General features: G+C 67.8%; 66 protein-coding genes and 4 tRNA genes. 36 read left to right on the forward strand and 34 right to left on the reverse strand.

The window, feature by feature from the left end; genetic code table 11:
* Positions 1 to 40: 40 nt before the first annotated feature.
* Positions 41 to 1,663: a HAMP domain-containing sensor histidine kinase gene (locus AB4Y72_RS09625; RefSeq protein ID WP_441425937.1), complete on the reverse strand. Its 1,623-nt coding sequence runs from the start codon at positions 1,661 to 1,663 to the stop codon at positions 41 to 43.
* Between the two features lie 3 nt (positions 1,664 to 1,666).
* Positions 1,667 to 2,407 (reverse strand): response regulator transcription factor, encoded by a 741-nt coding sequence (locus tag AB4Y72_RS09630; RefSeq protein ID WP_441425938.1) that lies wholly within the window; start codon positions 2,405 to 2,407, stop codon positions 1,667 to 1,669.
* Positions 2,408 to 2,650: 243 nt separating this feature from the next.
* On the opposite strand from AB4Y72_RS09630, the gene AB4Y72_RS09635 reads away from it, so the two are divergent.
* The 4 genes from AB4Y72_RS09635 (at position 2,651) to AB4Y72_RS09650 (ending at position 6,376) form a co-directional block, all read left to right on the forward strand.
* Positions 2,651 to 3,586 (forward strand): hypothetical protein, encoded by a 936-nt coding sequence (locus AB4Y72_RS09635; protein WP_441425939.1) that lies wholly within the window; start codon positions 2,651 to 2,653, stop codon positions 3,584 to 3,586.
* A 543-nt stretch (positions 3,587 to 4,129) separates the two neighbouring features.
* The gene (locus AB4Y72_RS09640) at positions 4,130 to 4,993 is read left to right on the forward strand and encodes a winged helix-turn-helix domain-containing protein (RefSeq protein WP_441425940.1); all 864 of its coding nucleotides are present in this window, start codon (positions 4,130 to 4,132) and stop codon (positions 4,991 to 4,993) included.
* A gap of 121 nt (positions 4,994 to 5,114) precedes the next feature.
* The gene (locus AB4Y72_RS09645) at positions 5,115 to 5,642 is read left to right on the forward strand and encodes a SixA phosphatase family protein (protein WP_441425941.1); all 528 of its coding nucleotides are present in this window, start codon (positions 5,115 to 5,117) and stop codon (positions 5,640 to 5,642) included.
* A 137-nt stretch (positions 5,643 to 5,779) separates the two neighbouring features.
* Positions 5,780 to 6,376, forward strand: coding sequence for a hypothetical protein (locus AB4Y72_RS09650; RefSeq protein ID WP_441425942.1), 597 nt, complete (start codon positions 5,780 to 5,782; stop codon positions 6,374 to 6,376).
* 37 nt (positions 6,377 to 6,413) lie between these two features.
* Here AB4Y72_RS09650 and AB4Y72_RS09655 read toward each other — a convergent pair whose 3' ends face one another.
* The 5 genes from AB4Y72_RS09655 to AB4Y72_RS09675 form a co-directional block, all read right to left on the reverse strand.
* Positions 6,414 to 7,121: a hypothetical protein gene (locus AB4Y72_RS09655; RefSeq protein ID WP_441425943.1), complete on the reverse strand. Its 708-nt coding sequence runs from the start codon at positions 7,119 to 7,121 to the stop codon at positions 6,414 to 6,416.
* Between the two features lie 8 nt (positions 7,122 to 7,129).
* A complete protein-coding gene (locus tag AB4Y72_RS09660; RefSeq protein WP_441425944.1) occupies positions 7,130 to 7,792 on the reverse strand; it encodes a TetR/AcrR family transcriptional regulator in 663 nt (220 codons plus the stop codon).
* A complete protein-coding gene (locus AB4Y72_RS09665) occupies positions 7,789 to 9,864 on the reverse strand; it encodes a YhgE/Pip family protein (protein ID WP_441425945.1) in 2,076 nt (691 codons plus the stop codon). Before AB4Y72_RS09665 ends, AB4Y72_RS09660 begins: the two co-directional genes overlap by 4 nt.
* On the reverse strand, positions 9,861 to 10,631 hold the full coding sequence (locus AB4Y72_RS09670; protein WP_441425946.1) for an ABC transporter ATP-binding protein: 771 nt from the start codon (positions 10,629 to 10,631) through the stop codon (positions 9,861 to 9,863). The genes AB4Y72_RS09665 and AB4Y72_RS09670 overlap by 4 nt, the downstream gene beginning before the upstream one ends.
* Positions 10,632 to 10,769: 138 nt before the next feature.
* Positions 10,770 to 12,278 carry a dihydrolipoyl dehydrogenase family protein gene (locus AB4Y72_RS09675; protein ID WP_441425947.1) on the reverse strand — a complete coding sequence of 503 codons (1,509 nt, stop codon included), beginning with the start codon at positions 12,276 to 12,278 and terminating at the stop codon, positions 10,770 to 10,772.
* Between the two features lie 152 nt (positions 12,279 to 12,430).
* On the opposite strand from AB4Y72_RS09675, the gene AB4Y72_RS09680 reads away from it, so the two are divergent.
* On the forward strand, positions 12,431 to 13,177 hold the full coding sequence (locus tag AB4Y72_RS09680) for a FadR/GntR family transcriptional regulator (protein ID WP_441425948.1): 747 nt from the start codon (positions 12,431 to 12,433) through the stop codon (positions 13,175 to 13,177).
* A gap of 171 nt (positions 13,178 to 13,348) precedes the next feature.
* On the opposite strand, the gene AB4Y72_RS09685 is transcribed toward AB4Y72_RS09680, so the two are convergent.
* Positions 13,349 to 13,422: transfer RNA gene (locus AB4Y72_RS09685), tRNA-Arg, on the reverse strand.
* A 277-nt stretch (positions 13,423 to 13,699) separates the two neighbouring features.
* Here AB4Y72_RS09685 and AB4Y72_RS09690 point away from each other — a divergent pair.
* Positions 13,700 to 15,532: a phosphoenolpyruvate carboxykinase (GTP) gene (locus AB4Y72_RS09690; RefSeq protein ID WP_441425949.1), complete on the forward strand. Its 1,833-nt coding sequence runs from the start codon at positions 13,700 to 13,702 to the stop codon at positions 15,530 to 15,532.
* Between the two features lie 75 nt (positions 15,533 to 15,607).
* Here AB4Y72_RS09690 and AB4Y72_RS09695 read toward each other — a convergent pair whose 3' ends face one another.
* The 4 genes from AB4Y72_RS09695 to AB4Y72_RS09710 form a co-directional block, all read right to left on the reverse strand.
* A complete protein-coding gene (locus AB4Y72_RS09695) occupies positions 15,608 to 16,768 on the reverse strand; it encodes a globin domain-containing protein (protein ID WP_441425950.1) in 1,161 nt (386 codons plus the stop codon).
* A 151-nt stretch (positions 16,769 to 16,919) separates the two neighbouring features.
* The gene (locus AB4Y72_RS09700; protein ID WP_441425951.1) at positions 16,920 to 17,369 is read right to left on the reverse strand and encodes an RrF2 family transcriptional regulator; all 450 of its coding nucleotides are present in this window, start codon (positions 17,367 to 17,369) and stop codon (positions 16,920 to 16,922) included.
* 20 nt (positions 17,370 to 17,389) lie between these two features.
* A complete protein-coding gene (locus AB4Y72_RS09705) occupies positions 17,390 to 17,875 on the reverse strand; it encodes a hypothetical protein (RefSeq protein WP_441425952.1) in 486 nt (161 codons plus the stop codon).
* 2 nt (positions 17,876 to 17,877) lie between these two features.
* Positions 17,878 to 19,296 (reverse strand): phosphomannomutase/phosphoglucomutase, encoded by a 1,419-nt coding sequence (locus AB4Y72_RS09710; RefSeq protein WP_441425953.1) that lies wholly within the window; start codon positions 19,294 to 19,296, stop codon positions 17,878 to 17,880.
* A gap of 166 nt (positions 19,297 to 19,462) precedes the next feature.
* On the opposite strand from AB4Y72_RS09710, the gene AB4Y72_RS09715 reads away from it, so the two are divergent.
* Complete coding sequence (locus AB4Y72_RS09715; RefSeq protein WP_441425954.1) at positions 19,463 to 21,706, forward strand: RecQ family ATP-dependent DNA helicase; 2,244 nt, start codon at positions 19,463 to 19,465, stop codon at positions 21,704 to 21,706.
* A 93-nt stretch (positions 21,707 to 21,799) separates the two neighbouring features.
* On the opposite strand, the gene AB4Y72_RS09720 is transcribed toward AB4Y72_RS09715, so the two are convergent.
* From AB4Y72_RS09720 to AB4Y72_RS09730, 3 genes are all read right to left on the reverse strand, one after another.
* On the reverse strand, positions 21,800 to 23,425 hold the full coding sequence (locus tag AB4Y72_RS09720; RefSeq protein WP_441425955.1) for a phytoene desaturase family protein: 1,626 nt from the start codon (positions 23,423 to 23,425) through the stop codon (positions 21,800 to 21,802).
* A gap of 143 nt (positions 23,426 to 23,568) precedes the next feature.
* A tRNA-Ser gene (locus tag AB4Y72_RS09725) sits at positions 23,569 to 23,656 on the reverse strand.
* 155 nt (positions 23,657 to 23,811) lie between these two features.
* Positions 23,812 to 26,106 carry a prolyl oligopeptidase family serine peptidase gene (locus AB4Y72_RS09730; protein WP_441425956.1) on the reverse strand — a complete coding sequence of 765 codons (2,295 nt, stop codon included), beginning with the start codon at positions 26,104 to 26,106 and terminating at the stop codon, positions 23,812 to 23,814.
* Positions 26,107 to 26,191: 85 nt separating this feature from the next.
* Here AB4Y72_RS09730 and AB4Y72_RS09735 point away from each other — a divergent pair, with 85 nt between their 5' ends.
* Positions 26,192 to 28,252 carry an FAD/NAD(P)-binding protein gene (locus tag AB4Y72_RS09735; RefSeq protein WP_441425957.1) on the forward strand — a complete coding sequence of 687 codons (2,061 nt, stop codon included), beginning with the start codon at positions 26,192 to 26,194 and terminating at the stop codon, positions 28,250 to 28,252.
* Between the two features lie 302 nt (positions 28,253 to 28,554).
* Here the strand turns inward: AB4Y72_RS09735 and AB4Y72_RS09740 are convergent, their stop codons facing one another.
* From AB4Y72_RS09740 to AB4Y72_RS09755, 4 genes are all read right to left on the reverse strand, one after another.
* Positions 28,555 to 33,111 (reverse strand): ExeM/NucH family extracellular endonuclease, encoded by a 4,557-nt coding sequence (locus AB4Y72_RS09740; RefSeq protein ID WP_441425958.1) that lies wholly within the window; start codon positions 33,109 to 33,111, stop codon positions 28,555 to 28,557.
* Positions 33,112 to 33,548: 437 nt separating this feature from the next.
* Positions 33,549 to 34,352, reverse strand: coding sequence for a VOC family protein (locus AB4Y72_RS09745; protein WP_441425959.1), 804 nt, complete (start codon positions 34,350 to 34,352; stop codon positions 33,549 to 33,551).
* A 190-nt stretch (positions 34,353 to 34,542) separates the two neighbouring features.
* Entirely contained in the window at positions 34,543 to 35,247 is a 705-nt protein-coding gene (locus AB4Y72_RS09750; protein ID WP_441425960.1) for a hypothetical protein, read from the reverse strand.
* A gap of 205 nt (positions 35,248 to 35,452) precedes the next feature.
* Positions 35,453 to 35,540: transfer RNA gene (locus tag AB4Y72_RS09755), tRNA-Ser, on the reverse strand.
* A 156-nt stretch (positions 35,541 to 35,696) separates the two neighbouring features.
* Between AB4Y72_RS09755 and AB4Y72_RS09760 the strand changes: the two genes are divergently transcribed.
* The 7 genes from AB4Y72_RS09760 (at position 35,697) to AB4Y72_RS09790 (ending at position 42,224) form a co-directional block, all read left to right on the forward strand.
* Positions 35,697 to 36,680 (forward strand): NAD(P)H-quinone oxidoreductase, encoded by a 984-nt coding sequence (locus AB4Y72_RS09760; protein ID WP_441425961.1) that lies wholly within the window; start codon positions 35,697 to 35,699, stop codon positions 36,678 to 36,680.
* Positions 36,681 to 36,875: 195 nt separating this feature from the next.
* A complete protein-coding gene (locus tag AB4Y72_RS09765) occupies positions 36,876 to 37,412 on the forward strand; it encodes a PadR family transcriptional regulator (RefSeq protein ID WP_441425962.1) in 537 nt (178 codons plus the stop codon).
* Positions 37,413 to 37,534: 122 nt separating this feature from the next.
* Positions 37,535 to 39,871, forward strand: a complete 2,337-nt coding sequence (locus tag AB4Y72_RS09770; RefSeq protein ID WP_441425963.1) for a carbon starvation CstA family protein — start codon at positions 37,535 to 37,537, stop codon at positions 39,869 to 39,871.
* Between the two features lie 13 nt (positions 39,872 to 39,884).
* On the forward strand, positions 39,885 to 40,076 hold the full coding sequence (locus AB4Y72_RS09775; protein ID WP_441425964.1) for a YbdD/YjiX family protein: 192 nt from the start codon (positions 39,885 to 39,887) through the stop codon (positions 40,074 to 40,076).
* 84 nt (positions 40,077 to 40,160) lie between these two features.
* The gene (locus tag AB4Y72_RS09780) at positions 40,161 to 40,832 is read left to right on the forward strand and encodes a bacterial proteasome activator family protein (RefSeq protein WP_441425965.1); all 672 of its coding nucleotides are present in this window, start codon (positions 40,161 to 40,163) and stop codon (positions 40,830 to 40,832) included.
* 7 nt (positions 40,833 to 40,839) lie between these two features.
* Complete coding sequence (locus AB4Y72_RS09785) at positions 40,840 to 41,316, forward strand: hypothetical protein (RefSeq protein ID WP_441425966.1); 477 nt, start codon at positions 40,840 to 40,842, stop codon at positions 41,314 to 41,316.
* Positions 41,317 to 41,378: 62 nt separating this feature from the next.
* Positions 41,379 to 42,224, forward strand: coding sequence for an aldo/keto reductase (locus AB4Y72_RS09790; RefSeq protein ID WP_441425967.1), 846 nt, complete (start codon positions 41,379 to 41,381; stop codon positions 42,222 to 42,224).
* A 203-nt stretch (positions 42,225 to 42,427) separates the two neighbouring features.
* On the opposite strand, the gene AB4Y72_RS09795 is transcribed toward AB4Y72_RS09790, so the two are convergent.
* Both AB4Y72_RS09795 and AB4Y72_RS09800 read right to left on the reverse strand, forming a co-directional pair.
* Entirely contained in the window at positions 42,428 to 42,697 is a 270-nt protein-coding gene (locus AB4Y72_RS09795; protein ID WP_441425968.1) for a hypothetical protein, read from the reverse strand.
* A gap of 36 nt (positions 42,698 to 42,733) precedes the next feature.
* A complete protein-coding gene (locus AB4Y72_RS09800; protein ID WP_441425969.1) occupies positions 42,734 to 43,771 on the reverse strand; it encodes a hypothetical protein in 1,038 nt (345 codons plus the stop codon).
* 86 nt (positions 43,772 to 43,857) lie between these two features.
* On the opposite strand from AB4Y72_RS09800, the gene AB4Y72_RS09805 reads away from it, so the two are divergent.
* A complete protein-coding gene (locus AB4Y72_RS09805; protein WP_441425970.1) occupies positions 43,858 to 44,331 on the forward strand; it encodes a hypothetical protein in 474 nt (157 codons plus the stop codon).
* Here AB4Y72_RS09805 and AB4Y72_RS09810 read toward each other — a convergent pair.
* Positions 44,328 to 45,662 carry an MFS transporter gene (locus tag AB4Y72_RS09810; protein ID WP_441425971.1) on the reverse strand — a complete coding sequence of 445 codons (1,335 nt, stop codon included), beginning with the start codon at positions 45,660 to 45,662 and terminating at the stop codon, positions 44,328 to 44,330. The two genes, AB4Y72_RS09805 and AB4Y72_RS09810, sit on opposite strands and share 4 nt — an antisense overlap.
* Before the next feature lie 361 nt (positions 45,663 to 46,023).
* On the opposite strand from AB4Y72_RS09810, the gene AB4Y72_RS09815 reads away from it, so the two are divergent.
* Positions 46,024 to 47,640, forward strand: a complete 1,617-nt coding sequence (locus tag AB4Y72_RS09815) for a cellulase family glycosylhydrolase (protein ID WP_441425972.1) — start codon at positions 46,024 to 46,026, stop codon at positions 47,638 to 47,640.
* Positions 47,641 to 47,719: 79 nt separating this feature from the next.
* Here AB4Y72_RS09815 and AB4Y72_RS09820 read toward each other — a convergent pair whose 3' ends face one another.
* Complete coding sequence (locus tag AB4Y72_RS09820; protein WP_441425973.1) at positions 47,720 to 48,655, reverse strand: biosynthetic peptidoglycan transglycosylase; 936 nt, start codon at positions 48,653 to 48,655, stop codon at positions 47,720 to 47,722.
* 143 nt (positions 48,656 to 48,798) lie between these two features.
* A complete protein-coding gene (locus tag AB4Y72_RS09825) occupies positions 48,799 to 49,458 on the reverse strand; it encodes a GNAT family N-acetyltransferase (RefSeq protein ID WP_441425974.1) in 660 nt (219 codons plus the stop codon).
* 238 nt (positions 49,459 to 49,696) lie between these two features.
* Here AB4Y72_RS09825 and AB4Y72_RS09830 point away from each other — a divergent pair, with 238 nt between their 5' ends.
* The 3 genes from AB4Y72_RS09830 (at position 49,697) to AB4Y72_RS09840 (ending at position 52,176) form a co-directional block, all read left to right on the forward strand.
* Complete coding sequence (locus tag AB4Y72_RS09830) at positions 49,697 to 50,626, forward strand: ABC transporter ATP-binding protein (RefSeq protein ID WP_441425975.1); 930 nt, start codon at positions 49,697 to 49,699, stop codon at positions 50,624 to 50,626.
* Entirely contained in the window at positions 50,623 to 51,507 is an 885-nt protein-coding gene (locus tag AB4Y72_RS09835) for an ABC transporter permease (protein WP_441425976.1), read from the forward strand. Before AB4Y72_RS09830 ends, AB4Y72_RS09835 begins: the two co-directional genes overlap by 4 nt.
* Before the next feature lie 108 nt (positions 51,508 to 51,615).
* Positions 51,616 to 52,176, forward strand: coding sequence for a DUF805 domain-containing protein (locus AB4Y72_RS09840; protein ID WP_441425977.1), 561 nt, complete (start codon positions 51,616 to 51,618; stop codon positions 52,174 to 52,176).
* A gap of 18 nt (positions 52,177 to 52,194) precedes the next feature.
* Here AB4Y72_RS09840 and AB4Y72_RS09845 read toward each other — a convergent pair whose 3' ends face one another.
* The 5 genes from AB4Y72_RS09845 to tmk all read right to left on the reverse strand — a co-directional run bounded on the left by AB4Y72_RS09845 (position 52,195) and on the right by tmk (position 56,552).
* Complete coding sequence (locus tag AB4Y72_RS09845) at positions 52,195 to 52,692, reverse strand: hypothetical protein (RefSeq protein ID WP_441425978.1); 498 nt, start codon at positions 52,690 to 52,692, stop codon at positions 52,195 to 52,197.
* A gap of 193 nt (positions 52,693 to 52,885) precedes the next feature.
* A tRNA-Thr gene (locus AB4Y72_RS09850) sits at positions 52,886 to 52,958 on the reverse strand.
* Positions 52,959 to 53,073: 115 nt separating this feature from the next.
* Positions 53,074 to 54,660: an alpha/beta hydrolase gene (locus AB4Y72_RS09855; RefSeq protein ID WP_441425979.1), complete on the reverse strand. Its 1,587-nt coding sequence runs from the start codon at positions 54,658 to 54,660 to the stop codon at positions 53,074 to 53,076.
* Between the two features lie 60 nt (positions 54,661 to 54,720).
* Positions 54,721 to 55,863, reverse strand: coding sequence for a DNA polymerase III subunit delta' (locus tag AB4Y72_RS09860; RefSeq protein WP_441425980.1), 1,143 nt, complete (start codon positions 55,861 to 55,863; stop codon positions 54,721 to 54,723).
* Entirely contained in the window at positions 55,860 to 56,552 is a 693-nt protein-coding gene (gene tmk / locus AB4Y72_RS09865) for a dTMP kinase (protein WP_441425981.1), read from the reverse strand. Before tmk ends, AB4Y72_RS09860 begins: the two co-directional genes overlap by 4 nt.
* An 86-nt stretch (positions 56,553 to 56,638) precedes the next feature.
* On the opposite strand from tmk, the gene AB4Y72_RS09870 reads away from it, so the two are divergent.
* Positions 56,639 to 57,835, forward strand: a complete 1,197-nt coding sequence (locus tag AB4Y72_RS09870) for a trans-sulfuration enzyme family protein (RefSeq protein ID WP_441425982.1) — start codon at positions 56,639 to 56,641, stop codon at positions 57,833 to 57,835.
* 9 nt (positions 57,836 to 57,844) lie between these two features.
* On the forward strand, positions 57,845 to 58,198 hold the full coding sequence (locus AB4Y72_RS09875) for a DUF2516 family protein (RefSeq protein ID WP_441425983.1): 354 nt from the start codon (positions 57,845 to 57,847) through the stop codon (positions 58,196 to 58,198).
* 142 nt (positions 58,199 to 58,340) lie between these two features.
* On the opposite strand, the gene AB4Y72_RS09880 is transcribed toward AB4Y72_RS09875, so the two are convergent.
* Positions 58,341 to 59,189, reverse strand: a complete 849-nt coding sequence (locus tag AB4Y72_RS09880) for a class I SAM-dependent methyltransferase (RefSeq protein WP_441425984.1) — start codon at positions 59,187 to 59,189, stop codon at positions 58,341 to 58,343.
* 167 nt (positions 59,190 to 59,356) lie between these two features.
* Here AB4Y72_RS09880 and AB4Y72_RS09885 point away from each other — a divergent pair, with 167 nt between their 5' ends.
* Positions 59,357 to 60,103 carry a phosphoglyceromutase gene (locus AB4Y72_RS09885; protein WP_441425985.1) on the forward strand — a complete coding sequence of 249 codons (747 nt, stop codon included), beginning with the start codon at positions 59,357 to 59,359 and terminating at the stop codon, positions 60,101 to 60,103.
* Positions 60,104 to 60,224: 121 nt separating this feature from the next.
* Here AB4Y72_RS09885 and phoU read toward each other — a convergent pair whose 3' ends face one another.
* A complete protein-coding gene (phoU, locus tag AB4Y72_RS09890; RefSeq protein WP_441425986.1) occupies positions 60,225 to 60,887 on the reverse strand; it encodes a phosphate signaling complex protein PhoU in 663 nt (220 codons plus the stop codon).
* A gap of 206 nt (positions 60,888 to 61,093) precedes the next feature.
* On the opposite strand from phoU, the gene AB4Y72_RS09895 reads away from it, so the two are divergent.
* Together AB4Y72_RS09895 and AB4Y72_RS09900 are read left to right on the forward strand one after the other, a co-directional pair.
* Positions 61,094 to 62,320, forward strand: a complete 1,227-nt coding sequence (locus AB4Y72_RS09895; RefSeq protein WP_441426005.1) for a sensor histidine kinase — start codon at positions 61,094 to 61,096, stop codon at positions 62,318 to 62,320.
* Positions 62,317 to 62,997: a response regulator gene (locus AB4Y72_RS09900; RefSeq protein WP_441425987.1), complete on the forward strand. Its 681-nt coding sequence runs from the start codon at positions 62,317 to 62,319 to the stop codon at positions 62,995 to 62,997. The genes AB4Y72_RS09895 and AB4Y72_RS09900 overlap by 4 nt, the downstream gene beginning before the upstream one ends.
* Positions 62,998 to 63,115: 118 nt before the next feature.
* Here the strand turns inward: AB4Y72_RS09900 and AB4Y72_RS09905 are convergent, their stop codons facing one another.
* A complete protein-coding gene (locus AB4Y72_RS09905) occupies positions 63,116 to 63,667 on the reverse strand; it encodes a hypothetical protein (protein WP_441426006.1) in 552 nt (183 codons plus the stop codon).
* 323 nt (positions 63,668 to 63,990) lie between these two features.
* Between AB4Y72_RS09905 and AB4Y72_RS09910 the strand changes: the two genes are divergently transcribed.
* The 6 genes from AB4Y72_RS09910 to rlmB all read left to right on the forward strand — a co-directional run bounded on the left by AB4Y72_RS09910 (position 63,991) and on the right by rlmB (position 69,168).
* The gene (locus tag AB4Y72_RS09910; RefSeq protein ID WP_026266570.1) at positions 63,991 to 64,473 is read left to right on the forward strand and encodes a CarD family transcriptional regulator; all 483 of its coding nucleotides are present in this window, start codon (positions 63,991 to 63,993) and stop codon (positions 64,471 to 64,473) included.
* 131 nt (positions 64,474 to 64,604) lie between these two features.
* Positions 64,605 to 65,438: a 2-C-methyl-D-erythritol 4-phosphate cytidylyltransferase gene (gene ispD / locus AB4Y72_RS09915; protein ID WP_441425988.1), complete on the forward strand. Its 834-nt coding sequence runs from the start codon at positions 64,605 to 64,607 to the stop codon at positions 65,436 to 65,438.
* Positions 65,435 to 65,953, forward strand: a complete 519-nt coding sequence (gene ispF / locus AB4Y72_RS09920) for a 2-C-methyl-D-erythritol 2,4-cyclodiphosphate synthase (protein WP_441425989.1) — start codon at positions 65,435 to 65,437, stop codon at positions 65,951 to 65,953. Before ispD ends, ispF begins: the two co-directional genes overlap by 4 nt.
* Positions 65,954 to 66,134: 181 nt before the next feature.
* Positions 66,135 to 66,491, forward strand: a complete 357-nt coding sequence (locus AB4Y72_RS09925; protein WP_441425990.1) for a hypothetical protein — start codon at positions 66,135 to 66,137, stop codon at positions 66,489 to 66,491.
* Positions 66,492 to 66,586: 95 nt separating this feature from the next.
* Positions 66,587 to 68,044, forward strand: coding sequence for a cysteine--tRNA ligase (gene cysS / locus AB4Y72_RS09930; RefSeq protein ID WP_441425991.1), 1,458 nt, complete (start codon positions 66,587 to 66,589; stop codon positions 68,042 to 68,044).
* A gap of 122 nt (positions 68,045 to 68,166) precedes the next feature.
* Entirely contained in the window at positions 68,167 to 69,168 is a 1,002-nt protein-coding gene (gene rlmB / locus AB4Y72_RS09935; RefSeq protein ID WP_441425992.1) for a 23S rRNA (guanosine(2251)-2'-O)-methyltransferase RlmB, read from the forward strand.
* 329 nt (positions 69,169 to 69,497) lie between these two features.
* Here the strand turns inward: rlmB and AB4Y72_RS09940 are convergent, their stop codons facing one another.
* The gene (locus tag AB4Y72_RS09940) at positions 69,498 to 70,301 is read right to left on the reverse strand and encodes a carbon-nitrogen hydrolase family protein (protein ID WP_441425993.1); all 804 of its coding nucleotides are present in this window, start codon (positions 70,299 to 70,301) and stop codon (positions 69,498 to 69,500) included.
* A 116-nt stretch (positions 70,302 to 70,417) separates the two neighbouring features.
* Here AB4Y72_RS09940 and glgX point away from each other — a divergent pair, with 116 nt between their 5' ends.
* Together glgX and AB4Y72_RS09950 are read left to right on the forward strand one after the other, a co-directional pair.
* On the forward strand, positions 70,418 to 72,532 hold the full coding sequence (glgX, locus tag AB4Y72_RS09945; protein WP_441425994.1) for a glycogen debranching protein GlgX: 2,115 nt from the start codon (positions 70,418 to 70,420) through the stop codon (positions 72,530 to 72,532).
* 21 nt (positions 72,533 to 72,553) lie between these two features.
* Positions 72,554 to 72,910 (forward strand): barstar family protein, encoded by a 357-nt coding sequence (locus AB4Y72_RS09950; RefSeq protein ID WP_441425995.1) that lies wholly within the window; start codon positions 72,554 to 72,556, stop codon positions 72,908 to 72,910.
* A gap of 59 nt (positions 72,911 to 72,969) precedes the next feature.
* On the opposite strand, the gene glgP is transcribed toward AB4Y72_RS09950, so the two are convergent.
* A complete protein-coding gene (gene glgP, locus AB4Y72_RS09955) occupies positions 72,970 to 75,588 on the reverse strand; it encodes an alpha-glucan family phosphorylase (protein WP_441425996.1) in 2,619 nt (872 codons plus the stop codon).
* A gap of 151 nt (positions 75,589 to 75,739) precedes the next feature.
* On the opposite strand from glgP, the gene AB4Y72_RS09960 reads away from it, so the two are divergent.
* From AB4Y72_RS09960 to AB4Y72_RS09970, 3 genes are read left to right on the forward strand one after another with little or no spacing between them, the layout of a single operon-like run.
* Complete coding sequence (locus AB4Y72_RS09960) at positions 75,740 to 77,812, forward strand: alpha-1,4-glucan--maltose-1-phosphate maltosyltransferase (protein WP_441425997.1); 2,073 nt, start codon at positions 75,740 to 75,742, stop codon at positions 77,810 to 77,812.
* 5 nt (positions 77,813 to 77,817) lie between these two features.
* Positions 77,818 to 79,614 carry a maltose alpha-D-glucosyltransferase gene (gene treS / locus AB4Y72_RS09965; RefSeq protein ID WP_441425998.1) on the forward strand — a complete coding sequence of 599 codons (1,797 nt, stop codon included), beginning with the start codon at positions 77,818 to 77,820 and terminating at the stop codon, positions 79,612 to 79,614.
* Between the two features lies 1 nt (position 79,615).
* Positions 79,616 to 83,317 (forward strand): 1,4-alpha-glucan branching enzyme, encoded by a 3,702-nt coding sequence (locus AB4Y72_RS09970; RefSeq protein WP_441425999.1) that lies wholly within the window; start codon positions 79,616 to 79,618, stop codon positions 83,315 to 83,317.
* Positions 83,318 to 83,702: the final 385 nt, after the last annotated feature.

An 83,702-nucleotide genomic window follows, 5' to 3' on the forward strand; every position in this document is an offset into this window, starting at 1 on the left:
GTACCGGCGCTCCGGGGGCGGCGGGCGCTGCCGTGGGCGGCTAGGCCGACGGCGGAGCCGCCGGCAGCCGTACGGCGAACTCCGTCCGCCCGGGCCGCGAGGTGACCTCGACGGTGCCCCCGTGGGCATGCACGATCGACTGGACGATGGACAAGCCCAACCCGCTCGTTCCCTCGGAGGTTGGCGCGGCACCGCTGCCCGCCCCGCTCTGGTTGCCGGAAACGGCGGCGGAAGCACTGCCCGCGCGGGGCCTGGCAGCGGAGCCGGCCCGGGCCCCCGCCGTCGCGACCGCGGGCTGCGCGGTGACCGCCGGATTGGAACGCGAGGCGTCGGCCCGGGCAAAGCGGGCGAAGACACGCCCGATGAATTCGGGGGCGATGCCGCTGCCGTTATCCGTCACGGTGACCACGGCGCTGCCGTCAGCCGAACGCATGACGCCCGTGACCACCGTGGTCCCGGGTTCCGTGTGCTTGCGCGCATTGGACAGGAGGTTGGCCAGGACCTGGTGAAGCTGGCTCGCATCACCGCGGACCACCACGGGCTCGTCCGGGAGTTCCAGCTGCCAGATGCGGTCCGGGGCCATGACTTTCTCATCGCTCACCGTTTCGACGGCCAGCTGGGTGAGGTCGACGTCGGCGATCTTGAGCGGTTGCCCCTCGTCCAGTCGGGCCAGCAGCAGCAGGTCCTCCACGAGCGTGGTCATCCGCTCGGACTGGCTTTGCACGCGGGCGAGGGATTTCTCGCCGTCGGGCGTGAAATGCTCGGTCATCCGCATCAGCTCCGTGTAGCCGCGGATGGCCGTGAGCGGGGTGCGGAGTTCGTGCGAGGCGTCGGCGACGAACTGCCGCACCTTCATCTCGCTCTCCTGCCGCGCCTCGAGCGCATTGGAGACGTTGTCCAGCATCTTGTTCAGCGCGTAGCCCACGCTGCCCACTTCCGTTCCGGGATGGGCCGCCGACGCCGGGACGCGCACCCCGAGTGCCACCTCCCCGGCGTCCAGCGGGAGGCGGGAGACCTTGGTGGCAACCTCGGAGAGCTGTTCCAGCGGCTTCATGGTCCGCCGGATCAGGGCCGTTCCGGCGAGGCCGATCAGCACGAGCCCGCCGGCGGACACCACCACCATGGTCCAGACGAGCGAGGCCAGGGTGCTTTCCTTTTCGGCCAGGGGAAGTCCCGTGACGATCACGTCGCCGTACGGTGCGCGCACGGCCGTGAGCCGGTACGCGCCGGCCGAGAGAGTCCGGTCCACGGGCACGGCGTTCGGGGAGAGCGCCAACAGGACCGCGTTGTCGGCGCGGGAGAGGCTCTCGAGGGTTGCGTCCCCGGCCAGGAATCCGGCGCTGCTGACCTCGCCGTCCTCCAGCCGGGCATTGAGCATCCCGACGCCCTGCCCCCGGGCATCAAGGGGGTCGCGGCGGCCGCCGGAGTTGCCGGGTCCAGGCCGGCCGAACTCGACCGAGCGGTGGGAAGCGCTGCTGAGCTGGTCATCGAGCTGCCGGGTGAGGAAAAGGTCCATGGAGGCGTAGCTGAACAGTCCTACGGCGCCGCAGATCGCCACGAGCAGTGCCATGGCGACGAGGACGAGTCGGGTGCGCAAATGCCATGTGGAGGGGTTGCGCCAATCCCGCCCGGGGGCGCGGATTACGCCGGAAAGGGAGGGCACGGATCAGTCCGCCGGCTTCAGGACGTAGCCGGCGCCGCGCACCGTATGAATCATGGGCGCATGGTTGGCATCGAGCTTCTTGCGCAGGTAGGAGATGTACAGTTCCACGATGTTCGCCTGGCCGCCGAAGTCGTAATCCCAGACCCGGTCCAGGATCTGGGCCTTGCTGATGACCCGTTTGGGGTTTTCCATGAGGTAGCGCAGCAGTTCGAACTGCGTGGCGGTCAGGTGCAGTTCCTCGCCGGCCCGGGAGACTTCGCGGGTGTCCACGTTAAGCACCAGGTCCCCCACCACGAGCTCGGCCGTGTCCATGGCGGCCACCCCGGAGCGCTGGACCAGCCGGTGCAGGCGCAGCAGGACCTCCTCCATACTGAAGGGCTTCGTGACGTAGTCATCGCCGCCGGCGGCAAGCCCGGTAATGCGGTCCTGGACGGCATCTTTGGCCGTCAGGAAGAGGGCAGGGACCTCCGGCGCAAACGCGCGGATCCTGCTCAGCAGCTCGACGCCGTCGAACCCGGGGAGCATGACGTCCAAGACCAGCACGTCGGGGCGGAATTCCTTGGCGAGCCGGACCGCTTCGGGTCCGTCGGCCGCCACGGCCACGGACCAGCCGGCCATCCGCAGGCCCATGCTCATGAGCTCGGAGAGGCTGGGCTCATCATCTACCACCAGCGCCCGGATGGGGGAGCCGTCCGGATGCGCGAGCTGGGGAAGGTTGTTGGTCATGGAGTGCGAAGTGGCCATGGGACAACTCTCCGATCTGCCGGTTAGGCGGGGCTTTGGGGACCCTGTGCGGCACCTGTGAATCCCAGCCTAGCGAGCTGGACGCCTCTCCGCGGCCAGGCGGCCTCCTCTTGCGAAACTTCCAGCCGGTCTTCGGGCCCTGACTGAAGGTCACAGGCCCGGCTGTCGGCCCGCACAGCCCAGGCACAGGATCGCTCAGCACTCTGGGGTGAACATCGAACGGCACCCTGAAGGAGAAACATCATGAGCGGTCAGCATCCCGGAACCGGTTCCGGACCAGGTCCCGAATCCGTCCCCGGCGCCACCCCAGCGCCCGCGCCAGTGAACACGCTCCACGGGGTAGGGCAGCACAACGCTGGGTACAGCGACGGCAGGTACAACGACGAGGACGCCGGCGCCACTCTGGCGCCCGCGCCCGCCTCCGGCTGGGGCGCACCGCCCCCGCCGTCGACATATCCCGCGCCGGCACCGGGCTGGGGCATGCCGCGGCAGGAGCCGCCCGCGCCCACGGCCGCAGCAGGCTGGGGTGCGCCGGGAGCCTTCCCCAGGTCACCCGGCGCGACCAAGCCCTGGACGCTCCGGCGCGGACTCGCGGTTGCCGGGGCCGCGGCAGTGCTGGCGGTCGGCGCCGGCGTGGGGGTCTACGCCCTCAGTTCAAGTTCGGCGTCAGCCGATGGCACGGCGCTCGGCGCACCAGGCGGTGGGGCCGGAGGGCAAGGCGCCGGCGGCCAGGGCTTCGCGCCGGGGATGCCCGGGTCTGCACAGGGAGGATCCGCGGCCGGCGGGATGCCCGGGCAAGGCGGCCGTGGTGACTTCGCCGCCGGCGGCATGGGCGGCGGGCTTTCCGCGGCAGTGCATGCCGACTACGTGGTGCTGCAGGGCAGTACGTACACCGCCATGGCAGAGCAGGTCGGCACGGTGAGCGACGTCAGTTCATCCTCCGTCACGGTCAAGAGCAGCGACGGGTTCACGCGCAGCTATGCGCTGGGCAGCGACGTGGTGGTGAGCAATCTGCAGCTGCGCCGCCAGCAGACCGGCGGCGGCACGGGCACCCAGTTGAGCGTGGCGGACATCGTCGCCGGGGGGACGGTGCGGATCGTGGCGACCAAGGACGGCTCCGGCTACACGGCTTCATCCGTGATGGTCGTGGCGGGGACCTCCACCGGCCAGACCAACTGACACATCCGCGGCGGTTATCCCGCCGGATCCGGTGGGTCCGGCGGCCATGACCACTCCGTGGACGTTCTGCCGGCGGCGGGGCAGGGTCCAGGTTTTTCCCAATTTGCCATGCTGTGAATAAGTTTGCCGAACTGGCCGCCTTTTGCCGAACAATATTCGGATGAAACGGTTACTTGGCGGTCGGATCGGAAAAACACTTGTTATTTTATTGATGCGCCAGAATTGTGACTTGCGCTACAATCCCGCTTTCTGTCTCACTATGTGGAACCGGGGGTCCATTGTTACTTGCAAGTTCGTATTGTTACGTTGCACACTTCCATTGTGAACAAGAACTCAACAGCACCTGCAGCCGCAGCTTCCTGGATCAGCGCACCTGCTGACACCGAGACGCGTTGTTGTCGAATGCACGCCTAACTTTTACACCCCAAGAGTTTCTAGGCATTCGCCCCTAGCCCAGAGTCGGGCGCCCCTCCCCAGTTTTCATTGCGGGGAAAGTAGCATTCGAGCCGCGATGACGGCCATTCACATTGAGGTAAGCATTCCATGTCAGTTGCATCCGGATACGTCCACATCTCCGTCCGTAACGCCAGCAAGGCCGCCCAGGCCCCCGGCATCCGCCAGGGCTTCGGCGGCCGCTCAGCATTCGGCCCCGCCGGATCCGCCGGCAGCTTTCCGGCTCCCGGATATGCAGCCCAGGGGTACAACCCTGACTCCTATGGCCAGCTCCGCGCCGTTCCGGCCGCCCCGGCCACGGCGCCCACGCCCGTCATTGCCCCTGGCGGCGCCGGGCCCGTCCGTCCTGCCCCTACTGACAACGTCGCCCGCGGCTTCGTCCTCTACATGGGGATTGACGAGGAAACTGCCGCTGCGGCCGGCACCTCGATTGCCAAGCTGGCCCAGGAGATCCGGGCTTACGCACAGTCCCTCGTCGCCGGGGCCGAAAGCTACGCTGCCGTCGCCGTCGCGCCGGCCAGTGCCCCGGGGTCCGCGCTCGACGTCGTACGCTCGACCTTCGGTGACCCCACCGCCGCCGCCCGCCAGCGCGCCGAGACGGCGCGCCTGCAGCAGCCGCAGGACCCGCGGCCGTCCGGAGTGCTGATCGACCTCGCCCGCCGTGAAGTGCACCTCGACGGCGAATCGCTGAACCTGACGTTCAAGGAATTCGAGCTCCTGAACTACCTCGTGGAGAACGGCACCCGCACCGTGGGCCGCGACGAACTCCTCGAAGGCCTCTGGCGGAACGCGGAGGAGGTCCCGAACGAGCGGACCATCGACGTCCACATCCGCCGCCTGCGTTCCAAGCTCGGCCGCCTCGCCAACACGGTGCGCACCGTCCGAGGCCAGGGCTACCGCTTTTACGAGCACCCCGAGGTTGTGGTCTGGGCCGCTCCGGAATACTCCATCTAGCCTCTGGCTCACGCAAAGCGTCCGTCCCCTTCAGCAGGGGCGGGCGCTTCTGCGTTTCCGGAAGCTTTAGAGGCGGTCACAGGTGGACGCCCGGGACCAGCCGCCGCACTAGGATTGGGGCATGAGCGCGCATCACATCAAACGGCTGGTGATCATGAGGCACGCCAAGGCCGACTGGCCCGGCGGGGTTGCCGACCACGAGCGGCCGCTCGAAGAGCGCGGCCATAAGGACGCCCCCGTCGCCGGAAAATGGCTGCTCAAGCACGGCGTGGTCCCTGACTTCATCCTCTGCTCCAGCGCCCTCCGGACCCGCCAGACCTGCACATGGGTCTGCCACGCGCTCGGCGACAAAGCGCCGACGCCGAAGCTCGAGGACGGCCTGTATGCCGCGTCTGCCTCGCGCATGCTGGCGGTGATCAACCATGTCCCGGACACCGTGAACACGCTGATGGTGATCTCGCACATGCCCGGGGTCCAGGATCTCGCCATGCACCTGGCGTCGCGCGATTCCGACCACGATGCGTACATGGACGCCGCCACCCGCTATCCGACCAGCGGGCTGACAATCCTGGAAACGGAGAAGACCTGGGCCGAACTCGACGGCCAGGACGCCAGGTTGACCCACTTCAAGGTCCCCCGCGCCAAATAGCCGCCGAGCTGGGCGGACGTCCGTCCCGGCCCCATAGCTACGGGCCCCATTCTGCGGTTTACTGTTCCTGTTTGATGATGTTGTTTTTCCTGTGGTTCGGGGCAGCTAGTACAACCTAAGAGAAATGGTGGATCAACGTGGATTCAGGGCAGCTCATTGGAATCATCGTCGGCATCGTCGTAGTGCTGGCAATCATCGCGGTGGCAGTCATGGTCAGCCGCAGGCGCAAGGTGGCCGCGGACCGCAACCGCGCCGCCGAGATGCGGGAACAGGCCAAGGCAGACGATTTCGCCGCGCGGGAACGTGAGGCGCAGGCGGCAAAAGCCGAGGCCGACGCGAAGCAGGCCGAACTCGAGGCCGAGCGCCTGCGGGAGGAAGCCCGCGGCAGCCAGGCAGAGGCCGAAAAGGTCCGCTCCGGCGCGCAGGAACAGCTGCGTGAGGCCGACGAACTGGACCCGGACGTGGTCACGTCCGAACGCGACGCCGCGGCGGGGGTCACTCCGGCCGGCGAGAAACCGCGGTCCGATACGGCGGCCGGCGGCCCCGCTCCCGCCGAGGCCATTCCCGGTGAACCCCGTGCTGCCGAGCCTCTTGCCGGTGAGCCCCGTGCTGCCGAGCCCGTTCCCGGTGAGCCCCTTTCCGGCGAACAGCGAAGCCGTGAGGATCTGCCCGGTACCGACACCGCGCAAGGTCCGGATACCGCACCCCGGGAGGGCGGTCCGCGGAACCTCTAAGTTCGCGGGGCCGCGGAACCGGACTGAGCCGATGTGCCTAGCGGCGGACCGAGGGCCGGGCAGGCGCCTTGGCTGCGGGCGGCTTGAGCGTCGATTTGGGGGCGGGTGCGCCGGCGGGTGACTTTGCCCCCGGCGACTTGGCGGACGCCACCCTCGCGGCGGCCTTGACCGGTGGCGTGGCGGCGGGCCGGGCAGCGGTCCGCGGCACCGCAGACCGTGCGGCAGTTCCCCGTGTGGCAGCTCCACGCGCCGCCGGACGCGGCGCGGACGTCCGCGGGCCTGCGGACCGGGACGCGCCCCGCGGGACGGGCGCCGGACGGCGTCGCTGGGCGTAGGCGGCCGGACGCCGCACCCGGCTCCTGCCGGGCAGGACCGTGCCGGCGAACAGCAGCAGCAGGGTCACGGCTCCGGCAGCCGCGGCGAGATAGAAGTACAAATCGGGATGCGCGGAATCGACGCGGGTGGACAGGGCGTTGGGATCCGGATTGAAAGCCAGTCCCCACTGGCGCAGGAAGGCGATCCCGAAGGCGATGAACAGGGTGCTGCCCAGCCCGCTCGCGGCCAGGGTCTTGTGCCGGCGCCGAACCACGACCTCGGCGACACAGGCCACATAGGCTGTGGCGGAAGCCCCGACGAACCACACCAGCACCCACTCGGCCAGGGTGATGCCGGTCAGGACCAGGAGTGCCAGGGCGGCGAGGAACGCCAGAATGGCGATTTTCCCGCTGATACCCATGTGACGCATGTGAACAATCATGCCTGAGCGTGCGGCTGCTTCACGACGTAGCCGCGCATGGAGGCCATAATTGCCGCCACGCTTTGTTCCCTGGTCCGCTCGGGGTTGTAGGTCTGGCGGTCCAGCCCCACCACGAAACAGGCCCCGAAGATTGCCGTTTCGAGGCTGCCCCGGGATACCCCTGGGTCCACGGGATAGGCGGCGGCGACGCCGTCGATGGCCGAGCCGATCACGGCGAGCAGCCGCCCGCGGAGCTCGGCGAAGGTGTCCTGCCACTCGCTGGGGGTCCGCCAGTTTTCGCTGACCCAGAGGCGGGCAAAGGACGGGTACTCGGCCATGAAGTCCATGGCCTGGCCGATCATCTCCTCCATGGCGGTGAGGGGATCGGCGGAGTCGTCCCGGACGCTCAGGAGCCGCGCCATGAGGATGTCCACCCCGTGCCGCAGGAGCTGGGCAATCAGGTCCGACTTGCTGCCGAAGTTGTAGTACACCGTGCCCTTGGACACCCCGGCGGCGGTGGCGATCTCGTCGACGGTCACGCCCGCCGCGCCGCGCTCGCCAATCAGATCCATGGACGCCTCGAACAGCTTCTGCTTCGTGGCGTTCGTGCGGCCGGGACGGAGCTTTTTCTCCGCGCCCGGGGAACCTGCCGTGCTGCCGCCGCTGGGGCTGGTGGTCATACGGCGATCTCCGGTTTCAGTGTCTTGAGGGTCCAGTACTTGTGCTTGCGGACGGCTGCGGTCGACATTGCCAGTCCCAGCAACGTGTAGCCAACCAGCCCCAGCATGGTGGGCAGGATGATGGCGAGGTCGGCACCGTAAATCAGGTGCCGCATGCCGCTGACCACGTAACCCATCGGCAGGATCTGGTGCACCGCGTGCAGCGGCTCGGGCGTGGTCTGCCACGGGAACGTGCCGCCGGAGGACACCAGCTGGAGCACCAGCAGGATCAGCACCACGAGCTTGCCGGGCGAGCCGAGGAGCGCCACCACGCCCTGGATGATTGCGCTGAACGCCATCGCGGCCGCCAGCATGAGGAACCACATCAGCACCGGGTGGGCCGGGTCCAGTCCCAGCCCCACGTCCACTACCAGGGTCAGCAGGCTCGCCTGGACGGCGGACACCGCCAGGAACGGGAGCCAGCCACCGGCGGCAATCTTCCAGGCCGGCGCGTTCGAGGCGAGCGCGCGCTGGGTGACCGGCCGCATCGCCTGCACCAGCATGAAGATGCCGATCCACAAGGCCAGCGTGAGGAAGAACGGCGCCAGCCCGGCGCCGTAGGACCCGGCCTTTGCCTGCGAGACATTGCTGACGGCGACGGGGTCGGCCATGACCTTCGAGAGGCTGTTCTTCTGGGCATCGTCGGGATTGGGCACCTTGCCGGCGCCCCGGGCGAGTTCCCCGGCGAGCGTTCCCGCGCCGTCGGAGGCCTTGGCCGCGCCGCTCTCCAGCTGCGCCGCGCCGTCGTCGAGTTTCTGGGTCCCCTGCACGAGTTTGCCGGCGCCGTCCACGGCGTTCTGCTGGCCGGCGGCGAGGGCAGCGGAGCCGCCGGCGAGCTGGTCCGCCCCGGCGGAGGCCTTGGCGACGGCGTCGCTGAGAGCGGGTGCGGCGCCGGCCAGTTGCGAGGCGCCGGCGCTGACGGCGGCGGCGCCGTCGGACAGTTTCTGCACCTGGGCGGCGGCGGCCTGCAGCTTGGCAGCGGACGCGGCCGCGGCCGGGGACGGCGCGGCGGGCGGCGCTGGCGTGGCGTCGACGTCGGCCACGACCTTGTCGGCCTGCTCCTGGGTGATGACCCCGCTGGCGACCAGCCGGCCGGTGGACGCCACCACCCGGGCCCGCTGGCCCTGCGCGGCGGCCTGCTGCGCGGCCTGTTGTGCGGTTGCGAGCTGCCCCGGCACGGCCTGCATCTGGGTATTGAGCGCGGCGTTGCCGGCCGCCACCTGGGCGGCGCCGTCGGCCAGCTGCTGGGCGTTGGCGGGCAGGGCCGCCGTCTTGTCCTTGAGCTGGGTGAGGCCGCTGCTCAGCTGGCCGGCCCCGGCGCTGAGGGACGCGGCGCCGTCCCGGAGCTTGACCTCGCCGTTGTAGAGCTCGGCAGTGCCGGTCTTGAGCTCGCCGGTGCCTTGATGCAGGGTCACGGTGCCGTCGTGGAGCCGGGCAACACCGTCGGCCAGTCCGGCTGCGCCATCGGAGGCCTTGAGCATCTGGGTATGGATGGTGCCGAACCCGGTGAGGAGCTTGTTCGCGGTGTCCTCGCCCACCTCCTTGGCCACCGTCGTGTGCACGGCGGTGGTGAGCTTGTCCACGATCGTGCTCAGGAGGTAGTTGTTGGCATCGTTGGTGGTGACGTTGAGCATGGCCTGGTTGGCGGCGTCGAAGCTGCCGGGGGAGACCAGGTTCGCGGAAAAGTCCGCCGGGATCTTCAGCGCGAACGCGTACGTGCCGTTGCTGACGCCCTGATCCGCTTCCTCGGTGCTGGCGACCGTCTTCCAGTTGAAGACGTGGCCCTCCACCAGGCTGTCGGCCACCTTCCGGCCCGCCTCCAGCCGCGTGCCGTCGGCAGACGCGGCGCCGGAGTCCTGGACGACCAGGGCGGCATCGATCTGGTTCAGCTTGCCGTACGGATCCCAGTTCGCATAGAGATACACGGCGCCGTAGAGCAACGGGACAAGGGTCAGGGCCAGGATGGTCAGCTTGGGCAGCAGCCCGCCGGTCATGCGTTTGAGCTCGGAGCGGGCCAGCCGCAGCACAGTCACTTTGCGTCCTCGGTTTCGGGTAGGAGGGTTTCGGTCAGGAGGGTCTCAGGTAAGGGGTCGGTCAGGTCGGGGCGGTTGGCCGGCAGCTCGTGGTGTTCACCGGCGCCGTATTCCCCACTCGTCGCGCTGTATTCCCCACTCGCGGGGACGGCATTGCCGATCGCGGCGGAGGGCCCGGCCCAGCCGTCGGGAATGCGGGTGACGGTGGCGACGACGGCGAGCGGCCGACCGGCGTCGTGCGCCAGTTCTTCCAGCCGCGGCAGCCAGTCGGCGGGGTCGCCGCTGTGCCGGTCTGGGGAGTCCATCACGAGGAGTTCCGTGTCCGGATTGGCGAGGGCGAGCGCGGTAAGGAGCTCGATCCGCCGGGCCGGGGGCACCTGCTCGGTCCACAGCCCGGCGAGGTCCTCGAAGTTATTGAGCTGCAGCCAGGGGGTGCTGCGCAGGGCGCCGCGGTGGCGCCGCGGGATCAGGGCCAGGTCCTCTGTGACGAGGTCGCGGACACTGAGGTGCTGCTCGGGTTCGTTGACGCCGGGGGAGTCGACCACGCCGCTCGCCTGCCGGAGGGTCTTGATGCGGGTATTGCCGTCCCAGCTGACGTTGCCCGAGCTGGGGCGCATGCGTCCGCTCAGGGTCAGGGCCAGGGCCGTCCGCTGGTCCTGGCGGGACCCTTCGACGAGCAGGAGTTCACCCCGCGCGGCCTCCAGCGAGGTGGGCGGCAGCAGGTCGTCCCGCCGGCCGGTCACGGAGAGCTGTTGTACGCAGAGCAAAGCAGGCCTTTCGCAGAAACGGTGTCTGCTTCAAGACTAACTAAACTGACTGGTCAGTTCAAATAAGATCGGCGGAATGTGATGGACCAGACGTCCCGGCGCCCCTGGCCGCAGTCCGCGCGGCCGGTCGCGGCAGGATCAGAGGCCGTACTCCTCCAGCAGGCGAAGCCAGACCTCGCTGATGGTCGGATACGACGGCACGGCGTGCCAGAGGCGGTCCAGCGGAACTTCCCCGACCACCGCAATGGTGGCGGCGTGGAGGAGTTCTGCCACATCCGGGCCGGCGAACGTGGCCCCCAGCAGCACCTTGCGGTCCTCGTCGATGACCAGTTGCGCCCAGCCTTCGTAGTGCTCGGCGTGCAGGGAGGACCCCGCCACCTGGATGGGGAGCTCCACCGTGGAGGCGCGGAACCCGTCTTTTTCCGCCAGTGCCAGGGTCCGGCCCACGTTCGCCAGCTCCGGGTCGGTGAACACCACATTCGGCACCGCGTGGTCGTAGGCCGTCTGGGCAAAGCGGCTCCACGGGACCGGCTCGCCGGTGAGTTCCCCCCTGGCCCGTGCGGCGATGGCGTCTCCGGTGGCCCGGGCACCGTACTTGCCCTGGTGGGTCAGCATGGCCCGGCCGGCGGCGTCGCCCGCCGCGTAGAGCCACGGGTTGCCGGCTGCCTCGTTGTCGGCCGCGTGGTGGACTAGGCCGGTGGAATCGGTGCTGAGCCGCAGGGTCTGACCCTGGGGTGCGGAAAGGCCGACACTGTCCAGGCCGATCCCCTCGAGGGCCGGGTGCCGGCCGGTGGTGACGAGCAGTTTGTCCACCGTGAGACTTGAGCCCGCCGCCGTGGCGGCGGGGCCGGTAGCCGGGGCGCCGTCGGGCCCGCCGGCGAGCGCCAGGGTGAGGGAGCCGTCGTCGTTCTCGCTGACGCTTCGCGTGCCGGTATGCAGCCGGAGGTCGACGCCGTCGGCGCGCAGGCCGGCCGCGACCAGTTCGGCGGCTTCTTCCGGGAAGGCGCCCAGAAGGACGCCGCGGGCCACGAGCGTCACGTCAGCGCCCAGGCGGGCGTAAGCCTGGGCGAGCTCGACGCCGGCCACCCCGCCGCCGAGTACCGCAAGCCGCTCCGGGACCGCGTGGGCGGAGGTCGCCTCCCGGGTGGTCCAGTACTCGACGTCGTGAAGCCCCTCGATCGGCGGCTGATTGGGCGCGGACCCGGTGGCGACCACCACGGCATGCCGGGCGGTGAGCGCGTAGCTGTTGCCGTCCAGGCCGGCCACCGCCACCTTGCGAGGAGCGGTGATCCAGCCGTGGCCGCGGATCAGTTCGATCCCGGTCTCCTCCACCCACTTCACCTGGCCGTCGTCCTGCCACTGCGAGGTGAAGTAGTCCCGGCGCTTGAGGACTGCGGCCGCGTCCAGGGTACGCGTGACGGCTTCCTTGGCGCCGGGGACAGTTTGTGCACCGTGCAGCGCGGTGCCCGGACGCAGGAGCGCCTTCGACGGCATGCAGGCCCAGTAGGAGCACTCGCCGCCCACCAGCTCGGCCTCGATCAGCACCGCCGTCAGGCCGCCGCGGACCACGCGGTCCGCCACATTTTCCCCCACGGCGCCTGCACCAATGACAATGACATCGAATTCCCGCTCAAGCTGTGCCGTCATGCCAACAGCCTACGCCGCGGCCAGAGTCGGCTCCGGGCGGCCGCTCCGGGTGCCGCCGGCGGTCAATCCCGGTGTCATATGCCGGGCAGCGCTCTTTGCAGGAGCGGGGACCATCGCTACTGTTGGGACCATACTTTGGGGGAGGGACGGCTATGGCCGCAGGCAATATCAAGACGAACACTGAAAGCCAGCCGCTGGCGAGGTTCAGCGCACAGGCCCGGCTCCGGGCGCTTCAGGCCGACATTCTGGAACTGATCCTGGAGCGCGATCTTGTTCCCGGGGACCCGCTGCCGACAGAGAACGAGCTCACCGCAGCTCTGGGCGTCGGGCGCAATACGCTCCGGGAGTCACTCAAGGCGCTCCAGGCCGTGGGGGTCATTGAAATCCGGCACGGTTTCGGCATGTTCGTGGCCCCGAACAACTTTGAGGCCCTGACCGACGGGCTGACGTTCCGGGCCAGGCTGTCGCTGCGCCACCACGGGGAGGAGGCTATCCAGCTCGTGGAGGTCCGGCAGGCGCTGGAGTCCGGCCTGGTGGGGGCCGCCATGGAGCGGATCACGGCAGAACAGCTGGCCAGCATGGAGGAATCCGTGCACCGGATGGAGGCGCTGGCCGCCGCGGGGGAGCCCTTCATCGAGGCCGACGCGGAGTTCCACCGCCGGCTGTTCGCGCCGCTGAACAATGAGCTGCTGATCAGTCTCATGGACGTCTTCTGGAAGGTCTACCGCCGGATCCACCTCGAACTCGGCGGACCGTTCGCCGTCGACCTCCTGGAGACTGCCGCGCTGCACAGGCGGATCTATGAGGCTGTCGCCTCGGCGGACAAAGAACTCGCCGCCAAGGCGCTCAGCAGCCATTTCGACGGCATCCGCAGCGTGATTATTAAGGCCACGGCCTGAGAGGCCTTAAGCACCGCCAACCCACGTCGATTGCTCCGTAGCTGCCCTTTTGACCCGCCAGAAGGGCAGCTGCGGAGCAATCGATGGGTGGTGGCCTGGTTGGGGGCCTGCCGCCGGGGGTTTAAAACAGAAGATCCGCCGCGGCGAACCGTGGCGGATCTTCTTCTTCTGTGCGCCCAAAGGGATTCGAACCCCTGACCTTCTGTTCCGTAGACAGACGCTCTATCCAGCTGAGCTATGGGCGCATTCTCGGCTCTTGGGGAGCTTCTCGCTCCCCGAACCTCGAATTACTTTACGCGAGCCCGGGCCTAGTTACAAATCGAAACAGGTGTAATCTAGCTGACTAGACCGGTCTACGTGACCTTAGTCACAAAAATGGCTTCGATGATTCGACTATTTCCTTGATTTTCCGGGCTTTTTGATTTGTCCGTCCCCAGTCATCCCACGTCCAGGCCCGAAACGGGGCCCGTTGCGAGCCCTAGCATTTAGGACACACCACTGAACCCGAAGAAGGGAACCGTAATGGGAGATCTGGCGCGACTGCCGTTGCTTGAAAAGGCACCCACCACACATGCCGGTCTGCTGGCATGGGTAGAAGAGGTGGCTGAACTGACCCAGCCGGACCGGATCTACTGGGTAGACGGCTCGGAAGAGGAAAACACCCGGCTCACGGATGAGCTCGTCGCCGCGGGCACCCTGACCCGGCTAAACGAGAACCTGTTCCCCAAGTCCTTTGCGGCCTTCTCGGACCCCGCCGATGTGGCCCGCGTGGAGGAACAGACGTTCATCTGCTCCGAGAACGAGCGCGATGCAGGTTTTACCAACAACTGGATGGCGCCGGCGCAGATGAAGGAAAAGCTGCGCGGCCTGTTCGCCGGCTCCATGCGCGGCCGCACCATGTACGTCATCCCCTTCGTCATGGGCCACCTGGACGCCGAGGACCCCAAGTTCGGCGTCGAGATCACCGACAGCGCCTACGTTGTCGCCTCCATGCGCATCATGGCCACCATCGGCACCGAGGTCCTGAACAAGATCACCGCCACCAATGCGTTCTTCGTGCCCGCACTGCACTCCCTGGGCGCACCGCTGGCCCCCGGGCAGGCCGACGTCGCGTGGCCCTGCAACCCGGACAAGTGGATCGTGCACTTCCCGGAGGAGCGTTCCATCTGGTCCTTCGGCTCCGGCTACGGCGGCAATGCCTTGCTCGGCAAGAAGTGCTACGCCCTGCGCATTGCCTCGGTGATGGCCCGCGACGAAGGCTGGCTGGCCGAGCACATGCTCATCCTCAAGCTGACCTCGCCGGAGAAGAAGAACTACTACGTCTCCGCCGCTTTCCCGTCGGCCTGCGGCAAGACCAACCTGGCCCTGCTGGATCCGACCATCGAGGGCTGGGAAGTTGAGACCCTCGGCGACGACATCACCTGGATGCGGATCGGCAAGGAGGGCGAACTGCGCGCCACCAACCCGGAGGCGGGCCTGTTCGGCGTCGCTCCCGGCACCGGCTGGGGCACCAACCCGAACGCCATGCGTGCCATCGCCAAGGGCCACAGCATCTTCACCAACGTAGCCCTCACGGACGACGGCGGTGTGTGGTGGGAAGGCATGACCGACGAGGTCCCGGCGCACCTGACGGACTGGCAGGGCAACTCCTGGACGCCCGATTCGGACAAGCCCGCAGCCCACCCGAACTCCCGGTTCTGCACTCCGATCTCCCAGATCGACATGCTGGCCGAGGAGTACTACAGCCCCGACGGCGTGGAGCTTTCCGCAATCCTCTTCGGCGGCCGGCGCAAGACGACCGTTCCGCTGGTGACCGAGGCCCGCAGCTGGACCAACGGCATCTTCATGGGCTCCACCCTGTCCTCCGAGACCACAGCAGCGGCCGCGGGCCAGGTGGGCGTACTCCGCCGGGATCCCATGGCCATGCTGCCCTTCATCGGCTACGACGCGGGCGACTACCTGAAGCACTGGATCAGCGTTTCGTCCAAGGCCAACCCGGCACGGCTGCCCAAGATCTTCCTGGTCAACTGGTTCCGCCGCACGGCAGACGGCGACTTCGCCTGGCCCGGTTTCGGCGACAATGCGCGCGTCCTCAAGTGGGCCATCGAGCGCATCGAGGGCAAGGCCGACGCCGTCGAGACCCCCATCGGTTTCGTGCCGGCCGGCCACGCGCTGGACCTCACCGGCTTGGACCTGACCCACGCCCACGTCGAAGACGCCGTCCGCGTCGACCGTGCGGAGTGGGACGCGGAGCTGGCCTCCATCGAGGAGTGGTACGCGAAGTTCGGCGACTCCCTGCCCGAGGCACTGCGCTCCGAGCTCGAAGGCCTCAAGGAACGCATGGCGGACCACTAAAGGCCCACTGACACGACGACGGCGGCCCCGCATCTTCCCCAAAGATGCGGGGCCGCCGTCGTGCTCGATGGGTGTCTAGCTGGCGAGCCAGATGTCCGGGCCGAAGACCTCGTAGTGGATCTTCGTGGCCGGGATGCCGGCGTTGATGGCCTCGTTGCGGATGTTCTTCATGAACGGCAGCGGACCGCACAGGTACAGGGACGCGTTCGCGGGCAGGTCCACCTCGCGCAGGGACATGAATCCGGTGTTGGCCCCGGCCTCGGGCTGCTCCAGCCAGAGCTGCAGGTCGGCGCCGTCGAGGCGTTCGACGTCGTCCGTCATCTGGGAGCGCAGCGCCCAGTTCTCCAGGGTGCTTTCCGCGTGCAGGACCAGGACCTGGCGGTCCGAGCCGGACGCGGCGAGGGAGCGCAGGATGGACGCGGTGGGGGTGCAGCCGATGCCGGCGGAGGCCAGGACCACCGGGCCGTCGCCTTCCTTGAGCGTGATCTCGCCGTAGGGGTTGGAGATCTCGATGACGTCGCCAACGCTCACGGTGTTGTGCAGGACCGGGGAGACCTCGCCGCCGTCGTCGAGCTTGGTGGTGAAGCTGCGGCTGGTCCCGGCGTCACCGGAGAGGGAGTACTGGCGGACCTGGCGAAGCCCGTCCGGCAGGGTGACCTTGACGCTGACGTACTGGCCGGGGAGGGCCGCGGTGACGGGGGTGTCGTCGGCCGGTTCGAGGGTAAAGGTCATGGACCCGGTGCCGGCGGGGGTCTTCGCGGCGACCCGCCAGGGCATCCACATCACGCCGTTGGCCTGGGCGGCGTAAAGGCCCTTCTCGAGCTTGATCAGTGCGTCCGCCATAAGCCAGTAGACCTCGGTCCAGGCCTCGGCGATTTCCGGGGTGATGACCTCGGCGAGGTCCTCGGCGATGGCGGCGAAGAGGTGCTCATAGACCACCTGGTACTGCGGCTCGGTGATGCCGAGGGAGGCGTGGCGGTGGGCGATGCGGGACAGGACGGCCTCCGGCAGGGTGCCCGGGTTGCTGACCAGGTGGCTCGCGAAAGCGGCGATGCTTCCGGCCAGGGCCTGCTGCTGGTTGCCGTTGCGCTGGTTCGAGCGGCTGAAGAGCCCGTCCAGCAGTTCCGGGTGGGCGGCGAAGAGGCGCGCATAGAACTTGGGGGTGATCTCCCCGATCCGGGAACCGACCAACGGCAGGGTGGCCTCGATGACGGGGCGGGACTTGTCCGAGAGCATGTTGACTCCTGAGATAGTGGCCCGGGGGTCTTCAACCGGACCGCGATGCAAAAACTGTCATTTGAAATGCGAGTATTTACAACCTTAGTTCTACATGTTGTAGAAAAGTGAAGCAAATCGAGGGGTAACCGTGCAGGTGCAGGAGGCCGGACTAGAGCCCGGGACGCAGCCCGATCGCCTGGAATACGGGTGTCATCTGCCGCGACGTGGGCAGCGATGCGATCACGAGTCCGTCGAGTTCGCGGTAGAAAGCCTCGCGGGCCCGGGCCAGCGCGGACCGGAGGTGGCATTCGTTGATGAGCGGGCAGACGCCGCCCGCGGCCACGCAGTCGGCCGGGTCCTGGCGGGTGTCGAGCTGCCGCAGCAGCTGGCCCACCGTGGCGCTCCGGCCGGCCGCGCTAAGCCGGGAGCCGCCGTTCCGGCCGCGTTCGACGTCGATGATGCCCAGTTCGCGCAGTTTCGCCATCGCCTTGCTGACGTGGTTGTACGGCGTGCCGACGGCGTCGGCGATGCTCTGGGTGGTGAGGAGCGCGCCGTCGGGGGCGGCCGCGAGCACCATGACGGCGCGCAGGCTCACGTCGGCGAACGCATTAATCTTCATATCCCCAGCTTACGGGCGGTCTAGTCCACCCAAACGGCGGGTTCGTTGGTATCGGCGGCGAGCTGGCCGAATTCGAGTTCGTGGGTCCCGGCGTTCGGGGCGTACGGCAGGACCGCGGCGAACAGGGAGCCGTCCTGGTGCTCCGCCGCGACGTGAATGGCGTCTGAGTCTTCCTCGAGCAGCGTGATGTCACAGACGACGGCGGCGGCCCGGAATTCGTCCCGGTGCTGCCGGAGGAGCTCGTGGAGGTCCCGGATCATCGTGTCCGCGTCGAAGTGGGCGTCGGAGCCGTCGCTCGCGTCCGCGGGGGTCACGGCCACCAAGCGGACCTCGCCGTCGTTCTGCACCACGAGGGCGAAGGGCAGGAAGCCGCCGTTGCGCTCCAGCTGCTCCTGCGCGGCGCCGACGCCGGTGCCGAGCAGGTTCTCCAGGTCGGTGGCGCTGGCGTCCGGCACCGAGTCGCGCCAGGAACCGGTGTTCGCGGGTTCTTCGGGGTGCGCGGCCACGGTTAGCCCCGGACCAGCGCCAGGACGCGGTCGCGGACGCGTTCCATGGTCGCAGTGTCCGTGGCTTCGACGTTGAGGCGCAGGAACGGCTCGGTGTTGGACGGGCGCAGGTTGAACCAGTAGCTGCCGTCGGTGGCGATGAAGGTGCTGCCGTCGAGGTAGTCGACCTCGACGTCTTCGGCGTGGAAGTCTTTGCGGACCCGCTCGACGGCGCCGGCCTTGTCCTCGATTTCGGAGTTGATCTCGCCGGAGGACTGGTACGGCTCGTATTCGCGGCCGAGCTCGGAGAGCGGGCCGTCCTGTTCGCCCAGGGCGGCCAGGACGTGCATGGCGGCCAGCATGCCGGTGTCCGCATTCCAGAAGTCGCGGAAGTAGAAGTGGGCCGAGTGCTCCCCGCCGAAGATGGCGCCCTCCGCGGCCATGACGGCCTTGATGAAGGAGTGCCCCACACGGGTGCGGACGGCCCGGCCGCCGTGGCGCTCCACAAGTTCGGGGACGGCGCGGGAGGTCAGCAGGTTGTGGATGACGGTGGGCGTGTCTTCGCCGAGGCCCTGGGCGCGGGCGATTTCGCGGCGCGCCACCATGCCGGTAATGGCCGACGGCGAGACCGGTTCGCCCAATTCGTCAATGACGAAGCAGCGGTCAGCGTCGCCGTCGAAGGCCAGCCCGATGTCCGCGCCGTGTTCAACGACGGCGGCCTGCAGGTCGCGCAGGTTTTCCGGCTCCAGCGGGTTGGCGGGGTGGTTCGGGAAGGACCCGTCGAGCTCGAAGTACAGCGGGATGATCTCGAGGGGGAGCTTGGGCAGCAGGGCGTCGCCGAGCACGGCCGGGGTGGTGAGGCCGGCCATTCCGTTGCCGGCATCCACGACGATCTTCAGCGGCCGGGAACCGCGGAGGTCCACGAGGCTGCGGAGGTACTCGGAGTAACCCTTCAGGACGTCGTGCACGCCCACCAGGCCGCGGGTTCCGGCGGCGGGGATGGTGCCGGAGTTCAGGTAGTCCTCGGCGCGGGCCTGGATTTCTTTGAGCCCGGTTTCGGAGGAGATCGGCACGGCGCCGGCCTTGGCCATCTTGATGCCGTTGTATTCGGCCGGGTTGTGGCTGGCCGTGAACGTGGCGCCGGCGGCGTTGAGCGCGCCGCACGCGTAGTACAGCTCGTCGGTGGAGATCAGGTCCAGCAGCTGGACGTTGGCGCCGCGTGTGGCGGCGCCGTGGGCGAAGGCTTTGGTGAACTCGGGGGAGGAGGGGCGCATGTCGCCGCCCACCAGCACGGTCTGCCCCTCGAGGTCCAGGACGTCAACGAAGGCAGCACCGACTGCTTCGACGATCTCCGCGGTGATGGATTGCCCCACGATTCCGCGCACGTCGTAGGCCTTGAACGATGCCGAGAGGTCAAAGGTCTTTGTCTTGTCCGTAGTCACGCGTCTTATCTTACGTTGCGGCTCCGACGCGGCGGCCTTGCATCGCCCGGGCGGGTTTGTCCGCGCCGCTGGATGGTCCCCACGCGTGCTTGTCCGCGCTGCGGGGTTTGTCCACATAGGCGGTGCCGGCTGCGTGGGTGTCGGAGGGGGCTGGGATACTGAATCAATGGCCAGTAACCAGAACGCCCTTTCCGATGCCGCACTTTCCGACGCTGCACCCTTTGATACGGAGCTGCCCAGTACGGCGCTGCCCGGCGCGGATGCGCCCGGCTCGGCGTCATCCTCGACCCGGGCACAGGCCCAGGCCGTGCTGCGGGAGCTCGTGGGGCACCCGGAGGCGCAGTTCCACGACGGCCAGTTCGAGGCCATTGAGGCCCTGGTCGACGGCGGCCGCCGGGCCCTGGTGGTGCAGCGGACGGGCTGGGGGAAGTCGGCCGTGTACTTCGTCGCCTCCCTGTTGCTGCGCCGCCGCGGCGCCGGCCCCACCCTGATCGTGTCCCCGCTCCTGGCGCTCATGCGCGACCAGGTGGCCGCCGCGGCACGGGCCGGCGTGCGGGCGGTCGCCATCAACTCCGCGAACCAGCTGGAATGGGACACCGTCCGCGAGCAGCTCGCCGCCGACGAAGTGGACGTCCTGCTGGTCTCCCCTGAACGCCTCACCAACCCGTCCTTCCGGGAAACCCAGCTCCCGGAGCTCGTCCGCCGCACCGGGCTGCTGGTGATTGACGAGGCCCACTGCATCTCGGACTGGGGGCACGACTTCCGCCCCGACTACCGGCGCATCGCGGACCTCATTACGCAGCTGCCGGACACCGTCCCGGTGCTCGCCACCACCGCCACGGCCAATTCCCGGGTGGTGCATGACATCGAGGAACAGCTCGGCAAGGACGTGCTGACCATCCGCGGCGCCCTGGGCCGGGAGTCCCTCCGGCTGGGCGTCCTGACCCTGCCGGATTCCCGGCAACGGCTGGGCTGGCTGCTGACCCACCTGCAGGACCTGCAGGGCAGCGGCATCATCTACACCCTTACGGTGTCTGCGGCGGAGGACACCGCCCGTCTCCTGGCCGAGGCCGGGCATGAGGTGCTGGCCTACACCGGCCGGACGGATCCGGCGGACCGTGAACGCGCCGAACAGCTCCTGAAGGACAACCAGGTCAAGGCGCTCGTCGCCACGTCCGCCCTGGGCATGGGCTTCGACAAGCCGGACCTGGGCTTCGTGGTGCACCTTGGCGCGCCGTCCTCTCCCGTCGCGTACTACCAGCAGGTGGGCCGCGCCGGACGTGGCGCGGCCAACGCCGACGTGCTGCTGCTGCCCGGCTCGGAGGACCGCGACATCTGGCAGTACTTCGCCACCGCGTCCATGCCGTCCGAGGAGAAGGCCGCCGCCGTCCTGACAGCCCTCGCCGAGGCCGGCACGGCCGTGTCCACGGTGGCGCTCGAGGCCCGGGTGGATTTGCGCCGGACCCCGCTGGAGCTGCTGTTGAAGGTCCTGGCCGTGGATGGCGCCGTCGAACGCGTCGGCGGCGGCTGGCGCTCCACGGGACAGCCGTGGAACTACGACGCCGAACGCTACGCCCGGATCGCCGAGGCCCGGGTGGATGAACAGGACTCGATGGTCATCTACCAGGACACGGCCGGTTGCCGAATGGAATACATCACCTCGGTGCTGGACGACGAGACCGCCCGCGCCTGCGGCCGCTGCGACAACTGCGCGGGCCGCTGGTTCCGCACCGACATCGCCGAGGACGCCACGGAGACCGCCGGGAAGACTCTCCGCCGGGCCGGCGTCGTCCTGGAACCGCGCCTGCAGTGGCCCAGCGGCATGGACCGCCTGGGCGTGCCGGTCAAGGGCAAGATCAAGCCGGAGGAAGCCCTCGCGGACGGCCGGGTCCTGGCGCGCCTGACGGACCTGGGCTGGGGCGGGGCCCTGCGGGAGGCCTTCGCCGCCGGTGCACCGGACCGCGCCGTTGACCCCGGCATGCTCCAGGCCTGCGTCCAGGTCCTCCGGGAATGGGGCACGGGAGACGCCCGCACCCCGGGCTGGAGCGGGGCCGGCCGGCCGGCCGCGATCATCAGCCTGCCTTCCCGGGGGAAACCGGCGCTGGTGGACTCCCTGGCCCGCGGGATCTCCGAGATCGGCCGGATCCCGTACCTCGGCCAGCTACAGCTCCAGCACGGCGGGCCCACCGGCGGCCGCGGCGGCAACAGCGCATACCGGCTCGCCGGAGTCTGGGACCGGCTGGTGGTGGGTCCCGAGCTGGAGGAGGCTCTGGCTGGAATCCGGGGCCAGAGCGTGATGCTCATTGACGACCTCGTGGACAGCCGCTGGACCCTGACGGTTTCCGGGCGGGCCCTCAGGCTCGCCGGCGCCGGCGCCGTTCTGCCGCTGGTGCTGGGTCAGGCCGGCTAACCTCGGCCGGGACGCCGCCGCGGGCGGATGCCCTCATGCTCGTGCCTCCACGTTACGGTTCACCCATTGCGCGGGTTCACCCATTGCGTAGGTTCACCCATTGCGTAGAGGCGTTTCCGATTCGAGCACCGCCATGGCGGCGTTATGCCCGCCGATGGCACTGACGGCTCCGCCGCGCCGGGCACCGGATCCGCACAGCAGGATCTGCGGATCGTCCGTCGCCACGCCCCAGCGGCGCGCCGGGGTGTCCAGCGGTTCGCCGTCTTCCACGAACGGCCAGTCGAGCCCGCCGTGGAAGATGTTGCCGCGGGGCATGCCGACAGCGCGTTCGATGTCCAGGGTGGTCTTGGTTTCGATGCACGGCTGGCCCGCCGAATCCGTCAGGAGCAGATCCTCGATGGGCTCAGCCAGGACCGAGTTAAGGGAGGCCAGGACGGCTGCCTGCAGTTCGGCGCGCCGGTCCTCATTGTTCTCCGCGGTGACCAGCCGGTCCGGGACGTGCAGACCGAATACCGTGAGCGTCTGGGCGCCCGCAGCCCGGAGCTCCGCGGACAGGATGCTGGGGTCCGTCAGGGAGTGGCAGTAGATTTCGCACGGCAGCGGCGAGGGCACCGATCCCTCGGCGGCACTGAGGTAGGCGGAGTCCAGTTGAGTCCAGGTCTCGTTGATGTGGAACGTCCCGCCGAAAGCCGCCTCCGGGCTGACGGACGCGTCCCGGAGCCGGGGAAGCCGGCTGAGCAGGAGGTTGACCTTCACCTGCGCGCCCTCGCGGCGATGGTTCGGGTTTTCGGTGCCGGTGCCGGTTCCGCTGTCCCGCAGCCGGTCCAGGACGGCCGGCGCCACATTGGAGAGGACCCACGGCGCCGAGGCCGAATGGTCCCGGCCGCCGTGGCGGTAGTCCACGACGCCGCCGCCCCGGACGGCCGTGACCTCCGCCGAGGTCAGGATGGTTGCCCCGGCGTCACGGGCGGCGCGCTCCAACTCGCCCGAGACCGCGCCCATGCCGCCCACCGGCACGTCCCAATCGCCGGTCCCGCCGCCGATCAGGTGATACAGGAAGCAGATGTTCTGCTGCAGGTCTTCGTCGTCGGCCCGGGCGAACGTTCCGATCAGCGCATCCGTCAGGACCACGCCCCGGACCAGGTCACTGCCCAGTTCCTTGGCTATGGTCTGTCCGATGGGATGTTCAATCATGGCCTCCCACGCCTCGGCGGCCCCGGCCCGGCCGGCGAGGGCCCGCGCTTCGGACCGCGGCAGCAGCGGCGCGGTCATGGTGGGCCAGAGCGCCTCCGTGAGCTGCCGGCAGGCGGCGTAGAAACGGGTGAAGGCATGGAACTCACCGTCGGGAGCGCCGACGGCGGCGAAGGACGCCGCGGTGGCGGCCTCGTCCCCGTTGTCCACCAGCAGGGCACGGCTGCCGTCTCGGGGGTCGGGGGTGTAGGAGGAATAGCGCCGCCGGGCCAGCTCGATGCGCAGGCCGAGGTCCTCGATAATCTGCCGCGGCAGGAGGCTGACCAGGTACGAGTAGCGCGAGAGCCGGGCATCGACGCCGTCGAACGCGTGCGCGGATATTGCGGCACCGCCCGGGTGCGCCAGCTGCTCCAGAACCAGGACGCGCCGGCCGGCTTTGGCCAGGTATGCTGCGGCGGCCAGGCCGTTGTGGCCGCCGCCGACGATGATCGCGTCAAACGCGCTGGTGCTGATGGGGTTGCTCGACATGGGCCCATCCTGCCATCCGAATCCGCCTGCGGGCGCGAGGCGTCCGGCCACCGGACGGGAGCCGGCTGGCGCAGGCGACGCCGCGAGGTTGCCGGATCTGCCCGGGAACGCAAAAGGCCCCGGTCAGGGACCGGGGCCGAACGCGGAGACGGGGGGATTTGAACCCCCGGTGGAGTTGTGCCCCACACTTCATTAGCAGTGAAGCCCATTCGGCCGCTCTGGCACGTCTCCAATTGCTATTAACTAGCCAACCAAGGATACGCAGAAGGTGCCACGCAGCGCAAAACGGCCGGTCCAAGACATCGCGGGGTCACCTCTGGCCCATGCCGGGGGCCCGGATGGGCGCGAAGCGACCCCGCGTTGCCTGGTGCGTCGGGGGCGCGGGATCAGGCCTCCCGGCCGGCCAGGGCACGCCACAGGAAATGCTGGCTGCGGCTCTGCAGGGCCGCGGCCTGCCGGTTATCCGACGCGCCCGCGTGGCCGCCCTCGAGGGCTTCATGGAACCACACGTTCGGGATGCCCATGGCCTGCATGCGGGCCGCCATTTTCCGGGCCTGGACCGGGCCTACCCGGTCGTCCGAGGTGGCGGTCCAGATGAACGTTTCCGGGTAGTCCACGCCGTCCTTGAGCAGGTGGTAGGGCGAGAACGTCTTCAGGAACTCCCACTGTTCCGGGACATCGGGGTCGCCGTATTCGCCGATCCAGGAATAGCCCGCGGAGAGTTTGGTGTACCGGCGCATGTCCAGGAGCGGGACACCGCAGGACACGGCGCCGAACAACTCCGGGTAGTGCGTGAGCATGTTGCCCACCAGCAGCCCGCCGTTGGAGCCGCCCACGCAGCCGAGCCGTTGCCGCGAAGTGACGCCGCGGGAGATCAGGTCCGCGGCCACGGCGGCGAAGTCCTCGTACGCGCGGTGGCGGTTCCCTTGCAGTGCGGCCCGGTGCCAGGAGGGCCCGTATTCGCCGCCGCCGCGGATGTTCGCCACCACGTAGACCCCGCCGCGGCGGTGCGGCGCCTCGCCCTCGGCGCCGGCGGACTCCGCGGTGCGCCGCTCCAGCCAGGCCCGGCCGATCGCGCCGCTGTAAGCCGGTGTCCGGGAGATCTCGAAGCCCCCATAGCCCGAGAGCTGGGTGGGGTTCTGGCCGTCCAGCACCAGGTCCTTGGCGGCCACCTGGAAGTAGGGGACCTTCGTGCCGTCCTTGGACACGGCGAAGTGCTGCTGGACGTCGTAGTCGGCTTCGTTGAAGAACGACGGCGAGGTCCGGATCACCTCGTGCGTGCTGACCACCCGGGCGCCGGCCCCGGAGCCGCTGTCGCGGCTGAGCGTGCCGCGGGTCAGAGTGGTCGGCGTCGTGAAGCCGGTGGCGACGAGCCAGAAGTCGTTACCCGCGCCCGGCGCCTCGCCCTCGGAAATCACGGCTCCGCCACCGGTGCCGTCGTCGTCCGAGCCTTCGGCGTCGTCTTCGTCATCCACCGCGAAGGCGTTGACGTCGTGCAGGGGCGGGCAGGCGTCCAGAACGGTGGCGGCCCACGCGGAATCCGTCCCCGGTTGCCGCGGATCCAGGACGTGGATTTCCGAGGACACGTCGCGGAGCAGATTCAGCAGCAGGAAGTCCCGTGTCCAGCTCCAGGACTGCAGCGAGGTGTGCGGATCGGGTGTGAAAAGCACCGCGAGGTCCCGGCTGCCGGCGAGGAAGTCCTCGAACCCGGCAGCGAGGAGGGAGCCCGCCGGATGCGTGGTGCCGTTGACGGTCCAGTCGCGCTGCGGGCGGAACAGCAGCCATTCGCGGTGCGAGCTCAGATTCACGTCTGCGGGCACGTCGATCTGCACCCAGGCGCCGTCGCGGAGCACGGAGGTGTTCTTTTCGAAGAAACTGATCCAGTCGACCGCGAACGTGCGTTCGAATCCCGGCGTCGAATCGTGGGCCACGATCGCCATCATGTGGTCCTCGGGGATGTCGAACAGCCGCTCGGCCTGCGCCAGGGATTCCCCCCGGCGCAGCTTCACGCCGGTCCGGGCATAGGACGAGGTGGTCCGCGGCAGGTCAGCGGCGGTCGTGGCGACGAGCAAGGTGTCCCTGTCCAGCCAGGAGGCGTTGCCCTTGCCGGTCGGCAGGTCGAAGCCGCCGTCGGCCGGGTCCACGAAGCCGCGGGCCTCGACGTCGAACTCGCGGTGGCGGTTCGCGTCGCCGCCGTCGGGGGAGAACGCCAGCAGCGCACGCCGGTGCGGTTCGCCCGGAGCAGGTCGGAGGAAGTTGGCTCCGTGGAAGACCCAATCCTGGCCTTCGGCGGCGGCGAGCGCGTCGACATCCAGGAGCACGTCCCACGCGGGCGTCCCGGCCCGGTAGCTGTCCCAGCTGGTCCGCCGCCACAGGCCCTTGGGGTTGTCCCGGTCCTTCCAAAAGTTGTAATACCACTCGCCGTGCTTACCCACCATGGGGATCCGGTCGGTGGAGTCGAGGACCTCCAGGATCCTGCCCTCGAGCTCGGCGTAATCGGCATCCTCGAGGAGCTCCTCGGTGCGGGCGTTCTGTTCACGGACCCAGGCCAGCTGCTCCTGGCCGTAGATGTCCTCCAGCCAGATGTTCTCGTCGACAGGTTCGGGGGAGGTGCCCGCAGCCGGGGCGGTGCCGGTGGCTTGGCCGGGCGCGGACGGGTGATCAGCTTCTGTGGCGGTCATTTTTCCATCCAAGAACATCGGTGCGGCGCTGGCAAGTCACACGGCAGGTCATGCCCGCGGCGGGGTTGCCGATACGCTGGATGCCGTGGGCATATCGCGAAGCATCCGGACGGCAGTGATAGGCGCCGGTCCCCGGGGCACGAGCGTGCTGGAGCGGCTGCTCGCCAACTGGGCCGCCGCCGGTCCCGCCGGAACCCTCCACATCGACGTGATCGATCCGTACCCGGCCGGCCCCGGGCATGTGTGGCAGCCCGGACAGTCGAGGTTGTACCTGATGAACACGCAGTCCTTCTATCCCACGGTCGTCCCCGAAGACCGGGAGCTCGCCGAGCCCCTGGCCGGACGCACCTTCGACCAGTGGCGCGCCTTGCAGCAGCACCAGCCGGAGCCGACGCTGACTGAGGCGGAACGCGCCGAGGTGGCCGGGCTCGGCCCGGCGGACTTCCCCAGCCGCGCCCTGTACGGCCGCTACCTGCGGTCCACCCTTGAGGAGCTGCTCACCCGGCTCCCGGACGGCGTCACCGTGGACTTCCACCCGGCGACGGCGACGTCCGTCCGGCACGGGGCGGAGCCGGGAGATCCGGCGGCCGCACCCGCGCGGACCCCTGTGCGGTTCGACGTCGTCCTCGACGATGGTACGGTGCTGACCGTTGACTCCGTGGTGCTGGCCCTGGGCCACCTCGCCGCGCAGTTGAACGCTGAGCAGCGGGAGCTGCTCGCCGCGGCGAAGGAACTCGGGCTCCTCTACATGCCGCCGGCGGCGCCCGCCGACGTCGACTGGTCCGTGGTGCCCGCCGGCCAGCCCGTCCTGGTGCGCGGCATGGGCCTGAACTTCTTTGACGTCATGGGGCAGCTGACGGAAGGGCGTGGCGGCCGGTTCCTGACCGCCGAGGGCACGAGCGAATTGACGTATCAGCCCTCCGGTCGCGAACCCCACATCATCGCCGCCTCACGCCGCGGGACCCCCTACCGGGCCAAGGCGACGCTCACGGGCTACTACCCGGGCGCCGTCCAGCTGCGGTACTGCACCGAGGCGGCGATCGCGAAGTTTGCCGACTCCGGCATCCGGCCCTCGTTTGACTACGACCTCTGGCCGCTCCTGCACCGCGACGCGATTTGGGCCTACTACTCGACGCTGGCGCGCTCGCAGCCTGGCGCCATCCTGACCGACCCGGCCGAGTTCCTGCGCGCCCTGGAAGAGTCCTTGCGGCCGCACGCGCATTCGGCCGGTAAGTGGGAACACACCACGGAATCGGTCATTGCCGTCCATGTCCGGGAAGCCCAGCGGCTGGACCTGCTCGGCCTGGCGGCGCCGCTGGCCGGACGCTCGTTCGGCTCCCGGGCCGAACTTGACGCCGCCGTCGTGAACTACCTCCTCGATGACGCACGGCGCTCCGCACTTGGCGAGGACGACCCCGTGAAGATGGCGATCGGCGCCCTGCACCATGGCCGGGCTGTGCTCAAGACCGCCGTGGCTGACAGCGGCATCACGGACGAATCCTGGGTGGCAGGCCTCCGCGGCTGGTTCGAGTCATTCGTGGAAGGCCTGGCGAGCGGTCCGCCGGCATTGCGCGCCGCGCAGCTGGCGGCGCTCGCGCGGGCCGGGGTGGTTCGCTTCGTGGGTCCGGATCCCAAGTTCGGCGTGGACCTCCTGGCCCGGGCCTTTACCGCGGCTTCGCCCTGGGTGGGCGGCGGCACCGATGAAAGCGTCGACGGCGGCCCGGAGGCTGCTGGAATGGCCGGTGTAGGTGCCGATGCAGCTGCCGGCAGTGCGCTGGCGGCCGGCGTATCCGCCACGACGATGATTGAGGCGCTGGCGCCCGCCAACCGGGTGGCCGTCAACGCCTCGCCCCTGCTCGAGCAGTTGCTCGCCGAGGGGCTGGTCCGGCCACGGCTCATGATGACCGCGGAGGGAATCCCGGTGCAGACCTCGGGGCTGGACGTCGTTCCGCACCCGTATCGGCCGCTGGGGGCCAACGGCTCCGTGACCGAGGGGCTGTACGTGCTGGGCCTCCAGCTCTCCGCGACGCAATGGGGCACCGCGATCGCCGCCGAGGCCAAGCAGAATCCCGGTCCCGTCTACCGCAGCGGCCAGCGCACCCTGCGCGACGCCGACGAAATCGCCCGCGACATCCTGGACCGCTAGCCGGTACCAGGGTGCCGCCGAATGCCCGCGAAAAATGAGCATGCCCTCCGCTGGCGCCGGGCCCTGGACACTTGGTGCATATGTCCATTGCTGCGGGCCAGGGGAGGGCATATGCCGTGGTCTGGCCGCCGGCGGTGAGCCAGTGAAGGCCCGCGAAAAATGAGCATGCCCTCCGCTGACGCCGGGCGCTGGACACTTGGTGCTTATGTCCATTGCTGCGGGCCAGGAGAGGGCATGCTCACTGGTGTGGGACTGCTAAACAGGGGCTGGTAGCCCGGGGCTACGAAACCCGGGCTAAGGAATCATCCCTTGAGGCATTTCTGGTACTGGATCCAGGCGATGGAGTACTTGATCCACCCGAAGACGTCGTACCACTTCTTCGGCGGAACCGGGGCCGTGCACTTCGGCGGCACGGGGACGCTGGCCGCCACCGTCACCGCAGTTTTCACCACGGTGCCGGATTCGACGGCGGTGAGTACCAGGGTGCCCGTGCCGGCAGCCGCACCCGCGGGAACTTTAACGTTCACCGTGGCGGCGCCGGCCGTCACAGGGACCGTGCCGAGGGACGTCACGGCACCGGCCGCGTCGGTGAACTCGGCGCGCAGCGTGGCATTCACCGGGCTGCCCAGCGAGGTGAGGTCCAGCTTCGAAACCGCCAGGGTGATGGAGTCCCCGCCCTTGACCTCGGCCGCCGTCGTGTTCACGACCGCCACGGAGCGACGGGCGAAGTCCGGCGAAACGGGGTTACGGCCCTGCAGGTAGGCGATCCACGCGTCGCGGTCCACCAGCCCGGAATCCTTGGTGCCGGCGCCTTCCTTGAAAATGCGGAAGTTGTCGCCGCCGGTGGCCAGGAAGTTGAACGTCCCGATCCGGTAGGACTTCGCCGGATCAATCAGCGCACCGTTGACCCGGATCGAGGTGATCCGGTCCCCGGCGGCGCGGGCGGCGTCGTACGTGTAGTTCACGTTCTTGGACAGGCCCAGCTGCTGGTAAGCGCGGCTGGGAACCGTGCCGTCCGGGTTGGTTTGCCACTGCTGCTCCAGCAGGGTCTTGAACTGCGCACCGCTCAGGGACGTGGTCCACAGGTTGTTCACGAACGGCAGCACCGCGTTGGCCTCGGCGTACGTGATGGTGCCGTCGGGCGCGTAGTACAGCTCGTTGCGCAGGCCGCCCGGATTGACGACGCCGATTTCTGCGGCGCCGAGTTCCGGCGCCTTCAGCGCGTCCACGAGAGAGTCCGCGACCAGGTTGCCGAGGGTGGACTCGCTGGCCCGGTCATCACGCACGGCCGGGGAGCCGGCAAACGCAGTGGTGATGTCGGCGGTGAGCTTGCCGACCGGCTGGTTGCCCACCACGGCGGCGTCGGCCAGGGCCTTGTCCACGATGGTCTTGACGGCGGCGACCCGCGGGTAGGCGGCCACCAGATCGGCCGCAGGTTGCACGGCACTCGTGGTGCGCTGGACGTTGCCGGCCTTGTAACCGGTCACCTGCATCGTCTTGGTGTCGATGGTCAGCTGGATCTGGCCGATGAACTCGCCGTAGTTTCCGGTCTGGACAATCGGGCGGGTCTTGCCGGTGGGCTGGCCCGCCGCATCCAGGACCGGCGCATCCCACGCGTACTGCTTGTGGGTGTGGCCGTTGAAGATCGCTGCAACGTCCGGGGTGACCTTCTGGACCATCTTGGCAAAGGGGCCACCGGCGGCGACCTCCTGTTCCAGGGTGGCACCGTCGGGCGCGCCGGACCCGGCGCCGTCGTGGTTCTCCACGATGATGACGTCGGCGAGCTTGGCCGCCTTGATCTTTGCCGCGACCCGGTTGATGGCGTCGACGGGATCGCCGAACTCAAGGCCCGCGATGCCCGACGGTGTGACCAGGGAGGGCACTTCCTGGGTGACGGTGCCGATCACGGCGACCTTGACGCCGTTCATGTCCAGGACCGTGTACTCCGGCAGGACCGGCGTGGTGGTGCCCTTCGTGTAGACGTTGGCACCCAGGTAAGGGAACTTGGCATTGGTGCCGCCGGCGGTGACGCGGTCGCGCAGGTCCGCCCAGCCGCCGTCGAACTCGTGGTTGCCCACCGCGGAGGTGCGCAGGTCCAGGGCGTTCAGCACGTCAATGGTCGGCTGGTCCTTGGCGATCGCTGAGGCAAACAGCGAGGCGCCGATGTTGTCGCCGGCCGAGATGAACGCCGTGGCGCCCGGGGCGGCGGCGGCGCGCAGCTTCTCGATGGTCCCGGCGAAGAACACGGTGTTGGAATCGATGCGGCCATGGAAGTCGTTGATGCCTAGGAAGTTCAGCTCAACGCTGGCCGGGGTGACGGGCAAGTTCAGGCCCACCACCACGGGATCGTGGTCGCTCGCCCGGAACTGGTCCGGAGCGTAGTAGTCGGTGACGTTGTTGTTGTAGCGGCTGTACTCCAACGCCACGGATTCCACAGAGTTGATGTTCCAGATGTCCGCGCCGGTGACGGCGGCGTTGGCCGCCGGGGAGGCGAGGATGTGGTCCAGCGAGCCCACGAGGCCGCCGAACAGGTAGGAGTGCTTGGCGGACCCGTCGGCGTTCTTTGCCTTCTCATCCTGGTTGACGTACCCGGCGCCCGTGAGGACGTTGATCGGATCCTCCTTGGCATAGGAGTTGAAGTCACCGATCAGGAAAACCTTGTCCGTGCCCTTGGACTTCTGCAGTTCGTCGGCGAACGCCAGCAGCGACTTGGCCTGGGCGGTGCGCGCGAGGTTCGAGGCGCCCTGGCCCTTGTCGGTGTCATCCGGCGTGGCGGCGGAGCCCTTGGACTTGAAGTGGTTGGCGATCGCGATGAACTTCTTGTCATCGGAGGCGCCGACCGGCTTGAAGACCTGGGCCATCGGCTTGCGGGCGCTGGCGAACGCGACCGTGTCGTTGTGGATGATGGATTCGCCGATCGGTTCGGCGGCAGCCTTCTTGTAGATGAACGCGGTGCGGATCATGTCCTCGTCCGCCAGCGGGGGTGCGTTGGCGGGCGTGCGGACGTAGTCCCAGATTCCGGGGGTGGCGATGTTCAGGGCCTCCACCAGCTTGGCGAGGGCGTCGTCCCGGTTCTTGCCGAACTGGGCCGAGTTCTCGACCTCCATGAGCGTGACGACGTCGGCCCCGGACTTGGAGATCGCCGCGACGATCTTGTCCTGCTGCCGCTTGAAGTTCTCCGCATTCGCCGCGCCGCGGACGTCGCAGCCGCCCTTGACCGTGATGGGGTTGCCGTCCCGGTCCGGGTAGAACGTGCAGCCGGAGATCTGGTCGCCTGTGGTGGGGAAGTAGTTCAGCACGTTGAAGGAGGCGAGCTTGAGGTTGCCGCCAACGGCCGCGGGGGTGTCCGCGCGCGTGGCGCCGAAGCTGGCTGGCTGGACGGTGTCCGCGTTGGCGGCCGTCAGCTGGGTCAGGGGCTGGAACTTCCAGGCATTGTTTGCGTAGCTGAGCACCACGTTGGTTTTGAACGTCACCGGCGCGCCAACCCGGACGTGATCTGTAGTGCTCAGGTACGGGAGCACCTGGGCCTTGGTGGTGGCGTCCTTGAGGAAGTTCGTGGTGGCGCCGTCGTCGAGCTTGATGGCGCGGGCGGCATTGGCGGCGACGGTGGCCGTGTACTCGGCAGAACCGAAGGGCGCGACGGCGGTGGGCTGCTCCAGCGCGGTGGCGCCGCCGGCCAGGCCGATCTCGCCGTACTGGTTCAGCGAGAAGTTGTCCGCCACGGTGACCGGGCCCTGCGGGGTGAGCAGCATGCCTTCGAGCGATTCACGGAACGCCTCGTCGGCGGGGAGGGTGAAGCCGGTGGCCTTGACCTCGGGGGCGGCTTCGGTGAGCTTCTTCAGATCGGCCGCCGCGGCGACGCTCAGCTGGGTCATGCCGAAGAATTCGCTCACGGCGCCGGTGAGTTCGACGTAGTCGCCGATCTTCACGGAGTCGACCGTGGACGGTGAGTGGACGAACAAAGCGTCCGACGCCGTGTGGTTGGCCGGGGTGAGATCGCCGCCGGTGCCGGGGGCCTGGATGTAGTAGCCGGCGAAGCCCCCGGTGGGGAACGTCGCGGTGACCTTGCCGCGGGTGCTGACCGAGGATCCGGCCAGCGGGCTCGCCGCGCCGGTGCCCTGGATTTCGGCGATGGTCTTGACGGCCGGGGGCGTCCCTGGGCCCGGATCGACCGGTGGATCCACAGGGCCGGCGGCGCCGTTGGCGGCCTTCGGCGTGATGGCTGCGTTGAGCGTGACATCAGCGGAGTTGTTGTTCGTGTCCGCGCCGCTGCTGCGGTTCAGGCTCTTGACGTCGGTGTTGCCCGACGGCGCAGCGGCCGCCTGGGCCTCGAAGGTGTTGGAGGTGCCGTAGCCGAGGAGGTCCGCCACGTTGGCCGGTTCAATGACCGAACCCGTCGGCAGCGGGTTGAGTGCCGCGGCCTGTTTGGCCAGCACGATCGTGCCGCCGCCTCCGGCCGGGTTGAAACCCGTGGCGGTGGCGTCCGCTGCGGGCAGATCCGCGCCGGCCGTGCCGTTGCTGCCGCCCTTGAGCAGGTAGTAGCCCTTGGCCGGGATGCTCCCGGTCAGGGCGGCCACCGAGCTCGGCGCCGCGGTGGCCGTGGCGGCGCGGTACTGGAGGCTCCAGCCCTCCAGCGAGACCGGGGTGTCGGAGCCGTTGTAGAGCTCGACGAACTTGTTCTTGAAGGCAGCGCCGGCACTGCCGCCGCTGAGGTATGCCTCGTTGATGACCACCGGCGAGGTTCCGGCTGCTGCCGGGGAGACCTCCACGGCAAGGGCTGGCGCAGCTGCCAGCGGGGCTGCTATGAGCGCCGCCGACAGGGCTGTGCCCAGCACTGATTTCCAGGGTGTTTGTTTCATCCGCTCTAACTCTCATTAAGGTGCCCCGGGTAAAGGGCAGGGTGCAGTGCGTCCGCCGGGTGCAGCGGACAGTGGCCGGCCTGAACTCCTGGTCAAGTCGTGCCGGGCCCATCCAAACAGGGGTGAATGAACAACGTATGGATTCAACGTGCATTCGGCGGGACGTCCCCCAGCGAGACGTGCCGCAGCCTTCCCGGAGCGGCTCGAAAGCCCCGGGCAACGGTGACTGGTGGTGCACTTGAGCGGTGTCCGGGTGCCTCCACCGGGCGCTCCACAGCAGAATACCGGCCAGTGGTCCTCGGGAGAGGGTCTGGCCGGTATTTCTTCCAACGATTTTTGTAATTGAGCGGGAGGGACCGTCCGGCCCCGCGCGTGTGAACGCCCCGCGATCGGCGGCCCCGGGCGGGCGCGCGGCAGTCTGGGCGGTCTCGGCGGGGCTAGGCGTCCGGAGCGGTTTGGCCTCCCTGTCCGGTGTCCGCCACGATCTTGAACATGGCGCCGCTGGGATCGGTCAGCGTGGCGAGCCGGCCGAACGGGGTGTCCTCGGGTGCGTGGACCACCGTGGCGCCGAGCGAGACGGCCTGTGCCACCGTGGCGTCCGTGTCCTCGACGGCGAAGTAGACCTGCCAGTTAGAGGGAACCTCGGCCGGCAGATGGGCCGATGCGTCCATGATCCCGGCCTTGGCCGACGGGCCTGCGCCCAGGGTGGTGTAGCGGAATTCCGGCGTGTCGCTCATGACGTCGGTGTCCCAGCCGAACACGTCCTGGTAGAACGTGACGGCTGTCGCGTAGTCCTTGGTGTGAAGCTCGTGCCAGGCCGGCGCGCCGGCTTCGGCCGCCAGCTCAAAGCCCTTCATTTCGCCTGGCTGCCACACGCCGATTGACGCCCCGGTGGGGTCCCCGATCATCGCCATGCTGCCCTGTTCGGGAACCACCATGGTGTCCATGTAGACCTGACCGCCGTGCTCGGACGCAGCCTTGACCGTGGCCGCGGCGTCTTCCGTTCGCAGGTACGTGGACCACATGTCCGGCCACGCTGCCTGGTCGGCCTGCTTCTGCATCAAGCCGGCCACGGACTTGCCGTCCTTCGAGGCCGTGATGTAGCCGCCGTACTTTTCTTCGTCACCGGTCTGGTAGGTCCAGCCAAACAGGGCGCCGTAAAACGACTTGGCCTTCTCGGCATCGGATGTCATGAGGTCGATCCAGCACGGTGCGCCGTTGGAGTGGTCGGGTGTAGGCATGAGGGCTCCTGCTCGTTGTGGCGGCCAGGGCATCGTCGCGCGGCCGCTGGACTCTGGTTCGTCGTTGTCCCCGGTTTGTGGGAAATGGGGGTGGTGGGAACTGGGTGGAGACACAGCGAGACTATGACGTGCCACCGACACTTTCAATGGGCCGGCCGGGCGAACTGTTGATCGAATCGGGTCTGAAGTGCTACCCCGGGTGAATGTGCAGCCACTTTGGCGTCTCGGCCAGGCTTAAGGCCCGCGCCGCGGGCGCCGTCTGGGGGCTGGCGACCAGAACGGAGGGGCCGGGATAGAAGTCCTCTTCGAAGGGTCGGAGTCCCAGGGCCGCGCAGTATCGGGCGAGCATTTGCAGCGTGAATCGATCGGTGACCCGCCGCGGGGAGGAGGCGGCAGTCTCCTCGAAAATCTGCTCGGTTCCGGATGCGTCGAAGCGCAGGGGGGACCCGTCCTGAACCAAGTTGTTGGTCCGCACGTAGCTCAGGAAATGGGTCCTCAGCGGCCCGAACATCGAAAACTGGATTCCGCCGTAGGGGGACCGTGGGCCGGGCCCGCTGAAGGGAACGGAGCACAACACAAGCCCCTGACACTTCAGCGCCCGGGACAGGTATCCAACCGGCGGTATTTGGTCGTCACGGCGAGTGCCGCAATCAAGCACAGCGGTCCACTCCGGGTTGCCGGTGGCTATGAGCAGTTCCCGCGGGCGCACTGCGGCGGTAAGGGGCTCAAGGTGAAGGACGTTCTCTACGAGCCCGCCCGACAACGGAGTCACCTTGGCCGCGCCATGGATCTCGGCCCGCCAGACCGTGAACGCCTTAGACGCCGCGTCGAGGGGAACGCGCAGGAAACCAATCTGCGCGGTTACGGGAGCGTATTTGTCATCCAGCAGCGTCATGGTTTCCCCGATCGCATCCTCGTGCCTGAACTATTTGTTTCCCTAGGCAACAGAATAAGCGACAAAAGGCGATAAGACGAGGGTAGGGGCCGCCCGAAGACCAGCTGGCACCCGGATCCTCCGCGGGTGAGACGAGTGAGGCCGGTTGGAGCAATCTCTCGATTGCTCCGACCGGCCTCTGCACCGCGCAAACGCTGCGCTCTCGCGGAAGGTAAGAGATTCGAACTCTTGGTACGGGGTCACCGCACACTGGTTTTCAAGACCAGCTCCATCGGCCGCTCGGACAACCTTCCCTAACGAGTAGTCTTTCATAGGCAGTCGGCTGCCACAAAAACACGCAGTGCTTGCGGACGCGGGCAGCTCCCCGCCCTATTCTGGGGAGAGATGTTGAACGGACCTGGTGACCGCGGCGCACGTGCGCGGAGCCAGTTAGGAATCGGGAGTGCTCCATGAAGGCTGTCTATATCTCAGAGCCCGGCGGACCCGAGGTCCTGGGAGTCCGTGAGGTCGAGGCCCCCGTGGCGGGCCCCGGCGAGGTGCTGATCGACGTCGTTGCCGCGGGCCTCAACCGTGCCGACGTCCAGCAGCGCAAGGGGTTTTACCCCCCGCCCCCGGGTGCCTCGGAGATCCCCGGACTGGAGGTCTCCGGCAGGATTGCGGGATTCGGCCCGGGCGTCACCAAGGCGTTCTCCATGGGGGACAAGGTGGTGGCGCTGCTCTCCGGCGGCGGCTATGCCCAGAAGGTGGCCGTGCCCGCCGGGCAGGTCCTGAGGATCCCCGACGGCGTGGATCTGGTCACGGCGGCATCGCTGCCCGAGGTCGCCGCGACCGTGTATTCCAACCTGATCATGACGGCGCAGCTGCAGGCGGGCGAGACAGTCCTGATCCACGGGGCCACGGGCGGGATTGGCACCATGGCCATCCAGCTCGCGAAGGCTATCGGCGCGCGGGTGGCCACGACGGCCGGGAACGCGGAAAAGGTCGGCACCGCTAAGGCCTTCCTCGGCGCGGACATCGCCATCAACTACACGGAGGAAGACTTCCCCTCGAGCCTGCGCGCGCAGAACGGGGGCAAGGGCGCGGACGTGATCCTCGACGTCGTAGGGGCCAAGTACCTCGCGCAGAACATCGATGCCCTCGCTGACTACGGGCGCCTCGTGGTGATCGGGCTCCAAGGCGGCGCCAAGGCGGAACTGGACCTTGGGCAGCTGCTGCGGAAGCGGGCCGCCATCATCGCCACGGCGCTGCGTCCCCGCCCGGTTGAGGAAAAGACCGTCATCATGAATGCGGTCCGCGACGCCGTCTGGCCGATGCTGACCGATGGCAGGCTCAGGCCCCTCGTGGCCAAGAGCTTCCCGTTGGAGCAGGTCGCCGCCGCGCACACCTACTTCGATTCCGGCGACCACGTGGGCAAGGTCCTGCTGGTCATGTAGCGGGCGCCAGGTAGCCGGGCGGCACCCGGCAGTTGCCTTAAGCCGCAGGTGAGGGACGATTTATTCCGTCCGGAGCATGCGCTTTTTTGCGATTCGGGCGGCAATGACGATACGCTGATTCCATACGCGGTATACACGCGTCTTGGGGCGCGTGTATGCTGTGTGATTTCGTGGCTTTGCGATCCGGGGGGCGCTATGTCGATTCGTCACAGTCTTCTCGCACTTTTGCAGGACCGGCCGCGCTACGGCTATCAGCTCAGGACCGAATTCGAGGACCGCACCGGTTCGTCCTGGCCGCTGAACATCGGGCAGGTCTACACCACCCTTGACCGGCTGGAACGTGACGGGCTGGTCCACAACGACGGCGGCGACGGCGACGGACACGTCATCTACAGCATCACTCCCGAGGGTCGGACCGAAGTCCACGGCTGGTTCGCGGCCCCGGTCTCCCGGGCCAATCCGCCCCGGAACGAACTCGCCATCAAGCTCGCCCTCGGCCTCACTATTCCGGGAACCGACGTCGGGGCCATCATCCAGGCCCAGCGGGCCGTCTCCATCCGGGCGCTCCAGGAATACACCAAGTCCCGCCGCGACACCGCCGCCCTCCAACGTCCCGCGGACACGGCCAGGCTCCTGGTGCTGGACTCGCTGATTTTCCAGACTGAGGCCGAAGTGCGCTGGCTGGACCTGTGCGAGGCCCGCCTGTTGCAACTCAGCAACCTTCAGGCCTAGCCTCCTGGGCTGGCCCACCCCGCCGGGCGCGGCGCCGGCGGGTGAGGACGGCCACGTTGGTAGGGTGCGTGGGGCGGTCCTGTACCGGTGGGCTGCCCGATTGGGTTTCTCGAGGAGGAGACATGGGCACTATGCCAGACGGCAGCACGCACAACAGCACGCACGGCAGCGCGCGGGGCACCGCGGGCGGCACCGCGCAACTGGACGGAATCGTCCCCGACCCGTCCCTTCCGCCGACGTCGGTGGAGGACACCGGCCGCGACTCTGCGGACCGCCAATGGACGCCCGGCAAGATCGCGCTGTGGGCGGCCATCGCACTGCTGGGCGGCGTCGCCTGGTTCATGCTCGCCATCATCCGGGGCGAGACCGTCAACGCCATCTGGTTTGTTTTCGCGTCGGTCTGCACCTACCTGATCGGCTACCGCTTCTACTCCAAGGTCATCGAGCGCTACCTGCTCAAGCCCAACGACCGCCGCGCCACGCCGGCCGAATACAAGGCCGACGGCAAGGACTACGTCCGTACGGACCGTAATGTGCTGTTCGGCCATCACTTCGCCGCCATCGCCGGCGCCGGCCCCCTGGTGGGCCCGGTCATCGCGGCACAGATGGGCTACCTGCCCGGGACGATCTGGATCATCATCGGCGTCGTCCTCGCCGGCGCCGTCCAGGATTACCTCGTCCTGTTCTTCTCCATGCGCCGCGGCGGCCGTTCGCTCGGACAGATGGCCCGCGAGGAACTCGGCGTGGTCGGCGGCACGGCCGCACTCATCGCGACACTGCTCATCATGGTGATCATCGTCGCCATCCTCGCCCTGGTGGTCGTCAACGCCCTGGGTGAGAGCCCCTGGGGCGTCTTCTCGGTGGGCATGACCATTCCGATCGCCCTCTTCATGGGCGTGTACCTGCGGTACCTCAGGCCCGGCAAGGTCATGGAGGTCTCCGTCATCGGGTTCGTGCTGCTCATGGCCGCCATCATCGGCGGCGGTGCGGTGGCAGGGACCGAATGGGGTGCCGCGTTCTTCCACCTGGACAAGGTCACCATCGCCTGGGGCCTCATCATCTACGGCTTCATCGCGGCCATCCTCCCTGTCTGGCTGCTCCTGGCCCCGCGCGACTACCTCTCCACCTTCATGAAGATCGGCGTGATCGTGATGCTGGCCCTGGCCATCATCGTGATCCGTCCCGAGATCACCGTCCCGGCGTTTAGCGAGTTCGCCGGGCGCGACAACGGCCCGGTCTTCTCCGGCGCGCTGTTCCCGTTCCTGTTCGTCACCATCGCCTGCGGCGCACTGTCCGGCTTCCACGCCCTGATCGCCTCCGGCACCACCCCGAAGCTGATTGAAAAGGAACGCCAGACGCGCCTGATCGGCTACGGCGGCATGCTCATGGAATCCTTCGTGGCCATCATGGCGCTCGTGGCCGCCATCTCCATTGACCGCGGCATCTACTTCGCCATGAACGCCCCCGTGGCGCTGACCGGCGGCACGGTCGAGACCGCAGCCGCATGGGTCAACAGCCTGGGCCTGTCCGGGGTCAACATCACCGCCGGCGATCTCACGCAGACGGCCAAGGACGTGGGGGAGCAAAGCATTGTGTCCCGTTCGGGCGGCGCGCCCACGCTCGCCGTTGGTCTTGCCCACATCATGCAACGGTTCATCGGCGGCACCGCCATGATGGCCTTCTGGTACCACTTCGCGATCATGTTCGAGGCCCTGTTCATCCTCACCGCCGTCGACGCCGGCACCCGGGTGGCCCGCTTCATGCTGCAGGACTCGATCGGCAACTTCGTCCCCAAGTTCAAGGAGCACTCCTGGCGGCTGGGCGCCTGGCTCTGCACCGCCGTCATGGTGCTCGCCTGGGGCGCGGTCCTGCTCATGGGCGTCACCGACCCGCTGGGCGGCATCAACACCCTGTTCCCGCTGTTCGGGATCGCTAACCAGCTTCTGGCGGCCATCGCCCTCTCGGTCTGCCTGGCCATCGCCGCCAAGCGCACCGCCCTGAAGTACCTGTGGATCGCAGCGGTGCCGCTGGCGTTCGCCGCCGTCGTGACCATCTCGGCGAGCTTCTACAAGATCTTCTCGCCCGTTCCTGCGGTGGGCTACTTCGCCAACAACGCCGCCTTCGCCAAGGCTCTTGCGGACGGCAAAACATCCTTCGGCACGGCCAAGACCCAGGCTGCGATGGAAGCGGTGGTCCGCAACTCCATGATCCAGGGCTGGCTCTCGGTCATCTTCGTGGTGCTGAGCATCATCGTCATCATCACCGCGGTGATGGCAACCATCACGGCGCTGCGGAACAAGGCCGCGGGACTCCCCAACGCGGAACATGAAGACCCGGCCCAGGCCTCCCGCGTCTTCGCTCCGGCAGGGTTCATTCCCACGGCGGCGGAGCGCGACCTCGTGGCCGAGTGGAACACCCTCCCGGCCGGGCAGCGCCTCGAAAAGTCCGGACACCACTGATGCGGAGCCGGACATGAACGCGGTGCTCGCCGGGTTGCGGGGGTTTGCGGGGTATCTCGGCGGGGTCCTGGGCGCCGACGCCTACCAGAAGTACCTGGCGCATCACGAGGCTCCGGGCCACACCGGCGCTCCGCTGACTGAGCGGGAGTTCTGGCGGGACCGGTCCGACCGGCAGGAGGCCGCCCCGCAGGGGCGGTGCTGCTAAGCGGTGCCGCTGGACGGCGGTGCTGACGGCCGTGCTGCAGTACGGCGGGGTCCGCGTGGCTGGGACGCGTGAGAGTATGAAGCCATGAGCGATCAGCACGACACTCAGCCCGGGGCCCCTGCCGACGAGGTGCCCGTCGAGGGCACCCCTGTGGATGATGGCCTGCCGCTGGCGGGCGAGTCGGTAGCGTCACCGGCTGCGGACCCTGCCGGCGGCCCCGGATCAGGGCCGCGGCCGCCCCGGGGAAGCGAACTTCAGGACCTGGTGGACCAGCCCGCGAAGGTCATGCGGATCGGCACGATGATCAAGCAGCTGCTGGACGAGGTGCGGTCCGCGCCGCTGGACGACGCGGCCCGGGTCCGGCTGGCCGAAATTCACGAGCGCTCCATCAAGGAACTTGAGGACGGCCTTGCCCCGGAGCTCGTGGAGGAGCTCGAGCGGATCAACCTTCCCTTCCCGGATAACGCCACTCCTTCCGACGCGGAACTCCGGATCGCCCAGGCCCAGCTTGTCGGCTGGCTCGAGGGGCTCTTCCACGGCATCCAGACAGCCATCGCTGCCCAGCACGCGGCCCGGGAGCACGCCTATGCCCAGATGCAGCTGCGCCAGCTGCCGCCGGGAACCGTGATCGCGCCGGGCGTCATTATCGGGGAGAACGGCGAACCGGTCCGCGCCGCAGCGCCCAGCCGCGGCGCGGACCCCTCCCAGCCGCCCGAGCCCGCCGACCCGGACCACGGTCCCGGCCAGTACCTCTAGCGCGACCTTGGGCTTCTTCAGCGCAGCACGGCAAGGACGCAGGGACGACGCCGAACTCGGCAAGGGCCTCTGGCGGCGCGCCCATGACCGCTTCAACCGCGGGCTGGACCGCTACCACCAGGTCCTCGAGGGGGTCGAGGACGAGCAGCTTTACGCAGACCTGGTGGACGTCGCCAATGAGCTCTCCGCACTCGCGCCGCGGGTGCGGGCGGTCTGCGTGGAGGCCCAGCGCCGGTATCCCAGCAACGGACTGGATATCCCCGGGCCGCTCGCGGGGGTCCATCGGGCACTCTCCACGGCAGGGAATTCGCTCGCCATGACTGCCGAGGCGGCGGCGATGCTCCGGCTCGCCGTGGGGCCGGGTCCGGCGGGCGCCGCGTCCGTGCGGCGCCGCGCCGACGCCGTCCTGGAACAGGTCCACGACGCCGAACGACGGCTTGCGGAGGCGACCGGCGGCGGCCCGACGCCGGTTATTCCCGGTTAAGCGCCTGGCTTAGCTTTGCCCTGGCACTGGCCGGAGAGCGCCAATGTTGGCAGGATAGTTATATGACTTTTTCACCGGAACTGACTTTCAATGACGGCAACACCATTCCCCAACTGGGCTACGGGGTGTGGCAGGTTGAAGATGACGTGGCCGAAAAGGTGGTAGTCCAGGCGTTCGAGGCAGGCTTCCGCCACATGGACACCGCCAAGATCTACGGCAACGAAGCAGGGGTGGGACGTGCCATTGAACGGTCCGGCCTCAAGCCCGAGGAAATCTTCATCACCACCAAGCTGTGGAACGCGGACCAGGGCTATGAGTCCACGCTGAAGGCGTTCGAAGACTCCATGGAGCGGCTGGGCCTCGAGACGCTGGACCTGTACCTGATCCACTGGATGCAGCCGAAGCAGGACAAGTACGTTGACACTTGGAAGGCCCTTATCGAGCTCCAGAAGCAGGGACGGGTCAAGACGATCGGCGTCTCCAACTTCACCAAGGAGGGCCTGCAGCGCCTCATCGATGAGACCGGAGTGGTTCCGGCCATCAACCAGGTGGAACTGCACCCGTTCTTCAACCAGGCCGACCTGCGCGAATTCAACGCCTCCAAGGGGATCCTCACCCAGGCGTGGTCGCCGCTGGGCCAGGGCGGCGAGCTCCTCGAGAGCCCGGTCATTTCCCAGATTGCCGCCAAGCACGGGGCCACCCCGGCCCAGGTTGTCATCGCCTGGCACCTGGCGGTCGGCAACGTGGTCATCCCGAAGTCGGTGACGGAGTCACGAATCCGCGAGAACTACGCGGCCCTGGACGTCACCCTCGACGAGACCGACATCGAGGCGATCAACGGACTGGACCGCTCGGCCGAAGGCGCCGGCCGGATCGGCCCGGACCCGGCGGTCTCCGACTTCGCCTAAGTCCCCAAACGCCGGCACCGTGGTCCACGGCGAAAGCCGGACTCGCCGGAAGGCGTTCACAGAGGGCCTTCACCCGCACGGGTGGAGGCCCTCTGTGCTGCCCCGTCTGTGCTGCCCCGGGCCATTCCGCCGGCTCCGTCCCTGCCGGCCCCGGATCTGGGGCCGCCGTGGCAGGCGGCATCCCGGACCCGGTCCGCACCGAATCAGGCCGCGGCCCGGCGCTCTTTCGCCCGGATGACATCAATGACAGCCCAGCCGTCCTCGTCCGCAACGCATCTGCTGGCGAAGCGGTCCGCGGCGGCAGCGTCGTCGAAGCTCTCGGAACGGATCCGGCCGCAATCGGCGTCGAGGTAGGTGACGGTGAAACACGGTGCGCCATCGAGTGCCCCGTCCACAGTCTGCTGGAAACTGTGCCGGAGACCTTGCTGGAGATCTTGCTGGACATTTTCTTGGAAACCCTGGTTGTCTTCCATGATTCCAGTGTGGGACCGACCTCTGACAGTGAGGCGTCACGCCTCCGGCGTGTTGCTGAGCCGCAGCACGCGTTCGCGGGCCAGGACTTCCCGTCTGCGTTGCCGGTCGGCGGCCCGCGCCGTCTGCTGCGCCAGCGCCGCTGCCAGCTCATGGCGCTTCCTGGCGTCCTTGAGCCCGGCTTCTGCCAGCTCCAGCCGCCGCCTGAGTTCGCGCGTCTCATCGCCCAGCCGCGAGATTTCCGACGTCGCATCCGCCAGTTCCGCCGCTGCGCGGCTCGCTTCCTCGTTCGCCGCGGCGGCGGACTCTTCGGCCGCCTGCAGGCCCGACCTCGCCCGTTCCACTGCCGACGGCGACGGCGCCATCCGCGCTGGCCCCACCGCCCGGAGCAGGGGCTTCTTCGCCGGCGGTTGCCCGCCGGCAGTAGCACCGCCGCGCGCAGCCCGGGCCGGCAGTTCCGTCCCGCCGCCGGCCGTCAAGCCGCCGGCCGTCCCGCCGTCGACGGTTCCCGGTGCGCCGCCACTGCCTGTGGCGCGGCCAGCAAGACTGCCCGGGACGGCCACCGCGCCGGCGAGATCGACGACGTCGACCCCGTCCGCCGAGAGGGCCCGGAGAAGGCAGCCGCTCTGGACGGCAGCTGCGGCCCCGGGATCGGCCGTAGCGGCCCGCAGGGTTTGTTCAACTTCGGTAGCCACGGGCGCGCCGATCGTCCTGCCCTGCTGTGTTGCCAGGACCTGTGCCGTGGTGACCGCTCCGGCCAGCAGCCGCCGCCGTTCCTGGGCGAGGCGTCGGAGTGCCGCTGCATCCAGGGCCGACTGCGCGGCCTGCATCGATTCCCCCAGTTCGGCCAGCTCCCGCAGGATTTCCGGATGGTGAGCCGCCAGCATGTTCACGGCCCACGCCGCCAGGGAGGGTTTGGGCAGGGCCCGCACATCGGCCGCCAGGGCACGCTGTTCCGCGGGGCTGGCGCCAAGAGAACTGACGCCCTTGGCCGCGGCCGTTCTGGCCGCCACGAATTCGCCGTACGGCAACGCATACAGCGGCCCCGCAATGCCCGCGAGTTCTCGGCTTCCCATGCAAGAATCATAGGAGTCCCGGCCCCGCCGCGAGTTCGCCGCCCCGTCATGAGAACCGGCGGCCCACGTTTTGGAGGAGTTTTCACTTGATCGAAATTGGTGGGCTCCCGGCCCATGTCCTGCTCGTCCACGCCGTGGTGGTCCTCGCGCCCATCGCCGGTCTGGGCGCCATCATCTATGCCCTGGTACGGCGCTGGTGGAGCTACCTGGCGTGGCCCCTGGGGGTGCTTTCGCTGGGGCTGGTCCCAGTGACTCTCCTGACCGCACAGGCCGGCGAGCAATTGCAGGAAGCCCGTCCGGCGTCGGCGCTTGTCCGCGAGCACGCCGAGCAGGGCGACGTGCTCAAAGTGGTCTCCGTGATCTTTTTCGTCCTCGTCGCGGCAATGCTGATGGTCACCTACGAGCCCTTTGGCCGGCGCCTGGCGTTCCTCGGCGGGCTTCGCAGCAACCGGATTGTCCGCGGCGTCCTCCTGGCTGCCGGCGCCGTAGTGGGAGCCTTCTTCATTTACCAGAGCATCATCACGGGTCATTCCGGCGCGGCATCGGTCTGGGCGCGCTAAGTCCGCCCCTTGGCGGACCCGCGGCCCGCTGACGGCCGGGCCCGGTGCAGCGTCACGAGGAGCAGGACCAGGGCCGCCGTCTGGAGTGCGGCCACTGTCCCGATGAGCACCGGCAGGGCGCCGTAGAGTGACCCGTACAACGCGCCGCCCACCAGTGCCCCTGCGCCCTCGAAGGCCGCGAACACCCCGTACGCCGTGCCCCGCCGGGGCTGGGGCACGAGGTCAGCCACCAACGCCTTGACCGTGGAGTCCTGAATGCCCGTGGCCGCACCCCAGACCAGGACGCCCGCCAGCACCAGCCCGGCGGTCGGCGCCAGGGCCAGTACCGGCACCCCCGCAATCAGCACCGGCAGGGACAGGAGTACGGCCGCCCCGGCGCGGTCGTAGAGGACGCCGCTGGCGAGGGCCCCGACGGCGGCGGCCCCCATGGCGCCGGCGTACAGCAGCGGAACCACAGAGACGGGGACCGCGACGTCGGCCGTCAAGTGATAAGAGATGACGCCGAAGGCCACCAGGCCTGCGCTCCAAAGGAATGCAGCCACGGCGAACAATATGAAGACGCTGGAGAACACCGTCGCCGGCCGTCCGGCGGCCTCCTCGCCGGACGGAACTGCGCCCGGGGCCGGCGATCCGGCCGGCCCGGCGTCGGCAGTTGCCGAGTCCGCGCCGGGATCCTGGATCCGGCGACGCAACCAGACCAGAATCGTTAGCGCCGTCACCGACGGAACAACGAGCACCGCGAACGCCGCTGGCAGCGAACCGGTGGCAACCAGCACCGCTGAGACGAGCAGCGGGCCCAGGAGCGCCCCGGCCAGATCGAGGGACTTGTGGACGGCGAAGCCGCGGCCCCGCCCGGCCGGCCCGGCCACCGCAGCGAGCAGGACGGTCTTCGCCGGGCTGCGCACGGCCTTGCCCACCCTGTCCCCGATAATGAGCGCGGCCGCTAGAACCAATCCGAGGGAACCCACGAGCGGCGTCACCGCCAGCAGGGGGACGCACACCACTGTGAGCGCGTAGCCGGCCATCGTGAACGTCCAGTATTTCCCGGTGCGGTCCGCCCACGGTCCGAACACCAGCCGGAGCCCCTGGGAGGCGGCTTCCGCGGCGCCCGTCACGAGACCCACCAACAGTGCGGACGCACCGAGCTGGGCAAGCAGGGGACCACCCAGCGGGCGGGCGCCGTCGGACACCATGTCCGTGGCGAGGCTGACGAGGCCGAAACCGACTACCGCACCCCACAGCGGCCGCCGCCGTATGCCGGGCTCCCCGGCGGGGCGCGCCTGCGGAGATTCCTGCAGGCGGCCTGTCCGTCCGTGGCCGGGCCGTTCCATTCCCTAAGGCTGGCGGACGGTCCGGGAAAAGACAATACGCAGGTCAGGGCCCACTCGCACGGCTGTGGCGCAGCAGGAAATATTGGCAAAAGTGACCCGTTGAGGCCCGCGGCTTGGTACGTTTTCTCAGAGCCGCTCCGCACTGCGCGGGCCGGGGGGACCCACGCCGTCGGATTGAAAGGCTTCACAACCATGAGTGCATCTCAGTAGTACCAGTGTGCCCCCGGGAACCGGCGGGGAGCACCTGATGGCACCGTCCGGCACAGGCCGGACAGCCACCTACCCACGCGGCCATCCCGGTTCCGGGGGAGCACCCCTGCGGACCCGTTAGCCGCCCACACGCCACGCTCTCGGAGGAACTGTGAAGCTATTTTCGACCCCGCCCCGCCACTCGGTCCGGAGGCCTAAACCCGTCGCGGCCGCTCTGATCGGTTCCGCCCTGGCCGGCGTGCTCGCGCTGCCCGTCCTGGCCGTCTCGGCGCAGGCGGCGCCCGCACGCATGGCGTCCCTGACCGTTGCGGCGGCGACCCCCGCGCCCACCGGCTGGCTGCACACCTCCGGCGCCTCCATCCTCGACTCGAACAACGCCCCGTACACGATCAAGGCCGCCTCCTGGTTCGGCCTGGAGACGACCGACTGCGTCCCGCACGGCCTTTGGGGCACCCTCACGATCGACGAAGCCCTGGCCAACATCAAGTCAATGGGGTTCAACACCGTCCGGCTGCCGTTCTCCAACGAGTGCCTGGCCGCGACGTCCATCAAGGGCAGCGTGAACTACTGGGCCAACCGGGCCTACAACCTCGAAGGCAAGACGCCGCTGGACGTCATGGACACCGTGATCGCCCGTGCCAAGGCCAACGGCCTGCAGATCATCCTGGACCGGCACCGCCCGTCCTCGGCCGACCAGTCCCCGCTCTGGTACACCTCCGCCTACCCGGAGTCGAAGTGGATCGCTGACTGGAAGATGCTCGCCGCGCGTTATAAGGACGATCCCACCGTCATCGGCGCCGACCTGCACAACGAACCCGCCGGGGCGGCAACCTGGGGCGGGGCCGCCGCCACAGACTGGCACGCCGCGGCCACCCGCGGAGGCAACGCCGTCCTGGCCGCCAACCCCAACCTGCTGATCATCATCGAAGGCATCGAGAACCAGGGCAACGGCACCTCCACGTGGTGGGGCGGCGGCTTGGCCGACGTCAAGAACAAACCGGTCACCCTGGCCACGCCGAACCGCGTGGTGTACTCCCCGCACGACTACCCGGCATCGCTGTTTGCCCAGAAGTGGTTCAGCGATCCCAGCTATCCGAACAACCTGCCGGGCGTCTGGGACGCCAACTGGGGGTACATCCAGAAGCAGGGCATCGCCCCGATCCTGCTCGGCGAGTTCGGGACCGCGCTGCAGACCACATCGGACAAGCAGTGGATGGAGAAGATCGTCTCCTACCTCGGGACCAACTCCATGAGCTTCGCTTATTGGGCGTTCAATCCGAACAGCGGCCTCACGGGAGGCCTCGTCCAGGCAGACTGGCGCACCCCGGAGGCCGCCAAACTGGCCGCGCTCGCGCCGATCCTGAAGAACGCCTCCGCACCGACGGTGACCCCGACTGCCACCGCCACCCCGACGCCCACGGCCAGTGCCACGCCAACCGCCACCGCGTCGCCGTCGCCCGCACCGACGTCGGGCGCGCCGATCAGCGCGGTCTGGAAGCTCAGCAGTTCGTGGACCGGTGGCTATGTGGCCAACATCGAGGTGACCGGGCTCCGTGCGCCCCTTGGCTGGAGCGTGAGCTGGCCCGATCCGAACGTCACACGGGTGGCTAATTCATGGGGCACTACGTGCACGGTGATTCCCAAGGTGTCGGTAACATGCAGCGGATCGGACTGGGCTACCAAAATCGCCGCCGGCCAGAAACTCTCCGTAGGCCTGCAGGTGGATTCGCTGAAGGCCCCCGTCAACCCGGTACTGACGCTGAAGTAGCCGCTATCGAGAGCCAGTGCCGCGGGTCCGCGGCTCTGCCACGAGCGACCCGGCGTGCCCCCGGGGGACCTCATATCGCCTAGCCGGCGTCGCTCTGGATGCGGTCCTTCACGCTTTGCGGCATGGTCGAGCACGCATCGTTGTCGGCGCGCCGGTCAGCGTGGCTGTCGGCGGTGTCAGTGATGCCGACCGTAGCGACGGCCGCCTGCCATCCGCCCAGGCCGGTGAGCTGCCGGGGAACCCAGACGTTCGCGGCCCCGTTCACCAGGTTCCACACGGCGGGATGGACGCCGTCGCCCAGGTAGATACCGCCGTTGGGGTCCCGTTTGACGAGATCGGGCAGAGGCAGGACACCCATCAGTTGCGCTGACTGATAATCCGACAGGTTCCACGGCGGTGTCGCGAAGTAGTACCAGCTGGCGGCGCAGACACCGTACAGGTGTGGGCCGAACTGGGCATAGTTCAGGTAGAGCTCCAAGGTCCGTTGGGGACTCAGCGTGTAACTGAACTGGGTTGCCAGGACGGCCTCGATGCCTTTGCGGGCGGCGCTCTGGTCATCCCAGAGGAAGATGTTCTTGACCAGCTGCTGGGGGATGGTGGAGCCGCTCGGGTCCGGCTTTCCCTGGAAATACGCCTGCGCCCTGGCCTGGAAGTCTGCGAGGTCGAAGGCGCCCTTGCGGGTACCGAGTTGCTCGTCTTCATGGGCGATGGTCGCGGCGAGCAGGTGCCGGCTCATGTGGTTGATCGAGACGAACTCGTAGACGTTGGGCTCCCCGGCCTCCAGCATGTAAGCGGTGCGCGGCGGGGTCATGCCCATGCTGAACATGAAGGCAATGATCTGGATCAGAACCAACGGGGCGATCAGAGCCAACGCCAGCTTGCGGCGCCACTTCCGTTTGGAACGCTTGCGGGGCTGACCGCCCGGTGGGACCGGCGGCCGGGCCTGCTCCGGTTCCGTCGCCACCTCCGGAGGCGTCCAGTCCGGCACCGGGTAGCGGGTAACTTTGGCCGGCACTGCCTCCCGGCGGTCCTCCGGCGGGACTCTGCCTGCAGGTGAGGGCCGCGGCGGAGTAGGTGGTGCTGGGATATCCATCGGTCTGCCTTCGTTGCTCGCCCCCGCCCTGTGCCCCCGAAGGGGAAGGAGGTTGGGACGAAATTTTACCGGGCCTCGCTGAACGTTGCCTTGAGCCAACTGGGCGCAGGGCAGCTGATCTGGCCCTCCAGCGAGCCAAGCGCGCGTTTGCGCACGTCAGGCCATTCCTCCACCAGTAGCGACAGGATCACGATGTCCCGCCAGGAGCCGTCAACCCGCTGGGATGAGCGCCGGCGGGTTCCTTCGACGGTGAAGCCGAAGCGGGTCAGGGAGGTCAGGGAGCGGTGGTTGCGGGGGTCGACGTCGCATTCGATCCGGCCTGCCCCGCGGGCGAACAGCCAGTCCAACAGTGCGGCCTTCACTTCGTGGTTGGCCTTCATGCCCCAGAAGGCGGGGCTGATGACGGTCCGGCCGATCTTGACCCGCTCGGCGCGGGCGTGCGATTCAGTAATGCCGGTCGTGCCGACGAACAGCGGGCCGCCGGGCAGGCCGGTGTAGTGGATGGCGAAGATCCGCAGGCCCTCGTGCCGGCGGCGAATGTAGGCCAGCAGCTCGTCGCGGCTGGCCGGGCGCTGGTCGCCGTCACCGAAGCCTTGGGCCCAGATGCGGTCGTTGGTCAAGATATCCGCCAGTGGGTCGATGTGGTCGGCGGCGAACGGGCTCAGGACAAAGCGGCGGGTTGCCGTGGGAAGGGTCGGCAGGATGTGGGGGAGACGCAGTGCCATGGCGGCCTTTCAGAGCTCGGAAAACGCAGCGGGAGCTGGCCGGTCGGCCGTTCTGATCCCTTGTGTGCGGCCGGAGATCACATCGTCGTCGACGACGAAGAATTACGGGTAAACGGCACCTGAATTCCCGCCTGACCAGCACCTACGCATGTTTACTAGTGACGGGGGCGGTGAGTTAACGGGCTGGTCCCTCATGCATTGACGGACACGCCATACTCTCCGAGAAGAAAGCTGGACCATGATCGAGGCACACGGCCTGACCAAGACATACGGAAAGCGCACCGCCGTGGACGGCGTCACGTTCACCGTCCAGCCCGGGCGCGTCACCGGCTTCCTTGGCCCCAACGGCGCCGGCAAGTCCACCACGATGCGCCTGATTTTGGGGCTGGACCGGCCAACCTCAGGTCGGGTGCTCGTCAATGGCCGCCCGTACGCGGAGCACTCGTCGCCGCTGAAAGAAGTCGGCGCCCTGCTGGACGCCAAGGCCCTCCACCCGGCCCGCAGCGCCGTCAAGCATCTGTCTGTCCTGGCCGCCACCCACGGCATCCACCGCAGCCGGGTCGATGAAGTCATGGCGATGACGGGAATCACGGACACTGCCCGGAAACGCGTCAAAGGATTCTCCCTCGGCATGGGCCAGCGGCTCGGCATTGCCGCAGCCCTCCTGGGCGACCCCAGAACCGTCATCTTCGATGAGCCGGTGAACGGACTGGACCCCGAAGGGGTCCAGTGGGTCCGCACCCTCTCCCGTCACCTCGCCTCCGAGGGCAGGGCGGTCTTCCTGTCTTCGCATCTGATGAGCGAGATGGCGCAGACCGCAGACCACCTGATCGTCATCGGTAGGGGTCGGATCATCGCGGACGCTCCGGTTGCTGAGATCCTGGCCCAGGGGCAGGACAGGATGCTGGTCCGCAGCGACCAACTGGATGAGCTGAGGGCCGGACTTGCCGCCGGCGGGATCGCCTTCCGGGAACTGAAGCCCGGTCTGTTGGAGGTCTCCGGCGCCGAGCCCCGGCAGATCGCCTGGATTGCGCGGGAGCACGATGCTTTGATCCACGAGCTGACCCCGGTCCGGGCCTCACTTGAAGAGGCGTACATGGAGCTGACCCGAGACGACGTTGAATACCGCTCCGGCGCGCTGGCCGGAGCAGGAGAGGGAACCCGATGACCACCACCGCACCCGCCAGCCGCCGCGAAGCGGCCGCCGGCCGCCAAGACAACGACGCACGACTGACCTTCCTCCGGGCCGTGCACGCCGAATGGATCAAGCTGACCTCGCTGCGCTCGAGCTACGTCATCCTTACTATCACCCTGCTCGGCATGGTCGGTGTCTGCATGCTCAAAGCCTTCTCCGTGGCCGATATGGCTTCCGGTTTTGCTGCTGCCTACGGCGGGCAGACGGGCGAAGGACAGGACGGCATCCTGGCGGAGTTCGGCATCTTAGCGCGGGAGGTCCCCTCCGCGGGAATCGTCATTGCCCAGTTCCTGATCGCCTCCCTGGCTGTCATGCAGATCGGCGCCGAATACGGCACCCGCATGATCACCACGACGCTCACCGTCGTGCCCCGACGGATCACCGCGGTGCTGGCCAAGACGCTCGTCATCGCCGGAACCGCCTTCATCGTCGGCATCGTCGGGGCACTGGTCTCCTATGTGCTGGCCCAGCTGATCCTGGCGCCACAGGGTCTGAGCTACGCGCTCACCGCTGACGGTGTAATCCCGAGCGTCCTCAGCACCGGCGTATACCTTGCCCTGGTCGCCGTCCTGGGCCTGGGCATAGGCGCGCTGCTCCGGAACAGCGCTGGCGGCATCGTCACCACCTTGGGAATCCTCATCATCCTCCCGATCATCGTGGCGATCCTCTCTGGGGTGAGCGATGTCTCCAGGGACATCAGCCTGTTCCTGCCCGCGTCCGCCGGCAACGACATGGTCGCAATCCGCACCCCGCAGGATCATCTGACCCAGATCCAGGGCGGCCTCGTCGTGCTCGTCTGGGCGGCGGTGGCCCTGGCGGGGGCACTGGTCACGGTGAAGCAGCGGGACGCTTGATACGGGTGGCGAACTTCAGCCAGAAACCGCACTACCCCGACTCAACCGAAACCGACGTCCGCTGATACGCGGCCGGATCCAAACACCACACCGTTGAAGGAGCACCACATGTCTGATCCTTATCACCGCCCGCAGGGCACCGGCCAGCAGCTGTGGCCGAGCGAACAGCCGCGGCAGAGCACGGGGTGGGCGTCGAACCCGTACGCCGCTCCGGCGTACCCGGGCGCGGCGTCCGGGCCGGTACCGCTCTGGGCACCCCTGTATAGCGCGAGCTTCGGAGAGGCAGTGGCGCGCTTCTTCATGAAGTATGCCACGTTCTCCGGACGCGCCAGCCGGAGCGAATACTGGTGGTGGGCGCTCGTCTCCGGTGTTGTCTCCGGCGTGACGAACCTCCTCATGCTGGCCGGCCGCTCCGGCGGGGGGAAACTCGGCGCCGTCTACTTTGTCGGGCTCGCGCTCGCCGGCATTTGGCTTCTGGCCACCTTCATCCCGTCCCTTGCCCTCCTGGTCCGTCGCCTCCACGACTCGAACCGCAGCGGCTGGATGGTCCTCCTCAGCTTCGTCCCGTTTATCGGCGGCCTCGTCCTCCTCGTGTTCACCCTGCAGGATTCCAAGCCTGAGGGCCAGCGGTTCGACGTCCCCACCTGGAAAACGGGCGCCGTACGCTGAACCGCGGGCTCGTCAGCCTCACGGAACCGTGATCTTTATCCCGGCCACTGCCCCACGCCATGCACCGGTCGGGTCGTGCCGGGTCAGTTGGGCTCCGATGGGTCCCTTCCGCAGCAGGACGACCCTCGACAGGACCCCCGAACAATCGACGTCCAGGGACAGCGGCTCGGCCCCATCTTGGGAGAGGAAAATCTGGGCGCTGGGCGTGCCAACACATGCCGCGGTGACCGTGTACGGACCCGCAGTCGTCACCGTCGCGGATTTTCTGAAGCCGACCCCCGGCCCGTCAGCCGGTCCGTCGTCGGCAAGGAGAAGTGGGCCTTGCGCCGTGGCCAGGCGCCGGTGCAGTTCGTCGTAGTTGCCCGCCTCCACGTCAATAATTTCCGGCGCCTTCGTCGGGACGGAGGGCGCGGGTCGCTGACTTTGCCCGACCGCCGTCGGACGTGGATCCCCATCGCTCTCGTAGGCGCAGGAAGCCAAGCCGCCGGTCAGAAGCATGCCAATAATGAATGCCACAGCGCAGCGGGCTGTCCTCGTTCCCCCAGGTCCAAGCATGGGCCGAGTCTACGGGCGGTCCTTGGAAATACAAGTTATCGCGTTTCCAGATGTTGGCGCGCCCGGCGAAATTACGCGGCTGCCTCACCGTTTGCGGTTGTCAACGTAAACGACAGAACCCCCGGAAATCGTTGATTTCCGGGGGTTCTTACCGAGCTTCCTGCCAGAATCGAACTGGCGACCTTCTCATTACGAGTGAGACGCTCTACCAACTGAGCTAAGGAAGCAACCACGTGAAAGCCCGGCGAACCGGGCGGATCATGCAAGAGACAACTCTAATAGAGTCCCTGCGTCCGGGTCAAAATGAACGCTCGCAGTCCCCCGCCGTCGGGAAGAAAGTGCCTAGCAGACGGTGTTGTCCGCCGGGACCTTGCCGTCCACGAAGTAATCATCGACGGCGTTGCCGATGCAGCTGTTGGAGCGGCCGTAGGCCGTGTGGCCCTCACCCTTCCACGTCAGCAGCGAGGCATTCCCGAGCTGCTTGCGCAGGGCGCGGGCCCATTCGATCGGGGTGGCCGGATCGCCGGTGGTGCCCACAACAACAATCGGGGCCGAACCCTTGTACTCCACCGGGGCAGGGGTCCGCACGTTCTTGTAGGGCCAGTCCTTGCAGTTGGTTCCGCCGTAGGCGAAGTAATAACCCAGCGTCGGCGAGAGCTGGCGCAGCTTTTGGTCCTCGGCCCGCATGGACGCGGTGTCAGAGACCATCGGGTAGTCCAGGCAGTTGATGGCGTTGAAGGCGAAGGTGCTGTTCGACGTGTAGGTGCCGTTGGGGTCCCGGTCGGCGCCGAAGTCGGCAAGCTGCATCATGCCCGTGCCGTCGCCGGACAAGGCCTGCCCGAGCGCCCGGGTGAGGATCGGCCAGTTTTCGTTGTTATAGAGCGGGATGATGAGGCCGTTGACGAACGTCGTGCCCGAGACCTTCCGGCCGTCCTTCACGGGCAGCGGGTTGGTTTCCGCGGCGTTGATGGCGTTGCGGATCTGCTGGACGCCGTTCTCGGTGCTGCCCGTGAGCGGGCATCCGGACGTTTGCTGGCAGTTGGCGACGTAGGTGTGGAGGGCCTTATCGAAGGCCACCGTCTGGCCCCGGGTCAGTTCCTCGTTGCTCAGTGACGGGTCAAGGGCGCCGTCGAGGACCAGCCGGCCGACGTTGTCCGGGAACAGCGACGCGTAGGTGGCGCCCAGGAGGGTCCCGTAGGAATAGCCCAGGTAGTTCAGCTTGGTGTCATTGGCCACTCCGCGCAGGATGTCGAGGTCCTTGGCGGCGCTGACCGTATCGATGTGGCCCAGGACCGGACCGGTTTTCTCCGCGCATTTGGCCGCGATGGCCTTGTTGTCCGCCAGGGCGGCGTTCAGCCCGGCGTCCGTGTCCAGGGCGTAAGTCTTGGCGCGGGATGCGTCGCGTTCCTTGTCCGTGAGGCAGGTGACGGGAGCGGAGCGCTTCACGCCGCGGGGGTCGAAGCCCACAATGTCGTACGCGGACCGGACCTTCTCCGAAATGTTGGTGTTAGCCGCGTCCCTGACGAAGTCGTAGCCCGAGCCGCCCGGGCCGCCCGGGTTGACCAGCAGGGTGCCCTTCTTGTCGCCCTTCGTGGCGAGCTTGATGACGGCAAGTTCAATGCTGTCGCCGTCAGGCTTGCTGTAGTCCAGCGGGACCTTAACCTTGGCACACTGGAAGCTGCCCTCGCACGGCTTCCAATCGAGCTGCTGGGAATAGAAGCTGCGCAGTTCCGCCGGCGCCGCAGCCGCGATTGAGGGGTCCGGCTGGCCCGCTGCCGCGCCCGGTGTTGCGGCACTGGACCCACCGCCGCTGCCACCGCCGAAAAGGCTGCACGAGGCCAGTGTCAGGGCCACGGCCACGGCTCCGACGGCCCGCATGCCGATCGCCAGGGATCGGGTTCTCGCGGACTGGGGTCGAGCAGGCTTCATGCGATTCTCCTTGGAGGATAGGAACGAAAGCGAAGATGTTCTGGGGAGCGGCCGGGGCCGTCAAATCAGGCTGGAAGCCATGGACTCGATCGCCAGCAGGGGAGCCACGTTGGTGGTGGTGATCCGTTTGCGGGCCTTGTTGATGGCGTCCATGCGGCCAAGGGTCACTTCGGCGGTGGAACGGGAAGCGAAGTCTTCGAGTTCACTTCTGAGTTCAAGGTTGACGAGTTCCACGGCGTTCCCCATCTGGATGATCAGGACATCCCGGTAAAAGGACAGCAGGTCCGTCAGCGTGCGGTCAAGGGAATCGGTGACGGAGCGCTTGGCGCGGCGTTTCTGGTCGTCCTCGAGTTGCTTGACCTGGCCCCGCATGGCCGGCGGCAGCGTGCCGCTTTCGGGCGCCCCGAGCGTGGCCAACAGCGCGGTCTTCTCGGCGGCATCGCGCTCGTCATTCGAGCTGGTGGCTTCCTCGGTGGCGATCTTGACCAGCTTCTCGGCCATCATGACCGCTGCCGTGACGCCGCGGAGGGACAACGGAAACCGCACGGTTTCGAGGCGGCGCTCACGGGCTTCGGGGTCCCGGGCCAGGCGGCGTGCGATTCCGACGTGGCTTTGCGCGGCACGGGCAGCGCGCTCGGCAACCGCCGGGTCGACGCCGTCGCGCTTGACCAGCAGGGCCGCGACGTCCGCGGCGGGCGGCAGCCGCAGCGCCACCGCACGGCAGCGGGAGCGGATGGTCACGAGGACGTCGGCGGGGGAGGGCGCGCAAAGCATCCAGACGGTGCGGGGGGTGGGTTCCTCGATGGCTTTGAGCAGGACGTTGGTGGTCCGCTCGGCCATCCGGTCCGCATCCTCCACCACGATGATCCGCCACCGTCCCGACGACGGGCGGTTTCCGGCGGTGGCCACGAGCTCGCGAGCCTCGTCGATGGTGATGGTGACTTTCTCCGTGCGCACGAATGCGACGTCGGAATGGGTTTCGCCGAGGATGGTCAGGCAGGCCGGGCATTCGCCGCAGCCGCGCAGGCCCACGTCCTCCTGGTCACAGTTCAATGCCGCGGCGAAGGCCTTCGCGGCGTTGGAGCGGCCGGAACCGGGCGGCCCGGTGAAAAGCCACGCATGGGTGAGCCCTTCGCCCTGGGCTGCTTGGCGCAGCTGGGCCACCACGGCGTCCTGGCCCTGGAGATCGTCCCAGACGGTCATGCCGTGCGGCTTTGGGCGACGGCCAGCAGGGACTCGACGCGCTCGAAGATCCGTGCGGCGAGTTCGGCGACGGGCAGGCGGGCGGGCAGCACCAGATAGGCTTCCGGCCGGGCCGAGGCCAGGTCCAGGAAGGCTGCCCGGATCCTGGCATGGAATTCGTCGGCCTCGGACTCGAGGCGGTCTTCGGCGGCATCGCCGGCCGTGCGCCGTTGCCGGCCGACGGCGGGCTCGACGTCGAGAAGAACTGTCAGGTCCGGCTGCAGGCCCGACGTCGCCCAGGCGTTGATGTCCCGGACCGCGTCCGTTCCAAGGCCCCGGCCGGCGCCCTGGTAAGCCACCGAAGAGTCAATGTACCGGTCCGTCAGGACGATCTCGCCGCGTTCCAGGGCGGGCCGGATGACCTGGCTCGCGTGCGCGGCCCGGGACGCCGCGAAAATCAGAGCCTCGGTGTGGGCATCGATGTGGCCGTGGCCGTGATCCAGAACTAAGGAGCGCAGCTTCTCACCGATCGGCGTGCCGCCCGGTTCCCGGGTCCGCAGCACGGTGAAGCCGCGCGAATTCAGAGCTTTGGCGAGTTCAGCCGCCTGGGTGGACTTGCCGGCGCCGTCTCCGCCCTCGAAGGCAATGAACAGTCCGGGCAACGGTCTGGGCAACAGTTGAGGGGACGCTCCGGGGCTCTGGGTAGTCACGGTTCTAGACTACCGACAATCACCGACACCGGAGATGCGGCGTAACGGCTTGGGTACGCTGCGGGGCGCCCACGTACCCTGATGCCATGAGTCTTTCTGAAGAGCAGGCGGCCACGCTTTCGCCGGATTCCCTGGTTGTGGCGGCAGGGCGCCCGCCGCGCACCCGCGACGAGCCGGTCAACCCGCCGCTGGTGCTGTCCTCGACCTACTTCGGCACGGGACCGCTGGGCGACGGCGACCGCGGTTACGGCCGGTATTCCAATCCCACGTGGGACCCCTTCGAAGAGGCATTGGGCCAATTGGAGGGCGCGGAGCTGCCTGGCCTGCTCTACGCCTCGGGACTCGCCGCCGTCAGTTCGGCGCTGTCCCTGGTGCCGGCGCAGGGCGTGCTCGTGATGCCGTCGCACAGCTACGCGGGCTCGGTCACCATGGCCACCGAGATGGCGGACAAGGGGTTCCTGGAATTGCGGACGGTGGACATCGCGGACACCGACGCCGTCCTGGCCGCACTTGCCCCGGCCGGCGGGCGGCCCGCCAGCATGCTGTGGCTGGAGAGCCCCACCAACCCCATGCTCGGCATCGCGGACATGCGGGCTCTGACCGCCGCGGCCCATGAGGCCGGCGCAATCGTCGTCACGGACAACACCTTTTCCACCCCGCTGGTGCAGCAGCCGCTGGCCCTGGGCTCCGACGTCGTACTGCATTCGGTGACCAAGTACCTGTCCGGGCACTCCGACGTCGTGCTCGGGGCGCTGGTGACGTCCGACGCCGATCTCCGCGCCTCGCTGCTGCACCACCGCACCATCCACGGCGGAATCGCAGGGCCGTTCGAGGCGTGGCTGGCGCTGCGCGGGCTCCGCACCCTGGCCCTGCGGATCGAACGCTCGCAGGCGTCGGCCCGCGTCCTGGCCGAACGGCTGAGCGGCCACCCGGGGGTCGCCGGCATCCGCTTCCCGGGGCTGGCCTCGGACCCCGGCCACGAGCGGGCCAAGGCCCAGATGAAGGGTTTCGGTTCCGTCCTGTGTATCGAGGTGGCGCCGGTTGCCGGTCAGAACGGTGGCCACAGCGGCGCCGAGGCGGCCGACCGCATGATCCGGGCCCTGAAACTCTGGCTGCCGGCGACGTCCCTGGGCGGGGTGGAGTCACTGATCGAACGCCGGCGCCGGCACACGGCCGAGCCGGAGAGCGTGCCGGACAACCTGGTCCGGATGAGCGTGGGAATTGAAAACGTGGAAGACCTTTGGGCCGATTTGGAACAGGCATTGAGGACGCTGGGCGGCTAGGCTGGGGGAGTGGACGGACGCATACTCATTTCCTTTGTCGAATACGGGATCTACCTGGTCCTGGCCGTCGTGGCCTTTGCCCTGGAGGCCTGGGCGTTTTTCGACTGCCTCCGGCACAAGGCCAACGCGTTCGAGGCAGTATCGAAACGGACCAAGACCTTCTGGCTGGCCCTGACGGGCGGCGCGTTCGCGGTGGGCCTGTTCTCCCTTCTTTCGCAACTGAGCGGCGGTGGCGGCGCCGGGTCGCTCGGAATTTTCGGGCTGGCGGCCGTGACGGCCGCGTCCGTGTACCTCGCGGACGTCCGTCCCGCGGTCAAGGACGCCGGCCGCGGCCGCAACATGGGCCCCTACGGCCCCTGGTAGTCCCCACCGGCCCCCTAAGCTCGAAGCTCGCAAGCTCGCTCAGGGAACCCCGCCGGCGTGGGCCCACCCACCGGTTCCCTGAGCTCGCAAGCTCGCTCAGGGAACCCTGCCGGTGTGGGCCCGTTTAAGTCCTTCCAGAGCACTAACTCCCCGGTGCCACGGCTTCCCAGCCGACCGTCACTTCGCCCAGCCGCCAGCGCGACGGGCCGTTCTGGACGGGCCAGCCGGCGTCGAGCAGTGCACGGCACATTGCTGTGAAGCGCTGGCTGTTCCCGAACGCCGCCAGCGGCGCCGCCTCCAGCCAGGCCCGGTCCATCGCCTGAAGGTAGGCGTGGATTTTCTCGCCGGGCACGTTGCGGTGGATCAGGGCCTTCGGCAGCCGTTCGGCGACGTCCGAGGGCAGCGTGAAGGCACCGAAGCGCATGGACACGCTGAGGCTCAGCGGCCGCTCGGCGTCGAGCGCCACCCAGGCGGCGCGGCGCCCGATTTCATCGCACGTGCCGTCGATGAACAGCCCGCCCGGGGCGAGGCGGTCCTGCACGAGCCGCCAGATGCCGGGCACATCGGCTTCCTCGTATTGCCGCAGCACGTTGAAGGCGCGGACCAGCACGGGATCTCCGGCCACGGGCAGTTCAAAGCCACCCAGCTGGAAACTCAGGCCGGGCCGTTCCAGTGCCTGGGCCTGCCGGACCCGTTCCGGTTCGATCTCGATTCCCGTCACCCGCATGTCCGGGCGCACGGCGGAGAGACGGTCGAAGAGCTCGACGGCGGTGGCCGGCGAGGCGCCGTAGCCGAGGTCGACGGCGAGCGGATGGGCCGCGGCTCGCAGCCGCCAGGCCTGCGGCCCGGTCAGCCAGCGGTCCACGCGGCGCATTCGGTTGGGGTTCGTGGTGCCACGGGTCACGTTGCCCACGGGCCTGCCGCCACGCGCGCCGCCTCTCGTTCCGCCCTGGTTCCGGGGGGACAGCACCCGCTCAGCCTTCTGCACCACCGCCCAAGCCTATCCTGCACGCCTCAAAGCAACGCGGGGTCAGATCCGGCCCATGTCGGGCGCCGGGATGGGCGCGATGTGACCCCGCGTTGCAGTGAAGCGCGCACCGTCAACCGCACCCTGTAACGCTCTGCGCTGTGTCCGGGGGCTCGGCTAGGATGAAAACCATGACCTACAAGCTGATTCTGCTGCGCCACGGCCACAGCGAATGGAACGCCAAGAACCTGTTCACCGGCTGGGTGGACGTTGACCTGAACGACCAGGGCCGCGCCGAGGCGGTTCGCGGCGGCGAGCTCCTCGTGGAGAACAACATCCTCCCCGACATCCTCTACACCTCGAGGCTGAAGCGGGCCATCAACACGGCAAACCTGGCCCTCGAGAAGGCCGACCGCGGCTGGATCGACGTCAAGCGTGACTGGCGGCTCAACGAGCGCCACTACGGCGCGCTGCAGGGCAAGGACAAGGCCCAGACCCTGGCCGAATTCGGCGAGGAGCAGTTCATGCTGTGGCGCCGGTCCTACGACACCCCGCCGCCGCCCCTGGCCGACGATTCCGAGTTCTCCCAGGTGGGGGACCCGCGTTACGCGGACCTCGGCGACGCCGTCCCGCGCACCGAATGCCTCAAGGATGTGCTGATCCGGCTCATGCCGTACTGGGAATCGGACATCAAGGAGGACCTGCGGGCCGGGAAGACCGTCCTGGTCACCGCCCACGGCAACTCGCTCCGCGCCCTGGTCAAACACCTTGACGGGATCAGCGACGAGGACATCGCAGGCCTGAACATCCCCACCGGCATTCCGCTGGTCTACGAACTGGATGAGGACTTCAAGCCGCTGAACCCGGGTGGCACCTACCTCGACCCCGAGGCCGCCGCCGAGTCCATCAAGGCAGTCGCCAACCAGGGCAAGAAGTAAGCGGCTCCTGCCCCCGAACGGCACGAAGCGCCACACAGCACAGCGCAACAGCACAAACGACGGCGTCCGGTCACCCCCAAGGTGACCGGACGCCGTCGTTGTGCCAGCGGGAAGTCCCTCGTCAGCTGTGTTCGATCGCGTGCGGCTGCCACGCGCCGGTGACCAGGTACGTGACCTTCTGGGCAACGGAGACGCCGTGGTCGGCGAAGCGCTCAAAGTAGCGGCTGGCCAGGGCGACGTCCACCGTGGTGGCCGCCGACTCCTGCCAGTCGCTGCGCGCGATCGCCTTGAAGACGCTCAAGTGAAGGTCGTTGACGGCGTTGTTGGCCTTCAAAATTTCCCGGGCCACGCCGAGGTCGCGGGTGGCGAGCAGCTCCGTGAGCTTCTGGGCGATCAGCAGGTCCTGCTCCGCGAAGCTCTTGAACGTCTCCCGCAACTGATCCGGAACCACATTCGCGGGATACCGCAGGCGCGCCAGCTGGGCGAGGTGGCGGGCGAGGTCGCCCATGCGTTCGAGCGAGGCGCTCATCCGGAGCGAACCAACGAGCATGCGCAGATCACTCGCCACCGGACCCTGGAGGGCCAGGATGTCGATGGCGCGCTCGTCGAGGCTGTTCTGCAGGAAGTCGATGCGGGCATCGGCGGCAATCACGTCCTCAGCGAGGTCGATATCGGCGCCCTCAAATGCCGTCGTCGCCTTGTCGATGGCCTCTGTGACCAGCGTTGAGATCTCGACGAGCTGTTCCCTGACTTGGGCGAGCTCCTCCTGAAAAACCTTACGCACGTGTGCGTCCTTTCCTCGGAAATATTGCCTGCCGTTGAAGGGCGGGCCTATTTCGGTTCACCTAACAGCGCTCCAACGCTCCACTCTTTCAGTGTCCGGTGAACTGTTGAGCGCCAATAGGTGAACGTTAGCTGAACCGGTGCCGGAAACGCAGGAGATTTCAGTTTTGGCCTCGTGGCAGAGCATAAGCTGGAGCCGTGGATCCAATGCTCATCGGCGTGATCGCCGGCCTTATCGGCCTCTCGTTTGGCATGTTCGGCGTCCTCGCATTCCGGGTGAGTGAGCAGCAGCGGCACATTGTCGACGTCGACGTCGACGACCCCTCGCTGCCCGAGGGCGCCGCGGAGGTGCTCGCTGTGCTCGGCCGCGCGTTCGTGGTGGTCGATGCGATCGACGGCGTGGTCCGTGCAAGCCCGGCCGCGTATGCCTATGGCCTGGTCCGCGGCCACACCCTGGTGCACCAGCAGCTGCTGGAAATGACCGCCAAGGTGCGGCGGGACGGCGTCATCCTGGAAAGGCAGCTGGAGCTGCCGCGCGGCCCGCTGGGCCAGGGGACGATCGTTGTGCAGGTCCGGGCAGCGGTGATCACGGAGGAATATATCCTTCTGCTGGCCGACGACCGCACGGAATTCACCCGCACCGAGGAAGTCCGCAACGACTTTGTCGCCAACGTCTCGCACGAGCTGAAGACACCGGTGGGGGCGATCTCCCTCCTGGCCGAGGCCCTCGAATCGTCAGCTGACGACCCCGAGGCCGTGAAGCGCTTCGCCAAACGCATGCATAAGGAATCGACGCGGCTCGCGGCCCTGGTCCAGGACATCATCGAACTTTCGCGGCTGCAGGGCGCCGACGTCGCGCAGCAGGGGCGGCCGGTGGACATCAACACAGTGGTCAGCGAGGCCGTGGACCGTTCCCAGCTGCCGGCCGAGAGCAAGAACATCCAGTTGGTGGTCGGCGGGCACGCGGATGCCAGGGTCTATGGCGACCAGGATCTCCTTGTGACGGCCCTGCGCAACCTGATCGACAACGCCATCCGCTACTCGCCCGAGAACACCAAGGTGGGCATCGGCATCCGGGCCAAGGACGGACTGGTGGCCGTCTCGGTGACGGACCAGGGCGAAGGGCTCAGCCCGGAGGACCAGGAGCGTGTCTTCGAACGCTTCTACCGGGTGGATGCCGCCCGGTCGCGGCACACCGGAGGCACGGGCCTGGGCCTGAGCATCGTCAAACACGTCATTTCCAACCACGGCGGCGAGGTGACCCTGTGGTCCCAGCCCGGCCAAGGTTCCACGTTCACCATTCGACTTCCCGAGATGGAAGGCCAGGGCGACGCCGACGAGGCCGGTAAAGCCGCAGCCCGTCCCTCCGGCCCGGACCCCAGACCGCAACGACGTGACGCCGCCGGCGTCCATGAGCAAGGAGCTACCGCTTGAGCAGGATTCTTATTGTCGAGGACGAGGAGTCCTTCAGCGACCCACTGTCATACCTGCTGGGTAAAGAAGGGTTTGACGTCGCCGTGGTGGACAATGGACTCGACGCCATCACCGAATTCGACCGCAACGGCGCCGACCTCGTGCTCCTGGACCTGCAGCTGCCCGGTCAGTCAGGCACCGAGGTATGCCGCCAGCTCAGGCAGCGCTCCGGGGTTCCCGTCATCATGCTGACGGCCAAGGACTCGGAAATCGACAAGGTGGTAGGGCTCGAGCTGGGCGCCGACGACTACGTCACCAAGCCGTACTCCTCGCGCGAACTCGTCGCCCGGGTGCGGGCTGTCCTGCGGCGCCAGAGCGAGCCGGAGGAACTCGTCTCCAGCACGGTGCAGGCCGGTCCTGTCCGGATGGATATTGAACGCCACGTGGTGAGCGTCGGCGGCGAGCAGGTCGCCTTGCCGCTTAAGGAGTTCGAGCTGCTCGAGATGCTGCTGCGGAACTCCGGCCGGGTCCTGACCCGCGGCCAGCTGATCGACAGGGTCTGGGGCTCGGATTACGTGGGGGACACCAAGACCCTCGACGTCCACGTCAAGCGGCTGCGCAGCAAGATCGAACCGGATGCCTCCGCGCCGCGGTACCTGATCACCGTCCGCGGGCTGGGCTACAAGTTCGAGCCCTAAAAAACACCCTGCGTACGACCACCCCGCAAAAAGAACACACGGCATGCAAAAGGAGGGGCACCCGCAGGTGCCCCTCCTTTTGCAGTGCGTCCCTTGGCGGGGCGTCCAGCCGCGGAGGCTAGGGGCTAACGGTGCTGCTCGGCGTCGGCGTGGCCGTCTCGGTGGAGGTCGCCGTGCTGCTGGCCGTCGGCTCCGACGTCGGCAGGTACTTCTTGTAGTCGACAATCGTGCCGTCCATGACCGGAACCTTGAACTTGGCGTCCTGGTTGGTGCCGTTCTCCGAGATGGTGACCTCGACGATGGCGCCCGGCTTGGCGCCGGCGGGGTTCAGGATAGCCGCGTCAGAGGTGTCGTTGAGCATGGTGTGGGAGTTCTGCTTGACCGGAACCTGGGTCTGCGAGCCGTCTGTGCCCTTGATGGTCAGCACGACGTCCTTGGACGAGGTGTTGTACACGGCGCCGATCACGCGGCCCGGCTTGTCAGCGCCGTCGGCGACGATGATGAAGTTGCGCAGCTGCAGCGGCCCGAGATCAGTGCGGGTTCCGTCCGATGCCGCGTACTGCTGCGAGGTCTGCTGGGGGTTGATGTAGCCGCAACCGGTCAGGGACAACAGGCCGATGCCAAGTGCAGCCGTTGCCATTGCCAGCTTGCCGCGCTGGCCCCGGTTCATCGCAGTGAAACGCACGTCACGCACTCCTCGAGTCTTGAAACATTATTCAGCCATAGCCTAGCCGCAATCGGCCCAAACGAGGATTCGGCGCCTACACATAGGCGCGCGCAGGCGCGCGTCCCGGGTGTCCGGAGCCGGTCCGTACGGGGTCCGAAACCTCTTGGCAGTTAGGTCAGGAGGCACTATTATCTGCATCCGTCAAGGGGTTTGAGGGGGTGGATTGAGGCCATTTTCCCCGGATTCATGCGGTTCCCGGCCCGTTTAGATGCCAGTTGTATGCCTTAATCGTGATAAACTGGTCTGCGGGAAAGGGGAATGTCCACATGGTTTTTGAGGTCGGCGAGACAGTAGTTTACCCTCACCACGGTGCAGCCAAAATTGAAGAAATCAAGATGCGCACCGTCAAGGGCGAAGAGAAAATGTATCTCAAGCTCAAGGTGGCTCAGGGTGATCTGACCATTGAAGTTCCAGCAGAAAACGTTGACCTGGTTGGGGTTCGGGATGTAGTGGGCAAGGAAGGCTTGGAGCACGTATTCGACGTGCTGCGGGCCGAGTTCACTGAGGAGCCCACGAACTGGTCACGTCGTTACAAGGCAAACCTGGAAAAGCTTGCTTCCGGTGACGTCATCAAGGTAGCGGAGGTCGTCCGCGATCTCTGGCGCCGCGATCACGACCGGGGTCTCTCCGCCGGAGAGAAGCGCATGCTGGCCAAGGCCCGTCAGATCCTGATTTCGGAACTGGCACTGGCTGAAAAGACCGATGAAGAGAAGGCCGCAAGCGTTCTCGACGAGGTCCTGGCTTCCTAGCAGAGGCTGGCCCCAGCAGGGCCGGCACGGATAAGAATCGAACCCCGGTGGCGTCAGGCCGCCGGGGCTTCTTTTTGCCCAAATCCCGCCAGTTGGGATCCTCCGGGGCGCGGGGACGTAGTCTTGTGCGCATGGATACTGCACCGACGAAAACGTCACCGGCCGGTCCCGTTACGGCGGTCATTGTTGTGGCTGCCGGCTCCGGCCAGCGCCTGGGCTATGGCATGCCGAAGGCCCGGGTGCCGCTGGGCGGGGACAGCATCCTCACCCACGCCTTGCGCGGTGTGGCGGCCGCCGGGATCGCGCAGCAGATCTGCGTCGCCGTCCCCCCGGGAGATTCCGAGCTGAAGGCGATCTGCGCGGCGTTCGAGCAGGAACTTGCCGCCTTGCACCGCCGCACGGCGGCATCCAGTCACGGTATCCAGGTTCCGGTCGTGACGGTGGTCGACGGCGGGGCGAGCCGCGCCGATTCAGTCCGGGCCGCAATGGCAGCGCTCCTGCCCGAGGTGGACTCCGTGCTGGTCCACGATGCCGCCCGGGCACTGGCGCCGGAATCCGTGTTTCATCGCGTGGTGGCGGCGCTTGGCGCTGGCGCCGCAGCCGTCATCCCGGTGATTCCGGTGGTTGACACCGTCAAGACCGTGGAAGCCACAACTGGCGACGGCGCCGCGGTGGCCCCGGAACTGGTCACCGGGACAGCACCCCGGGAGCTCCTCCGCGCCGTGCAGACGCCGCAGGGCTTCGCCCTCGGCACCCTCAAGCAGGCCCACGAGGCTGCCGCCGGGTTCGACGCCGACCGGGCCGCCCTGGTCACGGACGACGCGATGCTCGTGGAGCTCCTCGGCGTCCCCGTCCACGCTGTGCGCGGGGCCAGCCAGTCCTTGAAGATCACCACGCCCCTGGATCTGATCCTGGCCGAGGGGCTCCTCGAAGGCCCCCTGGGCGCACGCTGGGTGGAGGGATGAGCATGTCCACGAATCCGCCAGTCGTTCCCCCGGTCCTTCCCAGGACCGGGATCGGCATCGATGTCCATGCCTTTGCCGCGGACAACGAGCCCCAGCCGCTGTGGCTCGGCGGGCTCTTCTGGGAGGGGGAGCGCGGCCTGTCCGGCCATTCCGACGGCGACCCCGTGGCCCACGCCGCCGCCGACGCGCTCTTCTCGGCCTGCGGGGTCGGGGATCTCGGCACGCACTTCGGCACGGACCGGCCCGAATATGCCGGGGCGTCGGGCGTGACCCTGCTGGCCGAGGCCGCCCGGATTGTCCGGGCCCACGGCTTCGAAATCGGGAACATCGCCGTCCAGTTCGTGGCCAACCGACCCAAATTCGGCCCGCGGCGGGAGGAATCCCAGCGGGTCCTCAGCGACGCCGCCGGTGCGCCGGTCAGCGTCACGGCCACCACGAGCGACGGGCTCGGCTTCACCGGCCGGGGCGAGGGGATCTCGGCCGTGGCAACGGCGCTCGTCTACCCGGCCGGCTGACCACCGCAGGCTAAACGTCACTGCCGGCTACACACCGCAGGTTGAGCACTGCAGGTTAAGCACCGCAGGTTAAGCACGGCAGGTTAAGCACGGCAAGCTAAACACTGCCGCCTCCGTCGCCTACGCTTGAGGGGTGGAGACCCGCTGTGACATCCCGTTTCAAACTGCCAGGAGACCTGCCGTGAAGAAGCTGCTGACCGCCGTCGTACTCGTCGCCGGGACCCTGCTGACCGGCTGCGCCAGCCCCGCCACGCCGCCAACCCCCAGCCCCACGCCGAGGCTCAGCGTTGCGGACAGCTGCAAGTTCCTCAACACCGATACCTTCGTGCCGTCCGGGACCGCGAAGGAGCAGGCCGGCCAAATCGGCCAGCACTACCAGGAAGTCGCGGACAAGGTGGCCCCGGAGGTGGGAGCCCCCATCCAGAAGATGGCCGACATCATGAAGCAAGTCGCCGCGAGCCCGGCGGGGACCAAGACGAAAGAACAGACGGCCCAGCTCACGGAAGAGATCAACAAGATCGGGCAGTACTGCAAATAGCCTGCCGATGACCGGCCGCAGCCTCGCCCGGCCCGTCATCGCCGCAGATTAGGCTGCCGGTAAGCCCGCGGAGCGCCATCGGCTAATCTGGAGCGGTGACCCTGCGCTTTTACGACACAGCATCCGCCGAAGTCCGCGACTTCGTCCCCCTGGTACCTGGCCAAGTGAGCCTGTACTACTGCGGAGCCACCGTGCAGGGCATGCCGCACGTCGGGCACATCCGCTCCGCCATCGCGTTCGACCAGCTGACCCGGTGGCTGCAGTACCGGGGCTTCCGCGTGACGGCGGTCCGAAACGTCACGGACATCGACGACAAGATCCTCGCCAAGTCCGCGGCCTCCTTCGGTCCGGACTTCGAGGACGAGCCCGGAGCCGTCCGGAACGAGGAATGGTGGGCGCTGGCCTACCGCTATGAGCAGGAATTCCTCAAGGCCTACGACACCCTGGGTGTCTCCCGCCCCACCTATGAGCCCCGCGCCACCGGACACATCCCGGAAATGCACGCCCTCATTCAGCTGCTGATCGACCGCGGCCACGCCTACCCTGCCCTGGACGACTCCGGCGACGTCTACTTCGACGTGCGCTCGTGGAACAAGTACGGCACGCTCACGCGCCAGAAGATCGACGACATGCAGGGCGCGCCGGACGCCGACCCGCGCGGCAAGAGGGACCCCCGCGACTTCGCGCTGTGGAAGGGCTACAAGGACGGCGAGCCGACGACAGCGAGCTGGTCCTCCCCGTGGGGCGCCGGCCGCCCGGGCTGGCACCTCGAATGCTCGGCCATGGTCACCAAGTACCTCGGCACCGAGTTCGACATCCATGGCGGCGGCCTGGACCTGCGCTTCCCGCACCACGAAAACGAAATGGCGCAGTCCCAGGCGGCAGGCCACGGCTTCGCCAACTTCTGGATGCACAACGGCATGGTCACCTACGCCGGCGAGAAGATGTCCAAGTCCATCGGCAACACCGTCAGCCCGGCCGAGATGCTCGAACTCGCCCCCGCCCGCGTGGTCCGCTACTACCTCGGCCAGGCACAGTACCGCTCGGTCCTGGACTACCAGCCGACGTCCCTGCAGGAGGCGGCCGCCGCCGTCGAACGGATTGACGGGTTCATCAGCCGCGCACTTCGGGCCACGATGACGCAGGACGGCGCTGTCGGCTCCTTCACCTACGGCACGGTTCCGGATGCATTCGCGGCCGCCATGGACGATGACCTCAACGTGCCGCAGGCCCTCGCCGTCCTGCACGAGACCGTCCGGACCGGCAACACCGCGCTCACCGCCGGCCAGCTCGACGACGCCCGGCAGGCACTGGCCAGCGTCACGGACATGATGCGTGTCCTTGGTCTCAACGACACCGCGGCGCCGGCAGTCGACGAGGGCGCCACCCTGGCCCTGGGTGTCCTGGTCGAGGCGCAACTGGAGGCGCGGGCACAGGCCCGGGCCGCCAAGGACTGGGCGGCGTCCGATGCCATCCGGGACACCCTGGCCGCCGCGGGCGTCGTCGTCGAGGACGGCCCGGACGGGGCGAGCTGGAGCCTGAAGCGCGGCTGAACCTCGTTGCCGGCGGCCGGTGAGGTGGGCCGCCGTCGTCCCTTCCGGTCGTGGATTTAACGCGAGTCAGTAGACTGGAGGTCAGACTTGTCAACGAATCGCGTATTTAAAGGGTGAAACTCATGGCCAACAACGGTCGCCGCTCGGTCAAATTGAAGAAGGGCCCCTCCGTCGGAACCGGCGGTCACGGCCGCAAGGCACTTGAGGGCAAGGGCCCCACGCCGAAGGCGGAGGACCGCCCGTACCACAAGGCGTTCAAGAACAAGCAGCTCGCCGAACGCTCCGAGGCCAAGCGCGCCAGCGGAAGCCGGACCACGAGTGCCGCGGCCCGCACCGGCCGCTCCGGTCCCAAGGGCCGCGCCACGGAAGAGGTCGTCACCGGCCGCAACTCCGTGGTCGAAGCCCTGCGCGCCGGCATCCCGGCCAAGGCCCTGCACGTCGCCGTCCGCATCGAAATGGACGACCGCGTCAAGGAATCCCTGAAGCTCGCCGCCGAACGCGGCATCCCGCTGATGGAGACCGGCAAGCCCGAGCTCGACCGGATGACCGACGACGCCATCCACCAGGGACTCGTGCTGCAGATCCCGCCGTACGAATACCAGGACGCGTTCGAACTCGCCGAAGAGACCCTCGCGGCCTGGAAGAAGGGCCACGTGGCCAACGCCCCGCTCTTCGTCGCTCTGGACGGCATCACCGATCCCCGCAACCTCGGCGCGATCATCCGCTCCGTCTCGGCCTTCAGCGGCCACGGCGTCATCGTCCCGGAGCGCCGGTCCGTGGGCGTCACCGCCTCGGCCTGGAAAACCAGTGCCGGCGCAGCTGTCCGGGTACCCGTCGCGCGGGCCGCCAACTTGAACAACACGCTCAAGGCGTTCAAGAACATGGGCATCTACGTCCTGGGGCTCGACGGCGACGGCGACGTCTCGCTGCCCGATCTCTCCCTGGCCACCGAGCCCGTATGCCTCGTCGTAGGTTCCGAGGGCAAGGGCCTGAGCCGCCTGGTCCGCGAAAACTGCGACCAGATCGTCTCCATCCCGATCGACTCCGCCATGGAATCCCTCAACGCCTCCATGGCCGTCGGCATCTCCCTCTACGAAATCTCCCGCCAGCGCGCCGCCAAGTAGTCTTCGCCGCTTCTTCTTGGGCCGGGTTCCGCCGGAACCGGAGTTTTGCCGTCGCTTAGCGGTCAGCCCCTTCCTCCCGTCGACGCTTCCGGCCGCGGGCGGCCTCGCTTCGCTCTGGTCGGCGATGCGCTCCTTAGCAAAACTCCGATTCCGTCTACGACGCTCCCTCACCTTTGGCGGCAGGATGGCAAACGCTCCCTCACATCTTGTGGGGGAGCGTTTCCCCTTAACGTGCGAAACGTGAGGGAGCGTCTCTTCAAGCAGCCCAGCCGTTGGTGACCGCGTGGGTGAGCACAACCGGAAGCACCACGGCGAACGGTTGGTGCCGCTTAAAACTTGTGCCGGTTGGCCAGGACCGGGAGTTTGGTGCGGGCCTCTTCGACGGTGGCGGTGTCCAGGTCGGCGAAGAGCAGGCCGGGGGCGCCGTCGAGCTCCGCGAGGATCTCGCCCATGGGGGAGACGACCACGGAGTGCCCGACTCCGGTGGGCGCGGAGCCCTTGACCGGGATGCCTTGGCTGGCGGGGTCGCCCTGGCCGCAGGCGAGGACCATGGTGGTGGAATCGAGGGCGCGGGCGCGGGCCAGGAGCTTCCACTGGTCGGCCTTGCCGGGACCGGAGCCCCACGAGGCGCACACGATGTTGACGTCGGCGCCGCGATCCGCGTTTTCCGTGAACAGGCCCGGGAAACGGATGTCGTAGCAGGTGGCCAGGCCGAACCTCACGCCGTCGAGCTCGAAGGTCACCGGGTCCGTGCCGGCGTCAACCGTGTCCGACTCCGCAAAACCGAAGGCATCGAACAGGTGGATCTTGTCGTAGCTGGCCTCGAGGCCGCGGCCGGTGACCAGCAAAGTGTTGCGGACCTTGGCGGCGTCGCCGGAGGTCCCCGGGGTGAACATCCCGGCGACAACCACAACGTCGAGTTCCGCGGCGAGGGCGCGCAGGCGTGATGCCCACGGCCCGTCCAATGGTTCGGCGATGTCCAGGAGCGAATTGCCGAAGGACCGCATCGTGGCTTCCGGGAAGACCACAAGGTCCGCGCCGCCGGCCTTTGCCTGCCGCGCGTAGGTCTCGACGAGGGCCAGGTTCGCGGCCAGGTCCCGGCCGGTGATGATTTGGGCTATTGCTGCGCGCACAATTACCTCCAACTCGGCGCTTCATTCCAGTATGCAGGGTGGCGGTTCCGTACACTGCAAAACGTCATGAAAACGAAAACGGGGGCCATTTGTCCGGCCCGGCTAAGCTTTAAGCAATGGTTATGCCCTTTATAGATACAGCTTCCACCGTAGACGCTTCGCGAGCGTTTCCGCTGGGGATCAGCGTTCCGCTTACCGGGTCGCCGGACGTGGACGATCCCCGGGGCGCGTTTGCGAACGTTGCTGTGTACGCGCCCGGCGTGACCACCCTTGAGATTGCGTATCAGCCGCCCGGGGGAAGCTGGCAGCTCAAGACGCTGCCCAACATCACGGACGGCGTCCACCACGGCATTGTGGAGGGCATTCCCGCCGGTTCGCGCTACGGTTTCCGTGCCTCGCCGGATCACGAGGCCCTCCCGCTGTCCATGCCCGCCACGGATTTTGATGCCGCCGGCGAGCAACCGCTGCTGATGGACCCGTACGGCCGGGCCGTGGACGAACGTGAAGAGATGATCACGAACGTCCGGGTCGGCAATGACTTCGACTGGGGACTGGACCGCAGCCCCCGGGTGCCGTGGCGCAACACGATTGTCTACGAGGCCCATGTCCGGGGCCAGACCAAGTTGCACCCGGACATTCCCGAGGACCTGCAGGGCACCTACGCCGGGATGGCCCACCCGGCCATGATCGAGCACCTGATTTCGTTGGGCGTCACGGCGATCCAGCTCCTGCCCGTCCATTTCCACGTGGACGAGCCGCACCTGCAGGAACTCGGGCTCACGAACTACTGGGGCTACAACACGGCAGCCTTCTTCGCCCCCCACCCGGGCTACGCCACCGAGGCCGCGCAGGTGGCCGGCGCGCATGCGGTCCAGGATGAGTTCAAGGGCATGGTCAAGCTCCTCCACGCCGCCGGGCTCGAGGTCATCCTCGACGTCGTCTACAACCACACCGCCGAGGGCGGGACGGACGGGCCCACCCTGAGCTTCCGCGGCCTGGGCGAGATGGAGTATTACCGCAACGACGGGCACGGCCACTATGTGGACACCACGGGCTGCGGCAACAGCCTGAACTTCGGCGAACCCCGCGTGGTGCAGCTGGTGCTGGATTCCCTGCGCTATTGGGTCAACGAGTTCCATATCGACGGCTTCCGCTTCGACCTTGCCGTCACGCTGTGCCGCAACAGCGCCAACGAATTCGATCCCCGGCACCCCTTCCTCGTCGCGGTGGGCGCCGATCCTGTCCTCTCCGGCGTCAAATTGATTTCCGAACCCTGGGACGTGGGCTACGGCGGCTGGCAGACCGGCCGGTTTCCGGCCGGCTGGGTGGACTGGAACGACCACTTCCGCGACGCCGTCCGCAGCTTCTGGCTCGCCGACCGCGCCGCGATCGACGCCGGCGGCAGCGGCGGCCCGGTGGCCCGCCTCGCGGACGCCCTCTCAGGATCCGCCCAGCTGTTCGAGTCTTCGGGCCGGTCCCGGCTGGCCTCGCTGAACCTGCTGACAGCCCACGACGGCTTCACCTTGGCCGATCTGACGGCGTACGACCGCAAGCACAACGAGGACAACGGCGAGCAGAACCGCGACGGGCACGGCGACAACCGCAGCTACAACCACGGCGTCGAGGGCCCCACCGAAGACGTGGACATCCTTGCCCGGCGGGCCCTGAGCAGGCGGAACCTGATGGCCTGCCTGATGATTTCCCAGGGCGTGCCCATGATTACCGCCGGGGATGAGATCTGCCGGAGCCAGCAGGGGAACAACAACGCCTATTGCCAGGACAACGCACTCACCTGGATTGACTGGACCACCACCACGGAATCGCATGCCATGCTGCGCACCACCAAACGGGTCATCAGGCTCCGCAAGGAGTTCCTGTCCGGTCAGCCGCATGATTACCCCGCGCGCGACACCCAGTCCTATTTCCACTGGTTCGACGCGAACGGCAACCCCATGTCAGCCGACACGTGGAATGACCCCGGCCACCGGGTGATCCAGCTTCTGCTCGGGTCCGACGACGGGCACGTGGACGGTCTGGTGGTGGTCAACGGCGGCGCCGGCGACGTCAAGGTCACCTTGCCCCGGCTCAGCAACGAGGACGGCTCGGGGCACCGGCTCTTCGAGCTTCGCATGACTACCTCCGAGCTCCACGACCGGCGTCAGGGCGCCCGCGTTGCCTCCGGCGAGCGGGACCTGGTGCAGGCCAACACGATCAACATTTACCGCACCTAGAGACCTGCGATTAAGGACCCCATGAAGATTTACTCGGCAGACGCCTGGACCATCGAAGAACTCAAGGAACAAATCGACGACGCCGGCCGCCGCACCCTGCTGGTCCCCGCCGCCGAATCCAAACAGGCGGTCCTGGACACGTTCAGCGAGCTGCTCGACTTCCCCGAGGACGACGGCGTGGACCTGGACGCCCTGCACGATTCGCTGCACGACGTCGCCGATGCCGTGACGGACGACGGCGAGGCCCCCGTCACCGTCATCTGGCAGGTTCCGGCCGTCCTCCGCGCGGACCGCTCCTTCGGCGTCATCTGCGAAACCCTGCAGGACGCCGAAAGCTACGCCGGCACCAGTCTGGAAGTCATCGCCGTCTGCGTCTAGGTGGTCTACACGGTCTCGACCGCCCAGACCGCCGCTAACGCGTCTGCCCCCGAAGGAGGCTAGGCGTTGACGATGAGGCCGAGCTCCGCCTTGGACGCCAGCGCCTCATGCTTGGGCAGCACGCGCACGGTGTAGCCGAAGGACCCGGACCGGTCGATCACCAGCGTGCCGCTGAAGAGATGCCGGCCCTTGCCGAGGTCTTCGGCGGCCTTTAGTTCCGCGACCGTGATGTCCGTCAGCTCGTCGCTGTCCTCGGCCCGGCCGTAGGCCACCTCAACCGAGACGTCGTCCGGGGTGAGCTCGCGCAGGGCCACGTAAGCATTGACCTGGAGCAGGTCGCCGATCTGCGGGTCCTCGGAGACCCCTACCGAGTCGACGTGCTCCACCTGGATCTGCGGCCACGCGGCCCGGATCCGCGAGGTCCACGCCGCCAAGGCCTTGGCCTGGGTGTAGTTCTCGGCCACCGCGCGGCGTCCCGCGATCGCCGCGGGACGGTAGAGCACGTTGACGTAGTCCTTGAGCATCCGCTCCGCGGAGACCGCCGGGCCAAGGTGGGACATCGTGTGCTTGATCATGGAGACCCAGTGGGTGGGAACGGACTGCGGGCCGGGCTCGGACGCGCCGGCCGCGCCGGCCGCGTGGGAGACTGTCAGCCCGTAGAACCGCGGCGCCACCTGGGATTCGAGCAGTTCATAGAGTGCCGCTGCCTCGATGTCGTCGCGCTCTTCCGGCGAGGCGTCGTTGTTCGCGGTCGGGATCGCCCAGCCGTTCTCGCCGTCGTACATTTCGTCCCACCAGCCGTCCATGACCGACAGGTTCAGCGACCCGTTCAGCGCCGCTTTCATGCCGGAGGTCCCGCAGGCCTCCAGCGGGCGCAGGGGGTTGTTCAGCCACACATCGCAGCCCGGAAACAGGGTCCGGGCCATGGCGATGTCGTAGTTGGGCAGGAACGCGATCCGGTGCCGCACCGCGGGGTCGTCGGTGAACCGGACGAGATCCTGGATCATCTTCTTGCCGGCGTCGTCGGCCGGGTGCGACTTCCCGGCGATCACCAGCTGGATGGGATGCGTCTTGTGCAGCAGGAGTGCCTTGAGCCGCTCGGGATCCCGCAGCATCAGGGTCAGCCGCTTGTAGGTCGGCACGCGCCGGGCGAAGCCGATGGTCAGGATGTCCGGGTCCAGGACGGAGTCCGTCCAGGCCAGCTCGGCGTCGGCCGCGCCGCGCTTCTTCCAGGCGGCCCGGAGTCGGCGCCGGACGTCCTCGACGAGGGACACCCGCATCTCCCGCCGCAGCGCCCAGAGGGCTTCGTCGGTGACGTTGTAGGCCAGGTCCCAGCGGCCCTGCGCCTCCGCCTCGGCGCCGAACTCGTCGCGGGCCAGCGCCGAGATCCGGGGGTCCACCCAGGTGGGGACGTGCACGCCGTTGGTGACCGAGGTGATGGGAACTTCGGAGTGGTCGAACCCGGGCCAGAGGGCGGAGAACATGCCGCGGGAGACCACGCCGTGCAGTTTGGCCACGCCGTTGGCCCGCTGGGCCAGCCGCAGTCCCATGACGGCCATGTTGAAGACGAACGGGTTGCCGTCGGCGAAGTCCTCACGGCCCAGGTCCAGGATTTTCGCGACCGGCACGTCCGGGGCGAGGCCCGCTTCGAAGAAGTGCTGGATCTGCGAGATTTCGAAGCGGTCGATCCCCGCCGGAACCGGCGTGTGGGTGGTGAACACGGTGGAGGCCCGCCCGGCAGCCAGGGCTTCCTCCCAGCTCAGCGGCTCCGTGCCGGACATCAGTTCCTGGATCCGTTCGACGCCGAGGAAGCCGGCGTGGCCCTCGTTGGTGTGGAAGACTTCCGGCGCGGGCACCCCCGTGAGCCGCTGGAACTCGCGCAGCGCCTTGACCCCGCCCATGCCCAGCAGGAGCTCCTGCTGCAGCCGGTGGTCTCCGCCGCCGCCGTACAGGCGGTCGGTAATGCCGCGGGCGGCCTCGTCATTGCCCGGAACGTTGGAGTCCAGCAGCAGCAGCGGAACACGCCCGACGTCGGCCCGCCACACGTGCGCCAGGAGGCGCCGGCCCTGGGGGAGCGGAAGGGAAATCTGGACGGGCCTGCCGTTACCGTCCGGCGAGGCCTCGCGCAGGAGCGTCAGGGGCAGGCCGTCCGGGTCAAGGACCGGGTACGTTTCCTGCTGCCACGCATCGCGGGAGAGCGACTGCTTGAAGTAGCCGGCCTGGTACAGCAGGCCAACGCCGATCAGCGGCACGCCGAGATCCGACGCCGCCTTGAGGTGGTCTCCGGCCAGGATGCCCAGGCCGCCGGAGTACTGCGGCAAGACCTCGGTGATGCCGAACTCGGGGGAGAAATAGGCGATGCAGGAGGGGGCGCCGTCGCCCAGGCTTTGGTACCAACGCGGCTGGTCCAGATACCGGTCGAGATCGTCGGCAGCGGCATGGACACGCTGCACCACGTCCTGGTCCGCCGCGAGCCGCTGGAGCTCTTCCCGGCTGACCAAGCCCAGGAAGGTCACGGGGTCGTGGTCGCTCTCCGCCCAGATCCCGGGGTTGAGCCCCTCAAAAAGCTCCCGGGTGGGCCGGTGCCAGGACCACCGAAGATTGGTGGCGAGCCGGGCCAACGGCCGGATGGACTCCGGAAGAACGGTTCGAACAGTAAATCTGCGGATTGCCTTCACCAGCGAAACACTAACGGACAAGTCGTTGCCCCGGAACCGCTTTAAGATTCTTTCCGGTAAATGACGGATATCGTTCAGGTCACAACGGGAAACGCCCGGAAATCGTTCGAGGCCTTAGCATTCTGACGGTTTTGTCGATAACGTCGAGCCTGTGACGAATAACTCGCGAACCAGTGCCGTGTCCAAGCAAAAGCCCAAGGCCCTGATCACGGATGGCCTTCGATTTGGCCGTTTTCCGATCACCGCCGTGCAGCCGTCAGTAGAGAACGGAAAGTTCCCGGCCAAAGCTGTCGCGGGCGAAACCATTGTGGTGGGAGCCACCGCCTTCCGTGAAGGCCACGACCAGCTCGGCGTCAGCGCCGTCCTGCTCGACCCCCGCGGCAAGGAGCGCCAGCGGGTGCGCCTCGCCCCGCCGCGCGGACCGCGCGGAATGGGTACCGACCGCTGGGAAGGCCTCCTGACCCCGCCCGCCACCGGCAACTGGTCCTTCGTGATCGAGGCCTGGCACGACCGTTACGGCACCTGGCACCACAACGCCGAGGTCAAGGTGGAGGCCGGCATCGACGTCGAGCTCATGCTCGCCGAAGGCGCGGCACTGCTGGCGGAGGCCTCCGAGGATGCCTCGCGTCCCTCCGCTGACCGCCGGACCCTGCGGATGGCCGTCGTCGTCCTCTCCGACACCTCCCGGACCCCGGAGGACCGGCTCGCCGCCGGCTTCAGCGCCGAGGTGGCCGCGGTGATTGACCGCCAGCCCGTCCGCGAACATGTGACGGTGTCCGAGCCCTATCCGCTCCTGGTGGAGCGTGCGCTCGCGGGCTGCGGCTCCTGGTACGAATTCTTTCCGCGCTCCGAAGGTGCCGTGCGCAACCATGAGACCGGGGAATGGACCTCCGGCACTTTCCGCACCGCCGCGAAACGCCTTGACGCGGTCGCCGCCATGGGCTTCGACATCATCTATATGCCGCCGATCCACCCGATCGGTGTCCAACACCGCAAGGGCCCGAACAACACCCTGATCGCCGGACCGCATGATCCCGGCTCGCCGTGGGCCATCGGGTCCGCGGAGGGCGGCCACGACGCCATCCACCCCGACCTGGGCACCTTCGAGGACTTCGACGCCTTCGTAGCCCGGGCCGGTGAGCTGGGACTCGAAGTGGCGCTGGACCTGGCCCTGCAGGCGGCCCCGGACCACCCCTGGGTGCAAAGCAATCCGGAATGGTTCACTACCCGGGTGGACGGCAGTATCGCCTACGCCGAGAACCCGCCAAAGAAATACCAGGACATTTTCCCGCTGAATTTCGACAACGACCCCGCCGGGCTGTCCAACGAAATTCTGCGGATCGTGATGCTCTGGATCAGCCATGGGGTAAAGGTCTTCCGGGTGGACAACCCGCACACCAAGCCCGTGTGGTTCTGGGAATGGCTGATCGGCAAGGTCAACAAGAAGCACCCCGACGTCGTCTTCCTCGCCGAGGCGTTCACCCGCCCGGCCATGATGCACGCACTGGGCCGGGCAGGCTTCCAGCAGTCCTACACGTACTTCACCTGGCGGAACACCAAGGAGGAACTGGAGGAGTACTTCCAGGAGGTCAGCCACGAATCGCCGGCCTACTTCCGGCCGAACTTCTTCGTCAACACCCCGGACATCCTCACCGAATACCTGCAGTTCGGCGGCCCGGCGGCGTTCAAGATCCGTGCCGCGCTCGCCGCCACGGCAAGCCCGATTTGGGGCGTGTACGCCGGCTTTGAGCTCTACGAACACGTGGCCCGGCCCGGCGCCGAGGAGTACATCGACAACGAGAAGTTCGAGTACAAGGCCCGCGACTGGGACGCGGCCGCCGAACACGGGCGCAGCCTGGCCCCGTACCTGACGCGGCTCAACGAGATCCGCCGGGCGCACCCGGCCCTCGGGGACCTGCAGAACCTGACGGTGCACCAGAGCACGGACAATTCCACCGTGGTGTTTTCCAAGCACAAGACCCTCCCCGACGGGACCAAGGACACCCTGGTCATCGTCGTGAACGTCGACCCGCACGTTACCAAGGAGAGCACCGTGTCCCTGGACCTGCCGGCGCTGGAACTGGACGCGGAGAACCTCACGCACAATGGCCGTTTCGTGGTCGATGACCTGCTGACCGGCGAGAGCTGGGAATGGGGGGAGTACAACTACGTCCGCCTGGACCCGCACGTCGAGCCCGCTCACATTCTTAGCATCCGGAGGTAGTGCACTTGAGTTTCAGCACCCAGAATCCCAGCCAGCACTTCAGCCCGAGGGGAAGCTTCGAGCTGAACGCCCCGGGCCTCCAGCACGATCCTCTGTGGTACCGCAAGGCGGTGTTCTACGAGGTGCTGGTCCGGGGCTTCGCGGACGGGAACGGCGACGGCTCAGGCGACTTCCACGGCCTGATCGAGAAACTGGACTACCTGCAGTGGCTGGGCGTCGACTGCCTCTGGCTCCCGCCCTTCTTCCAGTCCCCGCTGCGCGACGGTGGCTACGACATCTCGGACTACAACTCGGTGCTGGACGAGTTCGGCACCATCAGCGACTTCAAACGGCTCGTTGCGGAGGCCCATGCCCGGGGCGTGCGGGTGATCATCGACCTGCCGCTGAACCACACCTCGGACCAGCACCCGTGGTTCCAGGAGTCGCGGAAGGACCCCGACGGGCCCTTCGGCGACTTCTACGTCTGGAGCGACACGGACGAGAAATATGAAGACGCCCGCATCATCTTCGTGGACACCGAGGAATCCAACTGGACCTTCGACCCCATCCGGCGGCAGTTCTTCTGGCACCGGTTCTTCAGCCACCAGCCGGACCTCAACTTCGAGAACCCCAAAGTCATTGACGCGCTCTTCGACGTCGTGCGGTTCTGGCTGGACCAGGGCATTGACGGGTTCCGCGCCGACGCCATTCCGTACCTCTTCGAGGAGGAGGGCACAAACTGCGAAAACCTGCCGCAGACCCACGAGTTCCTGCGCCAGCTGCGCCGGATGGTCGATGAGAGCTACCCGGGCCGCGTGATCATTGCCGAGGCGAACCAGCCGCCCGCCGAAGTGGTGGAGTACTTCGGCACCGAGGAGGAGCCCGAGTGCCATATGGCGTTCCACTTCCCGATCATGCCGCGCCTGTACTACGCGCTGCGGGACCAGAAGGCGGCCCCCATCATCGAGACGATGAAGGACACCCCGGACATCCCGGAAGGCGCCCAGTGGGGCACGTTCCTGCGCAACCACGACGAACTGACCCTGGAAATGGTCACCTCCGACGAACGGGCCGCGATGCTCGGCTGGTACGCGCCGGATCCGCGCATGCGCGCCAACATCGGCATCCGGCGCCGGCTGGCCCCGCTGCTGGATAACTCCCGCTCCGAAATCGAGCTCATCAACGCCCTGCTGCTGTCCCTGCCGGGCAGCCCGTTCCTGTATTACGGGGATGAAATCGGCATGGGCGACAACATCTGGCTCGAGGATCGCGACGCCGTCCGCACCCCGATGCAGTGGAACCCGGACCGTAACGCCGGGTTCTCCAGTGCCGACCCCGGCAAGCTGTACCTGCCGGTGATCCAGTCGCTGGTCTACAACTACAGCATGGCGAACGTGGAGGCCGAGGCCGCGCATTCGGGTTCGCTGCTGCGCTGGACCCGCCAGATCCTGAGCGTCCGCAAGAACCACCCCGCCTTCGGGCTCGGCGGCTTCAAGCACGTGGAAGCTGACCACGACGTCGTCCTCGCCTACCTGCGCGAACTCCCGGAGGGCAACGCCGCCGGCGAGGACGCCGAGACCATCCTGTGCGCCTTCAACCTCTCGCAGCACCCCGTGGCAACCACCCTCCGGGTGCCGAAATTCGCCGGCCGCGGCCTCCGGGACGTCTTCGGCGGCCAGGCGTTCCCGGCGATTGGCGATGACGGGACGTTGACGCTGACGCTGGGCAGCCACGATTTCTTCTGGTTGCGGATCCGCTCCGCAGCCTCCAACCCGGCATCTCCGTTCACCCAGGCGATGCCTGTCCTGTCCATCGAAGGCTGAGATGACCCGACCTACCCTTGCCCCGGCCCTGAGCGGACTGCTCGGCGCCTGGCTGCCGCGCCAGCGATGGTTCCCCGTCAAGAGCCCGGAGTTCGCCTTCGCGCCGGCGGGCGGACTGAGCCTCGACTCCGGCAGCGGGGAGGGGGTCCCCGGCGCGGCGGCGTTCGAGGTGCTGCTGCTGGCCGTGACTTACCCCACCCCCGACGGCAACCGGACCGACGTCGTCCAGGTGCCGCTTAGCTTCCGCACCGAGCCCCTGCCCGGGGCGGAACGCGCCCTGCTCGGCGAGCTTCCCGGTACGCGCACCGACGCGGCCCGCCGGTGGGTTTACGACGGCGTCCACGACGCCGCGTTCGTCGCCGCCTGGCTGGAACTCATGCGCCACGGCGGGCGCACGCCGTCGGGGAACGCCACCGGCCACCTGGTGGAGTCCGGCTACCGTCTGCCGTTCGCCACGGGAAAGGTGAAGGTGCTTACCGGCGAGCAGTCGAACACTTCGGTGATTGTCGACGACGGCGGCTCAGCCGCCATCGTGAAGTTCTTCCGGGTGCTCTCGGAGGGCCACAACCCCGAGGTCGAAATCGGCGCTGCGCTGACGGCCGGGCGCACCGACGAGGTCCCGGCAACGCTTGGGTGGGTGGCCGGGGAGTGGGAGACATCTGCCGCGCCCGGGTCGGATCCCTCCGTTGCCGCCCGTCCCGCCCGCGGCGAACTCGCCGTGGCGCACGAATTCCTCTCCGGCGGCCTCGATGCCTGGCGGCTCGCCGTGGACGCGGCGAGCCGGGGAATCGACTTCACCGCCGAAGCCCATGCGCTGGGTGCCGCGACGGCCACCGTGCACCGGCGTCTTGCCGAAGCGCTGGGCACAGCCGCCGAATCCGCGCCCGGCCAGGACATCGCTCCCGGCGTAGCCCAGCGCGTGCGCCAGTCATGGGCCCAGGCCGGTGACGCCGTCGGGCCCTTTGAAGACCCACTGAACCGGCTCCTGGCAAGGCTCGAAGGCACCAGCGCCGGACGCCTCCAGCGCATCCACGGGGACCTCCATCTGGGGCAGATCCTGCAGGTTCCCGGCGGTGCCGGGAGCGCTGCACGCTGGGCCATCCTGGACTTCGAGGGTGAACCGCTGCGCCCCATCTCCGAACGCAACTTCCCCGACGTCCCGCTCCGCGACGTCGTGGGCATGCTGCGCTCCTTCGACTATGCCGCCGGCGCCGCGGTCCGCGAGAACCCCGGTGCGGTGGTGCCCGGGAAGTGGGTGGATGACTGCGCCGAGGCCTTCCTGGCCGGCTACGCCGAAGTCATCCCCGGCAGCATCGACCGCGACTCGCCCCTGTTTGTGGCGCTCTGGCTCGACAAAGCCCTTTACGAAGTCATTTACGAACTCAGGAACAGGCCGGACTGGCTCTCCATCCCGGTGAACGCATCGCGTCGTCTCCTCGGCAGTACAGGTTCCGGCGTCGCCGCCGGAGCCGCAGCGGAAGGTATAGAAATGACAGGATCAGCACGTATCGATCGGCCCGGCGCACCACTGTCCGTGGATGGTGAGACCCTGGCGAGGGTAGCGACCGGCGAGCACCACGCACCCCACTCGGTCCTGGGTGCCCACCTTGATGACCACGGCCACGTCACCATCCGGACCGTGAAGCACCTGGCGGAAGCCGTTTCTGTCGTGACGTCGGCCGGTGTGGTTCCCATGACGCACGAATCCGGCGGCGTGTGGGTGGCTGTGATGGAGCCGGTCGAGCGCGGACACGTGCCGGACTACCGCCTTGAGGTGATCTACAAGGATCACGAGCCGCAGACCATGGACGACCCCTACCGCTATCTGCCGACCGTCGGCGAAGTGGACCTGCACCTGATCGGTGAGGGCCGCCACGAGCGGCTGTGGGATGTCCTCGGCGCGCATGTCCAGCACTACAAGTCCTCGCTCGGCGACGTCGACGGCGTGTCCTTCGCCGTCTGGGCACCGAACGCCCAGGCCGTGCGCGTAAAGGGGGACTTCAATGGCTGGGACGGCCGGGAACATGCCATGCGCTCGCTGGGTTCCAGCGGCGTGTGGGAGGTTTTCATCCCTGGCGTTGTAGCAGGGGCGTGCTACAAGTTTGAGCTCCGGACCCGGCACGGTTACTGGGTGGAGAAGGCGGACCCGCTGGCCTTCGGGACCGAGATTCCGCCGCTGACGGCGTCCCGGGTGGTGGAGCCCTCCTATGCCTTCAAGGATGAGGAGTGGATGCAGTCCCGCGCCGGCCGTGATCCGCACAACTCGGCCATGAGCGTCTACGAGGTCCACCTCGGCTCGTGGCGCGTGGGGCTAGGCTACCGCGAGCTGGCCAAAGAACTCGTGGAGTACGTCAAATGGCTCGGCTTCACCCACGTGGAGTTCATGCCGGTGGCCGAGCACCCCTTCGGCGGGTCGTGGGGGTACCAGGTGACGTCATACTTCGCGCCGACCTCGCGGTTTGGGCACCCGGATGAATTCCGGCACCTTGTCGATGAACTCCACCAGGCCGGCATCGGCGTGCTCCTGGACTGGGTCCCGGCGCATTTCCCCAAGGATGAATGGGCTCTGGCCCGGTTCGACGGCGAAGCCCTGTATGAGCACGCCGATCCGAACCTGGGTGAGCACCCGGACTGGGGAACGCTCATTTTCGATTTCGGGCGCCGGGAGGTGCGCAACTTCCTGGTGGCCAATGCGCTGTACTGGCTCGAGGAATTCCACATCGACGGGCTGCGCGTGGACGCCGTCGCCTCCATGCTGTACCTGGATTACTCCCGTGAAGAGGGGCAATGGCAGCCAAACCGCTTCGGCGGCCGTGAGAACCTCGAGGCGATCTCCTTCCTTCAGGAAGTCAACGCCACGGTCTACAAGACTCACCCGGGCGCTGTCATGATCGCCGAGGAATCCACCGCGTTCCCCGGGGTCACCGCGCCCACAAGCGGTGGTGGCCTGGGCTTCGGGCTCAAGTGGAACATGGGCTGGATGCATGACTCGCTCAAGTACATGGCCGAGGACCCGTACAACCGCAAGTGGCACCACGGCACCATCACCTTCTCAATGGTCTATGCCTTCACGGAAAACTTCCTTCTGCCGATCAGCCACGACGAAGTCGTGCACGGCAAGGGCTCCATGTTGCGCAAGATGCCCGGCGACCGGTGGCAGCAACTGGCCAACCTCCGCGCCTTCCTGGGCTACCAATGGGCACACCCGGGCAAGCAGCTGATCTTCATGGGCACCGAATTTGGCCAGGAAGCAGAGTGGTCGGAGCAGTACGGCCTGGACTGGTGGCTCGCGGACATCCCGGCACACAAGGGAATCCAGCTACTGACCAAGGACCTCAACGAGATCTACCGGTCCACCCCGGCGCTGTACGAGCAGGACAACCAGCATGAGGGTTTCCAGTGGATCAACGGTGGCGATTCGGACCGCAACGTCCTGACGTTCATCCGCCGTGATGCCGAGGGCAACCCGCTGGTCTGCGCAATGAACTTCTCCGGCGCACCGCACACGGACTATCTCCTCGGCGTCCCCGCAGCCGGTGCCTGGCAGGAAGTGCTCAACACCGATGCGAGCACCTATGGCGGCTCCGGGGTGGAGAACTCCGGGACGCTGACCGCGACGGCCGACGGGATCGACGGGCAGCCGGCCACGCTCACGGTGACGCTTCCCCCGCTCGGGGCTGCATACTTCAAGCCGCTGGATTAGGTGCGGTGCCGGAGCAGAACCGGCCGGCGTGAAAGCTGAGCAGCATCTGCGGGAAGCCCGGAATCCCCGTGATTCCGGGCTTCTCCGTGCCCTCTCCGGAGCGGCTTTGTCAGCAGGGCCGAGTGGTGGTAGAGTTTATTTCCGCGCTGCTCCCCGGAGTTGAACGGCCACCAAGACCCAGAAGCCTATGGCAAGACTGAGTCTGGATCGCCGATTTGACTAGGGTGAAGCAAGCGGGTAAGTTTGAAAAGTTGCTCCGGAGCGATCCGCGACTGTTTGTTGGTTGTGGTGGTGCCGGGTGTGTCTGTTGTTTGAGAACTCAATAGTGTGCCAAGTTTGTTGATACCAATTTATTGTATTGAATTGGTTGATTGTGCCGGGCCCG

The sequence above is a fragment of the Arthrobacter sp. YAF34 genome (assembly GCF_052113245.1).
Classification (GTDB): Bacteria; Actinomycetota; Actinomycetes; order Actinomycetales; family Micrococcaceae; genus Arthrobacter.

Bases quoted from the DNA above. Each gene is read 5' to 3' on its own strand.
- AB4Y72_RS09630 (WP_441425938.1), bottom strand. From the start codon at position 2,407: ATGGCCACTTCGCACTCCATGACCAACAACCTTCCCCAGCTCGCGCAT.
- AB4Y72_RS09635 (WP_441425939.1), top strand. From the start codon at position 2,651: ATGAGCGGTCAGCATCCCGGAACCGGTTCCGGACCAGGTCCCGAATCC.
- AB4Y72_RS09640 (WP_441425940.1), top strand. From the start codon at position 4,130: ATGTCAGTTGCATCCGGATACGTCCACATCTCCGTCCGTAACGCCAGC.
- AB4Y72_RS09645 (WP_441425941.1), top strand. From the start codon at position 5,115: ATGAGCGCGCATCACATCAAACGGCTGGTGATCATGAGGCACGCCAAG.
- AB4Y72_RS09655 (WP_441425943.1), bottom strand. From the start codon at position 7,121: ATGCGTCACATGGGTATCAGCGGGAAAATCGCCATTCTGGCGTTCCTC.
- AB4Y72_RS09660 (WP_441425944.1), bottom strand. From the start codon at position 7,792: ATGACCACCAGCCCCAGCGGCGGCAGCACGGCAGGTTCCCCGGGCGCG.
- AB4Y72_RS09675 (WP_441425947.1), bottom strand. From the start codon at position 12,278: ATGACGGCACAGCTTGAGCGGGAATTCGATGTCATTGTCATTGGTGCA.
- AB4Y72_RS09680 (WP_441425948.1), top strand. From the start codon at position 12,431: ATGGCCGCAGGCAATATCAAGACGAACACTGAAAGCCAGCCGCTGGCG.
- AB4Y72_RS09690 (WP_441425949.1), top strand. From the start codon at position 13,700: ATGGGAGATCTGGCGCGACTGCCGTTGCTTGAAAAGGCACCCACCACA.
- AB4Y72_RS09695 (WP_441425950.1), bottom strand. From the start codon at position 16,768: ATGCTCTCGGACAAGTCCCGCCCCGTCATCGAGGCCACCCTGCCGTTG.
- AB4Y72_RS09700 (WP_441425951.1), bottom strand. From the start codon at position 17,369: ATGAAGATTAATGCGTTCGCCGACGTGAGCCTGCGCGCCGTCATGGTG.
- AB4Y72_RS09715 (WP_441425954.1), top strand. From the start codon at position 19,463: ATGGCCAGTAACCAGAACGCCCTTTCCGATGCCGCACTTTCCGACGCT.
- AB4Y72_RS09720 (WP_441425955.1), bottom strand. From the start codon at position 23,425: ATGTCGAGCAACCCCATCAGCACCAGCGCGTTTGACGCGATCATCGTC.
- AB4Y72_RS09730 (WP_441425956.1), bottom strand. From the start codon at position 26,106: ATGACCGCCACAGAAGCTGATCACCCGTCCGCGCCCGGCCAAGCCACC.
- AB4Y72_RS09740 (WP_441425958.1), bottom strand. From the start codon at position 33,111: ATGAAACAAACACCCTGGAAATCAGTGCTGGGCACAGCCCTGTCGGCG.
- AB4Y72_RS09745 (WP_441425959.1), bottom strand. From the start codon at position 34,352: ATGCCTACACCCGACCACTCCAACGGCGCACCGTGCTGGATCGACCTC.
- AB4Y72_RS09750 (WP_441425960.1), bottom strand. From the start codon at position 35,247: ATGACGCTGCTGGATGACAAATACGCTCCCGTAACCGCGCAGATTGGT.
- AB4Y72_RS09760 (WP_441425961.1), top strand. From the start codon at position 35,697: ATGAAGGCTGTCTATATCTCAGAGCCCGGCGGACCCGAGGTCCTGGGA.
- AB4Y72_RS09765 (WP_441425962.1), top strand. From the start codon at position 36,876: ATGTCGATTCGTCACAGTCTTCTCGCACTTTTGCAGGACCGGCCGCGC.
- AB4Y72_RS09770 (WP_441425963.1), top strand. From the start codon at position 37,535: ATGGGCACTATGCCAGACGGCAGCACGCACAACAGCACGCACGGCAGC.
- AB4Y72_RS09775 (WP_441425964.1), top strand. From the start codon at position 39,885: ATGAACGCGGTGCTCGCCGGGTTGCGGGGGTTTGCGGGGTATCTCGGC.
- AB4Y72_RS09780 (WP_441425965.1), top strand. From the start codon at position 40,161: ATGAGCGATCAGCACGACACTCAGCCCGGGGCCCCTGCCGACGAGGTG.
- AB4Y72_RS09790 (WP_441425967.1), top strand. From the start codon at position 41,379: ATGACTTTTTCACCGGAACTGACTTTCAATGACGGCAACACCATTCCC.
- AB4Y72_RS09795 (WP_441425968.1), bottom strand. From the start codon at position 42,697: ATGGAAGACAACCAGGGTTTCCAAGAAAATGTCCAGCAAGATCTCCAG.
- AB4Y72_RS09800 (WP_441425969.1), bottom strand. From the start codon at position 43,771: ATGGGAAGCCGAGAACTCGCGGGCATTGCGGGGCCGCTGTATGCGTTG.
- AB4Y72_RS09810 (WP_441425971.1), bottom strand. From the start codon at position 45,662: ATGGAACGGCCCGGCCACGGACGGACAGGCCGCCTGCAGGAATCTCCG.
- AB4Y72_RS09825 (WP_441425974.1), bottom strand. From the start codon at position 49,458: ATGGCACTGCGTCTCCCCCACATCCTGCCGACCCTTCCCACGGCAACC.
- AB4Y72_RS09830 (WP_441425975.1), top strand. From the start codon at position 49,697: ATGATCGAGGCACACGGCCTGACCAAGACATACGGAAAGCGCACCGCC.
- AB4Y72_RS09835 (WP_441425976.1), top strand. From the start codon at position 50,623: ATGACCACCACCGCACCCGCCAGCCGCCGCGAAGCGGCCGCCGGCCGC.
- AB4Y72_RS09840 (WP_441425977.1), top strand. From the start codon at position 51,616: ATGTCTGATCCTTATCACCGCCCGCAGGGCACCGGCCAGCAGCTGTGG.
- AB4Y72_RS09855 (WP_441425979.1), bottom strand. From the start codon at position 54,660: ATGAAGCCTGCTCGACCCCAGTCCGCGAGAACCCGATCCCTGGCGATC.
- AB4Y72_RS09860 (WP_441425980.1), bottom strand. From the start codon at position 55,863: ATGACCGTCTGGGACGATCTCCAGGGCCAGGACGCCGTGGTGGCCCAG.
- AB4Y72_RS09870 (WP_441425982.1), top strand. From the start codon at position 56,639: ATGAGTCTTTCTGAAGAGCAGGCGGCCACGCTTTCGCCGGATTCCCTG.
- AB4Y72_RS09885 (WP_441425985.1), top strand. From the start codon at position 59,357: ATGACCTACAAGCTGATTCTGCTGCGCCACGGCCACAGCGAATGGAAC.
- AB4Y72_RS09895 (WP_441426005.1), top strand. From the start codon at position 61,094: ATGCTCATCGGCGTGATCGCCGGCCTTATCGGCCTCTCGTTTGGCATG.
- AB4Y72_RS09905 (WP_441426006.1), bottom strand. From the start codon at position 63,667: ATGAACCGGGGCCAGCGCGGCAAGCTGGCAATGGCAACGGCTGCACTT.
- AB4Y72_RS09910 (WP_026266570.1), top strand. From the start codon at position 63,991: ATGGTTTTTGAGGTCGGCGAGACAGTAGTTTACCCTCACCACGGTGCA.
- ispD (WP_441425988.1), top strand. From the start codon at position 64,605: ATGGATACTGCACCGACGAAAACGTCACCGGCCGGTCCCGTTACGGCG.
- ispF (WP_441425989.1), top strand. From the start codon at position 65,435: ATGAGCATGTCCACGAATCCGCCAGTCGTTCCCCCGGTCCTTCCCAGG.
- rlmB (WP_441425992.1), top strand. From the start codon at position 68,167: ATGGCCAACAACGGTCGCCGCTCGGTCAAATTGAAGAAGGGCCCCTCC.
- glgX (WP_441425994.1), top strand. From the start codon at position 70,418: ATGGTTATGCCCTTTATAGATACAGCTTCCACCGTAGACGCTTCGCGA.
- AB4Y72_RS09950 (WP_441425995.1), top strand. From the start codon at position 72,554: ATGAAGATTTACTCGGCAGACGCCTGGACCATCGAAGAACTCAAGGAA.
- AB4Y72_RS09970 (WP_441425999.1), top strand. From the start codon at position 79,616: ATGACCCGACCTACCCTTGCCCCGGCCCTGAGCGGACTGCTCGGCGCC.